This is a genomic window from Vibrio atypicus, from assembly GCF_009811315.1.
In the GTDB taxonomy this organism is placed as follows: Bacteria; Pseudomonadota; Gammaproteobacteria; order Enterobacterales; family Vibrionaceae; genus Vibrio; species Vibrio atypicus.
Genome location: NZ_BLID01000004.1, coordinates 115,343 through 230,685 on the forward strand (window position 1 = coordinate 115,343; position 115,343 = coordinate 230,685).

107 protein-coding genes (2 of these 107 running past the window's edge) are annotated in these 115,343 nt (G+C 44.3%); 32 read left to right on the forward strand and 75 right to left on the reverse strand.

Annotated elements, in window-relative coordinates:
* On the forward strand, positions 1 to 2,736 hold the 3' portion of the coding sequence (locus tag GVO60_RS10085; protein WP_159653529.1) for an insulinase family protein. The gene continues 39 nt to the left of window position 1, outside the view; 2,736 of the gene's 2,775 nt are visible here — the last part of the coding sequence; its start codon lies off the left edge, out of view; it ends in the stop codon at positions 2,734 to 2,736.
* Here GVO60_RS10085 and GVO60_RS10090 read toward each other — a convergent pair.
* Positions 2,728 to 3,327 carry a VOC family protein gene (locus tag GVO60_RS10090; protein ID WP_159653531.1) on the reverse strand — a complete coding sequence of 200 codons (600 nt, stop codon included), beginning with the start codon at positions 3,325 to 3,327 and terminating at the stop codon, positions 2,728 to 2,730. The two genes, GVO60_RS10085 and GVO60_RS10090, sit on opposite strands and share 9 nt — an antisense overlap.
* 243 nt (positions 3,328 to 3,570) lie before the next feature.
* Here GVO60_RS10090 and argS point away from each other — a divergent pair, with 243 nt between their 5' ends.
* The gene (argS, locus tag GVO60_RS10095; protein WP_159653533.1) at positions 3,571 to 5,304 is read left to right on the forward strand and encodes an arginine--tRNA ligase; all 1,734 of its coding nucleotides are present in this window, start codon (positions 3,571 to 3,573) and stop codon (positions 5,302 to 5,304) included.
* A 103-nt stretch (positions 5,305 to 5,407) separates the two neighbouring features.
* Positions 5,408 to 5,836 (forward strand): HIT domain-containing protein, encoded by a 429-nt coding sequence (locus GVO60_RS10100; RefSeq protein WP_159653535.1) that lies wholly within the window; start codon positions 5,408 to 5,410, stop codon positions 5,834 to 5,836.
* 52 nt (positions 5,837 to 5,888) lie between these two features.
* Here GVO60_RS10100 and GVO60_RS10105 read toward each other — a convergent pair whose 3' ends face one another.
* From GVO60_RS10105 to znuA, 5 genes are all read right to left on the reverse strand, one after another.
* Complete coding sequence (locus GVO60_RS10105) at positions 5,889 to 6,119, reverse strand: FeoC-like transcriptional regulator (RefSeq protein WP_159653537.1); 231 nt, start codon at positions 6,117 to 6,119, stop codon at positions 5,889 to 5,891.
* Positions 6,116 to 8,392 carry a Fe(2+) transporter permease subunit FeoB gene (gene feoB, locus GVO60_RS10110; RefSeq protein WP_159653539.1) on the reverse strand — a complete coding sequence of 759 codons (2,277 nt, stop codon included), beginning with the start codon at positions 8,390 to 8,392 and terminating at the stop codon, positions 6,116 to 6,118. The genes GVO60_RS10105 and feoB overlap by 4 nt, the downstream gene beginning before the upstream one ends.
* Positions 8,392 to 8,619 (reverse strand): FeoA family protein, encoded by a 228-nt coding sequence (locus tag GVO60_RS10115; RefSeq protein WP_159653541.1) that lies wholly within the window; start codon positions 8,617 to 8,619, stop codon positions 8,392 to 8,394. The genes feoB and GVO60_RS10115 overlap by 1 nt, the downstream gene beginning before the upstream one ends.
* Positions 8,620 to 9,281: 662 nt before the next feature.
* A complete protein-coding gene (locus GVO60_RS10120) occupies positions 9,282 to 12,608 on the reverse strand; it encodes a helix-turn-helix domain-containing protein (protein WP_225874920.1) in 3,327 nt (1,108 codons plus the stop codon).
* Positions 12,609 to 12,840: 232 nt separating this feature from the next.
* Positions 12,841 to 13,716 (reverse strand): zinc ABC transporter substrate-binding protein ZnuA, encoded by an 876-nt coding sequence (gene znuA, locus GVO60_RS10125; protein WP_159653543.1) that lies wholly within the window; start codon positions 13,714 to 13,716, stop codon positions 12,841 to 12,843.
* Between the two features lie 77 nt (positions 13,717 to 13,793).
* Here znuA and znuC point away from each other — a divergent pair, with 77 nt between their 5' ends.
* Complete coding sequence (gene znuC / locus GVO60_RS10130) at positions 13,794 to 14,579, forward strand: zinc ABC transporter ATP-binding protein ZnuC (RefSeq protein WP_159653545.1); 786 nt, start codon at positions 13,794 to 13,796, stop codon at positions 14,577 to 14,579.
* Complete coding sequence (znuB, locus tag GVO60_RS10135) at positions 14,572 to 15,357, forward strand: zinc ABC transporter permease subunit ZnuB (RefSeq protein WP_159653547.1); 786 nt, start codon at positions 14,572 to 14,574, stop codon at positions 15,355 to 15,357. Before znuC ends, znuB begins: the two co-directional genes overlap by 8 nt.
* 84 nt (positions 15,358 to 15,441) lie before the next feature.
* On the opposite strand, the gene purF is transcribed toward znuB, so the two are convergent.
* From purF to fabB, 10 genes are all read right to left on the reverse strand, one after another.
* Entirely contained in the window at positions 15,442 to 16,956 is a 1,515-nt protein-coding gene (purF, locus tag GVO60_RS10140) for an amidophosphoribosyltransferase (protein ID WP_159653549.1), read from the reverse strand.
* Between the two features lie 35 nt (positions 16,957 to 16,991).
* A complete protein-coding gene (locus tag GVO60_RS10145) occupies positions 16,992 to 17,483 on the reverse strand; it encodes a CvpA family protein (protein ID WP_159653551.1) in 492 nt (163 codons plus the stop codon).
* A gap of 63 nt (positions 17,484 to 17,546) precedes the next feature.
* Complete coding sequence (locus GVO60_RS10150; RefSeq protein ID WP_159653553.1) at positions 17,547 to 18,098, reverse strand: SPOR domain-containing protein; 552 nt, start codon at positions 18,096 to 18,098, stop codon at positions 17,547 to 17,549.
* A complete protein-coding gene (gene folC, locus GVO60_RS10155) occupies positions 18,099 to 19,364 on the reverse strand; it encodes a bifunctional tetrahydrofolate synthase/dihydrofolate synthase (RefSeq protein ID WP_159653555.1) in 1,266 nt (421 codons plus the stop codon).
* Between the two features lie 45 nt (positions 19,365 to 19,409).
* The gene (gene accD, locus GVO60_RS10160) at positions 19,410 to 20,336 is read right to left on the reverse strand and encodes an acetyl-CoA carboxylase, carboxyltransferase subunit beta (RefSeq protein ID WP_159653557.1); all 927 of its coding nucleotides are present in this window, start codon (positions 20,334 to 20,336) and stop codon (positions 19,410 to 19,412) included.
* A 177-nt stretch (positions 20,337 to 20,513) separates the two neighbouring features.
* Positions 20,514 to 21,308, reverse strand: coding sequence for a tRNA pseudouridine(38-40) synthase TruA (gene truA, locus GVO60_RS10165; RefSeq protein WP_159653559.1), 795 nt, complete (start codon positions 21,306 to 21,308; stop codon positions 20,514 to 20,516).
* 99 nt (positions 21,309 to 21,407) lie between these two features.
* Positions 21,408 to 26,498 (reverse strand): FimV/HubP family polar landmark protein, encoded by a 5,091-nt coding sequence (locus tag GVO60_RS10170; RefSeq protein ID WP_159653561.1) that lies wholly within the window; start codon positions 26,496 to 26,498, stop codon positions 21,408 to 21,410.
* A gap of 203 nt (positions 26,499 to 26,701) precedes the next feature.
* A complete protein-coding gene (locus GVO60_RS10175; protein WP_159653563.1) occupies positions 26,702 to 27,715 on the reverse strand; it encodes an aspartate-semialdehyde dehydrogenase in 1,014 nt (337 codons plus the stop codon).
* Complete coding sequence (locus tag GVO60_RS10180) at positions 27,712 to 28,845, reverse strand: 4-phosphoerythronate dehydrogenase (RefSeq protein ID WP_159653565.1); 1,134 nt, start codon at positions 28,843 to 28,845, stop codon at positions 27,712 to 27,714. Before GVO60_RS10180 ends, GVO60_RS10175 begins: the two co-directional genes overlap by 4 nt.
* A gap of 250 nt (positions 28,846 to 29,095) precedes the next feature.
* A complete protein-coding gene (gene fabB / locus GVO60_RS10185; RefSeq protein ID WP_159653567.1) occupies positions 29,096 to 30,307 on the reverse strand; it encodes a beta-ketoacyl-ACP synthase I in 1,212 nt (403 codons plus the stop codon).
* 128 nt (positions 30,308 to 30,435) lie between these two features.
* Between fabB and mnmC the strand changes: the two genes are divergently transcribed.
* Positions 30,436 to 32,454: a bifunctional tRNA (5-methylaminomethyl-2-thiouridine)(34)-methyltransferase MnmC2/FAD-dependent 5-carboxymethylaminomethyl-2-thiouridine(34) oxidoreductase MnmC1 gene (gene mnmC / locus GVO60_RS10190; protein ID WP_159653569.1), complete on the forward strand. Its 2,019-nt coding sequence runs from the start codon at positions 30,436 to 30,438 to the stop codon at positions 32,452 to 32,454.
* A gap of 64 nt (positions 32,455 to 32,518) precedes the next feature.
* Here the strand turns inward: mnmC and GVO60_RS10195 are convergent, their stop codons facing one another.
* Positions 32,519 to 33,043, reverse strand: a complete 525-nt coding sequence (locus tag GVO60_RS10195) for an NADPH-dependent FMN reductase (protein ID WP_159653571.1) — start codon at positions 33,041 to 33,043, stop codon at positions 32,519 to 32,521.
* A gap of 142 nt (positions 33,044 to 33,185) precedes the next feature.
* Positions 33,186 to 33,449: a YfcL family protein gene (locus GVO60_RS10200; RefSeq protein ID WP_159653573.1), complete on the reverse strand. Its 264-nt coding sequence runs from the start codon at positions 33,447 to 33,449 to the stop codon at positions 33,186 to 33,188.
* A gap of 157 nt (positions 33,450 to 33,606) precedes the next feature.
* On the opposite strand from GVO60_RS10200, the gene GVO60_RS10205 reads away from it, so the two are divergent.
* Both GVO60_RS10205 and GVO60_RS10210 read left to right on the forward strand, forming a co-directional pair.
* On the forward strand, positions 33,607 to 35,745 hold the full coding sequence (locus GVO60_RS10205; protein WP_159653575.1) for an LruC domain-containing protein: 2,139 nt from the start codon (positions 33,607 to 33,609) through the stop codon (positions 35,743 to 35,745).
* Between the two features lie 10 nt (positions 35,746 to 35,755).
* Complete coding sequence (locus GVO60_RS10210; protein WP_159653577.1) at positions 35,756 to 36,202, forward strand: hypothetical protein; 447 nt, start codon at positions 35,756 to 35,758, stop codon at positions 36,200 to 36,202.
* A 65-nt stretch (positions 36,203 to 36,267) separates the two neighbouring features.
* On the opposite strand, the gene GVO60_RS10215 is transcribed toward GVO60_RS10210, so the two are convergent.
* Positions 36,268 to 36,798 carry an elongation factor P hydroxylase gene (locus tag GVO60_RS10215; RefSeq protein WP_159653579.1) on the reverse strand — a complete coding sequence of 177 codons (531 nt, stop codon included), beginning with the start codon at positions 36,796 to 36,798 and terminating at the stop codon, positions 36,268 to 36,270.
* A gap of 221 nt (positions 36,799 to 37,019) precedes the next feature.
* Between GVO60_RS10215 and GVO60_RS10220 the strand changes: the two genes are divergently transcribed.
* The gene (locus GVO60_RS10220; protein ID WP_159653581.1) at positions 37,020 to 37,643 is read left to right on the forward strand and encodes a trimeric intracellular cation channel family protein; all 624 of its coding nucleotides are present in this window, start codon (positions 37,020 to 37,022) and stop codon (positions 37,641 to 37,643) included.
* A gap of 36 nt (positions 37,644 to 37,679) precedes the next feature.
* Here GVO60_RS10220 and GVO60_RS10225 read toward each other — a convergent pair whose 3' ends face one another.
* Both GVO60_RS10225 and GVO60_RS10230 read right to left on the reverse strand, forming a co-directional pair.
* A complete protein-coding gene (locus GVO60_RS10225) occupies positions 37,680 to 39,584 on the reverse strand; it encodes a bifunctional metallophosphatase/5'-nucleotidase (RefSeq protein WP_159653583.1) in 1,905 nt (634 codons plus the stop codon).
* A gap of 177 nt (positions 39,585 to 39,761) precedes the next feature.
* Positions 39,762 to 40,547, reverse strand: a complete 786-nt coding sequence (locus tag GVO60_RS10230) for an EAL domain-containing protein (protein ID WP_159653585.1) — start codon at positions 40,545 to 40,547, stop codon at positions 39,762 to 39,764.
* 163 nt (positions 40,548 to 40,710) lie between these two features.
* Between GVO60_RS10230 and GVO60_RS10235 the strand changes: the two genes are divergently transcribed.
* Positions 40,711 to 40,941, forward strand: coding sequence for a hypothetical protein (locus tag GVO60_RS10235; RefSeq protein ID WP_159653587.1), 231 nt, complete (start codon positions 40,711 to 40,713; stop codon positions 40,939 to 40,941).
* A 30-nt stretch (positions 40,942 to 40,971) separates the two neighbouring features.
* Here the strand turns inward: GVO60_RS10235 and aroC are convergent, their stop codons facing one another.
* Positions 40,972 to 42,057 (reverse strand): chorismate synthase, encoded by a 1,086-nt coding sequence (gene aroC, locus GVO60_RS10240; protein WP_159653589.1) that lies wholly within the window; start codon positions 42,055 to 42,057, stop codon positions 40,972 to 40,974.
* A 189-nt stretch (positions 42,058 to 42,246) separates the two neighbouring features.
* On the reverse strand, positions 42,247 to 43,179 hold the full coding sequence (gene prmB / locus GVO60_RS10245; RefSeq protein ID WP_159653591.1) for a 50S ribosomal protein L3 N(5)-glutamine methyltransferase: 933 nt from the start codon (positions 43,177 to 43,179) through the stop codon (positions 42,247 to 42,249).
* A 62-nt stretch (positions 43,180 to 43,241) separates the two neighbouring features.
* Between prmB and smrB the strand changes: the two genes are divergently transcribed.
* Positions 43,242 to 43,772: an endonuclease SmrB gene (smrB, locus tag GVO60_RS10250; protein WP_159653593.1), complete on the forward strand. Its 531-nt coding sequence runs from the start codon at positions 43,242 to 43,244 to the stop codon at positions 43,770 to 43,772.
* Between the two features lie 62 nt (positions 43,773 to 43,834).
* Here smrB and flhB read toward each other — a convergent pair whose 3' ends face one another.
* From flhB to nrfB, 35 genes are all read right to left on the reverse strand, one after another.
* Entirely contained in the window at positions 43,835 to 44,965 is a 1,131-nt protein-coding gene (gene flhB, locus GVO60_RS10255) for a flagellar biosynthesis protein FlhB (protein ID WP_159653595.1), read from the reverse strand.
* A gap of 24 nt (positions 44,966 to 44,989) precedes the next feature.
* On the reverse strand, positions 44,990 to 45,772 hold the full coding sequence (fliR, locus tag GVO60_RS10260; protein WP_159653597.1) for a flagellar biosynthetic protein FliR: 783 nt from the start codon (positions 45,770 to 45,772) through the stop codon (positions 44,990 to 44,992).
* Positions 45,773 to 45,775: 3 nt separating this feature from the next.
* Positions 45,776 to 46,045, reverse strand: a complete 270-nt coding sequence (gene fliQ, locus GVO60_RS10265; protein WP_159653599.1) for a flagellar biosynthesis protein FliQ — start codon at positions 46,043 to 46,045, stop codon at positions 45,776 to 45,778.
* A 12-nt stretch (positions 46,046 to 46,057) separates the two neighbouring features.
* On the reverse strand, positions 46,058 to 46,933 hold the full coding sequence (gene fliP / locus GVO60_RS10270) for a flagellar type III secretion system pore protein FliP (RefSeq protein ID WP_159653601.1): 876 nt from the start codon (positions 46,931 to 46,933) through the stop codon (positions 46,058 to 46,060).
* The gene (gene fliO, locus GVO60_RS10275) at positions 46,920 to 47,336 is read right to left on the reverse strand and encodes a flagellar biosynthetic protein FliO (RefSeq protein ID WP_159653603.1); all 417 of its coding nucleotides are present in this window, start codon (positions 47,334 to 47,336) and stop codon (positions 46,920 to 46,922) included. Before fliO ends, fliP begins: the two co-directional genes overlap by 14 nt.
* A gap of 3 nt (positions 47,337 to 47,339) precedes the next feature.
* Complete coding sequence (fliN, locus tag GVO60_RS10280) at positions 47,340 to 47,750, reverse strand: flagellar motor switch protein FliN (RefSeq protein WP_159653605.1); 411 nt, start codon at positions 47,748 to 47,750, stop codon at positions 47,340 to 47,342.
* 22 nt (positions 47,751 to 47,772) lie between these two features.
* Positions 47,773 to 48,822 carry a flagellar motor switch protein FliM gene (gene fliM, locus GVO60_RS10285; RefSeq protein WP_159653607.1) on the reverse strand — a complete coding sequence of 350 codons (1,050 nt, stop codon included), beginning with the start codon at positions 48,820 to 48,822 and terminating at the stop codon, positions 47,773 to 47,775.
* Between the two features lie 7 nt (positions 48,823 to 48,829).
* Entirely contained in the window at positions 48,830 to 49,327 is a 498-nt protein-coding gene (gene fliL, locus GVO60_RS10290; RefSeq protein WP_159653609.1) for a flagellar basal body-associated protein FliL, read from the reverse strand.
* Between the two features lie 36 nt (positions 49,328 to 49,363).
* Positions 49,364 to 51,568 carry a flagellar hook-length control protein FliK gene (locus tag GVO60_RS10295; RefSeq protein ID WP_159653611.1) on the reverse strand — a complete coding sequence of 735 codons (2,205 nt, stop codon included), beginning with the start codon at positions 51,566 to 51,568 and terminating at the stop codon, positions 49,364 to 49,366.
* 111 nt (positions 51,569 to 51,679) lie between these two features.
* Positions 51,680 to 52,120, reverse strand: coding sequence for a flagellar export protein FliJ (gene fliJ, locus GVO60_RS10300; RefSeq protein ID WP_159653613.1), 441 nt, complete (start codon positions 52,118 to 52,120; stop codon positions 51,680 to 51,682).
* Positions 52,121 to 52,126: 6 nt separating this feature from the next.
* Positions 52,127 to 53,449, reverse strand: coding sequence for a flagellar protein export ATPase FliI (gene fliI, locus GVO60_RS10305; RefSeq protein WP_159653615.1), 1,323 nt, complete (start codon positions 53,447 to 53,449; stop codon positions 52,127 to 52,129).
* Positions 53,449 to 54,249, reverse strand: a complete 801-nt coding sequence (fliH, locus tag GVO60_RS10310) for a flagellar assembly protein FliH (protein WP_159653617.1) — start codon at positions 54,247 to 54,249, stop codon at positions 53,449 to 53,451. Before fliH ends, fliI begins: the two co-directional genes overlap by 1 nt.
* A gap of 24 nt (positions 54,250 to 54,273) precedes the next feature.
* Positions 54,274 to 55,332 carry a flagellar motor switch protein FliG gene (gene fliG, locus GVO60_RS10315; RefSeq protein WP_159653619.1) on the reverse strand — a complete coding sequence of 353 codons (1,059 nt, stop codon included), beginning with the start codon at positions 55,330 to 55,332 and terminating at the stop codon, positions 54,274 to 54,276.
* Positions 55,325 to 57,067: a flagellar basal-body MS-ring/collar protein FliF gene (gene fliF, locus GVO60_RS10320; RefSeq protein WP_159653621.1), complete on the reverse strand. Its 1,743-nt coding sequence runs from the start codon at positions 57,065 to 57,067 to the stop codon at positions 55,325 to 55,327. The genes fliG and fliF overlap by 8 nt, the downstream gene beginning before the upstream one ends.
* Positions 57,068 to 57,083: 16 nt before the next feature.
* A complete protein-coding gene (gene fliE / locus GVO60_RS10325) occupies positions 57,084 to 57,395 on the reverse strand; it encodes a flagellar hook-basal body complex protein FliE (protein ID WP_159653623.1) in 312 nt (103 codons plus the stop codon).
* 98 nt (positions 57,396 to 57,493) lie between these two features.
* Positions 57,494 to 58,900, reverse strand: coding sequence for a sigma-54-dependent transcriptional regulator (locus tag GVO60_RS10330; protein WP_159653625.1), 1,407 nt, complete (start codon positions 58,898 to 58,900; stop codon positions 57,494 to 57,496).
* A gap of 2 nt (positions 58,901 to 58,902) precedes the next feature.
* Positions 58,903 to 59,961, reverse strand: coding sequence for a sensor histidine kinase (locus GVO60_RS10335; RefSeq protein WP_159653627.1), 1,059 nt, complete (start codon positions 59,959 to 59,961; stop codon positions 58,903 to 58,905).
* A 122-nt stretch (positions 59,962 to 60,083) separates the two neighbouring features.
* On the reverse strand, positions 60,084 to 61,550 hold the full coding sequence (locus GVO60_RS10340) for a sigma-54 dependent transcriptional regulator (protein WP_159653629.1): 1,467 nt from the start codon (positions 61,548 to 61,550) through the stop codon (positions 60,084 to 60,086).
* 258 nt (positions 61,551 to 61,808) lie between these two features.
* Entirely contained in the window at positions 61,809 to 62,219 is a 411-nt protein-coding gene (gene fliS / locus GVO60_RS10345) for a flagellar export chaperone FliS (RefSeq protein ID WP_159653631.1), read from the reverse strand.
* A gap of 12 nt (positions 62,220 to 62,231) precedes the next feature.
* Positions 62,232 to 62,555, reverse strand: a complete 324-nt coding sequence (fliT, locus tag GVO60_RS10350) for a flagellar protein FliT (protein WP_159653633.1) — start codon at positions 62,553 to 62,555, stop codon at positions 62,232 to 62,234.
* Positions 62,542 to 64,563 (reverse strand): flagellar filament capping protein FliD, encoded by a 2,022-nt coding sequence (gene fliD, locus GVO60_RS10355; RefSeq protein WP_159653635.1) that lies wholly within the window; start codon positions 64,561 to 64,563, stop codon positions 62,542 to 62,544. The genes fliT and fliD overlap by 14 nt, the downstream gene beginning before the upstream one ends.
* Before the next feature lie 21 nt (positions 64,564 to 64,584).
* Positions 64,585 to 65,013, reverse strand: a complete 429-nt coding sequence (gene flaG / locus GVO60_RS10360) for a flagellar protein FlaG (RefSeq protein WP_159653637.1) — start codon at positions 65,011 to 65,013, stop codon at positions 64,585 to 64,587.
* Positions 65,014 to 65,082: 69 nt separating this feature from the next.
* Positions 65,083 to 66,213, reverse strand: a complete 1,131-nt coding sequence (locus GVO60_RS10365; protein WP_159653639.1) for a flagellin — start codon at positions 66,211 to 66,213, stop codon at positions 65,083 to 65,085.
* A 257-nt stretch (positions 66,214 to 66,470) separates the two neighbouring features.
* Entirely contained in the window at positions 66,471 to 67,604 is a 1,134-nt protein-coding gene (locus GVO60_RS10370; RefSeq protein WP_159653641.1) for a flagellin, read from the reverse strand.
* Positions 67,605 to 67,869: 265 nt separating this feature from the next.
* Positions 67,870 to 69,003, reverse strand: a complete 1,134-nt coding sequence (locus GVO60_RS10375) for a flagellin (RefSeq protein WP_159653643.1) — start codon at positions 69,001 to 69,003, stop codon at positions 67,870 to 67,872.
* 137 nt (positions 69,004 to 69,140) lie between these two features.
* A complete protein-coding gene (locus GVO60_RS10380) occupies positions 69,141 to 70,043 on the reverse strand; it encodes a Dyp-type peroxidase (protein WP_159653645.1) in 903 nt (300 codons plus the stop codon).
* Between the two features lie 83 nt (positions 70,044 to 70,126).
* Positions 70,127 to 70,585 (reverse strand): DUF2919 domain-containing protein, encoded by a 459-nt coding sequence (locus GVO60_RS10385; protein WP_159653647.1) that lies wholly within the window; start codon positions 70,583 to 70,585, stop codon positions 70,127 to 70,129.
* 177 nt (positions 70,586 to 70,762) lie between these two features.
* Positions 70,763 to 71,986: a zinc-dependent metalloprotease family protein gene (locus tag GVO60_RS10390; protein ID WP_159653649.1), complete on the reverse strand. Its 1,224-nt coding sequence runs from the start codon at positions 71,984 to 71,986 to the stop codon at positions 70,763 to 70,765.
* Between the two features lie 52 nt (positions 71,987 to 72,038).
* On the reverse strand, positions 72,039 to 72,689 hold the full coding sequence (locus GVO60_RS10395) for a protease inhibitor BamI-like protein (protein WP_225874921.1): 651 nt from the start codon (positions 72,687 to 72,689) through the stop codon (positions 72,039 to 72,041).
* A 344-nt stretch (positions 72,690 to 73,033) separates the two neighbouring features.
* On the reverse strand, positions 73,034 to 73,471 hold the full coding sequence (gene nrfF, locus GVO60_RS10400; RefSeq protein WP_159653651.1) for a heme lyase NrfEFG subunit NrfF: 438 nt from the start codon (positions 73,469 to 73,471) through the stop codon (positions 73,034 to 73,036).
* A 6-nt stretch (positions 73,472 to 73,477) separates the two neighbouring features.
* Positions 73,478 to 74,011 (reverse strand): DsbE family thiol:disulfide interchange protein, encoded by a 534-nt coding sequence (locus GVO60_RS10405; RefSeq protein WP_159653653.1) that lies wholly within the window; start codon positions 74,009 to 74,011, stop codon positions 73,478 to 73,480.
* Positions 73,989 to 75,896, reverse strand: a complete 1,908-nt coding sequence (locus GVO60_RS10410) for a heme lyase CcmF/NrfE family subunit (protein ID WP_159653655.1) — start codon at positions 75,894 to 75,896, stop codon at positions 73,989 to 73,991. The genes GVO60_RS10405 and GVO60_RS10410 overlap by 23 nt, the downstream gene beginning before the upstream one ends.
* 20 nt (positions 75,897 to 75,916) lie before the next feature.
* On the reverse strand, positions 75,917 to 76,888 hold the full coding sequence (nrfD, locus tag GVO60_RS10415; protein ID WP_159653657.1) for a cytochrome c nitrite reductase subunit NrfD: 972 nt from the start codon (positions 76,886 to 76,888) through the stop codon (positions 75,917 to 75,919).
* Positions 76,888 to 77,577: a cytochrome c nitrite reductase Fe-S protein gene (gene nrfC, locus GVO60_RS10420; RefSeq protein ID WP_159653659.1), complete on the reverse strand. Its 690-nt coding sequence runs from the start codon at positions 77,575 to 77,577 to the stop codon at positions 76,888 to 76,890. Before nrfC ends, nrfD begins: the two co-directional genes overlap by 1 nt.
* 1 nt (position 77,578) lies before the next feature.
* Positions 77,579 to 78,166, reverse strand: coding sequence for a cytochrome c nitrite reductase pentaheme subunit (nrfB, locus tag GVO60_RS10425; protein ID WP_159653661.1), 588 nt, complete (start codon positions 78,164 to 78,166; stop codon positions 77,579 to 77,581).
* A 524-nt stretch (positions 78,167 to 78,690) separates the two neighbouring features.
* Here nrfB and nrfA point away from each other — a divergent pair.
* On the forward strand, positions 78,691 to 80,070 hold the full coding sequence (nrfA, locus tag GVO60_RS10430) for an ammonia-forming nitrite reductase cytochrome c552 subunit (protein WP_174244334.1): 1,380 nt from the start codon (positions 78,691 to 78,693) through the stop codon (positions 80,068 to 80,070).
* A gap of 43 nt (positions 80,071 to 80,113) precedes the next feature.
* On the opposite strand, the gene GVO60_RS10435 is transcribed toward nrfA, so the two are convergent.
* Positions 80,114 to 80,653 (reverse strand): TPR domain-containing protein, encoded by a 540-nt coding sequence (locus GVO60_RS10435; RefSeq protein WP_159653665.1) that lies wholly within the window; start codon positions 80,651 to 80,653, stop codon positions 80,114 to 80,116.
* 87 nt (positions 80,654 to 80,740) lie between these two features.
* Here GVO60_RS10435 and GVO60_RS10440 point away from each other — a divergent pair, with 87 nt between their 5' ends.
* Positions 80,741 to 81,082, forward strand: a complete 342-nt coding sequence (locus GVO60_RS10440) for a DUF2956 domain-containing protein (RefSeq protein ID WP_159653667.1) — start codon at positions 80,741 to 80,743, stop codon at positions 81,080 to 81,082.
* The gene (locus GVO60_RS10445; RefSeq protein WP_225874922.1) at positions 81,066 to 81,434 is read left to right on the forward strand and encodes a DUF4156 domain-containing protein; all 369 of its coding nucleotides are present in this window, start codon (positions 81,066 to 81,068) and stop codon (positions 81,432 to 81,434) included. Before GVO60_RS10440 ends, GVO60_RS10445 begins: the two co-directional genes overlap by 17 nt.
* Here GVO60_RS10445 and GVO60_RS10450 read toward each other — a convergent pair.
* The gene (locus tag GVO60_RS10450; protein ID WP_159653669.1) at positions 81,431 to 81,718 is read right to left on the reverse strand and encodes a winged helix-turn-helix domain-containing protein; all 288 of its coding nucleotides are present in this window, start codon (positions 81,716 to 81,718) and stop codon (positions 81,431 to 81,433) included. The genes GVO60_RS10445 and GVO60_RS10450 overlap by 4 nt on opposite strands.
* 201 nt (positions 81,719 to 81,919) lie before the next feature.
* On the opposite strand from GVO60_RS10450, the gene GVO60_RS10455 reads away from it, so the two are divergent.
* From GVO60_RS10455 to GVO60_RS10470, 4 genes are read left to right on the forward strand one after another with little or no spacing between them, the layout of a single operon-like run.
* Positions 81,920 to 82,267 carry an ArsC family reductase gene (locus tag GVO60_RS10455; RefSeq protein ID WP_159653671.1) on the forward strand — a complete coding sequence of 116 codons (348 nt, stop codon included), beginning with the start codon at positions 81,920 to 81,922 and terminating at the stop codon, positions 82,265 to 82,267.
* A 21-nt stretch (positions 82,268 to 82,288) separates the two neighbouring features.
* Positions 82,289 to 83,422 (forward strand): succinyl-diaminopimelate desuccinylase, encoded by a 1,134-nt coding sequence (dapE, locus tag GVO60_RS10460; protein ID WP_159653673.1) that lies wholly within the window; start codon positions 82,289 to 82,291, stop codon positions 83,420 to 83,422.
* Positions 83,423 to 83,424: 2 nt separating this feature from the next.
* Positions 83,425 to 84,099 carry a M15 family metallopeptidase gene (locus tag GVO60_RS10465; protein WP_159653675.1) on the forward strand — a complete coding sequence of 225 codons (675 nt, stop codon included), beginning with the start codon at positions 83,425 to 83,427 and terminating at the stop codon, positions 84,097 to 84,099.
* An 8-nt stretch (positions 84,100 to 84,107) separates the two neighbouring features.
* Positions 84,108 to 84,281, forward strand: coding sequence for a DUF2897 family protein (locus GVO60_RS10470; protein WP_159653677.1), 174 nt, complete (start codon positions 84,108 to 84,110; stop codon positions 84,279 to 84,281).
* A 24-nt stretch (positions 84,282 to 84,305) separates the two neighbouring features.
* Here the strand turns inward: GVO60_RS10470 and GVO60_RS10475 are convergent, their stop codons facing one another.
* The 5 genes from GVO60_RS10475 to syd all read right to left on the reverse strand — a co-directional run bounded on the left by GVO60_RS10475 (position 84,306) and on the right by syd (position 90,496).
* Positions 84,306 to 86,207 (reverse strand): diguanylate cyclase domain-containing protein, encoded by a 1,902-nt coding sequence (locus GVO60_RS10475; RefSeq protein WP_159653679.1) that lies wholly within the window; start codon positions 86,205 to 86,207, stop codon positions 84,306 to 84,308.
* On the reverse strand, positions 86,204 to 86,737 hold the full coding sequence (locus tag GVO60_RS10480; protein ID WP_159653680.1) for a YfiR family protein: 534 nt from the start codon (positions 86,735 to 86,737) through the stop codon (positions 86,204 to 86,206). Before GVO60_RS10480 ends, GVO60_RS10475 begins: the two co-directional genes overlap by 4 nt.
* Positions 86,734 to 88,881, reverse strand: a complete 2,148-nt coding sequence (locus GVO60_RS10485; protein ID WP_159653682.1) for a TonB-dependent receptor plug domain-containing protein — start codon at positions 88,879 to 88,881, stop codon at positions 86,734 to 86,736. The genes GVO60_RS10480 and GVO60_RS10485 overlap by 4 nt, the downstream gene beginning before the upstream one ends.
* A gap of 290 nt (positions 88,882 to 89,171) precedes the next feature.
* On the reverse strand, positions 89,172 to 89,948 hold the full coding sequence (locus tag GVO60_RS10490) for a Zn-ribbon-containing protein (RefSeq protein ID WP_159653684.1): 777 nt from the start codon (positions 89,946 to 89,948) through the stop codon (positions 89,172 to 89,174).
* 2 nt (positions 89,949 to 89,950) lie between these two features.
* Entirely contained in the window at positions 89,951 to 90,496 is a 546-nt protein-coding gene (gene syd, locus GVO60_RS10495) for a SecY-interacting protein (RefSeq protein WP_159653686.1), read from the reverse strand.
* Between the two features lie 82 nt (positions 90,497 to 90,578).
* Between syd and queF the strand changes: the two genes are divergently transcribed.
* The 6 genes from queF to GVO60_RS10525 all read left to right on the forward strand — a co-directional run bounded on the left by queF (position 90,579) and on the right by GVO60_RS10525 (position 98,748).
* Positions 90,579 to 91,424 (forward strand): NADPH-dependent 7-cyano-7-deazaguanine reductase QueF, encoded by an 846-nt coding sequence (queF, locus tag GVO60_RS10500; RefSeq protein WP_159653688.1) that lies wholly within the window; start codon positions 90,579 to 90,581, stop codon positions 91,422 to 91,424.
* A 14-nt stretch (positions 91,425 to 91,438) separates the two neighbouring features.
* A complete protein-coding gene (locus GVO60_RS10505) occupies positions 91,439 to 93,709 on the forward strand; it encodes a tetratricopeptide repeat protein (RefSeq protein ID WP_159653690.1) in 2,271 nt (756 codons plus the stop codon).
* A gap of 110 nt (positions 93,710 to 93,819) precedes the next feature.
* Positions 93,820 to 95,385, forward strand: a complete 1,566-nt coding sequence (locus tag GVO60_RS10510) for a GGDEF domain-containing protein (protein WP_159653692.1) — start codon at positions 93,820 to 93,822, stop codon at positions 95,383 to 95,385.
* Positions 95,386 to 95,558: 173 nt separating this feature from the next.
* Positions 95,559 to 96,923, forward strand: coding sequence for a nucleotide 5'-monophosphate nucleosidase PpnN (ppnN, locus tag GVO60_RS10515; RefSeq protein ID WP_159653694.1), 1,365 nt, complete (start codon positions 95,559 to 95,561; stop codon positions 96,921 to 96,923).
* A 65-nt stretch (positions 96,924 to 96,988) separates the two neighbouring features.
* Complete coding sequence (xni, locus tag GVO60_RS10520; RefSeq protein ID WP_159653696.1) at positions 96,989 to 97,771, forward strand: flap endonuclease Xni; 783 nt, start codon at positions 96,989 to 96,991, stop codon at positions 97,769 to 97,771.
* Between the two features lie 227 nt (positions 97,772 to 97,998).
* On the forward strand, positions 97,999 to 98,748 hold the full coding sequence (locus GVO60_RS10525; RefSeq protein WP_159653698.1) for a DNA/RNA non-specific endonuclease: 750 nt from the start codon (positions 97,999 to 98,001) through the stop codon (positions 98,746 to 98,748).
* A 54-nt stretch (positions 98,749 to 98,802) separates the two neighbouring features.
* Here the strand turns inward: GVO60_RS10525 and rlmM are convergent, their stop codons facing one another.
* The 7 genes from rlmM to pomA all read right to left on the reverse strand — a co-directional run bounded on the left by rlmM (position 98,803) and on the right by pomA (position 105,531).
* Complete coding sequence (rlmM, locus tag GVO60_RS10530) at positions 98,803 to 99,894, reverse strand: 23S rRNA (cytidine(2498)-2'-O)-methyltransferase RlmM (RefSeq protein WP_159653700.1); 1,092 nt, start codon at positions 99,892 to 99,894, stop codon at positions 98,803 to 98,805.
* A complete protein-coding gene (locus GVO60_RS10535; protein ID WP_159653702.1) occupies positions 99,891 to 100,289 on the reverse strand; it encodes a DUF423 domain-containing protein in 399 nt (132 codons plus the stop codon). Before GVO60_RS10535 ends, rlmM begins: the two co-directional genes overlap by 4 nt.
* Positions 100,279 to 100,905 (reverse strand): alpha/beta fold hydrolase, encoded by a 627-nt coding sequence (locus GVO60_RS10540; RefSeq protein WP_159653704.1) that lies wholly within the window; start codon positions 100,903 to 100,905, stop codon positions 100,279 to 100,281. The genes GVO60_RS10535 and GVO60_RS10540 overlap by 11 nt, the downstream gene beginning before the upstream one ends.
* Positions 100,898 to 101,806, reverse strand: a complete 909-nt coding sequence (locus GVO60_RS10545; RefSeq protein ID WP_159653706.1) for a transcriptional regulator GcvA — start codon at positions 101,804 to 101,806, stop codon at positions 100,898 to 100,900. Before GVO60_RS10545 ends, GVO60_RS10540 begins: the two co-directional genes overlap by 8 nt.
* Before the next feature lie 382 nt (positions 101,807 to 102,188).
* A complete protein-coding gene (gene thiI / locus GVO60_RS10550) occupies positions 102,189 to 103,637 on the reverse strand; it encodes a tRNA uracil 4-sulfurtransferase ThiI (protein ID WP_159653708.1) in 1,449 nt (482 codons plus the stop codon).
* Between the two features lie 172 nt (positions 103,638 to 103,809).
* Entirely contained in the window at positions 103,810 to 104,757 is a 948-nt protein-coding gene (locus tag GVO60_RS10555) for a flagellar motor protein MotB (protein ID WP_159653710.1), read from the reverse strand.
* 9 nt (positions 104,758 to 104,766) lie between these two features.
* On the reverse strand, positions 104,767 to 105,531 hold the full coding sequence (gene pomA / locus GVO60_RS10560; protein ID WP_159653712.1) for a flagellar motor protein PomA: 765 nt from the start codon (positions 105,529 to 105,531) through the stop codon (positions 104,767 to 104,769).
* Positions 105,532 to 105,781: 250 nt separating this feature from the next.
* Between pomA and xseB the strand changes: the two genes are divergently transcribed.
* The 3 genes from xseB to dxs are packed head-to-tail and all read left to right on the forward strand — an operon-like array spanning position 105,782 to position 108,816.
* Positions 105,782 to 106,024: an exodeoxyribonuclease VII small subunit gene (gene xseB / locus GVO60_RS10565; protein ID WP_159653714.1), complete on the forward strand. Its 243-nt coding sequence runs from the start codon at positions 105,782 to 105,784 to the stop codon at positions 106,022 to 106,024.
* Between the two features lie 21 nt (positions 106,025 to 106,045).
* Positions 106,046 to 106,930, forward strand: a complete 885-nt coding sequence (ispA, locus tag GVO60_RS10570; RefSeq protein ID WP_159653716.1) for a (2E,6E)-farnesyl diphosphate synthase — start codon at positions 106,046 to 106,048, stop codon at positions 106,928 to 106,930.
* A gap of 20 nt (positions 106,931 to 106,950) precedes the next feature.
* Positions 106,951 to 108,816 carry a 1-deoxy-D-xylulose-5-phosphate synthase gene (gene dxs / locus GVO60_RS10575; RefSeq protein WP_159653718.1) on the forward strand — a complete coding sequence of 622 codons (1,866 nt, stop codon included), beginning with the start codon at positions 106,951 to 106,953 and terminating at the stop codon, positions 108,814 to 108,816.
* 64 nt (positions 108,817 to 108,880) lie between these two features.
* Here dxs and truC read toward each other — a convergent pair whose 3' ends face one another.
* Together truC and GVO60_RS10585 are read right to left on the reverse strand one after the other, a co-directional pair.
* A complete protein-coding gene (gene truC, locus GVO60_RS10580) occupies positions 108,881 to 109,603 on the reverse strand; it encodes a tRNA pseudouridine(65) synthase TruC (RefSeq protein ID WP_159653720.1) in 723 nt (240 codons plus the stop codon).
* Positions 109,603 to 109,917 (reverse strand): YqcC family protein, encoded by a 315-nt coding sequence (locus GVO60_RS10585; protein ID WP_159653722.1) that lies wholly within the window; start codon positions 109,915 to 109,917, stop codon positions 109,603 to 109,605. Before GVO60_RS10585 ends, truC begins: the two co-directional genes overlap by 1 nt.
* 76 nt (positions 109,918 to 109,993) lie before the next feature.
* On the opposite strand from GVO60_RS10585, the gene GVO60_RS10590 reads away from it, so the two are divergent.
* Positions 109,994 to 111,031 carry a DUF3549 family protein gene (locus GVO60_RS10590; protein WP_159653724.1) on the forward strand — a complete coding sequence of 346 codons (1,038 nt, stop codon included), beginning with the start codon at positions 109,994 to 109,996 and terminating at the stop codon, positions 111,029 to 111,031.
* 2 nt (positions 111,032 to 111,033) lie between these two features.
* A complete protein-coding gene (locus GVO60_RS10595; protein ID WP_159653726.1) occupies positions 111,034 to 111,333 on the forward strand; it encodes a DUF3301 domain-containing protein in 300 nt (99 codons plus the stop codon).
* Here GVO60_RS10595 and GVO60_RS10600 read toward each other — a convergent pair.
* Positions 111,281 to 111,799: a GNAT family N-acetyltransferase gene (locus GVO60_RS10600; protein WP_159653728.1), complete on the reverse strand. Its 519-nt coding sequence runs from the start codon at positions 111,797 to 111,799 to the stop codon at positions 111,281 to 111,283. The genes GVO60_RS10595 and GVO60_RS10600 overlap by 53 nt on opposite strands.
* An 839-nt stretch (positions 111,800 to 112,638) precedes the next feature.
* Here GVO60_RS10600 and GVO60_RS10605 point away from each other — a divergent pair.
* The 3 genes from GVO60_RS10605 to GVO60_RS10615 form a co-directional block, all read left to right on the forward strand.
* Positions 112,639 to 112,923, forward strand: a complete 285-nt coding sequence (locus GVO60_RS10605; protein WP_159653730.1) for a hypothetical protein — start codon at positions 112,639 to 112,641, stop codon at positions 112,921 to 112,923.
* 204 nt (positions 112,924 to 113,127) lie between these two features.
* A complete protein-coding gene (locus GVO60_RS10610; protein ID WP_159653732.1) occupies positions 113,128 to 114,189 on the forward strand; it encodes a BMP family ABC transporter substrate-binding protein in 1,062 nt (353 codons plus the stop codon).
* On the forward strand, positions 114,186 to 115,343 hold the 5' portion of the coding sequence (locus GVO60_RS10615; RefSeq protein WP_159653734.1) for a sensor domain-containing diguanylate cyclase. It continues 348 nt past the right edge of the window; only the first 1,158 of its 1,506 coding nucleotides appear in the window; its start codon is at positions 114,186 to 114,188; its stop codon lies off the right edge, out of view. The genes GVO60_RS10610 and GVO60_RS10615 overlap by 4 nt, the downstream gene beginning before the upstream one ends.

The following is a 115,343-nucleotide window of genomic DNA, read 5'->3' on the forward strand; positions in this document are numbered from 1 at the left end:
CTTACCCTCAGTAATGGTATTAGGGTTTTACTCACTCACGATGAGAGCGCCCAAAAATCTGCGGCGGCATTGGCTGTAAATGTTGGCCACTTCGATGATCCTAATGACAGAGAAGGGTTGGCACACTACCTAGAACATATGCTGTTTTTGGGGACGGAAAAGTACCCTAAAGTTGGAGAATTTCAAAGTTATATTAGTCAACATGGTGGCAGCAACAACGCTTGGACGGGTACAGAACACACATGTTTCTTTTTTGATATTGCACCGAATGCCTTTCAAAGCGCATTGGATCGCTTTAGTCAGTTTTTTACTGCCCCTCTTTTTAATACCGAAGCTCTGGAAAAAGAACGTCAGGCAGTTGAGTCAGAGTACAAGCTCAAACTAAACGATGATTCACGCCGTTTATACCAAGTGCAAAAAGAACTCGTTAATCCCGAGCACCCATTCAGTAAATTTTCGGTTGGTAATTTAGAAACACTGGCAGACCGAGATGGTCAATCAATTCGAGATGAGATCATCGATTTTCATTACCAAGAATACTCCGCTGATTTAATGACACTTTCGGTTACTGGGCCGCAGAGCTTAGAAGAGCTGCAAATTTGGTGTGAAGAGAAATTCTCAGCGGTCCCAAATCACAATCGTTTTGGTAAATCGATAAACGTTCCGTACAGTGCAAAAACGTCGACCGGAATCCAAGTTAATGTAGAACCCGTTAAAGAGTTTCGTAAATTAATTATGACCTTTCCAATGCCGGGAATGGATCAATACTATCAATCAAAGCCACTCTCTTACTTTGCCCATCTACTCGGGGATGAAGGCGCTGGTAGCCTAATGCTGGCCTTAAAAGAAAAAGGTTGGATAACATCACTTTCAGCAGGAGGCGGAACCAGTGGCAGCAACTACCGTGAGTTTGCGGTAAGTTGCTCTTTGACCCCACTAGGGCTTGAGCATGCCGATCAGATAATCCAAGCCGTATTTAGCTACATTGAGTTAATCAAATCTCAAGGTATGGATGAATGGCGATATTTAGAGAAAAAAGCAGTTCTTGAATCCGCTTTTCGTTTTCAAGAACCAACTCGACCACTTGATCTTGTTAGTCATTTGGTTATCAACATGCAACATTATCAAGCTGAAGATATCGCCTATGGTGACTACATGATGCTTGGATATGACGAAGCCTTGCTATGCTCACTCGCTGAACACTTCACCATTGATAATCTGCGTGTCACTCTGATCGCCAAAGATCTTGAATATGACAAGACAGCGAAGTGGTATTTTACGCCTTACTCAGTACAACCTTTTACGGATGAGCAACGCGATTTCTACTCGAGCCCTACCGAATTAACATTTACGTTGCCGGAAAAAAACCCATTCATCTGTTATGAGTTAGACCCTCAATCCGTTGTTGAAACTCAAGCCACACCGCAAGTTATCGAGGAATTGCCGGGCTTTAAGCTTTGGCACTTACAAGACGACGAATTTCGAGTGCCAAAAGGGGTGTTGTATATAGCGATAGACAGCCCTCAAGCCGTATCGACTTCGCGTAACATTGTAAAAACGCGCCTTTGTGTTGAAATGTTTTTGGACAGCTTAGCCGAAGAGACGTATCAAGCAGAAATCGCAGGAATGGGCTACAACATGTACGCTCATCAAGGCGGGGTGACATTAACTGTTTCTGGATTTAGCAAAAAACAACCGGAATTGATGAAATTGATTTTGGAGCGATTTGCTAAGCGAGACTTTAGCCAACAACGCTTTGACACCATCAAAAACCAGATGTTACGTAATTGGCGAAATTCGACTCAAGATCGCCCAATTTCCCAACTTTTTAATGCATTGACCGGTATTTTACAACCTAACAACCCTCCATACTCTGCACTAATTGAAGCCCTTGAGTCGATAGAAGTTGATGAGCTTTCTAGTTTTGTTCAAGCCATCTTAGCGGAACTCCACGTAGAAATGTTTGTATATGGAGACTGGAACAAAGAAGACGCGATAAGCTTAGGCAATACTCTCAAAGATGCCCTTCGTGTACAGAACCAACAATATGAAGAGTCACTTCGCCCACTCGTTATGCTCGGCGAAAATGGCTCATTCCAACGTGAAGTCTTTTGCGATCAAGAAGATTCTGCAGTCGTTCTTTACTATCAATGTGACGATACAAGCCCAAGAAGCATTGCGCTTTATTCACTGGCGAATCACTTAATGTCGGCGACTTTCTTCCATGAAATACGCACCAAGCAACAATTAGGTTATATGGTAGGCACAGGCAACCTGCCACTAAATAAACACCCGGGGATTGTACTCTATGTGCAATCACCAAATGCTGCCCCAGTGGATCTGATCAGCTCGATTGATGAATTCCTCAATGCTTTCTACATGGTCTTGCTTGAGCTTAATGAGTATCAATGGCACAGCAGTAAACGAGGTTTATGGAATCAAATTGCAACTCCAGACACAACACTGCGCTCTCGGGCACAACGTTTGTGGGTCGCGATTGGCAATAAGGATGAGAATTTCAATCAAAAAGAAGTGGTATTGGAAGAGCTGAAAAAGTTAACTCGCACCGATATGATTCGTTTCGTTGTCAACGAGTTAAAACCAAGAACCGCCAACCGGCTCATCATGCACACGCAAGGCAATGCACACCATGAGTCGGAGCCATTAGATTTAGGGCTTGAGATTGGCTCTATTGAAGAGTTCCAGCTAAGACCAAAAGACGTTGAGCTAGGCTGACTGCTCTGATTCGACAATCTTTTTAAGCGAATGAGGGTGTAGCTTAATGCACACCCCATTGTGTTTAAACGCAACCGTTGGGTTATTCAAACGTTCGCCCTCACCTTTTGGACTAGATAGTTTGATCTTCACTCCTAACTCTTCGAGTCGACCATACTGGGAAGAGAATTCGGGAAACTGCTGTTTGATATCTTCTAGATAAGCCTCTGCACTCTCAGCTTGTGAAGGGACGACAAACTCCACATGCTCCCAACTCTGTTCAGGATAGATTTTCCCCGCAGCCGGATATGGCAACTCTAAGCATTCTATTGACCAATCATTTGCGTCAAGTGGTTGATTAAATTCGATAACAATAATCGGACGACCATTGATCATCGCATTTGAAATCTCTTTACCTGATTTTAGCCACTCTTGATGAGCTAATTGTGCCAGTTCTGCTTGATTAATGCGCAACGCAATATGATCAGCCTGAAAATCAGACAAATTAATATGCAAGATTTGACCTAACTCTTGGATTTTATGCATAAAATCGGTCAATTTCTCTTGCATCTGAACAGGCATTAATTCAGTATCAATCAGTCTCTGAGACATTTTCTTCCACCTAAAACATTAAATTTTCTCCAATAGTAACAAGATCATCAGGAAAAGTAGAAAATTTCCCAGTTCACTCCCTATAAGCGCGCCAATAAAGTTGCTATTATGTGCTCCAAATTATGAACTAGATCGAGATATGCATTCATTTCACCTTAGTGAATATTATTCAGGTTAAGCCCGCTGCTGCCTGATATGAGCAATGCATACCTAACCAATTCCCTAGAATTGAAGGAAGCGCGTGTGAATATCCAAGCACTTATTAATGACAAAGTTTCTCAGGCTCTTGAAGCCGCTGGCGCACCTGCAGGCAGCCCTGCAGCAGTTCGCCAATCTGCAAAACCACAGTTTGGTGATTACCAAGCGAATGGCGTAATGGGCGTAGCGAAAAAGCTAGGCACTAACCCACGCGAATTTGCACAGAAAGTATTGGATGTTCTGGACCTTGACGGTATCGCAAGCAAAACTGAAATTGCTGGCCCTGGCTTCATCAACATCTTCCTAAGTGAAGAATTCCTAGCAAAACAAGCAGAAGCAGCATTGGCTGATTCGCGTCTAGGTGTTGCCGCTGAAGAACAGCAGACTATCGTTGCAGACTACTCTGCACCAAACGTTGCCAAAGAAATGCACGTAGGTCACCTGCGTTCGACAATCATTGGTGACGCAGTTGTTCGTACGCTTGAATTCCTTGGTCACAAAGTGATTCGCGCAAACCACATCGGTGACTGGGGTACTCAGTTCGGTATGCTTATCGCTAACCTTGAGCGAGTACAAAAAGAATCTGGCGAAGTTTCTATGGAACTGTCAGATCTTGAAGCTTTCTACCGTGAATCGAAAAAGCTTTACGATGAAGACGAAGAATTCGCAGCGAAGGCTCGTAACTACGTAGTTAAACTGCAAGGTGGCGATGAGTACTGCGCAGAAATGTGGAAGAAACTCGTTGACGTTACTATGGTTCAAAACCAACGTAACTACGATCGTCTAAACGTTTCACTAACTCGTGATGACGTTATGGGCGAAAGTATGTACAACGACATGCTTCCTGGCATTGTTGCTGACCTTAAAGAACAAGGTCTAGCTCAAGAAGATGATGGCGCGCAAGTTGTCTTCCTTGAAGAGTACAAAAACAAAGACGGTGAAGCGATGGGTGTTATCATCCAAAAACGCGACGGCGGCTTCCTGTACACAACAACGGATATCGCATGTGCGAAATACCGTTACGAAACATTAGGCGCAAACCGCGTACTTTACTTCATCGACTCTCGTCAGCACCAACACCTAATGCAAGCTTGGACAATCGTTCGCAAAGCAGGCTACGTACCAGAAGAAGTCTCTCTAGAGCACCACGCATTCGGCATGATGCTAGGTAAAGATGGTCGTCCATTCAAGACTCGCGCAGGTGGTACTGTTCGCCTAGCGGATCTTCTAGACGAAGCGGAAGAGCGCGCTATCAAACTGATCGAATCTAAGAACCCAGGTCTTGATGCTGAAGAGAAGACAAACATTGCGAACACAGTAGCAATGGCGGCAGTTAAGTACGCAGACCTTTCTAAGCACCGTACTACTGACTACGTGTTCGATTGGGACAACATGCTAGCGTTTGAAGGTAACACTGCACCATACATGCAGTACGCTTACACTCGTGTTGCTTCTATCTTTGCAAAAGCAGGTATCTCTATGGAGAACCTAGCTGGCGAAATCAAAGTAACAGAAGAGAAAGAAAAAGCACTGATCGCGAAGCTGATGCAGTTCGAAGAAGCCGTTCAGTCTGTTGCTCGTGAAGGTCAGCCTCACATCATGTGTAGCTACCTATTCGAACTAGCAGGTCAGTTCTCTGGTTTCTATGAAGCATGCCCAATCCTTAACACTGAAGACGAGTCAGTGAAACAGAGCCGATTGAAACTTGCTGCGTTGACAGCTAAGACCATCAAGCAAGGCCTATCTCTACTGGGTATCGAAACTCTAGATCGCATGTAAGTGCCTCTAAAGCAGAGATAACAACAAAGGTTGACGTGAGAGCGTCAACCTTTGTTTTATTTGCAGTATACTCAGCCTAACACCATTGTTATGGATCTAAACTATGAGCTTTGAACTCCACCCTCAACTTGCTAAAGACACCACAATTATTGGCCACTTCCCACTGTGTATCACTTTATTACACAGAGACAATGCGGTGCCTTGGGTGATTCTTGTACCTAAACGAGACAACTTGAAAGAGCTACATCACCTACCAATGCAAGAGCAACAGCAGTTCCTACTTGAATCTCAAGCTGTCAGCCAAGCGCTAGAAGCAACCTTTCAACCAGACAAACTCAACTTGGGTGCTTTAGGCAATATGGTACCTCAACTGCACATCCATCATATCGCTCGCTTTAAAGATGATGTCGCGTGGCCAGGACCGGTTTGGGGAAATACTCAAGGCGCATTTCGTACCGAAGAAGAACAAGCAGCGCTGCAAACTCGAATCGGAAATGTTCTTTCCTTAAGCAGCCTGTTCAACTTAATCTAGACAATAAAAATGCCGCTCAAAAATGAGCGGCATTTTTAGATTCATCACTTGGTTACATCGTGACAGTCAGAGCCAACGCATTACTATCGACTTTGGCATAGCGGACTCGCGTCACATGCTGCGCGGCATTAGTATCAACAAGGCGAGAGATCACGCCCTTACGAATCCACACTGATAACATCGCATCCACGCCATCTTCGCTCAAACAAAACTGCTTGGCTAAATCACGCTGAGATACACTACCATTTTGGTCAATATACTGCTTTAGCTCTGTCAAAATCATGCTGTTTGTACCTCTAATGGCATTAGTTGTTTCTTGCCCGCCGCTTTAAGAAGTCGATAGGTGACAAAACTCACCAGTAAAATCACTGAAATCCACGCAGAACTTGTAGTTGGATGATCCGCAAAGTGAGCAGCTTGGTAATACAATGTCGCACCGCCGTATGCTAAACCCATCGTCCACACCGCAATAAAGCGCGCATACTTTTGTCCGAACTCACGTACATAAGCACCCATTGCAGCAACACAAGGCGTGTACAGTAAAATGAAGATTAAGTACGCAAATGCTGCGTGGCTTGAAGCAAAATGACCTTTAAGGTTACCGAAAATAGAAGCGTCCACTTCTTGGTCTTCAGCAACCGCTTGGCTATCAGTCAAATCACCGACTTCAATACCAAGAGGATCTGAATAGCTAAGACCTGATAGATTATCCGGAATAGACATAACCGCTTCTTCTAGGCTAGCCATTAGATCGTATTCAGCACCCTCTTCGTCGCTTGGAGCGTAGAGACTGTTTAACGTACCTACAACCGCTTCTTTAGCAAAAATACCAGTAATGATGCCAACTGTTGCTGGCCAGTTGTCGCTCTCGATACCAATTGGGGCAAAGACAGGCGTCACGACTTGTGAAACTTTAGATAGCACAGAGTTTTCGCTATCTTCATTACCAAATGAGCCATCCGTACCGACTGAGTTTAGGAAGCTCAAAATAGTCACAACCATGACAATCGTTTTACCCGCACCCAATACAAAGCGTTTTAGCTTCTGCCAAGTTTTAATCACAACATTGCGCATGGTTGGCAATTCGTAATCTGGCATTTCCATTACTAGGCTGTCACTTGAACCTGGGTACAGCGTATGCTTTAGCACTAGGCCAGTAAACACGGCCGCAACGATACCTAATAGGTACAAGGCAAATACGATATTTTGGCCACTTTCAGGAAAGAATGCCGCCGCAAACAATGCGTATACTGGTAGACGAGCACCACATGACATAAATGGTGCCATCGATGCTGCGAGCTTACGCTCACGTTCTTGATCTAACGTACGAGTCGCCATGATAGATGGCACATTACAACCAAAACCAAGAACGAGTGGCACAAATGCTTTACCTGGTAAGCCAATCTTTTGCATCACTTTATCAAGTACAAATGCTGCACGAGACATATAGCCCGAACTTTCGAGGACTGCCAAGAACAAGTACAAACAAGCGATAACAGGGATAAAGGTCGCTACCGTTTGTACACCACCGCCAACGCCGTCAGCGATCAGTGTGACTAACCACACCGGCAAATGATCATCTAGAAGATAATGACCTCCATCAACCAATAATGCACCGACGCCGATATCGAAGAAATCAATGAACGCGCTACCAATGTTAATGGAGAACATGAACATCAAGTACATAACAACGAAGAAAAACGGTACCCCTACCCACTTATTCAGGATTACGTTGTCAACTTTTTCGGTGAAACTATGGCTGAGTTTACCTTCTGCGCGACGAACTTTTTTACACTGATCGTGCAGAAAAGAGTACTTCACATCTGCCACTAGAAGATCAATATCGATATTTACTTGCTTTTGCTCAGCTAGGATTTCTTCACGCTCATGCTGTGGCAATACGTTCAGAACCAATAGATCGTTTTCTAACGCACGAATAGCCAAGGCACGTGCCGCAGCTTCTGTTTGATTCTGAAATATTGGTTCTATTCGAGTAATTGCCTCTTCAAAGTCAGAGCCGTAATCCAAACGAAGTTCGTCTAGTGCAACGCCTTGAACCAAAGCTTTATGTAAACGCTCTTTAAATGCCTGAACTTGAGAGCGGTTGTTTGCTGAAATAGCAAACACAGGGCAACCTAGCATTTTCTCCAATGCTTTAAGGTCGATAGTTTGACGTTCACGCTTTAGGGCATCCATTTTGTTTAGGACGACAATCATAGGGCGACCTAATTCACGCAACTGTAGCGTCATGTACAAGCTACGCTCAAGACATGTCGCATCCACTACATTAATAATCAAGTCGGCTGGATGGGTTAAAACCGCACGAGAAGCGATCGATTCATCAATACTGTTGCCATCATTACCACTATCTAATGCATAAATGCCCGGTAAATCGGTAAGCAAAAATTGGTCACTAGAATGTGAGTACTTACCTGTTTTCTTTTCTACCGTTACACCTGCCCAGTTACCTACTTGCTGTTTCGCACCCGTTAGGCCATTGAACAATGTCGTCTTACCGCTATTTGGGTTACCGACCGTTAGAATTTGATATTCCATTAGTTCACCTCCACAGAAATAGAATCAGCAATATTGACGCGAACCGCCAACGAAACACCGCGGACTTCCACTTGTAAAGGATCCCCCATTGGTGCTCTTCGGATGAGCGTGACAGGAGTTTGAGGAAGTAGCCCCATCACCATTAATTTTTTTCGTACGTCATTAGAGAGCTCGGTAAAACCAGTGATAGTAGCTTTTTGCCCTTGTTGTAATTCTGAGAGTTTCATAAACAGGCCAGTCATATACAAATGAGAAATATTTTTATTAACGATTGCAATACTATCTCCGATGCCTATAGCAGATCTTGTCTGAAATCAATTTTTCCATTTTTGGTGTCGTCGCTTTCGTTAAAAAAAATCACGTCAAAAACGTCAATAACGTAAGACAAAGTTCACACCTCTTCTTTCTAGTAAAGGTAATAACATTCAAACTAAACAAAAAAGAAGATAATTAACAATGAGTTATGAATTCTGTCGTTTTTCTTATGTAATACTGGCGTTAATTTTATAAGTAAAATAAGCTCACTCAATTATAGTTATTCACGTCGACAGGGAACTCCCTAAGACATTGAATTCCAGAGGTGGCGCATCAGCGTCACTCCGGCAGCAAGCGAAGGTGTCATTGGCACCCGTGGTATAGTCCCCCCGGCTATACCACGATATTTTTTTTCTTATCTCCCTTAAATCGTTCCTAACTCCTTTTGAATACCACTCTCAGTTCAACTTAGCCAAGCACTCTATTTATCTCTATCACTTCACTTCTACTCATAGCTAAAGCTGCTTATGATTGAAGCTAGTCTCACGCTTTCTGACAAACAAAAAATGCGCCAACTAGTGACGCATCTTAAATAGAATCCATTTTTCAGCGAGCTACGATTTAACCCGACTCGTTAGCTTTCATGCTCTTCCACAAACTGGCTAGGAGGTACCCCAAAACGATGCTTAAATCGTTGGCTAAAGTAAGAGGGATCATTGAAACCACACTCAAATGCCACATCCGACACTTTCTCTCCGGCCAATAATCGGCGACATGCATTATCTAATCGCACCTCTGTTAAGTACTCCGTAAAGGTTTTCTCGATTGAACTCTTTACTCTTCTCTGTAAGCTACGCTCCGATACAAATAGCTTCTTAGCCGCAGTCGATGTACCAAATTCTGGATCGGAGTAGTTTTCTTCAACCAACCCTTTTACTTTATCTAACCAAGGATCTTCAACGACATCAGCTAAGCACTCATCAGCAGGAGAAACATCTATGATCGACTCTTCATCAAATGAGTCACTACCCTGCCACAGCATTTCAAAGAGATTTCGCTCTTCAGATGTATGTATCTTCGTTGTCCCGCCACTTAGCTCTACCAGAGTCGAAATAGTCTGAAGCACCGAAGAGTGGTTATAGCCATCTAGCCCATCCCCTTGATCCATGACCGACAAGATCACTTGATCATCGTCATTTCGAATAGAGAAAACCACCGTTTGATTTCGATAACAACGCTTAGTAATACTATCAAGAAGTAAATTGAGTAATTCATCCAGATTAAAAGTTGTTAAGCTGACATAGCTTTCTTGCTCACTTTCTTGGACAAAATCGACATGAATACCTGCTTTATGTAACTCCTCTTCCCAGCCATTTAATACTGACTGTAAAATCAGGTTAAGATTATAAACAGGTCGTGCTTCTCCATCTGTGGTACGCACATGTAGCAATAGATCTAACTCTTCAGACAGATAGCGACGCATCTTCTGACTAGATGCATTCTGCTCACACAATTGCGAGACAGCTAAACCATTTAATCGTTCTTTCATCGCTTCAATGGATTGATTAACAATCAAACGTCGAATATGTAGCTGCTTTCTGAGTTGCTGATTATTGCTAAGCAGGATTCGACTTTGGTGACGCAATTGGTTCGTTTTTAATGCGACTTGAGCCTTCAATTGTCGGTTAACCTTAGTCATTATTCTTGAGCGCCAATAGACTACAGACGCGATAACCAGTACGAGTAACACCAGGTAGGTCAACAATGCATAAGTTGTCATAAACCATGGTTTAGCTACACGAAAAACGAACTGACTGCTTTGACCTCGTTCACTCTCGTTTAGTACAGCACGCACTTCAAAATGATATTCCCCTGGCATCAAGTGCTCAATATTTAGGGTATAACCATCAAGAAGTTGCCACTCGTCGTTGTTCAATCGGTATTCTAGATTGACCTTATTCACCTGTGGCAACACACCAAATTGAAATGAGATCGACTCGCCATAATCCAGTTCTACGCCCTCATCTGTAAGATCCCCCAAAGAGCGCAAGTCTTGATTTACTTTCACCTGTCCGATAATCACCTTAATGTCAGGTAAACGGCTAACCACTAACTCGTGAGTATTGACTTTAATTAAGCTTGAATTAGCCCCAAGCAAAAGTGTTCGCTCACTATCGGTACTATAACTACATAACCCAGGGGAAAACTCATTGCTTATAAGACCAAAAGGTTCGCCGTAGTGCTTAAGGAGTTGGCCTTTAGTCGAGTAACGAGAAAGGCCCGATGAAGACGTCAGCCAAATACCATCTTGGTTTTTAATCAGACACTTAGGTGTGATATGGCCATCAAGTAAGGGGATCGGTTTTACGTGGCCACTAAAAAGATCAAATTGATACAAGCCGTAACGACTAGCAACCCAGATTTCACTTTCGGTTGCTTGAACAATGTTAATCACGAGACCAAAAGGCACGCTTTCTCCAATAAAATGTACCTGGCCATCTCGCATTACATAGACACCGTGTTCGGTCCCCAATACCAAATGCCCTTGAGAGGTGACGATCATTTGTGTCAGTTGCGCTGGTAGATATTTTTCTATCATCCATTCAGCGCCATATTGCGTGAGTTTTTTAGACGTTAAATGGTAGCTCCAGAGTCGAGAATCACTCGCCCCCCAAATCACGCCATGCTGGTCTAGCTCGATAAAACGAATAGGATCTGATTTTAAGAACAACGGTAGCTTATCATCAGCAATGATCTCACCTGTCACCGCATTGATACACTTAATGCCTTCATCAGTAGCAAGCCAAACGACACCATCTCGCTCAACCAAATCATAGACTGTGCCTCGATAAACTAAATTTCGGGTACTGACTTTAGTTAAGCTGATACTGTAAAGCCCGGAGTCGCCAATAACCCAATACCCTTCACTATGTTGCATGCGCGTAAAGAATCCGGATTTGTTAACATTGGTATCCGATGCGAGCAGCCGCTCTGAGAATCGTTGAAACTTATGCGAAAATAGAGAGAAATACCTAACCCCTCTATCGGTTGCAATCCAAATGCCGCCGGAATGGTCATTTAAAAGAGAATATATTTTACTTTGGCTGATCACGTTATCGTTCAAACCGGAAGAGGTAAGACGCTTCGTTTCTCCGGTTAAAAATGAGTACACAATCAACCCTTTCTCGGTACCAATCCAGTACTCTTGGCTCGTTTCAGTAATACTTAAAACATGAGAGCCCCGAATTTTCTTCAGAGGTTTTTGAGGATTTTGGATATCAAAAATCAATGCGCCTCGCAGAGAACCGATGATGAGTTCGCGGCGCTTATCCGAAAAGTAGAGTTTCTCTACATAGTTCTTTCCTGAGCTAGTCACATGCTCAAAGTTTTTCTTATTAGATAAATAAACCCCAGCGTTCGTCGCTAAAACCCACTTAGAAAAAATATATTTGGCGTCATTTATCTGTATCGAAGAAGATTGGCTGAATTGATAGAGTGAAAGCAGAGAAAAAGTATTGAAATCTCCACTATCAATATCATATGTATAAAAACTGGTGTCATCTGCTAGCCAAATAAAACGCTTAGATGCACCAATTCGTTTAATTTCCGTACCTGGTTTAAGACTGAATATCAGTTCCCGTTCTTCATTGGGTACAGTTCGGTAAATCTCATTCTGAAAAAAAGACCAAAATGCATTATCAAGAAACGCAACCTGATCAACATCATGCTCGAGTGCAGATCCTGTTGTCGGCATGATGTCTTGTCCGTCAAAAAAGAGTATTTGATTGCGAACATCTTGAAGCCAAACGCCACCACCATCAGCCAGAAACAATTGTTTGGCAGCAAAAACTTTACCCTGAGCTTGGGTAGGCAATGGATAAAAAACTGTAGATGTTGGCTCTGCAGCCTTCGCTACACTCGCAATACATAAAGAAATGACTATCCAAAAGGCTCTTATCACCAAATATGTCCCTAACAGCAAACTAATTAATTATTACAATGCCTTAGCTTCCTGAGCGTTCAAGTGCCAAGTATCTATTATTTTGTAAAGATAATTATCTTAGAATATGGAGATTTAGCAAGCCAGTCTGAGACATTACGCTGACTTTTGTAGCGAATTCGCCAGTCGTTACGTGAATGTTGTGTAAAGGTGTTGAAAAAGGGAGCATTCGCTCCCTTTTATACGTTAGCTATTAATCTTTTAAGCAAGATTCATAACTATCCGCAAGTTGCTGACGAAACAGAAAATAGGAACCAGGCTCAACCGTTATTTCAGTTCCCAATGGATCGAGCACACCAACTTTCGCGCTACTACCACGTACAACCGATTCAACAACGGCAGGTGTAAACTGAGGCTCAGAAAAAACGCATTTAGCCTTCTTGCTAGCAAGCGCCTTACGAATCTTAATCAAAGTTTTAGCACCAGGCTTACGATCTGGACTTACCGTAAAGTGACCTAAATGATTGAGATCGAAATCACTTTCAAAATAGCCATAAGCATCGTGAAAGACGTAGTAGCCCTTATCTTTAATTGGTTCTAATTGCTGACTTAGAGACTCTTGCTGCTCTGCGAATTTAAGAAGAAATGCCGCTAAATTCTTTTGATAATCTTGAGTATGCTCTGGATCGATTTTGACCAACTTATTAGTGATCGCTTCGGCGACTTGCTGAGTCGTTTTGTAGCCCAACCAAAAATGCGGATCGTGACTACCATGATCGTGACCATGATGATCTTCGTGACTGCCCGAATACTCTCGTAGTTCCAATCCTTCAATATGACTCAACGTAAGTACGTTTGATTGATCTCGTAAGATTTTACTTAAAAATGGCTCAAGATCAGGACCGAACCAGACAACCAGATTTGCATTGCGAATTCTCTTCACATCCGACGGTTTTAACGCGTAATCATGAGGAGATGCATTTGACGCTAACAGTACATCGGGTTCTGATACACCTTGAGTTAATTCAGTGGTGATCAGCTGAATTGGTTTAATACTGGTCAATACGCTACTGGCGTGAACAGACATCGTAGCAGCCGCTGCCACAATAAGAGTGATAATTCGTTTCATAAAGGAATAGCTATCTAGTCTAACAAGTGGTTAAATGTTACATTATAACATTAAGCAATTGCAAATGAGTGCTATTCATGTCGACATTGGTCGAGCTCACTGATATCTGCGTTCAATTTGACGAACGTAAAGTATTAGACAGAGTCTCCTTACAACTTAAACGTGGTGAGATCACCACCCTTATTGGCCCAAATGGGGCGGGTAAGTCAACTTTAGTTAAGGTTTTGCTTGGCTTACAAAAAAGTTTCTCGGGAAAAGTAAGCCGAACTAAAAACCTGAAAATAGGTTATGTTCCGCAAAGACTAAAACTTAATGATTCTTTGCCATTGAATGTCGATCGTTTTTTACGTCTATCAGACAGCTATAGCCAACAAGAAATTGCTGAAGCATTAAAACTTGTCGGTGCAGAACACTTGCAACTCGCCAATATGCATTCACTCTCCGGTGGAGAAAACCAGCGGGTACTATTAGCAAGAGCACTACTGAAACGCCCTGATCTATTGGTTCTGGATGAGCCAGCTCAAGGTGTTGATGTGCAAGGGCAAATCGATCTCTATGACTTAATTGATACGATTCGTCACCGCTTCAACTGTGCGGTATTTATGGTGTCTCACGACCTACACCTGGTCATGGCAAAAACCGACGATGTGATTTGCTTGCACCACCATATTTGTTGTTCAGGTTCGCCAGCAAGCATTAGCCAACATCCGAGCTATATTGCTTTGTTTGGTCACGGTCATCAGGAAGCGCTGGCTCTGTATAATCACCAACATACTCATCACCATCATGATTTATCAGGTCAACCTGTCTCTGGTGATGCATCTAGCTGCTCTCATCATTCTCATGGGCATCATCATGATTGAGTTTCTGTTACCTTCAATTTTAGCGGGCTTAGGCATTGCCCTCATTTCTGGTCCACTCGGCTCATTTGTTGTTTGGCGCAAGATGGCCTATTTTGGCGATACACTAGCCCATGCATCCTTGATGGGTATCGCTCTAGGCTTTTTGCTTGATGTAAATCTTTATCTAGCGCTAGTCGTTTGCTGCATGGCATTGGCAATTATCCTTGTGACACTTCAAAAACAGCAGCAAGTAGCTACAGATACCCTTTTAGGTATTCTGGCGCATAGTGCTTTATCTCTGGGTCTCGTTGCTGTCAGCTTCCTTGATGATGTGCGAATTGATTTAATGAGCTACTTGTTCGGGGATCTGCTCGCAGTTTCTCCCACAGATCTGGTTTATATCTACGCCGGTGCCGCCGTGGTTTCGGTTATTTTGGCCTTCTTTTGGCGTTCTCTACTTGCGACCACAGTCAGCGAAGATCTCGCAGCCGTCGATGGTCACAATGTCGACTTAATGCGCTTGCTACTGATGTTAATGGTCGGCTTAGTGATTGCGATCGGCATGAAGTTTGTTGGGGCACTGATCATGACATCCTTGCTTATTATTCCGGCCGCAACCGCCCGTCGCTTCGCCAATACGCCGGAAAAAATGGCAGGAATCGCCTCCCTAATCGGTGCATTAGCTGTATTGCTCGGACTTAGCTTATCTTGGCACTTTGATACACCTGCAGGTCCATCTGTGGTTATCAGTGCGGCCGCAATGTTTATGCTCTCACAAGCCGTCAGTCGCCAAAACTAAACAACAATAATCAAACATGAAAAAGGGTTGATACCTTATGGCATCAACCCTTTTTATATACTATTCCATCGGGATTGCTAAAGTTTAAGCACCTTCGTTATGCAATTCTAGATTCGCTAGCTCTTGCTGAATTTCACGTTGTACCTTAGCGTCATCACTACGAAGTGACTCCAAAAACTCTAGATATTTTTGATCGATATCGCCGGTTACGTACTCACCATTGAATACAGCAGTTTCAAACTTCGCAATATCGCGGTTACCTAAACCAACTGCATCAACAAGATCGTCCAATGTTTGGAAAATCAGTTCGTCAGCACCGATTTGCTTACAGATTGCTTCGTTATCACGACCATGAGCGATCAACTCATTCGCACTTGGCATATCAATACCATATACGTTAGGGAAACGAATTTCTGGCGCTGCAGAAACCATAAAGACTTTCTTCGCTCCTGAGTCACGAGCCATCTCTATGATTTGCTCTGAGGTCGTACCGCGAACGATAGAGTCATCCACAAGCAGGACGTTCTTGTCTTTAAACTCTGAGCGGATCGCATTTAGCTTACGACGCACTGATTTCTTACGCTGTTGTTGACCTGGCATGATGAAGGTACGACCAACATAGCGGTTCTTAACAAAACCTTGACGGTAAGGCTTATCAATGGCTTGAGCAATTTGCAGCGCGATATCACATGATGTTTCTGGAATTGGAATGACCACATCGATATCAAGGTGTGCATACTCATCACGGATACGGTCACCAAGCTTTTTACCCATTTCAACACGAGCACTGTAAACCGAAATTTTATCGATGAACGAGTCAGGACGAGCAAAGTAAACAAACTCAAAAATACACGGATTGAGTACTGGGTTATCGGCACACTGTTTCGTGTGTAGTTCACCATCAAATGTCGCATAAATCGCTTCACCTGGTGCAACGTCACGAATGAAATCAAAACCAACGGCATCGAGTGCAACAGATTCTGACGCAACCATGTACTCTGTACGACCTTCTACTTCGCGTTTACCTAGGCATAGAGGGCGAATGCCATGTGGGTCGCGGAAAGCAATCATGCCGTGACCAATGATCATTGCGGTCACAGCGTAAGCACCACGAATTGCACGATGCACGTTTGTTACTGCTCGGAATACATCTTCAGCAGTCACATTGCCTTTCACCGTATCGATCTCATGTGCCAATACATTAAGCAGCACTTCTGAGTCAGAGGTTGTATTTAGGTGGCGGCGATCTTTTTCAAACAACTTCTGACGGATGTCTGCCGCGTTTGTTAAGTTACCGTTGTGAGCGAGTGTAATACCGAATGGAGAGTTTACGTAGAAAGGTTGAGCTTCTGAAGCACTTGAGCTACCTGCTGTAGGGTAACGAACATGGCCAATTCCAACGTCACCTTGCAGTCTTTGCATGTGCTTTGCTTCAAACACATCCTTCACTAAACCGTTCGCCTTACGCAGACGAAAACGATTGCTTTCTATGGTACAAATACCCGCGGCATCTTGGCCACGATGCTGCAAGACCGTCAATGCATCATAGATAGACTGGTTTACAGGCGTTGTGCCCACGATTCCAACAATACCACACATGTCCTAACCCTCGATTTTCGACAATGGCTGACGCGCTAGAGCGCGTCAGATAAGAAACTTGATGTTGCTTGTAAGTGTTCAAAAAACGGTGCAATGATGCGACTGAACTCTGGCACCAATTGCGACCCTTTCCACCACTCTGAGTCTGGAAACGACGTAAACGCATCCATAAAAAATAGTGCAGCAGAAACAATCAACACACCACGTAAACCGCCGAAGACGATCCCTAGTACTCTGTCCGTTCCCGATAAACCTGTTTTCTGCACTAATTGCCCAATGACGTAGTTAACCACGGCACCCACAACTAAAGTAGCAATAAACAGGGCTGCTATCGCGGCGCCATTGCGAATCATTTCATCTTCGATATTGGTAAAGTACACCGCAAGTTTCGCGTAGTACTGACTGGCGATGAAAAAAGCGCCAAACCAAATCACTAATGACAATGCTTCTTTAGCAAAACCACGAACTAAACTGATCAATGCCGATAGGCCGATCACACTCAAAATGACAATATCTAATGGATTCATTCTTTACTTACATCTTAAGTTGGCGCGCATTTTAACAGAAAAAACGCTGACGCAAACGTTTTCTTATGGATTTAGTGGTTTAAATTTGAGCAATTGACCTTTGGAACCGGTAATTTTTTCCAGTTCTATAACTTGTCGCTCAAGTTTACTCTTGGAAACATCAGGACCAATAATTACCCGAGTAAAACTCTTCTCTGGTTTTGTATGTGCTTGATAGCCACGCTTTTGCAAATCCTTAACCAGATTGTTGGCATTGTCGGCATTTTTCAACGCCATCAACTGAATAATCCATGCGCTGTCTTGATATTCGTTACGTTCTGGAATTTCTTTAACCACAACGGGTAGAGAATCCTGCTCTGCGGCTTCTACTTGAGCAGTCGTAGCATCATCGATAACAACCTCAACTGGCGCTTCCGGCAAGCTGGCGCTGTCATCAACAGGGTCTAATACATCAAAGGTTTCCAAATCATCATCCAACTCTGGCTTAATTGGGATACTGGCAATCTCTTCTTTGTAATGTGTTTTCTTCCCGTCGAGGACATCTGGTAAGACAATGACCCCAATAGCGACCAAAATGATGGTCCCTACTAATCGACTTTGAAATTTACTTGCCATTTATGCTCCTTTATTTTGCCAATGCTCTAACACTTCACCTACGGTATGGAAAGAGCCAACAACAAGAATGACATCTTGTGGCGTTGCGTTTGTCATTGCTGCTTCAAAAGCTTCAATTGGCGTTGAATAGCATGCATTAGCTGCTGGTAAATATTGACACAATTCATCTGCGCTCGCCGCTCTAGGGCCAGACAGAGACGCTGGATACCAGTGCGATGCAATCGGAGCCAACGCTTCCAACGTCGCTTTAATGTCTTTGTCATGCAACATAGCAACTACTGTATGAATAGTTTTAGCAGCATATTGCTGCTGCACTCGTCCTACGAGATACTCTGCGGAATGAGGGTTATGGGCGACATCCAATAACACGGTTGGTGATTCACTGATCACTTGCATTCTGCCTGGAAGTTGAGCATTGCGTAAACCATTGACAATATTCACATCGCTAATATCCAGACTCGCAGTCGCCAGCGCCATTAATGCCGTTGCCGCGTTTTGCAGTGGTAAGCCTGGGACTGGCAGGTCCTCAAGATCGTAAGAGCCATGTGTCCACTTCCACATAGAATCAGAAGTTCGCTCATATGAATACTGAATATCGACCTGGAATAGCTCTGCACCAATATCATCAGCGTGAGCGGCGACGGTAGATGGCGCCTTAGGTTGACCACAGATTGCTGGCTTACCACTGCGATAAATGCCAGCTTTTTCAAATCCAATCACGTTGATGTCATCACCCAACCAATCAACATGATCAATTGCAAGACTGGTAATGATTGAAACATCATGATCTACCACGTTGGTCGCATCCAAACGACCACCAAGGCCAACTTCGAGTAACACGATATCGACCTTCTCCGTCTGAAAAAGGCGCAATGCTGCAAGCGTTCCATACTCAAAAAAGCTTAGGCTAATATCACCACGCTGCTTTTCAATGAAATCGAATGCTTCTGAGTGCTTGCTATCATCGAGATCTTGACCATTAATACGGACACGCTCGTTATAGCGAATTAAATGTGGAGAGCTGTAAACGCCTACAGAGTAACCGGCATCGAGCAGGATTGCTTCCATCAAAGCACAAGTGGAACCTTTGCCATTGGTGCCCGCAACAGTAATTACGGTTGACGCTGGTTTAGTGAGGTTGGCGGATTTCGCCACGGCTTGAACACGTTCTAAGCCAAGATCGATGGCAGAAGTGTGGATATTTGTTAAATAATCAAGCCACATCGCTAGTGGAGATGTGGCTTGAGGAATTTGGGTATGACTCATCTAACTGAAACCAAAATAATTGTGGTGGTTTGTTAGTGTCTTACTTTACCCTTTTTCGTCTACTTCTGGTACTTCATAGTTAGCTTCATTTGGAGAATCATTCACAGAAACTACCAAAGGAGACGCTTGATTAGTCATTTTTGCTAATAGGCTACCAATACGTTGACGCATTTCGCGACGATCCACGATCATGTCAATCGCACCGTGATCCAATAAGAACTCACTACGCTGGAAACCTTCAGGAAGATCTTCACGTACCGTTTGCTCAATAACACGACGACCAGCGAAGCCGATCAGTGCTTTTGGTTCACCGATATTAATATCACCTAGCATAGCTAGACTCGCAGAAACACCACCCATTGTTGGGTCTGTCATGACAGAAACAAATGGAAGACCTTTTGCAGATAGACGCTCTAACGCTGCACTGGTTTTCGCCATTTGCATCAATGACATCAATGCTTCTTGCATGCGCGCACCGCCACTGGCAGAGAAACATACAAGACCACAGTTGTTTTCCATTGCCGCTTCAACCGCTCGAACAAAACGAGCTCCAACAACAGAGCCCATTGAACCGCCCATAAAAGAGAATTCAAAAGCACAAGCAACAACAGGTAGGCCAAGTAACTCGCCTTTCATTACAACCAGTGCATCTTTCTCACCGCTGCTTTTCTGTGCTGCAGAAATACGATCTTTGTATTTCTTAGAGTCTTTAAATTTCAGTTTATCTTTTGGTTCTAGCTCATCTGCTAGTTCAACGCGGTTACCTTCATCTAAGAAAGTTTCCAAACGACGACGAGCTTTCATGCGCATGTGATGATCACATTTTGGACATACTTCCAAGTTACGCTCTAGTTCAGCGTGATAAAGCACTTGTTCACATGAAGTACATTTAGTCCAAACACCTTCTGGGATAGAAGCTTTACGTGAACTACCGATATTGCTTTTTTCTAAAATCTTTTCAAGCCAACTCATGGAAGACCTTTTCTCTACTACTCCCACGCAAGGTTGCGAAGGATACAAATTCTGAATTTATGCGTGAGGATTAAAGCATATAAAATGCCAGCTGTGGACAAAAAACTGGTTGTACCTATTTTCTGTACCTAGATCTCACGCGCTAAAGAACTGATAATTTGGACAATTTATCACGATTTAGTTCAAATTGTCTGGCAAAAATAGTGGCCCAATCGGCACTCTTGGCAATTCGAACTCAGTTGGGTAATCGACATCTACCAAGTAAAGCCCTTCTGCTTTAGCGGTTGCTCCCGCTAATTTGCGATCTTTCTCAGCTAAAAGCCATTCTATCCATTGCGGTTCTTTCTCACCGCGACCGACACAAATCAAGCTACCGGTAATATTGCGCACCATGTGATGCACAAATGCATTTGCTTTGATGTCGATCACCACATATTGACCATGTCGCGTCACGTTGAGGTGCATCATGTTGCGCCAAGGGCTGCGAGACTGACAATGCACTGCTCTGAAAGAAGTGAAGTCATTTTCTCCGAGAAGATACTGGCCTGCCTGATGCATTTTCTCGACATCAAGATCACCGTGATAGTGACTGACACCAGAAGATAGAATACCCGGACGTAAAGCACTATTAAAAATGATATAGCGGTAACGACGCGCCGTGGCCGAAAAACGCGCATGAAACTCTTCAGGCACTTCTTTAGCCCAACGGACTGCAATATCACTTGGTAGATTTGCGTTGGCACCCATTGTCCAAGCCACCATTTTTCGATCAGCATTAGTATCAAAATGGACCACTTGACCTGTACCATGAACCCCTGCATCAGTTCGACCTGCACATTGAACTTCTATTGGGTGATTCGCGACAACGCTTAACGCTTTCTCTAGCTTTTCTTGAACGCTCTTTACATCTCTTTGGCGCTGCCAACCATAGTATTGAGTACCATTATATTCGATACCTAACGCTATTCTCATCAGGGTGTTCTCTTAGGGTCTGCTGAAATGGGGCGGGAAGTATAAACATTTTCCACGCAAAAAATAAGGGGGACACCTTGTCCCCCTTAGTTTGTTTACTTAACCGCGGTTAATATCATCGATTAGTCGCTTAGCTTCGCGGCGTATCTCATCACTTCCATCAACAATCGCTTCTTCGAGCAGTTTTTTTGCTCCTTGCGCATCATTCATTTCCATGTAGATTTTTGCCAGATCCAGTTTGCCTGCCGCTTCTGCGTTCGCATCAACGTCTTCTTGGCCACCAATATCGCCAATTACATCTGGAAAATCGTTAAGACCTACGTCAAGTTTGAGTGAATCATCAATCTCTTGCGCTTCTTCAGCATCGACTTCAGCCATCAACTCATCGATGGTACGATACTGGTTCTCTTTCGGGTTAAACTCATCAAGAGATTGCTGATCTTCCCAATTCTCATCCAGTACTTGTGCTTGCTCAGGTAGATTCTCTTGCGACCAAATGTCCTGCTCTTCTTCAGGAATATCATCGCTGATCTGAGCTTGCTGGTCCGGAGACAATGTAAAGCCATTCCAATCTTCCCCACCCATCTCTAGCATGGCATCAATGTCCATGCCTGCACTATCTGATGTCGTAGCATCGATTGGATTGTCAAATGAGAAGCTAGCTGGGGCTTCATCATCCGATTCCATTAGCAATTCATCAAAGGCTTTTTCATCAAAACTATGAGTCGGCTCTTCTACTCGCGATAACTCTGGTTCGACCTGTTCTGGAGTATCACTTGCAATTGCCCCCTCTTCCATTGCCTCAACAGATGACTCGCTCGGAGAGGCCTCTTCAAACGGCGCAGATTGCTCTTCTAACTCTGGTAGCTCAATATCATCAAGATTAAAGCTCGTTTCATCATCCTGCTCAGATAACTCTTCACTTCCAGATTCAGCGAACATATCCGCCAAGGCATCTTGCTCGTTGTATTCTGGTAGCTCTAGATCATCTAAATCAAATGACTCTGCGCTCTCTTCAGCTGCAGGATCTTCAACAGCTTCTGGCTCAATTGCAGGCTCTGCTGCCATGTCTGCCAGTGCGTCTTCTTCGTTGTACTCTGGTAGCTCTAGCTCATCTAAATCAAATGACTCTGCGCTCTCTTCAGCTGCAGGAGCTTCAACAGCTTCTGGCTCAATTGCAGGCTCTGCTGCCATGTCTGCCAGTGCGTCTTCTTCGTTGTACTCAGGGAGCTCTAGTTCATCTAAGTCATACGACTCTGCACTCTCTTCGGCTACAGGTGCTTCAGCAGCTTCTGGCTCAATTGCAGGCTCTGCTGCCATATCTGCCAGTGCATCTTCTTCGTTGTACTCAGGGAGCTCTAGCTCATCTAAGTCAAACGAGTCCGGCTCTTCCGCTACAGGTGCTTCAACAGCTTCTGGCTGAATGGCAGGCTCAGCGGCCATGTCTGCCAGTGCGTCTTCTTCGTTGTACTCCGGAAGCTCTAGCTCATCTAAGTCAAACGACTCTGCGCTCTCTTCGGCTACAGGTGCTTCAGCAACTTCTGGTTCAATTGCAGGCTCCGCTGCCATGTCTACCAGTGCGCCTTCTTCATTGTACTCAGGGAGCTCTAGCTCGTCTAAGTCATACGACTCCGGGCTCTCTTCGGCTACAGGAGTTTCCGCAGCTTCTGGCTCAATGGCAGGCTCGGCTGCCATGTCTGCAAGTGCGTCTTCTTCGTTGTACTCAGGGAGCTCTAGCTTGTCTAAGTCAAACGACTCTGCGCTCTCTTCGGCTACAGGTGCTTCAACTGCTTCTGGCTCAATGGCAGGCTCAGCGGCCATATCTGCCAATGCGTCTTCTTCGTTGTACTCAGGGAGCTCTAGCTCATCTAAATCAAACGATTCTGCGCTCTCTTCGGCTACAGGTTCTTCAGCAGCTTCTGGCTCAAGCGCAGGCTCAGCGGCCATGTCTGCCAGTGCATCTTCTTCATCGCTCTGTGGCTGCTCTAACTCAGTGCCTTGGTCAGCTTCTAGTGATGCAAGTGAATCTTCTTGAGAAACAGACTGTTCAGGTTCATCAATCAGCCAATCATCGTCTTCAGGAATACCAAATTCGTTTGGAATCGCTTCCGGCATGCTTGGGCGATCTTCAGCAACAGGTGGAGTCTCTGGAGTCTCTGGAGTCTCTGGAGTCTCTGGAGTCTCTGGAGTCTCTGGAGTCTCTGGAGTCTCTGGAGTCTCTGGAGTCTCTGGAGTCTCTGGAGTCTCTGGAGTCTCTGGAGTCTCTTTAGATGGTGATTCAGCTTGCTCTTGTTGTGCAAGAACATCTTCTTGCTCAATCGCAACTTCTTCTTCCACTTGAGCCGGAGCATCACCTTGCAATGAGCTTTTTGTTTCTACTTCTGAAACAACCGTCTCTTCGACTTGTGGAGATTCAACATCATCAATTGCTGCAGTTAGCCAATCATCATCTGCTTCTGGCTGTTCTGATTCGAGGTCTGCTTCAGCGACGACTTCACTTTCATCTGCTTCAGCGACGACTTCACTTTCATCTGCTGCAGGCTCGTCATCAGCCAGATCTTGCGGCTCAGTATCCACATCAGGTTCATTAAACTGTGGATTCTCAACTTCATCGATCGCTGAAGTTAACCAATCGTCTTCATCTTCTTCAGCATCAACGTCTGGCTCTGGCTCTGGCTCTGGCTCTGGCTCTGGCTCTGGCTCTGGCTCTGGCAAGGACAATTCCTCAGCATCTAGGTCCAGGTCTAGTTCTTCAGCAGTTTCTGAGATGTCATCCAACTCAAGTTCATCAAGCAAAGGATCGCCATCAGGTGCAACATTGAGCATGTCATCAATGAAATCTTCGCTGGAGAAATCGGTGCTAATCTCTGGTTCTGGTTCTGGTTCTGGTTCTGGTTCTGGTTCTGGTTCTGGTATAGCTTCAACGGCTTCACTATCCGCAAGCAAGTCTTGAATGTTTTCATCTAACTCAGTGCTTTCAGCTAAATCTAAATCGGCTGGTTCCAGTGGTTCTTCATCTGTCACTGATGATACTTGTTCAGGTTCGCTCTCTGGCAAAGCATCAAAGTCAGGTTGTTCTTGCCCTTCTAGATTTTGCTTTTCTATTTCTAACAGTTCTTCGAACAGATCTGTCCCTTCATCACCCAGCTCAGTCTCAGAATCGTCATCAACGCTATCAAACAGTTCATCAAGCAGGTCGGTACTGTCATCCAATGAAATAGACTCAGGTACCTCAGTATCGCCAATCAACTCATCCAATTCGGAATCAAGATCGATTGAATCATCATCCGAGTCATCTAAAAGCTCATCTAACAGATCAGTACTTTCTACATCTAAGTCGGCACCCTCATCATCCAAACCAATCAACTCATCAAAGAGTTCTTCACCTTCAAGTTCAGATGGTTTACTCGGTTCCGTCAGCGCCGCATTGTTTGCGTCGAGCAATTCATCGAGTAAATCCGTACTATCTTCATCTACCGTTGTGGAATCTTCTTCAAGCAGCTCATCTAATAGTGCTGTTTCGTCAATAGAGTTCGCATCAAGAGTATCAAGGTCAGCTTGCGCTTCCATCTGAGCGAAGATGTCATCTATCTCACTGTCAGAGGCAAGGCTCGGCTCATCTAGTTTCATTTCTGGCTCATCACTGAGATCAAACTCATCGCCGTCATCCAACAAGTTATCAAAATCTAAGCTTTCATTTGGATCGTCATCAATCTCACTAAACAGATCATCTAGCATAGACTGATCTAGCGACTCACCTTCTAGATCTTCGGTATCCGCCGTATCGGCTAGCAATGAATCCAATACGTCTTGCGACATTTCGTTGTCGTCAGACAAATCAAAACCGTCGTCGTCATCGTCAGCATCGATAACCACTTCATCAAGAGCACGCTCCATCTCTTCAAGACCAAGAGCTTTGTCATCGCTGTTGACACTGATACCGCTTGACCCAAGATCACCATCAGTGAGTGATTCATCAAGATCACCATCATCGCCAATGCCCGCAAATGGGTCATCGCCATCTTCACCTTCTAAATTGAAGTCCAGATCACTGTCATCTAAATCAGCAAAGACGTCATTTTCATCTTTGCTCTCGCCATCTAATTCACCGTCATCTGAGAATAGGGCTTCGCTATCATCAGAATCACCAAATAAGTCATCATCCAACAATAAGTCATCATCCAGATCTTCATTCAAAGCTTCTGGGGCGACAGGGGTAACTGGTGGTGGGGTTTGTGCTTCTTGCTGAGTTTCAGCAGCGCTATCATCTTGCTTGCGGCGACCCAACAACACAACAACAAGTAGGCCAATCAGCAAACCTGGAATAATCGCTAATGCCGCGACAAGCCATGTATTAGAGAAAAAGTTATCCAATGCTGATGGCGACATTTTTTGCTCTTCGGCAAGGCGTAAGCGCTCTGCTTCCAGCTGTTTCTCGACTTCATCACGAATTCGAGCTTCATCACCTAGCTCATCTTTCAGTACATCGACTTCAGATTGAACCTCAGCCAGCATTAGACGCAACTTGTGATTCTTCTCCTCTAGCGCCATCAAGTCGCCTTCTGAAGTCTCAAGCTGTTTTTCGAGAGTTTTAACTTGCTTAGTCTGCTCTCGCTTAGCAATTTTTACCAAATCACTCTTACCTGCATCGACCATGTCAGGTTTTGTAGTTGGTACAACAGGCTTCTCATTGCTTTGAGGTGAAGTTTTAGCAGTCTGAGTCGTGACCGGTTGAGGCTTACTTTGAGGTTTTGCTGCAGTAGTACCGTCCAATCGCGCTTTATGCGCCTTCATAACGTTAACGGCTTCTTGAGTAGAAACCACGTTTATCTGATTGAGTGACGGTACGCGAATCGTACTACCAGGCTTTAGCTCATGGATGTTTTGGTTATCAAACGCTTGAGGGTTTAATTGAAAAATGGCGTAGAGCGTTTGTTGGATAGATACTGAAGTCGCGGGGCGTAACTGAGTCGCGATACCCCATAACGTTTCTTGCTCCGTGGTTGGGCCATAGAAACGAGAAGGCTCTGCACTGCGCAGTCCATTAGAAACAGTCTCAGAGTATTGTGGCGATGTTTGGATTTCACCATTTGGCCCTTTAAGGCGGATACTCTCAGCACTTACGATTGATGTTTGAGTCACGGCAACCATTGCAAGTGGCAATAGTAGACGCTGTAGAAGTCGACGCATATAAGGCTCAGCTATGTGCTCAATTAATTTAAATATACAGTGATCTGTTAAATATATCGGATAAAGCGGGCAAAACTATAGGTATTGAACTAAAAAATGTGTGTCTAACGCCATATTCGTATTAATCTCACACAATTTTTCTTTATTCGATTAAAAAAGCCTCACACATTGGTGAGGCTTTGATAAACATATCAGTTAATCGATTAGTAGTAATCGCGAATTAACACTTCAGCGATTTGCACTGCGTTCGTCGCTGCGCCTTTACGAACGTTGTCCGCAACCACCCATAAGTTAACCCCACTATGGTGGCTGATATCATTACGAATACGACCAACCATTACGTGGTCTTTACCACCAGCATCGCGAACTTGAGTCGGGAAATCTTCACCTTGGAACACTTCAATACCATCCGTATTCTCTAGCAGATTGATCACCTCTTGAGCATCAATAGGCGCACATGTTTCTAAGTGAATCGCTTCTGCGTGACCATAAAATACAGGTACGCGCACACAAGTTGGGTTTACTGTAATGCCTGGATCATTAAAGATCTTCTGTGTTTCCCAAACCATCTTCATCTCTTCACGTGTATAGCCGTTTTCCATGAACTGGTCGATCTGTGGAATACAGTTGAAGGCAATCTGCTGTGCAAACTCGTTGCTTTCTGCAGGCATACCGTTCAATAGTTTTGCTGTTTGACCCGCTAACTCATCAATACCTGCTTTACCGGCACCTGAAACAGATTGGTAAGTCGATACGTTAATGCGCTCAATACCAACTGCATCATGAATTGGTTTAAGTGCCACCAGCATTTGAATCGTTGAACAGTTTGGGTTCGCGATGATATTGCGGTTACGAAATTCTGCAATCGCTTCCGGGTTCACTTCAGGAACCACTAGAGGAATATCATACTCGTAGCGGAATTGTGATGTGTTATCGATAACAATCACGCCTTCTTCTGCTGCAACTGGTGCCCATTTGGCAGAGAGTTCTCCACCTGCTGAGAAAAGAGCGATATGCGCTTGAGACCAATCAAACTCCTCTACGTTTTGTACACGTACGGTTTTACCGTTAAAACGGTAAGTCTTACCTTCACTACGCTCACTCGCTAGTAAGAAGATCTCACCAACAGGAAATTTGCGCTCTTGAAGCACTTCCAAAATAGTTTCACCGACCGCACCGGTCGCACCTAAAACGGCAACATTATATTGTTGGCTCATTGACTTACCTCAACCTGAAAACCTAGTTTTTCTAGTGGTGCTAAGTTACATGACTCATCACCTACCAGTGTGACAGCACTGTACTCTCGTCGATCCCAGTAGTTTTTACGCATCAGGTCAAACGAACCTGGCTTACTGATTTCGCGACGGAATAAGGCGTCATCTTTGCGCACATCATAAATCAGCTGAGTAAGATTATGTAGTGTTGCTTCATCCCACTCTCTATCCAATACCATGGTTGGTACAGGTGCTGTTGGCAATAGCTCGCTGGCATGCGCAGATAATTCGTTATTTAAGAACTCGCAGTAGCTATTGAAGATCATTGTCGTACCACGCGCTTTCCCTTCCAGACCATAGCCTGCAACGTGAGGGGTTGCGAATGCTAGCAGAGGCAGAAGCTCCATATCAACCTCTGGCTCAAATTCAAACACATCTAGTGCCGCGATAAAGCCATCTTTTTTCATTAAGCGAGCTTTCAACGCACTATTATCAACCACTGGACCGCGAGCTGCGTTAATCAATATTTGATCAGCACGCATCGCATCAAGTCGAGTTTGGTCGATAAGGTGATGGGTTGGGTATTCACCATCGCGAGTAATCGGCGTATGCAGAGTGATAATGTCTGACTGCTCAAGCAAGGTTTCTAATTCTGTAAACTCTCGCTCGTCTCCCGCTTTTTCCTTTGGCGGATCATTGATAAGGACTTTAATCCCTACACCTTGTAAGCACTGCTGCAAATAGCTACCAACTTGGCCCGCACCAATAATGCCAACCGTCTTATCAAATACAGAAAAACCATGCTGTTGAGCCAATACCATCATTACGCTAAACGCATATTCGGCAACACCTACTTTGTTACAGCCAGGTGCTGCGGTAAAGAAAATGCCCTTATCTTTTAGTAGAGTCTGATCGACATGGTCCATGCCTGCAGTAGCGGTTCCAACAAACTTGAGTTTATTTGCCTTAGCAATTAGCTCTGCATTCACTTTAGTTACCGAACGGATCATTAATGCATCAACGTCAACTAAGTCATCAGCAGTTAGAGTACGACCCGATTTTAGGATCACTTCACCGAGCTGGCTAAACAGTTCCTCAGCATACGGCATGTTTTCATCAATAAGGATTTTCATGGTTTTAATCGTGTGATTTGGCATTGGAAGAGAATGAATTAATGAGATTGTGCAGAAAAGCTCAGCTGGTGTCGAGGTGATTGTTATCCAGAAAGAAAAATGCCCGGCATATAGCCGGGCAAAGTTCCAGAACAAAAGGATCTTGACCCGCTCTCCATGGGTCAAAGTCTGCGTCTGTTCGATTGCTTCAGTAGTAGAAACAATCAGCTCTGGAAACTGGTTTGCTGAGTAATTTGCTCAACAAATACAGTTAGCCTTGGTACTTCTTGATTACTAGAGTTGCGTTAGTACCACCAAAACCAAAACTGTTTGACATAACTGCGTTCAATTCTACATCGCGTTTTTCTGTCACGATATCAAGACCTTGTGCAGCTTCGTCTAGATTCTCAACGTTAATACTTGGCGCAACAAAGTTGTTCTCTAGCATCAGGGTTGAATAAATAGCTTCGTGAACACCTGCAGCACCTAGAGCGTGACCTGTCATCGCTTTAGTTGCTGAGATTGCTGGGCTGTTACCGCCAAAGACTTCTTGGATAGCACCAAGTTCTTTCACGTCACCCACAGGTGTTGAAGTACCGTGAGTGTTTACGTAGTCAATGCTATCAACTTCTTGCATTGCCATCTTCATACAGCGAACTGCGCCTTCACCTGATGGAGCTACCATGTCGTAGCCATCTGATGTTGCACCGTAGCCTACGATCTCGCCGTAGATTTTCGCGCCGCGAGCAAGAGCGTGTTCAAGCTCTTCGATAACCAGCATGCCGCCGCCACCAGAGATAACAAAACCATCACGGTTTGCATCATAAGTACGTGATGCTTTTTCTGGCGTTTCATTGTATTTCGTTGATAGTGCGCCCATCGCATCAAACATCATCGTTTGAGACCAATCTAGCTCTTCACCACCACCCGCAAAAACAATGTCTTGTTTGCCAAGTTGAATCAGTTCCATTGCGTGACCAATACAGTGTGCAGATGTTGCACATGCTGAACTCATTGAGTAGTTCACGCCACGAATCTTAAATGGAGTCGCAAGACAAGCAGATACTGTTGAAGACATAGTACGTGGAACCATGTAAGGACCCACACGCTTAACGCCTTTCGCACGCATAGTATCAACAGCGACAGCTTGGTTTAGTGCAGAAGCACCACCAGAACCAGCTACAATACCAGTGCGCTCATTAGAAACCTGGTCTTCGGTAAGACCTGAGTCTTCGATTGCCTGCTGCATTGATAGGTATGCATAAGCTGCCGCATCGCCCATAAAACGCATCTGTTTGCGATCAATGTGCTCTGCTGGGTTGATTTTAAGATCACCCCAAACTTGAGAACGAAGACCCTGCTCTTTAAACTGCTCTGAAGCAGTAATACCAGACTTACCTTCTTTTAGAGACGCTAAAACTTCTTCGACGTTGTTACCGATACTTGAAACAATACCCATACCGGTGATTACGACACGTTTCATTATGACATTCCTATAATTCTAAATTCCGCTAGATGATAACTAAGTTACCCCTGAAAAGTGGTCAGCTTTCCCATAAATCCGTACAATCGCCTCAACTTTACTGCCTTTATCACATAAATTCAGACGCTATGACCTCGATTACCAATGCACAACTTGGCTGGAACGAAGCTGGAACCCCTGTTTCTGACCAGTTTGACGATGTTTACTTTTCAAACGTAAACGGTCTTGAAGAAACTCGTTATGTCTTCTTGAAGCAAAATCATCTCCCACAAAGATGGCAAGAGTTTGATCAACGCCGCTTTGTTGTCGGCGAAACAGGATTTGGTACTGGACTAAACTTCTTAGCCGTTTGGCAGTGGTTTAATCACTTTAGGCAACAAAACCCTGACGCTCCATTAAAAGAGCTTCATTTCGTCAGTTTCGAAAAGTATCCTCTTAGCCGTGAAGATCTCGTTAAGGCTCATGAATCTTGGCCTGAATTGGCCGAGCTCGCAGAAAAATTGCAAAAGCATTACCCAATTGCGGTACCTGAATGCCATCGCATCGTATTAGAAAATGGTGCGATCACACTCGACTTATGGTTTGGCGACATCAAGGATTGTATGCCAAAAGTACCTGTAAATGAAAACGGTATCATTGATGCTTGGTTCTTAGATGGCTTTGCACCGAGTAAAAACCCAGAAATGTGGAATCAAGACCTATTCAATGGCATGGCGAAGCTGGCCAAGGTCGACTGTACTTGCGCGACATTCACAGCAGCTGGTTTTGTTCGAAGAGGTTTAATCGAAGCAGGCTTTGATATGAAGAAAGTCAAAGGCTTTGGTACTAAGCGAGATATGATCGCTGGCAGCCTTAAAGAGCGCCCACTCGTTACCAACTTCAAACCATGGTTCCATCGCGCCAACAGCGCTTGTGCGACATCTATCGCTATTATTGGTGGTGGCATTGCCAGTGCAACTCTAGCAAAAACGTTGGTCCGACGTGGCAAGCAGGTGACCTTATACTGTCAAGATGATGCTCCAGCGCAAGGCGCGTCAGGCAACCGTCAAGGAGCGGTTTACCCATTGCTCAATGGACCTCATGTCGGTGTGTCTCGTGTATTTGCGCCCGCCTTTTTGTTCGCAAGACAATTTGTTGAACAGATGGCTGAAACCATCTCATTTGATCATAGCTGGTGTGGTGTCACGCAACTTATGTGGGATGAAAACGCTAAAAATAAACTGGAAAAGATGGTGCAAGGCCAATTCCCAGAGCAACTCATTCATGCTCTAGATTCAAGTCAAACCACTGAAATCATCGGTTTGCCAATTGATATGGCAAGTGTCCACTACCCTCTAGGTGGTTGGCTTTCTCCTGCGCAGCTGACCACGGGATTATTAGATGAGCTAGAGAAAAGCGCTCAATTTGATGCTCGCTTTAACCACAAGGTTGAGCGTTTAAGTTGGAACGAAACAAGCCAGCAATGGACATTGACTAGTAACGAGTTCAACAATGATCATGACGTTGTTATTATTGCCAACGGTCACCAGTTCTCTGAGTTGGAGCAGACAGCCGACGTTCCACTAGGCCAAGTAAAAGGACAAGTGAGTCACATTCCAACCACTGACGACCTAAGCCAGTTAAAAACTGTACTCTGCTACGATGGATATATGACGCCATTAAATCCAAACAATGCTCACCACTGCATTGGGGCAAGCTATGATCGCAGCCATCTAGATTATGAATTCGATCCCGCTGCTCAACAAGATAATGGCGACAAGCTGCGCAAATGTGTACCCAATCAGAATTGGCCGCATCAAGTTGACACGAGCAGCAACCAATCTCGCCAAGGAATTCGCTGCGTAAGCCGAGATCACCTGCCATTCATCGGCAATGTCGGTATGCTCGACCAAACTCAACAGGTTTATCAGCAGCTGCAAACCATGACGCTAGAAGAAGCGCCAGTCGTTCCGCAACAGCCAAACCTTTACTGCATGCTGGGGTTAGGCTCTCGCGGATTAAGCTCTGCTCCACTACTAGCGGAAACCTTAGCCTCTCAGATTTGTGGCGATCCGCTCCCTCTACCAATCGATGTATTAGAAGAACTTCATCCAAGTCGAATGTGGGTTCGCAAATTGAAAAAAGGCAAAGCCATTACAGCGCTGTAATATGCCGTCCATAAAAAAACGCAGTGATCACTCATCACTGCGTTCTTTTGTGCTTCACTAGAGGTTAGGCTAACTGAGCCACCGCTTCTTTCACTTGTTGAGCAATCTCTTCATTGCTAATCGAGCCCGTTTCGAAATCAAAATTATCATAGAAGCTAGGGACTGATACCGATGCTTTTACATCTGCACCAAAGTATGGCGCTGAACCAGTTGCAGCAGCAAGTACCGTTTGTGCGCCACCAGGGCCTGGCGATGTCGCAAGGTGTACTACAGGCTTGTTTTGGAAGATACTGCGATCAATTCGGCTAGCCCAATCAAACAGGTTTTTGTACGCTGCAGCATAAGACCCATTGTGCTCCGCAAACGAAATAACAATCGCATCCGCTTCAGCTAAATCGGCCAAGAATGCTCTTGCTCCTTCTGCCTGACCAATCTCTTTTTCAGTATCTTCACTGAACATAGGAACAGAGTAGTCATTGATATCTAGCACCTGTACTTGCGCCCCTTCCACTTGGTTCGCTGCGTAAGTTGCAAGAGCTTTGTTGATTGATGTTGAACTGGTTGATGCGCCAAATGCTACGATTCTCATAATGATTACCTTTTTCTGTCTCTCGGTTTGTAGGATTAGAATATCCCTCGTCCCCTTTCCCAACAACAGCAAAAATAAAAAGAGGTTGTTCGAAAAATTCGAACAACCTCTATCGATACAGTTTCAGCATCCCTCAACAAAATTAAGCGAGATTTGCTAGTTCCTGCCATAAATCGTTAACAATCGTACGATCTGCAGGCGTCAACTCTGAACGCGCCGCTTCTAAGCTTGCTTCAATGCGTTGTTTTAGGACATCAACATCATTGATGCCTTCTTCTTCACACGCGGCAGCAGAAAGTGAAATATGACCACGTAGATAACCACCAGCGAACAACTCATCATCTGACGCTGAGGAAATACGTACATCAATCAGCTCAATGAGCTTTTCTTCAAATTCAATAATCATGGTGGTTATTCGCCTAAATCAGTTTGCTTCTCAAAAAGAATGCAGAAGCTTCTCACATTGAGAATACGAACGCAAACCCTAAGTATCACAAGGCTTCAGAGTGTGGCATGGCGTATGCAGTCAGTCATTTAATCGCATTCAAATGAGGGGCAATACAATGAAATCGAATCATCTTCTCAAGGGACTGTTCCTGTCAATTAGTGTTAGTGGCTTATCATCCTATGTAGCAGCAGAAACCCCATTTACCGATTGTCCGACGGAAGCTTTCCTTATTCAAAATCCGTCGGGTCTGCCCGTTGCTTATGGCGTCAATATTGATCTGGGTAGCTACATCACCATGAGTTCTTCACTCGGTAGCGATAAAATAAATGCCGTGGGCTATAGCCAACACGATAACTTTATTTATGGCTGGGATTATGGTGCCCAATCCCTAGCGAAAATAGACGCGACCTTCACCAAATACCCCCTATCCATTTCAAAGCCGCAAGGTGCACCTACCGCTATTTACGTTGGTGACGTATCGTTAGATGAAAATGCTTGGTATGGCTATCGTCCTAGCTATGGACTCTATCGCATTGATCTTGTTAGCGAAACCATGGAGCGAGTTGCCGACTCCAGTCAGTTTGGCAACCCTTCCATCTATGACCTTGCTTTCCATCCTGATAACGGTTTGGCCTATTCCATCGACGCCAATGGCTACCTTTGGGAAATTGATGTTTCAAATGGGAGCAGTACTCAGTTAAACCAAATGTTGGACAAAGCAGCGCTAGGGTATAAGCTCACTTTCGGCGCGATTTATTTTGATGTTAATGGCAACTTGTACGGTAGCAATAATAGTAATGGCTACATTTTCCGAGTAACCATTAATGGCAACAACTCCAGTGCCAACTTTTTCGCTTACGGTCCTTCAAGTAGTTCGAACGATGGAGCTCGTTGTGCATTAGCGCCTGTTGAGCCCAGCATCTATACCGATTTTGGCGATGCACCTGACAGCTATCAAACCTCTTACGATCAACTGGGGGCTCGCCATGGCCTGTCTGATTTGAAACTCGGCACACTTGTAGATGGTGAAGCTGAAGGCAGCCCCTACCCGTTAAGTGATGACAGCTCGGACGGCTCAGACGACGAAGATGGCATTCAGTTCCCAGTACCGATTCAAGTCGGCCAAGTCAGCAAAGTGATTGCGACAGTCAATGGCGCAAGTGATGATTCTGTTCTCAATGCTTGGATTGACTTTGACCGCGATGGCACCTTCGAATCTGACGAATTAATCATTGATGATTTAAGCGTTGACGAAAATACCGGAGATGTCTTTTTCACGGTGCCAACGTGGGCAGATGTTGGCGACACATGGGCGCGATTTAGACTCTCTAACACCTCAGGAATTGGACCTTCAGGTGGTGTTCCGTCCGGTGAAGTCGAAGACTACCAAGTCGATATTACCGAAAGTGGTGTTGTCACAGAGAACTATCCAAGCAGCGGCGCTTACGTGACCTTTGCTTATGAAGATCAATACCCGCTGGTGGGTGACTACGACATGAACGACGTATTGATGAACGTCAAGTTCACTGAATATCAACTCGACAACCAAGTGATTCGCCTAAAAATCGAAGGGCAAATAGCCGCTTTGGGGGGCGACAATCGCTCAGGTTTTGCCATTCGCCTACCAAACGTTGCGCGTAGCGACATCAAAGAGGACTCGATTGAACTGACCATTAACGGCACGCTCTCAAATGCTGAGGTTCTTGAAGCAGATACCATCGATGCTGTCTTCATCATTCATGAGGATTTGTGGGATATTACCGAAGCTGGCGAAGCTGAAAACTGCACCATGTTTAGGACTCAAGATAACTGTGGCACCGCTTATCGTCCTAGCTGGCAACTCACATTATCACTTAAAAATGCAGTCGCGATGAGCGCAATGCCAGAATTTCCATACGACCCATTCATCTTTGCTGCACCAGGCCATTACTACGGTGAAGTGGGATTAGAAGTCTCTGGGGGATACCCTGGCCGAGGACTTGAGATCCACCTTAAAAACAACGCTCCAACATCCAAATTTGTTTCGACTTATAAAACCAAAGGCGTTGATGCATCAAGTGGCGATACTCACTTCCATGACGCCAACGGACTGCCTTGGGCAATAGAGATTCCAAACACATGGAAACACCCATTGGAACAGGTCAATATTCTCGAAGCTTATACTCAATTCGCAGGATTTGCGCAGGACAGCTCAGGCAATACTGATCCAACTTGGTACACCCAATCCACAGCTAGCAAAATCTACGCAGATTAAGGAGCACAATATGAACAATCAACTTAAACTTAGTGTCATCCTCAGCTGTTCTCTTGGTCTTATTGCCTGTGGAGGTGGTGGCGGTGGTAGCTCTTCTTCTTCAGGAGGTAGTGGTTCAACAAAAGCACCAGTAGAGCTAAAAGACTTGAAGATCGACAATGACAATGCACTGGAATCTGTCTATCACGTTGATATCGATGTCTCTTTGCCTGGACTAGATTCCAAGCAAGCTTACATTTCTATTTGTGACAATAGTAACGGAGTCGATAACATCAACTATGATCAGTGCTTGATTAAAGCCGCACTGAAAGATGGAGCGGGCCAATACGAACTCAGAGTGGCCAATCACTGTGACTCTTTAGTGGCAGTCGTTTCGGTCATGGAGCCCGGCACCCCAGCAATGATTTACACGCTAGAACATGATAATCAAGCTCATACAGATTGGTTAATTCAATAACGAGCCATATCAATAAGCCATGATCATACAATAAAAAAGCCACGCAATGTGGCTTCTTTTCAATTCTATTTCACTTCAAACTGCTCAGCAGCAAGTTCAGGTGTTTGGTAAAACAGACGAAGCGCATCAGACAACATTTTAACTCGAGGCGGCAGGCCTTGACCCAAAATACCCATTACTTCGGAGTGAACCTTTGCCATAAATGCTAAACGGTCTGGTTCAAAGTCACCATTTAAATTATCGCAACTTACGGTAAACGGAAAACCCGCGCTGTTAGCGAGTATCCATTCATAAGCTTGAGGTCTTATTTCTACTTTTTCGAACTCAGCTTGCACTTGAGCTGTTCGACCATCAGGCTCATACCAATAGCCAAAATCTTCCAATAAACGACGCTCTGGTCCAGCGACACACCAGTGCGCTATTTCATGTAAAGCCGAAGCGTAAAAACCACGAGCAAAAATAATGCGATGGTGCGGTGAATTTTCATCAGCTGGTAGGTAGATAGGCTCATCCCCTCCTAGCTCTAATTTGGTATTAAATTCGTCTAAGAAAGTGTCATTAAAAATGGTGATTAAGTCTTGATACTCGTGCTGCATAACTCAATTAATGGATCGTATTTTACTTCGTGCCGCATTCTCGCATTTTTGATCTCATTTGCAAATCCCTACCGAGAGTAGTGACATTAGAAAAAGTTATCGGAAAAACGTTTTCGTCTTCACAAAATCTCATTCGTCAGAGATCACATTTGCCACTACACTCACGCCTTAATTTATAAGATGGCAGATTGATTATTCTGCGTTTTCTAAGGCTAAACACAATGTTACTCAGCGTTTTATACATTATTGGTATCACAGCAGAAGCGATGACAGGAGCGCTCAGCGCCGGCCGCCGAAAAATGGATTGGTTTGGGGTCATGCTGGTAGCCAGTGCCACAGCGATTGGTGGTGGTACAGTTCGAGATATTTTACTCGGCCACTACCCTCTCGGCTGGGTAAAGAACCCTGAGTTCTTAGCCATTACCTGTATCGCGGGTGTATTAACTACGGGATTAGCTAAGTGGGTAATCAAACTTAAGGGCCTGTTCATTCGCTTAGATGCTCTAGGGCTTATCGTTTTTAGCATTATCGGTACAAAAGTAGCACTAGGCATGGGCTTACACCCAATGATTTGTATGGTGTCTGCGCTAGTGACTGGTGTATTTGGTGGTTTACTACGTGATTTAATCTGCCGCCAAACACCGCTCGTCTTACATGAAGAGCTCTATGCCTCTGTCGCTTTGGTTGCGTCCGGTTTATATCTTGCGCTTCTAGAGTTTGGCATTAACGACGTAACGGCAACAATCTCTACGTTAGTGGTGGGTTACCTACTTCGAATGGCAGCGGTACGCTTCAAGTGGCGTTTACCTTCATTCCATCTTGAAACGGAAGGTTCTCTTCACTGATAGAAAAGGCTTGGATTAATCCAAGCCTTTTTTGTTTTAGTTCAAAGCATTTATAAGTGCAATTTCTCGCTTCAATACACGCTTATCACTCTCTGACGCTTGAGCCAATTTATCTTGGCGAGCCTTAAGCGCCTTTTGTTTTTCTTCTGGAGACGACAAAATCAACTCTTTGACATTAATGGAAGCGATATTAGTGTAGCGACCGTCTTCGCTACTCGGTACTTCGATCTCGCCACTGCTTAGCATTGATTTTACAATCTCACGCTGCAGTGCATATGTATCATCAAGTCCAACAAGCTGCCAGCGCTGCTGTGGCTTACCCTCATAGGTACCTTGTTTTTGCTCCGTCAAATAGCGAATGGTTAAGTTGCGAATGGTGCCTTGCTCTTCACCGTATTCAACTTCGGTATCAAATAAAACAGGGAAAGTTCGTCCTTCAAGCACTCCACCGCTTTTCGTTAGGTGCCCCATTCGATAGCTGTTCATACCGATCCGAATGTCACTGTCATCAGTCACAGCAGTCCCATCTGCAAACTTCAAATCAGTAATACGCTGACCTTTAGGTTTGGTTAGGTCAATCTGGTATGTGACACCCGCAAAGAAATCATTTGTCGAATATTTAGATGCACGTCGTTTAGGGTCAAAGCTATATGTCACATCACCGACTTTTACTGAATTAAAGTAACCAGCTGACCACTCCATGTAAGTTTTTAGCTCTTTGCCTGTCATTTGATATACCGTAATTTCACCTCCGGCATATTGGTAGTTGTAAGCGATGTCCTTAGCTTTGATTGGGCCTACATCTAGTTCCGCATTATCATTGTCAATCTGAAGCGCAATCACATTTGCTTTAGGTGCATAGAAAAAGCTCGCTTCTTGGAACAAAGCACTAATACCCGTATCTTGAACATGAACCTGCGGAATGCCGCGAATTTCATTTTCAGGTACGAGATCAACACCTGTTAATTGAGCTACTTCACGGTTGGCCATCTCTCTTAAACGCTTGTGGTATGGCTGGTAAAGTGCTTCCATCGCCTTATCAGATTCTGTTCCTTTGATTTTATAAGTGAAGCTATCTTTATTGATTAAAGTAAACTGGCCGCCTCGTTCCTCAAACTGTAAGTCCACTCGTGATAGCGCGCGACCATACTTATCTGGTTCAGTAATAATTACGCCATTTACCACTGCTTTATCTATTCGAGTATGCATATGTCCAGCGACAATCGCATCCAGCTCAGGGTTAGCATTGGCAATATCTGTTACACCAGTATTTGCAATATCATTTTCATTGTCTAACCCCATATGAGCCACCAAAACAATGGCATCAACTTGGTCATCAATTTTATCAATGACCTTTTTCACTTCTAAAGTTGGGTTAGTAAAGGTCACTCCTTGAAGGCGATTGGTGCCTTCTGCGAATACTTGAGTCATTGGAGTATCCATTCCGATCACCCCAATTTTGATTCCATTACGCTCTAAAACTTTATAACCAGGTAAGAAAGGGTTGCCATCAGCGCGTTTAATATTGCCACCAAGTGAATGGCCTTTGAACTGAGTCAATGAGCGATTTAATACATCTAGGCCAAAGTCAAATTCATGATTACCTAACACCCAAACATCATATTGCATTTCGTTGAAGCCAAGCATCATTGGATCAATCGGTTCATCTTTAAATGTCTCGACGAAATTCCCTTGAATCGTATCGCCAGCATCGACCAAAATAGTATTAGGCTGTTCATTGCGGATTTGTTTTACTTTGGTCGCTATTTGACTAAGACTTCCCCGCATATTGAGTTTATCTGCCGCGTAGTCCCACGGCATAAAGTGACCGTGTAGATCAGAGGTTCCTAAGATTGTCACTTGATGAATATCACCATCATTGGCCAAACTAGGAAATGCTAGTGATAGTAGGATCGCGCTAGATAAGAGTCTCTTCTTCATTGTCTTTATTCACTTTATTGTTGATAAACTAAGTGAATAGTATTGAGTTATCCTCTCAATAAAGTGATAAAGCTCAACTAAGAACAAACCCATAACAATCAGTTACATACAATTTAGAGATAGCGCTCACATTCAACAGATTCACACACGTATATTGATGAACAGCACTTTTCCAACTTAGTATTGTTCTAACTTTTGGCTCTCCATTGGTCTCGCAACCCAATACCCTTGAAAGTAATCGACACCACATTCTCGGCAAAGCCAATACTCTTGCTCGGTCTCGATTCCTTCCGCGATAGTTTTTGCTCCTATCTGTTGCGCAAGTTCGACAGCGTGACGAACAAACTGTTGATCACCAACAAAACTACGATCAATCTTTAGATAGGGAGAGCGAATTTGTAACGCCCTCGCCCGAGTAGAGTAATGCGTTCCGTAATCATCTAAAGCTGTTGCAATACCGTGTTCAGCCAATCTTTGCTTGCCTTTCACGATCCCACTGAGATCTGAGTCTTCAAACTCGGTAATTTCATACACGATTTGGGAGCAACTCATTCTTAAACATTTTAGTCTCAAGAGTAGATATTCTATCGCTTGGAGGTGATTGGCTAGTAGAGAGAAAACGGATGGGGAAACATTGATAAATAGCTTTCTATCTCTATGCCGCGTATGCGCTAGGTTGATGGAATGCAACTTAGCACACAATAAAGTGGTAACAACATTCGCTTTGTCTCCGGGCTTCAAAGAAGAAAAATAGTCCCCTGTATGAATCATATTATTCAGGCTATCTTTAATACGAACCAACCCTTCAAATGCGAATAACTCACCTGTCCGGTCTACAATAGGCTGAAACACGCTATTAAAGAGATGTCCTTGATATAAGCCATACACAAAACCACCGTGCTGATATCTCACCAAGCTCTGAATATAATCCGCCTGATTCGAATAAATTGAATCCAGTTCCACTGAGCGCCTCGATTATTTTTTCATCAATGTAACAAATCCATACTAAAAAAAGAGTAAGGCTATGTAAGCAACCTATTACACGACCTTACAACAAAACTTTTGTTTATCAGCCCACTGAATGATTCAATTGATAAAAACATCATTGACAGTTTTGAGTTCAAGTATGACTACTTCACTTCCGCGCTACGCTTTTGTCTGCGCTAAACACAACCAAACCATCGTTGTTAAACACGGTAATACCAATAAAAGCCTAGAGACAGATCTAGATGAAGAGATCGTTTTTCTGGCGCCACTCGCGATAGATGCTGCACTAAAAGAAGATATTCATGTGCTACTTATTGATAGAAAAAGTGGTAAATATGTCGATTTCGCGGGGATTATAAGAGGAAAATAGGCCCCACAATAATGTGAGGCCTAGTAAAAGTTAAATCTTCGGAGTCTCTGTTGTAACACCATGGTTTTGACCACGATGACGTAGTAGGTGGTCAAGGACGACAATCGCCAGCATCGCTTCGGCAATAGGCACTGCGCGAATACCAACACATGGGTCATGACGACCTTTCGTAATCAACTCAGTTGGTTCACCTTGGCGCGTAATGGTCTCACCAGGAACAGTAATACTCGACGTTGGTTTCAACGCAATATTCGCGACAATATCTTGACCCGTAGAGATACCACCCAAAATGCCGCCTGCGTGGTTACTACCAAAACCATCTGGCGTTAGCGTATCACGGTGCTCACTGCCCTTTTGAGAAACCACATCGAAACCATCACCAATTTCGACACCTTTCACCGCATTGATACTCATCAGAGCATGAGCAATATCTGCATCAAGTCGGTCAAAAACAGGTTCACCTAAACCAACAGGCACATTGGTTGCGACGACCTGCAGCTTGGCACCAATGGAATCACCCTGCTTTTTCAAGTCGCGGATCAGTTGGTCAAAAGCTTCAACCTTGTCTGCATCTGGACAGAAGAAAGCATTGTTTTCAATCTCATCCCAATCAACTTTCTCAATCGCAACGTCACCCATCTGAGATAGATAAGCACGGATTTCAACACCGAACTCTTGCTTCAGGTACTTTTTAGCGATCGAACCAGCTGCAACACGCATTGCCGTTTCACGAGCAGAAGAGCGACCACCGCCACGGTAGTCACGCACACCATATTTTTGGTGGTAAGTATAATCCGCGTGGCCTGGGCGGAACTTATCTTTAATTTCTGAATAATCTTTTGAGCGTTGGTCTGTATTTTCAATAAGCAGACCGATCGAAGTACCCGTGGTTTTACCTTCAAATACACCAGATAAGATTTTTACCTCATCCGGTTCACGACGCTGAGTGGTATAGCGAGAAGTGCCTGGTCGACGACGATCTAGGTCGATTTGAATATCTGATTCTGAAATCTCTAGCCCCGGTGGGCATCCGTCAACGATACATCCTAGTGCGATACCGTGACTTTCTCCGAATGTGGTCACTCGGAAATGTTGTCCGATACTGTTTCCTGCCATTACTTCCTCAAACTTATTGGCCCTGTATACAGAGCTTTACACTTCAATTGTTCGTAAATTCATAGTGGCTTTAATATGTTTTGATGTAAACCCCTAATCACGAACTATTTTGCTTTTTAGCCCGCATAAAAAACGCCAAGCTAGAGGCCCCCTCTAGCTTGGCGTTTAAAATAAATGGCTTGGGAAAGATTAGTCTTTGTAGATAGAAAACTCTGCCGCATGCTCAAGCATTTGTTCACGCGTTAGCATGAATACACCGTGGCCGCCGTTTTCAAATTCAATCCAAGTGAACGGAATATGCGGGTATTGTTCCATCATGTGGATCATTGAATTACCCACTTCACAAATAAGAATACCATTCTCAGTTAGATAATCTGGTGCGTTAGCCAGAATACGACGTACCAGTTTTAGACCGTCGGTACCCGCTGCAAGACCAAGCTCAGGCTCATGAGTAAACTCATCAGGCAGGCTGTTCATATCTTCTTCGTCTACATACGGTGGGTTCGATACGATCAGGTTGTACTGCTCTTTTGGTAGATCACGAAATAGATCAGAACGGATAGGGAAAACTTGTTGCTCCATACCGTGGTCTTGCACGTTTTGCTCAGCAACCTGTAGTGCATCGGTAGAAATATCAATCGCGTCCACTTCAGCATCAGGGAAAGCATGCGCACAAGCAATTGCGATACAACCGCTACCTGTACATAGGTCCATAATGCGTGTTGGTTCTTCAACTAGCCAAGGTTGGAATTCCGCTTGAATCAATTCACCAATTGGAGAACGAGGCACAAGTACGCGCTCATCAACAAAGAATTCAAGACCGCAGAACCATGCACGATTAGTTAAGTAAGCCGTTGGAGTACGCTCATTGATACGCTTCACTACTCGCTCAACAATGCGAAGGCGCTCGCTGCTGGTTAGGCGAGAGTTCAATACATGCGGAGGCACATCAATTGGCAGGTACAGAGTAGGAAGAACAAGCTGAACAGCTTCATCCCATGCGTTATCAGTGCCGTGACCATAAAAAAGGTTAGCGGCGTTGAAACGGCTCACTGTCCAACGAATCATATCTTGAAGCGTGTGAAGTTCTGAAACCGCTTCTTCTACAAAAATCTTATCCAAAATTGCCTCCGAAAAGCGCTACAATACTGCCAATAGCATTTTTATTTACGTATTGATTACCCATGAGCAAAAAAGACACCGACATTGACGATGATTTCGCCCTTTTTAGGGATGCAGTACAAGGCGTAAAAAAGTTGTCACAGGATACCATAGTCCAGCAACCAAAAAGAAATACTAAGCAAAAAGAAATCAAGCGTACCAGTCGTGAAGCAACGGATTCTGAATTTTATTTTTCTGATGAGTTCGTACCATTACTCAATGAGGAAGGTCCAACCCGTTACGCGCGTGATGATGTCTCACAATACGAAGTGAAGCGTCTACGTCGCGGCGTATACGTACCCGATGTCTTTCTGGATATGCATGGGATGACGCAAGTTGAGGCAAAACGCGAGCTTGGTGCGATGATCGCATACTGCGTAAAGAATGAGATTTCTTGCGCGTGTGTACAACACGGCATCGGGAAGCATATTCTCAAACAGAAAGCACCTCTTTGGCTAGCTCAACACCCGGATGTTATGGCGTTCCATCAAGCGCCACTTGAGTTTGGCGGTGATGGCGCGCTATTGGTACTGCTTTCAATTCCAGAGAAGTAACGTAGAAGCCACTCTATGGAGTGACAGATATCAAAAACCTCGTCATCCTTAAGAGTGAACCTCTATTTTCTCAAGTCTGGTGGAATTGGCAGCTCTGAGGTTTTAAGGTTTGGTCGTTGGCCGCCACGCTTACGGTACTGCTTAAGCTGGAATACATAAGCAAGTATCTGAGCTACGGCGGTAAACAGCCCGTCTGGGATCTCTTGTTCTAGCTCAGTGGAGTGGTAAAGTGCACGGGCCAAAGGTGGGGCCGGAATGACGTAAATATCATGTTCACGCGCTATTTCTCGAATTTTCAGCGCCATGTGGTCAGTACCTTTAGCAACCACAATCGGAGCTCTATCACTATTTTGCTTATAACGCAAAGCAACAGAAAAGTGCTCTGGGTTGGTCACGATAACATCGGCTTGCGGCACTTCTGCCATCATTCTTCGCTGCGCCGCTTCACGTTGGAGCATACGAATACGACCTTTAACTTCCGGCTTACCTTCTGTCTCTTTGTATTCGTCTTTCACTTCCTGCTTAGTCATCTTCAATTGATTTGCGTGCTGCCAGATCTGAAAAGGGATATCGATAGCAACCACAATCAACAATGAACAACTGATCAACAAAACAAAATTAAGCAGGATATCTAAGGCGTGGAAAATGTTTTGCGGGAAGACATCCATACTCAATTGGAAGAGATCTTCTTTCGCGGCATTGATGAGATAAAACGCCATGCCAGATACCAAAGCCACTTTCAGAATCGATTTAATCAACTCAACCCAGCTTTGCATACCAACCATGCGCTTCAAACCACTTAACGGGTTCATTTTTGAAAGCTTTGGCATGGCTGCTTCAACAGAAAAACTGATACCGCCAACACCTGCGGCCCCAGCCACTGCCGCAACAAATAGCGTCACTAGGATAAGGATCAGCGGTAGAATCAAGCTGGTAAGTGAGCCTAAGGCAATATCAAACAGTTTTACGTGATCGAAGATTTCTTCGCGGGAGAGTGAGAAAAGACGCTCCATTACCGTGAATAAAGCGCGAGCAAGCCCCTCGCCAAACCACATGAGCGATATTGCACCAACCACCAGCACTGATACAGACGCCAACTCTTTTGACCTTGCAACCTGCCCTTTTTCTCGGGCCTGTTGCAAGCGCTTGGGCGTGGCGTCTTCGGTACGTTCTTGACCGTCAGACTCTGCCAATCCAATCTCCTAATAATGCGAAAATTAGCAATCTAAACGAATGAAACTACAAATTTGCTGCTCGCCTTGTACCCAGAATAGCTCATAGTGACTGTATAACCCGCCTAGGATGTACCAACACAGTAGCAAACCCACCATCAAAGCAAACGCAAAACCTAATGAGAAAATGTTTAACTGAGGTGCTGCACGAGTCATCACGCCAAATGAAAGGTTGATGGTCAGCAAAGCGATAATGCCGGATAGAGACATACTTAGCGCCACTTTAAACATGGTTCCAAGCCAAAGTGCCAGCTCACGAAAATCCACTGTCGTTAACGAACCACTGCCGATGGGCAACGATTGGAAACTCATCACCACCAGCATGATCATTTTTAAATGACCATCAGTTGCCAAGAAAAACATGGTCGCTAAGAACATAAAAAGCTGACCAAGCAAGGGCGTATTTTGTCCGTTAGCCGGATCGACCATAGAAGCAAAACCTAAGCTCGACTGCATACCAAGGATTTGACCCAAAATAACAAACGTTTGAATCATGAATTGGGTGACAGTCCCCATCGCGACACCAATAATGATCTGCTCTAGCAATGTCATAAAGCCAGCGAAAGAAAGCAATTCAATATTTTCAGGTACAGCGGGGATGATAGGCATCACCGCAAATGTGATTGCTAAACCTAAGTACAATCGCACCCGAGTTGATACAAAACGAGCGCCAGTCACTGACATCACCATTAACATGGCCGCTATCCGAGAATAAGGCCAAAAGTAATTCGCTATCCAATCAAGAATAAGGCCAGTCGGAAATTCCATAGGCTAGTACAGCACCTGCGGCAGGCGCTCTATAATATTGAAGAAGAACTCCATCATCATTTGAGTCATCCAGTGGGCAAACAGCATCAACGCTAACAATGTCACGATCAAACGTGGCAAAAAGCTTAACGTTTGTTCGTTAATCGAGGTTGCCGCCTGAAAAATCGCTACCACAAGACCAATCAATAGGCTGGGAATAATGATCGCACACACCATGATGAGAACCATCCATAGTGCATCTCTGAATAACTCGACGAATATCTCAGGAGTCATAATGTTCTCCCGCTACAAGGCAAAACTGCCGGCCAAAGTTGAGAGTATCAAGTTCCAACCATCCACCAGTACGAACAACATAAGCTTAAATGGCAAGGATACGATCATCGGAGAAAGCATCATCATACCCATGGCCATCAATACCGAGGCCACAACCAAGTCAATTATCAAGAATGGCAAGAACAGCATAAAACCAATCTGGAATGCGGTCTTCAGCTCTGACGTAATGAATGCCGGAATCAATACCGCCATAGACACGTCTTCTGGAGCGGTCGCGGTAGAGCCAGAAATATTAACGAACGTTTCCAGGTCTTTGACACGAGTCTGTTTGAGCATGAAATCTTTCATCGGCGCTTGAGCCAAATCAAATGCATCACGAGCACTGATTTGCTCATTAATGTAGGGCTGAATCGCCGTATCGTTAATTTTGTTCAGCACTGGCGACATTATAAAGAAAGTCAAAAAGATAGCGATGCCGATGATCACTTGGTTCGACGGCGTTTGTTGTAGACCCATAGCCTGACGCAATATCGACATCACCACCACAATACGAGTAAATGACGTCATCAAAATCACCATCGCAGGCAAGAAGCCCAGCATGGTCATTAGAGCCAGAATCTGCAAATTGACTGAGTAGTCTTCGCTGCCATCAGGATTGGTGGTCATGGTAAATGCTGGTACACCACCACCGCCACCTGTAAAGCTGCCGGTAGTAATTGTTCGGTTAGCGCCTTGCTCTTGCGTCATCGCACTCACTGTCACTGATTGCGACGGGACCGCATTATTTGGGAGCGGCGTGTCTATCTCTTCTTGAGCCAAAGAGAGCGTAGAAAACAAGGAGAGAATTGACGCCAATAAAAGGGCTGACAGTTGGCTAGCTTTTATCATTCTTTTTCAATAGCTGACTTAGTTGGTTGGCAAACGGACTGGTTGCTAACCCTGCTTTATTCAGCTCCTCCTGAGATAAAGGTTTATCCAATTTAGAAATCAATTGAATCGACTGCGCAGTAACGCCCACTAAAAACTGTTCTTCGCCTGCTTGAACAATCATGATTCGCTCGCGACTGCCTACGGCAATTTGACGAACCACGCTCAATCCTTGTTGATTACCTAACGAAGGAATTCGCATTCTTTTTAAAAGCCAGGCTAAAAAAAGAATGAACGCAATAACGAACAAAAGCGACCCAAAAGTGGTCGCTAAATCTAGTTGTCTGCCTGGTGTGGCGGCCAACGAAGAGGATGAGAACAGAGCAAGCGTAAAGAGTAAGTGCCCCTTAACCTTATAAGCCATACTCTACCTTAGTTTCTTAATACGCTCAGTTTGACTAATAACATCGGTAAGACGAATACCGAACTTATCGTTGACCACAACAACTTCACCGTGTGCGATCAATGTGCCATTAACCAATACATCTAAAGATTCACCAGCGAGACGCTCAAGCTCTACGACAGAGCCTTGGTTCAATTGAAGTAAGTTACGAATACTGATTTGTGAGCGACCTACTTCCATCGAAATAGTCACTGGGATATCCAAAATAGTATCGAGCTTACGGCGTTCATCGTCAGAAATTGGCGAAGATGTATCTTGCAGCTCATCTAACTGGGCAGACATAACCTCATCGACATCGATCTCGGGTGCGGCTGGATCTTCTCCTAAAGCAGCAGCCCATTCGTCAGCCAATTTTTGGTCGTCACTTGGTTCCATACCTAATACCTACAATTCTCTATTAATCTTCGATTTCCCCTTCATCATCTTCCAGTTCGGAAATGACGTCTTTACCAAGGAAAGCAATATCGGTTTTAACCACATCTGGTCGTTTAATTTTTTCAGAAACTTGAACCGCAAGATTTTCACCTGAGCGACCCATTTTCACACGATAAGTTGGGAGTTCTTCCACAAACATCGTCGCATGCTCTGGCATAGTGATCGGGATAATATCGCCCGGTTGTAACTCCATTAAGTCACGCAGAGAGATATCTTGCTCTAACAAGTTCACGCGGAAGTTAACTGGCACATCCATGATTTCTTCACGTAGTGCAGTGCTCCAACGGACATCGGTTTCCATCTTATCGGATTGGACACCGGCATCGAGCAATTCTCGAATCGGCTCTACCATCGAGTAAGGCATAACAACGTGGAAATCACCGCCGCCGCCATCCACCTCAATATGGAATGAACTAACAACGATCACTTCCGTAGGGCTCACAATATTCGCCATACTTGGGTTTACTTCGGAATCCAAATACTCAAACTCAACCCCCATAACTGGCGACCAAGCTTCTTTGTAATCTTCAAAAACAATTTTCAGTAGTAACTGAACGATTCGACGTTCAGTCGGGGTAAACTCACGACCTTCGATACGTGCATGGAATCGACCATCACCACCAAAAAAGTTTTCTACCAAAATAAACACTAAGCGCGCTTCCATGGTAATGAGCGCGGTACCTTTTAGCGGGCGAAAACGCACCATGTTCAAACTGGTCGGAACATAAAGCGTGTTTTGATATTCGCCGAACTTCATCATTTGAACGCCGTTTATCGACACCTCTGCTGTTTTTCGCAGCATGTTGAATAGGCTGATACGCATATGACGAGCAAAGCGCTCATTGATGAGCTCCAGCGTCGGCATTCGACCACGTACAATGCGGTCCTGAGAAGAGAAGTCAAAGTCTACGGCACTCGCATCACTGGCAACCGACTCTTCTTCAACCTCATCAACATCATCTACCCCGTGAAGTAGCGCATCGATTTCATCTTGGCTTAATAGATCTGTCACGATTCACCTATTGGATGACAAAGTCGGTAAATAGAACACGTTCGATAACTGGTTGTCCTACTGCACGCGTTAAACTGGCTTTAATGTCTTCTGTTGCTTTATCACGAAGCTCAACTCGGCCATTGGCACTTCTTAGCTGCTCTACCGTCGCAGAAGCAAACGTACTCAACAAAGAACTTTCAACCAATGGAGAGTGATAACGAGCTAAATTTTCATTTTCGCTACCACGAACCATCAGCTGAACTTTAATTTGGACTAAGCGATCGCGTTTATCACCCGTAACATTAAAGATAAAAGGTTGGGCAATATTTACGTAAGCCACAGGCTCAGTTGGCGCAACCACTTCTTGTTGCGTAGCAGCTTCTTCTGTTGCTTCTTCATCTGAACCCATCAAGAAAAAAGCAGCGCCACCACCGCCAAGCAGAAGAACCACAACCGCTACGATGATAATTATGAGTTTGCCTTTCCCTTTGGGAGCTTCGGTTTCGACTTCATCGACTGCCATAACTTAACATTCTCTTTATGTTGGTGTTTTTATAGTTTAAGCGTAATAACTGATTCCATCACGCTTTGCAGCGACATTCAAATCAAGATTGATGTCTGGTTCAAGGTTTTCTTCACCCATACCGGCTTGATTGCTGCTACCTTGACCAGATTGCCCCTGTCCATTCGCTGCATAACGATTTTGTTGCTGCCCACTCGCTTGCTGTTGTACAGAAGTATCACCTAACTGAACACCTTGTTGAGCGAGCATTTCTCGTAATCTTGGCATTGATTGTTCAAGCGCATCACGAGCTTGTTGGTTAGCGACGGTAAAGTGAACCGTTGCGCCATCACCGTTCATATTCATACGAATTTGCATTCGGCCCAATTCCGGCGGATCCAATCGAATATCGATGTTCTTTAAGTTCTTTGAAAGCATCATCTGAACACGTTCAGCGACTTGATCACTGGCCATTTCTCGATTCATTTGCAATGGCACTTGAGCCGCTTGCTCTGCTCGAACCTGACCTGAGCTACTCTGCTGAAGACCTGCGGCTTGAGCCAGTTGCTGAGCGAATGCTGGCTCACCGCCTTGCCCTAAGCCGGATTCATTCTTGGCTGCAGAACCGTTAGTTAAACCGCCAACAGTTTTGGCACTCATCGCGGCTTTAAGCATGGCTTGCTCGGCAACCGCTGGGTTAACTGGTGTGTTCACAGGCGCATTCACGAGCGTTTGCATTTGGCTTGCCATCACTTCAGGGCTCGCGACTTGTGTTGGAGCAAGGGCTGCTGCGTTTTGTTGCGCTGCAACTTGCGCCGTTTGAGACTGAGCAAGCGCTTGATGAACAGACTGGGCCACCGCAGCTTGTTGCGCTTTAGGCTCTAACTGCGATGAGGACTTAAGTACGACCTCGTCACTCGTCACTTCGTCACTACTGTTTACCGCCCAAGGGATAGCCGCCGCTGCCATCACGCCCGCAGCTACCGGAGCTTCAATACTCGCACTAGAAACATCTGACGCACTGCTTGCAGTCGTTTGTAGCACCGTTTGAGATTTTGGTGTCGAAGCGGCTTTAACATCTACTTTTGCTTCCGTCGCTACTTTTGTTCCAACAGCGGCAACAGCAGCCACTTCTGGACTCACAACATTGGATTCTTCAACCGCTTCAACCGCCGCCTTGGTGGTAAGCGCGGCTTCAGTGATTTGGTCTTCCGCTAGGTTGCTCTCTGCCATTTTTAGCAGCTCAGCGTCATCTTCGGTAACCACTTGCTGTTGAATCATTTCTTTTTGGCCAACAGCCTTTGCAGCCTCTGATTCCAATATCACTTCATCATTGACACTTGTTTGTGTAGCGGCGGCAGTGAGTGCTACGCCGGAAGCCACGGCGGCTTCTTTGCTATCTGAAATAGACGTTGTTTTTTGCCCTACAAGTTGTTCAGGCTGAGGGGCAGATTCAGTTTGTACAAATCTCTGCGCTGCAGCAGGGATCACAACCGCTTCACCTTTATTCGAACCTTGCTGTTCAACAGACGCTTCGCCCTCTAGATGACGTGAAGTCTGCTTAGGCAAGGTCTCCTGAGCTACTACGCGACTATTTTGAACCTCAGGAGCATCAAGCTCTTCTGTCACAGCACGGCTTACTACATCTTGTTGAGGAATACTTTGCTCAGGCACTTTTTGCGAACTTACAGGCGCCAAGCCCTCGGCGTCTGATACCGTGTCCGTTTTTAGATTAGCGGTTTGATTCGTTTGAGCTTCAGGTTGTTGCGGCAAAGGCTTGCCATCTTTTGCTTGCAATGCGCTGTTGGATTGATCAAGGCGTTTTAACACTTCATCATTGTCAGCGATGATTTTCTCAGCTTCACTTGAGGTCGTCTTTTCCGATTTCACTAAAGGTGCAGGTTCGACCTTTTCATCTTTCTCAAGCTTTGCACTCTTTTGTTGAGGCTCGTCGCTTTCAGCGTCACTAATTTCAGCTTTTACCGCTTTACTATTTTCCTGTATGAGCAACTCATCAGCACTCGCGCTTTCAGTTGACTCTGCTTTACCTTTCAACGGCTTATCTGCTGACTCTTCAACTGCCTCACCATCTTCTGCTTTCGCTGATTTGCCCTCAGAAGTGCTGTCGCCTTTGATGAAAGAAGAGAGTTTGGAGAAAAAACCTTCAGATTGCGTTTCTTCACTGGCCTCACTGATTTCAGTCGTGGCAGCGGTCTTAGTCACTTTTGGACTGTCGGTCACGGTCGATAGGTTAATATTCATAGTCAAACACCTGCACAGCTAATAACAAAGCTAAAGAGAGGCAACACTGCAATTGGAAGCCCATTTTTTGAATAAAATGCAAGAAATGAGCCACTAAATAAGAACAATAGATTAATTGGAGGGTCTGCGAGCAAACTGAAGAGTAACGAACTCATCCATCTGCTTTTGTTCACGAATATTTTCTAGTTTGGCTTTTTCTGTACGCTTCTTTTCAATCAACCATTCATAAGAACGGCGCTGCTTACGATTCTCTAGCCAATTCTGCTCACAACCTTCGACCTGTCCTTTAAAGTGCGATTCAGCCTGCTTTTGCTTGGCTAACGTTTCGTCTAAAGTCGTTAAAAATCGATTCAAGTGACTATACTGGCTGGCAGTCAAACCTTGCTGGCCACGATCGACCAACTGCTGGCAGTAGTCAAGGCGGTACTTTTCAATTTGGCTAAGCTGTTGGTAGTAACCTTCAAGCTCTGTACGCGCTTGGTTTAAGGCCAGAACCGCTTGGTTTTCTCGCTCTTTTGCTTGTTCAAGAAGAAATTCGAGTGCGTTATCCATCGTCTACTACTCCCCTTGCAATAAGCCGCGTAGCATGTTGACACACATGTCATAAGGTACGCTTTCTTTCATCGCCTGCTGCAAGTAACCATCCAGTTTAGGCTTGATAGTAAACGCACCATCAATCGCTGGATCGGTACCCGGTTTATAGGCGCCAATTGAAACCAAATCTTGGTTCTTACGACAAATAGAAAGCACTTGGCGTACCGCTTTTGACATCAGTACATGCTCTTCAGAAGTGATCTGAGGCATAACACGACTGACCGACTTTTCTACGTCAATCGCAGGGTAATGTCCGGCATCGGCCATTTCACGAGATAACACTACGTGACCATCCAAAATCGCTCGTGACGCGTCCGCAATAGGATCTTGTAGATCATCACCTTCCGTCAATACGGTGAAGAAAGCCGTGATGGAGCCTTGCTCTGGGCTGCCGTTACCCGCACGTTCAACAAGTGCAGGCAGTTTGGCAAATACCGAAGGTGGATAGCCTTTGGTTGCAGGCGGCTCACCGACTGAGAGGGCTATTTCACGTTGCGCCTGAGCAAAACGAGTTAATGAATCCATTAACAGCAGCACGTCTAAGCCTTGATCGCGGAAGTACTCAGCAATCGTCAGCGCTGTTTGGCAACCTTTTAAACGCATCAAAGGAGAAGAGTCAGCGGGTGCCGCAACCACTACTGAGCGCTGACGGCCATCCACACCTAAAATCTCTTCAATAAATTCTTTTACTTCTCGACCACGTTCACCGATTAAACCAACTACGACGACTTGCGCGGTTGTACCTCGAGTCATCATGCCTAGCGTCACCGACTTACCAACACCGGAACCAGCGAATAGACCGATACGTTGGCCTTTACCCACAGTTAACAGGCCATTGATCGCCTTGATGCCGACATCAAGGGGCTCTGAGATAGGTTTGCGTGCAAGCGGGTTAATGGGATCAGCGTTAAAGGATGCGCGCTTTTCCGTATAGATAGGGCCTAAACCATCAAGTGGATTTCCCACACCGTCAATCACTCGACCTAATAGCTCCATACCAACCGGCAGGCCAGTATCTGTAGTCAAAGGGGTGACTTTAGCACCAGGTAATACACCTGTGATTTGCTCACTTGGCATTAGGTAAAGGTTGTCGCCTGAGAAGCCAACCACTTCAGCTTCCATCTCACCGTGCATGGTTTCTACGCGGCACAAACTGCCAATGGGAGCTCGGCAGCCTGTTGCTTCTAGGGTCAAGCCCACCACTCGCACCAGCTTGCCAGACGCAACAGGTCGGCAAGTGAGTCCTTGGGTTTTATACTGAGATAAGCGCTCCGCGAGGGCTAACACTACTCACCACCTTGGTGGCGATTCACCCCACAAAAGCTTTGAATAACATTGCGGATTCGCTCTTCCATTCGATAATTGACACTCGACTCACCCGCTTCAATCTGAACGTCACCACGATTTAGCGCTGGCTCTGGCATCAAAGTCCAGTTACGGAAGTTGAGTTCTTCTTCACCGTAAGAAGAACGAATGATCTCTACATCATCTGGATGAAGTTTTAAGGTGATCGCATGACCAGAGATAGGTAAGGATTCGACCGATTGTTTAATCGTATCGAGGATAACTTGCGGATTGGTCTGAACTTCAACATGAACCACCTCTTTGACTAAGGTAAGCACCATATCGACAAGCTGTTTCTCAACTTGCGCATTCATCAACTCAAGCGGCTGAGCAAATTGGTTTGCAAGACCAACGAACGTCTGAACTTGCTGTTGGATAAACTCCTGACCCGCAGCGACGCCCTCCAACTTGCCCGCTTCCAGCCCTTCGCTATGACCTTCTTCTAAACCTTGTTCTTTGCCTTTTTCGTAACCTTGCTTAAAGCCCGCTTCTTGACCTTGATGGAGACCTTCCTGATAAGCTTGCTGCTTAATCAGTTCAACTTCTTCATCGGTCAATTCAACAGGGGCTTCTTCCGCAGTTTCAGGCAGACTCGGCATCCAGCTAGGGTCATAGTTCATCGCCGTTTCTTTTGCTTTACCGTGCGTATCTGACGTGTAGTCAGGCATACCCCAGCGTTCCGCTTTTTGAACGACTTGATCATCTTCTAAACGCAAGAAACCGCGCTTTCTATCCCCAGACATAGATACCTAACTTATTTTCTAAAATTACAAGAACTCGTCAGCACCGCCGCCAAGCATTAGCTCACCGGAATCTGCCATACGACGAGCAATTGCCAAGATCTCTTTCTGAGCAGCCTCAACGTCAGATACTTTGATTGGTGGCATTGCCTCCAGATCATCACGCATCATCTCAGCTGCACGCTTAGACATATTCTTGAAGATCTTATCACGCAAGCCATCGTCAGCACCTTTAAGCGCACGTTGTAGCGCATCTTGAGGAACATCACGCAGCAACTTCTGAATACCTTGGTCGTCGACTTCGATAAGATTTTCGAAGACAAACATGAGATCTTGGATCTGCGTTGCCATGTCTTCGTCCTGATCTCGGATTTGATCCATCAGGATGCCTTCGACGTTGTTATCCATATAGTTCATGATTTCGGCAGCCGCTTTCAGGCCACCAATTTTCGCGGCTTGAGCACCAGCTTGACCAGCAAACTGCTTCTCCATGATTTCGTTTAGCTCAGCAAGTGCTGATGGCTGAACTTCTTCAAGGTTCGCAATACGCATCATCAAGTCGAGACGGTCACGCTCTGCAAACTGAGATAAGATCTCCGCAGATTGATCCGGCTCTAGGTACGAAAGTACGATAGTTTGGATTTGCGGGTGCTCGTTGATAATGATGCTGGCAACCTGACGAGGGTCCATCCATTTCAATGAATCAAGACCTTTCGAACCGGTACCCAATAGAATTTGGTCAACAAGGTTATTTGCTTTATCTTCACCAAGTGCAGCGACAAGAGCGTTACGCATAAAGTCTTCGCTGCCCATACCGATGTTGGTGTATTTCTGAATATCTTCCAAGAAGGCGCGGTGCACTGCACCTACTTTCTCTTGGCTTAAGTCAGCAGCACGAGCCATCGCACTACCCACTCGTTGAACTTGTTTCGGCTCCAGGTGACGAATAATGCCCGCCGCATCTTCTTCATTAAGACTAAGAAGAAGAATCGCAGCGCGTTCCTCACCCGGTATTGATGTTATATCCACGGCGTTCTCTGCTACCTCACCGCCTTCCTCTTGCTGAGGTACTATTTCGTTAGGCATCTTCCATCCAATTCTTCACAACTTGCGCCGCAAGCTCAGGTTCATTTGCTACCAGAGCACGCACCGCTTTCAGCACATCCTCATCTTTATGCAGATTTGGCAGATCAATGCTTGAGCCAAACTCAAACAGCTCTCCACCTTCCAAGTCTCCACCAATCAAGCTGGTTTCACCATCTGCACCGATAGGCAGGCCATCTGGTCCATATAGTTGATCATCATCGTCCGATGCAGGGTTGAGCAATTTCTTCATCGCCGGACGTACTAGGACAATTACGACCACAATAATAACTAAGGCACTTGCAAACCAGCGAACCCAGTCGTTGAAATTAGGATGTTCCCAGATTGGCACATCGGCCATCACTTCAACTTCCGGCTCAGCAAATTGCATGCTAAGTACGTTTAGTAGGTCTCCACGACCTTCGCTAAAGCCAACCGCACCAATCAACACTTGGCGGATAGATGCTAAGTCCGCATCCGCGAGTGGTTGATAAGTCGTTTGGCCAGTTTCTGGATTCACAATCGCACGATTCTTAATCGCCACCGCAACAGTTTGACGATTGACGACACCAGTTTGACGGCGCTCATGGCTGATTGTGGTATCCAATTCAAAGTTACGCGTTGCTTCTTTGTGTACAGAGCCTTGACCAATACCTGTACCATCTTTCATCTGCGCAACATCTTGCGGAATCGAAGCATCGGCAGGAGGCTGATTACTTAGCGCACCTGGAACACCTGCGACAACGCTACCGTTATTATAGTCTTCTAACGTGTACTCGCTTCGCGTTGATGGCGTGTTTGGATCAAAGCTCTTACGAGTTTGCTCAACAGCACTGAAATCCAATTCAATATCCACTTGTGCGGTGTAGTTACCAAAACCAAGAATGGGGATAAGAACAGAATCAATCTTGTCACGCAGCGCCTGTTCTTGCTTACGTTCTAACTCATGCTCTTTGCGGCGAGCCGCTGAAGCTGGGTCTTGCGAACCAGAGCTAAGCAAGCGACCATGCTGATCGGTCACCGTAATACGAGTTGGCTTCATACCAGGTACAGCACTTGAAACCATATCCACTATCGAATCGACTTCTTCTTGCTTGAGGTTTGCGCCAGTTTTTAGGGTCAAAAATACTGAAGCGGACGCTTCTTGATTGTGACGAACAAAGACACTCTGCTTAGGCAACGCCAATAAAACACGTGCTTTTCGCACTTGTTTCATTTCTTCAATCGCTTTCGATAGTTGACGCTCTCGGCTCAGTTTAAGTCGTTCAAGCTCTAAGCGCTGGGAAACACCAAAGCCCATATCTTGCAGCAATATGTCGTCACCAGCATGTTTTTCCTGATTCAGACCAGCACGCACCATATCGAGCTTAAGCGTATTGTATTCACTGGTTGGAACTAAGATGGTATTGCCATCTAATTTATAATCGAGCTTTTGCTGATCAAGGTAGTCAAGAACTGGAATCAGCTCTTCGGTTTCGTATGCCCCTAATGGACGCATTTCTGGCTCTTTTACCCAGAAGAAAAGCATCACAATTAGAGCAACACAGATAGAGATAGAAAGGACAAGGACGACTTGACGTAGAAGATCAAGATCCCCTACGGCCATATCAAATTTTGAACTGCTTTTTTCATCCAGATCTGGATTTTGCACACCGGCATCCATGTCGGATGTTGTCAGCATGGTGCTATCACCGCCTTCAGATACGGCTAGGTCTGTTGATTGATTTTGCTCTGACACAGATGATACCTACTGATTACACTGGCATGTTCATCAATTCTTTGTACGCCTCAACAAGTTTGTTGCGCACCTGAATTGTTGCATCGAACGCGACGCTCGACTTATTTCTGGCGATCATAACGTCTGACAACGAGACGTTTTCATCGCCTCGGTCAAAACGCATTTGTAGATCACCGGATGTTTTAGATAAGCTGTTGACGTTGTTGATGGCGTTATTAAGTAGCTGACCAAAATCGGCACCTACGGTTTGACCCGTTGCAGCAGGTCGAGTATTGCCTGCCTCAAACATCATCGCTTGCATTTCGCTTTGGAAACCATCAATTTTCATCGATACCTCGGTCGTCAACTCTTTGACTAAAACTTTTGTTGTATTTATGACGCTGCAAAGTATGTGCCATATCCCTTTACGGCGTCGAAAATAGCATGTTAGTTTGGAATATCAATCCCTGCATCACGCATTTTTGCTAACTTGTAGCGTAGTGTACGTGGGCTAATACCTAACTTTTCTGCCATTTCTTTACGTCGACCATTACATTCCACTAACGTTTCAAGAATAATGGCAAACTCTTGATCTCTAAGTTCACCGCCAAGACTCGCATTTGAGGTCGATGCTTTGTTCAAATCTGGCTGTGCGACAGGCTGAACGGTTGGCGCACAAACATCTGAATTTTCAACCATTTGTTGTAAGCCCGATGCATCTTGCCAATCTAATCCTTCTAGCAAGATATGTTCAGAACCTATCTGGTGATCTTCACTTAGAATGAGAGCGCGTTGGACAACGTTATCAAGCTCACGAACGTTACCAGGCCAAGTGTAAGTCAAAAGTTTATCGATCGCTTGGGTTGTTAAAGTTGGAACCGGCATCCCTAATTTTTTGCAGTTACGCTCAATCAAGTGCAGTGCCAAAGGCTCGATATCACCTTTGCGTTCACACAATGCAGGCCAAGCAATTGGGAATACATTCAGTCGGTAGTACAAATCTTCGCGGAAGTTACCTTCTTGTACATACTGCTTCAAATCACGGTTACTGGTTGCGAGTACGCGAACATCAAGTTTAATACTTTTGCGACTACCTAAACGCTCAACTTCACGCTCTTGTAAGACACGTAATAGTTTGGCTTGTAGATTCATGTCCATTTCACTGATTTCATCCAGCAAAATGGTGCCGCCTTGAGCTTGTTCAAACTTACCTGGACACGCTTGAACGGCGCCAGTAAATGCTCCTTTTTCATAACCGAACAGGGTTGCTTCGAGCATATTATCTGGAATAGCCGCACAGTTAATCGCGACGAAAGGACCGTCTTTACGATTCGATGCATTGTGAATGTAACGAGACATCACTTCCTTACCTGAACCACTTGGTCCCAGAACCATCACGCTCGCATCCGTTTTGGCTACTTTGTCTGCTAATGTAAGTAACTTAATGCTCTTTTCATCCGCAACAACGGCATCACCGTTGTCATCCGATTTCACCGGCGCGTAACGGCTGACCATATTAAGCAGTACTTCTGGCGCAAATGGCTTAGCCATGTAATCGATCGCACCGTCTTTCATTGCTGAAACGGCGTCTTCAATATTGGCATACGCGGTCATCAATAGTACCGGAAGGTTTGGCCAGTGCTGTTTGATATTGCGCAGCAGAGCAAGACCGCCCATGCCCGCCATTTGGACATCAGATACAACGATATCAACACTGTTTGACTTGAGTTTCACTAACGCATCTTCTGCGCTATCCGCTTCTAGCCATTCGTAGCCAGCCAGCGCCAGCGTATCAACTAAGGCTTCGCGTAGACCTTCATCATCTTCAACAATCAGTACCTTGCTTTGAGCCATTATTACTCTCCAGTCTCAATTACTTGTTCAGCCGTAGGGCGACGATCCAATGGAATGCACATCGTGAAACAAGCACCATCACCTTCCTCTGAAATTAGCTCTATTCTTCCTTCATGTGCTCGACACACCATTTGTACAACAGCAAGACCGAGGCCTGTGCCTTGAGAACGTGTTGTAAAGAAAGGTTCCATTATTTTGCTTTGAAGCTCTTTCGGTACACCAGGGCCACTGTCCTGTACCGAAATCTTTAATTCATTGTTTACCGGGCGGAAAAACACATCAATTTGAGATTCTTTGCCTGCGATTTGAATCGCGTTCATCACCAAATTACTTAGAGCAGAGGCAATCGCATTCGAATTACCAAGCAGTGTCGTTTCTTCTTGCTCTACTTCTATAAAATAGTCGATTTGATTGTTTTTCAGCGCAGTTTCAACCATAGGCGAGTACTCAGCGACTAAATCAGCAATCGAAAATGATTTCACAACCTTGTTGTCCCCACCCTTAGCAAACAACAGCATATCGTTCACTTGCTTTTCTAGATCGTGTAAACGGTCCATTAGCTTAGTCTGAAAACGATCTTTAGTTGTGGATGGCAAGTTAGGTGCAGCTAAGTTAGATGCATACAACATCGCACTTGAAAGTGGTGTACGTACTTGGTGCGCTAGCGAAGCAACCATTCGACCAATTGAAGAGAGGCGCTGTAAGTCGCTGATTCTTGACTGAAGTAAACGAGTTTCCGTTAAATCGGTGATCAAAATCAGCTGGCCCGTTGCAGAAGCAGAAATTGCTAAACGAACTTTACGCCCATTGCGTAGAGATATCTCATGGCCATCATCTTCACGTGGTGCAAAAGCTTGTTGAATCACTTCAAACCACTTTTCACCAACCAATGGGATTTCTAGTAGCCGCTGTGCTTCAGGGTTGGCTTCACAGACCGTCCCTTGTGTATCAAGCAAGATCACGCCTGCTGGCATCACATCTAATACCTGCTTATAGCGTTCAACTTGTTCTTCCACTGTGCCTAGCGGGGTTTGACTCTCAGATAAAGAAGTGGGCTGCATGACGTATTTCTGCCTTAAAAACTACAATAGCCTAACATACAAAAAGTATGCCAGGCTATTTTATATGTTTTTCAACACCTTACAGTAAGGTCGAAATTTTGACAGTCTGAGTATAAGAATACTTAACGTTGTAAGTTATATTTACGCATTTTCTCAACTAAGGTCGTTCGACGCATACCCAACATATCGGCAGCACGAGCAACCACGCCGCTCTGAGCTTCTAGCGCTTGACTGATCATATTCACTTCAAGCTCTGCCAACATCTCTTTAAGATTGACACCCTCTGGCGGTAAGTCTTGTGGCGCGCCTTCCGCTTCTTGGAAGATGTCACTCGACTCTAGGCTGAAATCTTCAGAGAAAATATCGTAAAACGCATCACGCTCTTGCTCTTCAACCGATTGAGAGGTGTTGTAACCTGGTTGGAACTCAGGAATGTCACTGTATCGATATTTCGTTGGTAGATGGTTCACATCCACCAAGCTATTTGGATACAAAATGATCATTCGCTCAACAAGGTTGGCTAGCTCACGCACATTACCCGGCCAATCATGTTCCATCAGAGAGTTAATTGAGCGTGGTGTAAAGCAGATAGGTTGCGCCCCTTCAGCCTCCATGCGAGTCATTAGCTCTTGCAGTAATAGCGGTATGTCTTCTTTACGATCGCGCAATGCAGGCATTTCGATTGGGAACACATTCAAGCGATAATAAAGATCTTCACGGAAAGACTCTTCTTCGATCATGGTTTCAAGATTACGGTGCGTTGCTGCGATAACGCGTACATCGACCTTAATCGTTGTATTCCCGCCAACACGTTCAAAACAGCGCTCTTGCAACACACGAAGCAGCTTAACCTGCATCGGCATCGGCATATCGCCAATTTCATCTAGAAACAGCGTTCCGCCTTGTGCCAGTTCAAAACGACCTTTACGTGATGTAATTGCACCAGTAAAAGCCCCTTTCTCATGACCAAATAATTCGCTTTCCAAAAGATCTGGTGGAATCGCACCACAGTTAATTGGAACGAACGGTCCATTGCGGCGAGCAGAATGATAATGAACGTTGCGCGCAACCACTTCTTTACCCGTACCAGATTCGCCAAGGATCAATACGTTTGCTTCCGTACCGGAAACCTGCTCAATAAGATGTCTGACCTCTTTGATGCCATGACTTTGACCAACAAGGCTGCGGAACAGGGTATTTTTGCGAGCAGAAGAGACGACGTTCATGCCTTTACGGCCTAAAAAGTCTTTACAGTGTCGAAGTGCTTCACTTAATTGCGGGTAATTTAATGGGTAGTCCAGTTCACCCACATAATGAGTGAGTTCTTCAACTGGATAAGAATGCTTGCCGGCAATAAGTAAAGGAATATGGTTAGCGTGAGACAGCTTCTCGCTCAACTCTGGGGAAAGCGTGTCGTTGGCTAAAGAACCAACAATGCATCCAGCCCAAATCGCAGACCAATCGAGATCACCAATCTGATCAGAACTGATCGCTTCGCACTGCTCTCCGACAAATTCTAAAATAGTACTGAGGTTCGTACGCGCGTTTGCGTCGTCCTCAATAACGAGTAGTTTCGCTAAACCTTGCATAGGTGAGAATAATTGCCTTTATCTTTGATAACGTTGTGGCTGTTTTATGTTTCGAACGTCACTTCTAACTATAGATCAGAAATAATGATAAACAATGATTAATTTCAGCAACAAAATAAGCCACTAGGCTAGTTAGTGGCTTCTATTCTATTTGATAAAAAAAATAAGGCAACCAAGCAATTAGTCGGTGTGATGTTAACCCAAAACCAATTGGTGGAAATTTGGTTAGATAAGCAACTAATTTGTCATTAAATTGCTCTAAATGCCCACATCTGAAGCAGTGAGATTATGGAATTCTCCTGGAATTTGATCCCAAGCAGATTTGATTTCTCGGATGATATCGATCACATCATCGATCAATTTCGGATTATTCTGATGATTTGCTTCAGTGATCTGAGTGATCATGAACTCATACAGTTGATCTAGGTTTTGAGCAATATCACCACCGTCATCCATAGACAGACAGCTGCGTAGACTAATAATGATGTCCAATGCTTTACCAAGGCGCTCGCCTTTCACAGGGATGTTACCCTGCTCCATTGCAGCTTTACCTTGAATAAGACGCTCAATCGCACCTGCCATCAGCATTTGAACGATTTTATGCGGGGAGGCCGCACTCAGTTGGCTATCAACTGATACCTTCTTGTAAGCCTGTAGTGAACCACGCATAAACAACCCTCTTTATAAAAATTTTTTGTATTGCTGGATAGAACGCTTGCCGTGTTGAAATTTTTGTAACGACATTCCGACTTCCGCCGTTTTCTTTTGCATCTGTAAGACAATGGCTTGTGTCTCTTCTACCGCAATTTGCCATTGGGGTAGTTTAGCAAGTTCACTATCTTGTTCTATCAAGCTTAACAACTTCTGCAATATCTGTTCCCTTGTATCGACCAAAAGGACAATTTCTTCAGTTTCTAACGACTCTTGGGACAGTAATAGGGATAATTTGTGATTTACATCACACAAACCATCAAGTTCTAGCGTAAATTTATCAACCGAACGCATTCATCATTCCAGCCAGTTGAGATTGCATTTTACTGGTGGCATCTTGCATTGCCGTAAATTTGGCGTGCGTCCGCTTCTCTAAACTGTCCATACGTCGATCCAGTGTCGCCTGATCATCTTGAAGCTTATAAGTTTGCTCCATCATGCTCTTTTCACGCGTTCGAATCGCACCTGAAAAACCAGTTAAACCTTGAATAGCATCTTCAACTTTCTTCGCAAAGCCTTGGTTGCCACCAAAAAAATCCTCTAACTTATTGAAGTTATTATTTAGCTGGCGGTCAAGCATGTCATAGTTGATTTCTAAATTACCCTGACGTGTAGTTGTAATACCAAATTCTGTCAGAGTTTTAAGATCTTCTGGAGCAGGCTCCACAGCTGAAGAAAATACCGCTTTTAAACGGGCATCAGCGCTTCGTACTACGCTATCACCGGATAATGGACCTGCTTGACCTGTACGCGGGTCGACACCACCTAACTCTTTAGACAGTTGGTAGAATTGATTGTATGCGGCAACAAATTTCTCGATATCGTCTCGAACACCTTGTCGATCGTACTCGATATCAATTTCTGAGACTGGCTTGCCTTTCTCAGTACGGCCTTTTAGCGTCAAATCAACGCCTTCGATCGCATCTTGAATAATGTTGTTATCACTGGCAAGTTGTGCCACGCCATCAAGCATCACTTTAGCATCTTGAGCACCTTGAACTTCAGTCATACCACTATAGGTATCAAAAGAAGATTGGGCTGCTTTTAGATCCGCCTGGGCTTGATCAACGCGCTCTAGGTATTCACGCTCTTCTTGAGTCAACTTCGCGCGTTCAAGTTGTTTAGCTTGCTCAGGTGTTAACTCACCGCTTTCCACTTTGCGTTCAAGCTCAACTTTTTCATCCGCCAGTTGCTGTTCAAATTTAGCTTGTTCAGCCTCTAGCTTGGCTTGCGCTTCTTTCGGAGTAACATACGAGTCGGTCAATGTACCTGATGCCGTATTGCTCCAACCTGGAACATCACCCGATTTTTCTATGGCTTTTTCGTCTAGCTCAGGTTCTGGCTCCCAGTATGAATCCAACAAAGTACCCGACGCGGTTTCAGTCCAACCTGGAATGCGTTCTTCTGGTTTTAGGTATTTATTCGCTTCAACACCCGCTTTTGCGGCCGCGGTAGCTGCTTGCTTAGACAGTTCATTATCGGCACTTGCGTCTTTAGCGGCATTTGGATCCGCTTTGATTGCCGCTTGCTTAGAGTTATCGGCAATTTCTTGATCGACAACTTTTGCCGCTTCGATGTTTTTTTGCGCGATACTGTCTGCCACTTCTTGCTCTTTAGGCGAAAGTGGGACGAGCAATTCCTGTGCAGCGAAACGCGCTTTTTCAAGATCTTTAACCCGTTGCTCGAGAGTTTTGTACTCAAGCTGCTTAAGCATGTTGCCAGGTTTAGCATCGGTAGTAATGGATAGGTTGTTCACTTCACCCGATTTGGTAGAAGCAACAATTAGGCGTGGGCCTTCTGCGTCATTGATAACGGACGCACGAACCCCAGGATTAGATTTGCTGTTGTTGATGCCGCGAACAACATCAACCAGCTTTGAATTTTCAGACACTTCAACGGTGAATTTTTTGTCACCGAGAGAAACCTGCAGCTTGCCAGGGCCAAACTTTGCATCTTCAGGAAGTACATCCGAGGCAATTTTGTGACTCTGTGCAAGCTGCAACACATCGATAGCATAGCGACCAGCGATGGCATCAGTGGTTGCTGTCGCCGATACGACGGTTTCGTTTGTCGTTTCAACTTTTCTTGCGGCGAACGCTTTCTCCTGACGGAAGTTCGCCATCAAGTTTTTCATCGTATCCAGCGACTCTCTGAGCCGCCCATAGGCACTGATCCCGGTATCAATTTTGGCTCGCTCATTGTCGATACGTTGCTGTTTAGGCACACGCTCCGCATCAACAATTTTGCTGACCATGGAATTGATATCCATGCCAGAATTCATCCCTATAGGGCCAAAACTCATTCAAATCACCTCAAAATACGATCACACCGTCTGGTTAACCAGTCCCGACGAGTATCGGGCTGTTTGCTCCCTTAGGCGTCGTAGAATATCTAACACTTCCTCATCTGGGATCTGGCGAATAATATCACCAGTATCCGCTTCGTAAATTGTCACGACTTCCCTACCGGATTCTTCGTCGACTCGAAATGATAAGCCTTTGTTGATTGACGAAATGAAGTTGTTCATTTCATCTACCATCCTTTCGCGTTCTTCTCTGTTTAGCTTCTCACGTTCTTTTGTCGCTTCGATAACTCTATCAACAGATTCGGCGGCTTTTTCACTTATCTTTTCATTTACTTGCGGTCCCTTAATTAAGGAATCGAGCTGTACCCCATCGTTTTTTGAAGCAATTTTAGTGCCACTTTCTGAGCCGTAAGGCTGGATGTTTGATGTGTAGGATGAAATTTCCATAACAATCTCCCTTCCACCTCTAGGTCACAGCACAAAGCTGCTACCAATAAGCTCCGTCGAACCTATCGGTTAACCTAACAAGCTAAGCGCAGATGATGGTGACTGCTTAGCTTGAGCTAGGATTGAAGTACTCGCTTGCTGTAGAATCTGAGACTTAGTCATTGCTGTTGTTTCTTTAGCAAAGTCCGTATCTAAGATTCGGCTACGAGACGCGTTAACGTTCTCGTTAATGTTATCTAGGTTAGTAATCGCATGACCAAAACGGTTTTGGAAAGCACCTAGACCAGCACGCTCACTGTCTACATTTTTCAATGCGCCATCGATAATGGATACGGCCATTTGCGAACCAGCCACTGAAGTTACATCAACGTCAGCAACAGTTTTGTTCTGTGCATCACCAAAACCGATTTCACCACCAAGACCACCACCGATGTCTAGATCAGTTGCAACCTTGTTGTTCGCAGCAAATATTTGAAGTTTACCATCTTCGCCCACAGATGCTTTTACATCTTCGGTTTGACCGTTGATGTAAGTCGCGACCTGTTCGATGTCATCACCCACTTTCGCGTTGATAGTTACTTCTTTCTCTTCACCATGTACATCAGTATAGCCAAGAGTCAAATCAGTAGAGCCTGAGACTCTCCAGCTTGCATCTTTACCATCTTCAGCAACATAAGCTTTACCGCCCATCTCAGCCGTATCAGAGCGCATGTTACCCATAGAAAGCTGAACTGCTTCACCTGAGCTTGCACCGATTTGGAAAGATTGGCTACCGTAAGTACCGTTTAGAAGTTTATTACCACCAAAAGAAGTTGTTTCCGCAATACGGTTAAGCTCATCGTTTAGAGCCGTTACTTCTTCTTGGATAGCAATACGTTCTGATTTGGAGTTTGAACCGTTCGAAGATTGCAGCGCAAGGTCACGCATACGTTGCAGAATGTTAGTACTCTCATTCATTGCACCTTCAGCAGTTTGTGCAATAGAGATACCATCATTCGCGTTTTTCACCGCCATGTCTAAGCCACGGCTTTGTGAAGTCAAACGGTTTGAGATTTGTAGGCCAGCAGCATCATCACGAGCACTGTTGATTTTGTAACCCGAAGACAGACGCTCCATCGATTTCTGCATACCTTCAGCCGCACCATTAAGGTGGCGCTGAGCAGTCATCGCAGACACGTTAGTGTTTACGTTAATTGCCATATTTGATCTCCTTAGGCATTAGGGCGATGTGCTTCCGAGTCTCTCACCTCACGTCGGCACATCTCATTTCTCTCAATCCTTTAACGGCGGACTTAGATTAACCTTTAGGAGAAAATTAACTTTTTTACGATTTATTTTGCTTTAGGGACTAAAGTGTGACTTGGGTTCAAATCGAACAAACCGTAAGACATAAGAAATCAATGGGTTACAGAAAACAAAAAATCCAGCCGAAGCTGGATTTTTTTCTATCGGATATCTTAGCCTAGAAGGCTTAGTGCCGAGTTTGGTGCTTGCTTCGCTTGAGCAAGGATTGAGCTTGATGCTTGAGATAGAATCTGCGACTTGGTCATCGCCGTCGTCTCTTTCGCGAAATCCGTATCTTTGATTCGGCTCTTAGACGCATTCACGTTTTCGTTGATGTTGTCTAAGTTGTTAATCGCGTGGTTGAAACGGTTCTGGAAAGCACCCAGTTCAGCACGGTGGCTATCTACATAGTTAAGTGCAGAGTCGATGATAGCAACAGATTCTTGTGCGCCACCCACTGAAGTTACGTTGATTGTATCTACTGTTACAGCTTGACCATCTTGCATGCCTAGCTCACCAGCAAGACCACCACCAAAGCTTACTTCACCTTCAACTTTGTTAGTACCAGCGAATACTTGTAGCTTGCCATCTTCATCTACAGACGCTTTAACCATGTCTGTTTGACCGTTGATGTATGTTGCTAGTTCTTCAATATCGTCGCCAGCTTTAGCAGAGATGTTGATAGTCTGCTCTTCGCCACCTTTTTCAGTTAGCGTAATAGATAGGTCATTCGAACCTGCTTGTACAGACCAATCTTTACCTTTACCGTTTTCAGCCTGGTAGCTTGTACCACCCATACCAACGTTGTCAGAGCGCATATCGTTCAGTGTTAGCATTACTGCTTCACCGTTATCCGCACCAATCTGCATTGATTTAGTTGTGAACGTACCGTTTAGTAGCTTGTTACCACCGAAAGATGTTGTTTCAGCAATACGGTTTAGCTCGTCGTTTAGAGCCGTTACTTCTTCCTGAATTGCTACACGCTCTGATTTAGAGTTTGAACCGTTCGCAGATTGTAGCGAAAGGTCACGCATACGTTGCAGGATGTTCGTTGTCTCATTCATCGCACCTTCAGCAGTTTGCGCGATAGAGATACCGTCATTCGCGTTACGTACCGCTACGTCTAGACCGCGGCTTTGTACGTTTAAGCGGTTAGAGATTTGTAGACCCGCTGCATCGTCTTTTGCACTGTTGATCTTAGAACCTGATGACAAACGCTCCATAGAAGTTTGTTGAGCATTGTTCGCGCTGTTTAGGTAACGCTGAGCTGTCATCGCTGATACGTTTGTATTTACATTCACTGCCATGGTGATTTCTCCAATTGATTTTCCGATGTTTCCGGTTTCCGACGTCTCGGAAAACCAAGTAGTTCTCTCAAAGTTACTTTTATTAACGGCGTAATCAGGAAAACCTTGAGGATTTTTTTAAGTTTTTTTTGAAAAAAATGCATTTGGAAGGAAAAGCGTGACCAAAAGGAAAAAATCGCAAAAAAAGTCATTTTTTCGCTAAAGCTTTCGATCTGCCTGTCGATACCATTCTCTTTTGTGAGAAAAAGAACAGTCTCAAAAGTGATTAACCCAATAACGTAATCGCTAGGTTCGGTTGTTGTTTGGCTTGAGCCAATATAGATGTGCTGACTTGTTGCAGAATCTGCTGCTTAACCAGTTGAGTCGTTTCTTTTGCGTAGTCCGTATCTTTAATACGACTATTTGAAGCCGCTAAGTTTTCGTGCACGTTATCTAGATTAGTAATCGCATGACTAAAGCGGTTCTGAAGTGCTCCGAGTTCCGCTCGGTGTCCATCAACATACTTCAACGCGGTATCCAAAACAGACACAGCCCTTTGAGCGCCGCCTACATCCGATATGTTCAGATTATCAACCGCTTCATAACCTTTAAGGTTCATCTGCAATTGATCAGCGAGGCTGCCAGAGAATGAGATCGTCCCGGCCGTCTCTTCCCCTGCCATAAAGATTTGCAGCTGCCCCTCTTCATTAACAGAAGCAGACACTTTATCTGTTTGACCATTAATATAAGTGGCTAACTCTTCGATATCGTCGCCAACTTTCGCCTTGATCTGAACTGTCTCTTGTTCACCACGCGCGTTGGTGTATTGCATATTCAGAGTATGATTACCTTGGGAAACTTGCCAACTGTCATCCGCTTTACCCGCTGCAACATAGCTAAAGCCCCCCATTGCCATGCTGTCTGAACGCATATTTTTCAGCGAAACTTGTACCGCTTCACCAGAACTGGCGCCAATTTGAAATGAAGAAGCTCCAAACGAACCATTGAGCAATTTTCGACCACCAAAAGAGGTGGTTTCGGCAATTCTATTCAATTCATCATTTAAAGCGGTCATTTCTTCCTGTAGCGCATCTCGCTCAGCGGAACTGTTGGAACCGTTTGATGATTGTAAGGAGAGATCGCGCATACGCTGAAGAATATTGGTGGTTTCATTCATCGCACCTTCGGCGGTCTGCATAATCGAGATACCATCATTAGCATTTCGGACCGCCATATCCAAACCACTCATCTGCGCTTCAAGACGATTAGATATTTGCAAGCCTGCCGCATCATCTTTTGCACTGTTAATACGATTTCCGGAAGCTAGGCGCTCCAGAGATTGATTCAGCAAATCCGTCGCACTCGCCAAGTGGCGCTGCGCGGTCATTGCGGAGACATTCGTATTAACGGTAATGGCCATTTCTGATGGTTTCCTTTTATGAGCTACCTTATGTATCGGCCTTAGCTGTAATTCTTTAGCCTATTTATACAAAAAAGCCGAGCAACGAGGCTCGGCAGTTTATCTGTTATATAAAACAGTTGATGCTACGAAGGAAGTTACTTCAGTTTTAGTGACTGCAACATCTCAGCAGAAGGCGCGAAGAAGTACGCACCAGTCACGGCTTTGGTAAAGCGAAGTAATTGGTCTGTTTTACCATCCGTTTCACCGTACATGCTTTCCAACATCGCTTTAAAGTTGTGTAGCGTATTGCAGTAAGCAATAAACAGTAGACCATGCTCACCTGAGACACTGCCATAAGGTAGGCTGTGACGAACAATCTTTAAGCCTTTGCCTTCTTCTTTAATATCCACACGGCCGACGTGTGACGCTGCAGGAACATCATCAAGTTCAATCGAATCCGGTTTAGTACGACCAATCACTTTCTCTTGCGCGGATACATTTAGACGATTCCACGATGGTAAGTTATGAATAAAGCGCTGCACCATAACGTAACTACCACCAGCAAACTCGCCTTCAGGGATAATCGCCACTTCTTCACGCTGAGCATCTTTCGGGTTTTCAGTGCCGTCAACAAAGTCCGTCATATCACGAGAATCTAAATAGCGATAACCATAAGTTTCATCGACAACATCTACGTTTTCTGATGCTTCTGCAAAGAACTTACGCAGTAGGTAAAAATGAAGATCATGACGATTTGAGTGACAGTGCAGCAAAACATCAACATCTGAGCTCGGTGCAACTACGTCCCCTTCACCTAGTACAGGAAAATCAATCAACTCAGCTGGCATCTCTGCGTCTAGCTGATTCCAGAAAGATTTAGTAAAAGCAACTGAAAGAGTAAGCTCTGCACCAGGCTGCTGCTCATTCAATTCTGAAACTAAAGATGGAAGAGACTGAAGTTGTTCTAAAACTGCCTGCGGGTTTTGCTTTACTTTCAGTAACGTGTATTGAGCAAATGGACCCGGCTCAGGAAGAATCGCACTTTGAGGGTATGACATGGATGAATCCTCACATTGTTATTTTTGCACAGTGTATTTCGATTTTAATTCGGATTATTGATGGTGATCATCGGTTTAACTAATTACTCAGCTGGAGGTGCCTGAAAACAATCCCTGACACTTCGGCTTTTCGCCACATAGATGATATACCATAGCAGCAGTAGCATTACAGCGCCGTTAGCCCAGCTAAACGCGCCACGAGCAAGGTAGACATGGTAAAGTGCTTGAGAGAACTGACCGCTAGCCGTCACTAGTGTGATTATTCTTCCCCAAGAAACGAGACCATTGATCCAGCGTCTATCTGGGTTACGAAGGCTGACTAACCACATTAAGCAAATACTTGGCACCCCCATAACCAACCCTAAATAGAGCATGGTGTGGTCTGGGTAAACAATGGACAGAATTTTACTGCCGCTCTCTCTACTTGCTCCCGCAACGACAAACACGACCCAAGCCTTGGCCAGAAATAGCCACCCTAGCCAAAGCAGCTTTGGTGCTTTCAAAAAGCCATGTTTATCATACTGTTCTATCGCGTAACGCACTGATACTAAACTGCTGTTATTAATTCTAACGTCACTCTATTACCAATTAAGGTATTTTTCTATCAGTTAGTGCATATTAAAGTGGTAGGAATAAACGTAAAAGGGCCGGTAAGTCATACTGAGCCTGTTCACTCAGTCACTTTCCGGCCAAACGGACTCTTTTAGTCCTCTATTTCATTACTTGAAAGTCAGTACTGCCTGATTCACTACACCGACATCACGGCTATAGTTGTCAACAACTCGAAGACGCCATTGCCCTGTAACATTTTGGCTGTCGACATCTCGCAACGTAAACTTCACCTTATAGCGCGTACCACGATCGTTAGTATTGGCGCGCTTTAGAGTCCAGTAACTGTTGTCTGGCATAAATAGCTGGACAGACACATCACCGATGTATTCATGCGCAATATCGAGTTCAATCGTTGGAGCACTCACTTCACCGTGATAATCCACGTCAAAAGGGATATCAATGCCGGATGCATCTGGTATAGCAACTGGGGAAGCGATCTCGTAGACATTATTTTCTTCTGTTGGAGTCGGTTCTGGTTGTGTCTCGCCTCCATTGGAAGGGTCCACTTTACTATCGTAAATAGCGGCGATCTTAGGTGCTGTCAAACCGATCGCTCGCACCGCATTAGCATAGTCTTCGCGCCCACATGCCACACCCTCACATTGCTTATTTGGATTAGAGAATGTATACGAACGACCACGTACCCCAAATAAAAACCCGTACGCCATCGTGGTGGCAAACTTTCTTTGCTCTCCATAACCGTACGCGTCTTTCTCTGTGCCGTTTGATAAGTGAGGCGGCGTGTTATACTGCTCGTGAGCGTGATTGAGACCAAAGTTATGTCCCAACTCATGAATGAAAGTATCGTCGCCACATTCATTCATATAAGAATGGCTGTACATACGACTCTTTGCATAATTGGCAGAGCGATTCCAACGATACGCAGGCATAACCCAAGCTAAACCGCAGCTGATAAGCCTTTCAGTTGCGTCATAATCAGGCGTGTTGTCCAGATCTAAGTTGCGGAACATGGCAACCATATCGGCACCTTTCTCACGACGTACTCGTTCAATATCACTAAAGACCGCTGATTGCGTATTTCCCGGAGTTATCGCATCCAGAGCTTGACCCTGTGATTTTTTCATTCCTTTTTCTGAGTCATAGTTGTATTCCTTTGTCCCAACCAAATTCACTTTAATATCTAAACCGCTGTTTCTGAGTATCTGGTTTCCGACATTAAATCTATGTTGAATTTGTACATCTTGCTCTTGTTTGAACCAATCAGCTGTCGCTTTTGTATATACACCTAGAACATCAATATTAGTGGTTGCATTTGCAGCAGGCACAATAAAACTTGACGCTACAACTAACGTTAATAACGTTTTATTCATTTTAATTTCCTATATTATTATAATTGACTTAAATTTAATTCGTACGATTGTACTAATTATCAAAACCATGATTCGGTGGTACTTCATAAACCCATGCCGAGTTTCCTGTACCTTCAATTTTAATTTGTCCATCAGGGTGTCCGATAAAACCTAAAATTGAGTCTTTACCGAATGTGAATGTAACGGGATAATTTTGTTTATCTATCGTAAATCCACCTGACCAAGTTCGTATCCCTTCATTCTGGAATTCATTGGATTCCACTTGAATTTCGATATTGGAATTATCAGGAAGAGTAATGTTAATCTGGTCTCCTTGATTTAATGCTCTGAATTGCAGCACGTCCTGAAACTCGATAGCTTTAATGCTCTCAACATACGGGCTCTTTGGTTTTATTGCCCCTAATGATTCCGACGGATTAATATCTTTCCAAACTTCATCAATTATTCTAGGCTCCTTTGATTTATCCTCCTTTACTAGCACTTGTTTATCTACAACCCTAGTTACCGCTTCCTCTTGAGAAAAAGGTATAGCGTCTATGTTATTAATAATATGACGTTCAATTTTTTCTAATGGCCTGCTCTCCTCATTAATTACCAAATCCCGTTCTGATTTATTATCTGAAACATCACTTTTATTTATGATGCAAAAAACACCAACAAATAAAATAGACAACGTACCGATTAATAGAACTTTCAACTTCACCTATACCTACCTACTAATTAAAAACAGGAAGGCACTATATCAATGTGAAAATTAAATAAATAAAATCAGCGTGACTCTGATTCCAAATTACAATTGGTGATAAATTTGTAATTATTACTTTGTGAATCAATCGCACATTAATAATCTTTCTGACAAATAATTTACTCCGTCAATACAATTAAAAAAGCGCTTCGCTGTTGTTATCTATAAGAGAAGAATGGAAATAATAGGGATATATGTTCGATAAAATTAAGGATTGGAGAGTCATACTAAAGATGACGTAAACAGGAGGATGTCACTGAAATGTCGCAAACGGTGATAAGAAACCATCAAAGGAGTTACTATCACTCTTGATTTGAGCTTGATCTAACGCTCTTAAGTGAAAATAGAATAAAGCCGATAAGCAATAAAATAGGAGAAAGCCATAGCAAGGCATTAGTTAAACGGAATGAGGGCTTATACAGCACAAACTCACCATATCGGGCTGTCATAAAATCAATCACCTGCTGTTCATCTTGACCCGCATTTATTTTTTCAAACACAATTAAGCGTAAGTCTTTCGCTATAGGGGAATTTGACTCAACAAGGTTTTGATTTTGACATTGAGGGCATCGCAACGATTTGGCAAGTTCAATGGCTCTCTTTTGATGTTCAGGGCTAGCAAACTCAAACAGTTCAACTTGAGCTTCAACCTCGCTATCAGCGGCAGCAAATAAGCCCGCTTCATCAGCAAATGTGAATGAGGAGAAAAATATCACGATGACGAGAATCAAGCTTGGCATACGGTTCTACACTTTATCTTCAACATATTTCGCTAAATGCTTATCCCATGCGGCTTGGTTAAGCATTCCAAAGTGTTTATAGACAATTTCACCCGCTTTTGTAACCACATAAGTTTCAGGCGTACCAACCACACCCAGCTCTATCCCCAGCTTCCCTTTAGGGTCTATGATCACTTGCTGGTAAGGGTTACCTCCGTGCCCAAGATAATTATGAGCCGATGAAGTTTGGTCTCTGTAGTTGATACCAATAATAGGCACACCTTGCTTCGCCAATTGGTTCAAAAATGGGTGCTCTGCTTTGCACACTCCGCACCACGAAGCCCACACATTAACCAGTTGATAATCCTCGCTGAATAACGAGTGAGCATTAGATAGCGAAGAACCATCTAACAACTGTATTTGAACCATTGGAAACTGGCGAACGACAGGCTGACTCTTAGGGCCAAAACTCTCTGACTGAAGCCCTGCCACCAAAAAACCAATAAAAGCAGTGAGCAGCAGAACAAAAATAAATACTTTACGGTTGTTGAATAACGCCATAACTCGCTCTTACTCGAGAAAAAGAGATTGAATGGAGTAAAGGAATTAACGCGCCTAGCATTGCGAGTAGCGCACCAAACCAAATCCAGCCAATATATGCTCTGTATTGTATTTTCACTGCATAGGCCTTGCTATCAATCTTAGCGCCTAATGTGACGTAGTAGTCACCATGCCAAGTAGAACGTATCGCTGGCTCGCTCATGTTCATTACTCGCACCTGATAATGGCGTCGTTCTGGCAACAACATAAATGAACGCCCATCATTTGAGGTAAACTCAATATGGCCTTGCTCTGCAGTATAATTCGGCCCAACGTACCACTCCGTACTTAGGTAATTCACCTGCCAATCAGACAACTGAGTTGATACCCCCGGAGACATTTTTCGATTCAGCTCATAAGAATGATGACTGTTCATACTCGCTCCGATACAAACTATCGCCAAACCGACATGAGCAAGAACCATAAAGCTCAATGACTTATGGCTTACCAGTAAGAATAAATGACTGAACACAACCCAAGCGCCTAACCCCCATATCAAGCTCACCGAGAGCTGCATTTTCGATACTTGAAGCCAATATAAACCAAGACCAATAAGGTAAGCGCCAATAAAAAAACAGAATATACGAGGCCATGATTCCGAGCTGCCCTTATACCACTTCAAAAATGGAGCGAAACCCATCGCAATCAGAGCAATCAAAGACAAAGGATGAATCAGAGTATTAAAGTAAGGTGCGCCTACTGAAATGGAGCCGAGACCCAACAGCTCATACACCATGGGGTAAAAAGTACCGAGAAAAACAGTAAAGGTAGCGACCACCAATAAACCAGCAGATAGGAGCACGAGATAGCTCCGGCTAAACACCGAGGTCAAACGGCTACTTTTAATACTATCGACTTGACGTAACAGCAAAACAAAAGAACAAAGCAAAGTCACCGCTAAGATCAATAGCAAGGCAACCCCTTTACTCGGATCAACCGCAAAGGCGTGAACAGAAGTCAAAACGCCTGAACGAACAATAAATGTCCCTAAAATGCTTAAGCAAAAAGTCACTAACGCCAAAGAAAGTGACCAAACTTTAAGTTGTTGATGCTTAGCTGATGCGATCAATGTATGCAATAAAGCAGTACCGGTTAACCAAGGTAAAAGAGAGGCATTTTCTACCGGATCCCAGAACCACCAGCCTCCCCAACCTAATTCATTGTATGCCCACCACGAACCAACCAAGATACCTAATGTTAGTAGCATCCATGATGAGACCGCCCAAGGTCGGCACTCTCGAACCCACTGATTATCATATTTAGGTTCAAGCAGGGCCGCCAAAGCGAAAGCCAAAACGGTAGAGAATCCAATATAGCCTAAATAAAGTAGAGGAGGATGAAAAATCAGCCCGACATCTTGCAACATCGGATTTAAATCTCTTCCTTCAGCCACAAAAGTCGCAGCGTAGGCAAAAGGGTTAGAAGCCAGCAAAGTAAACCAAGCAAAAGCAGCGGTAAAGCCGTGCATCACCCAAAGTACACTTTGAATATAGTGAGAAGCGCGACGAGAATGAAACGAGATCAATCCGCTCCAAAGACAGAGGGTAAAAACCCAAAATAGCATCGAGCCTTGATGCCCACCCCATACGGCAGCTAACTTAAAAAAATCTGGTAATGCAGAATTGGAATGAGAAGCAACATAATCAAATTGAAATTGATCGGTTAAAAATAATGTCGCAAGAACCACTAAACTGTAGCTTGCTAAAAACGCATTGAAACGTGAAGCGAGGGTAAGATGAAAGCCAGACCTTTTTGCGTGCCAACGACACCAAGCAAGTTGAGCGAAACTCAATGTACTCAGTACCGCAATCAAAACTAACGCAAAAAGCCCTGACTCTCCTATCATCGTTATACTAATCCTTATTGCTACACAACTGTCATTTGACCAGCGTAAAGGATAAAGGTACGCAGCATTAATACGCCTACCAAACTAAGCAGTGTCACCACAAAAATGAAGCCACCATTGTGACGCACCTCTTTCGGCGATACAGCATTTAAAGTTAATGGCAGTAACATGCCTATCAATACAACGCCAAACCAGAACCAGTTAGACCAAAAACCGCCGCCGATCGCGTTCCAAGCTGCAGCTTCATTCTGTCCGCCACTGAAAATCAGCCCTGTAAAGAAAGTAACCAATACAAACAGTTCAAACAAGACAACTGGGCGCTCGAAGCCATGTACCCACGAAACGCTTGGACTATTCACTGGCTCTTTGAATACCAAAATACCAAACAATAAGCTCGCTGCAGCTCCTGAGGACAAACTAGAGAACAGGAACAAAATTGGCAACACTGGGTTGTTGAGCATTGGGTATGTTTTTAGCGCCGAAAGTAAGAAACCTGTGTACGCAGCCAACACCAAAGCCAAGAAGCCCAAAAACAATTCGAGCGGGTTATTGATTTCTTTTGCCTTAATCAAAATACCATCAACAAAATCAAGCAAACCACTTGGCAATTTGCCTTCGCAGAAGTTGATGATTTGATGACGGAACAACACCCCAATCCAGACAAATAGCACAGCCATGTATACTTGGAATAAAATAACACCCATCGACATAACAGAGTTCATATTGAAGTAAATCATGATCTTCCAGAACTCTAACGGTTTTGTTAGGTGGAACACCAAAATCAATAGACCGACAATGATGCCAAATGGCGCTATCCAGGCCATCGCCTTCAATATACCGTTATTAGCCGGATCACCTTCAATCACTTTACGACGAAGATAAATGGCTATCATTACCGCACCGGCTGACATACCTGCTAAGAACAAGTAGACCGCGATGATCCAGTCCCATACCAAAGAGTCAAAGTGGAAAGCACTTTCAAATCCATTCATTATGATATCTCCCCTTTCTGATGAGGAACTTTATACAATTTCGGTTTTGTTCCTAGGTGGGACTTATCGCGGTACACCACTTCCGTATTTAGCACATGATTGATCTCACTATTTGGATCATTCAGATCGCCAAACACCAAAGCTTTAGTAGGGCAAGATTCAACACAAGCTGGTAGTTTTCCTTGTGCTAAGTTGGTATCACGACAGAAGTTGCATTTGTCTGCTGAGTGATCTTCAGGATTAAAGAAACGCACTTGATAAGGACACGCAGCCAAACAGTAACCACAACCAACACACTTATCTTTATGAACGTCAACAATGCCTGTTTTGTCATCTTTGTACGCCGCCCCTGTCGGACAAACGTAGACACAAGGAGGATTCTCACAATGCTGACAAGACTTTCGAGTAAAACGGTAATCAACATTTGGAAACTCGCCTTGAGGTTCACTGCGGATAATCTCCAGTCGTGATACCCCTTCAGGTACTTTATTCACTTCTCGGCAAGCATCAGTACAAGCAGTACAGCCAATACAAGCTGTCTCATCATGAACCATTCCGTAGAGTTTATTACCATCTTGCTCTACATTCGCCAATGTCTTCTTACTAGAAAGCACCGCTGTACCAGCAACACCTGTAGTGAAGATAACAGCTCCTGTTCCAGCTAAGAAATTTCGTCTAGAACAACTCATATCACTCCTCCTTCTTCAGTTGATTAAAGTCAGAGTGGCAATCCACACAAAGCTTAATTTTCTCTTTGCGCTCTAAGCCCAGAACTTTGGTTTTACTTGCATGGACATCATGACAATTTGAACATGTTAGATTTTTTGCATGCACATCATGAGTCCAACTGTCATCGCGTAAATATTGAGGTTGGTGACAATCAGTACACTGACTATTGGCTTTCAGAATTGCTTCGGGATCGAGGAAGACCTTCTCAGTACCCGGTTGTGACTGAGCACTAGAATATTTAGTCACCACGGGGGCACCTTCACGGTGATCTGGGCCAATGTTGTTGTGACATTCGGTACAAGTGACTTCACGGCCTAAGATCTTATGCGCGTCTTCACCATGAGAGCCTTGCAATGACTGTTTGGAATCCTTATGACACTGGACACACTTGTAATCCTTGTCACGGATAAGCGTAACTTCATGACGAGTACTTTGATCTTCAGTCTGTAAACTTGAAGTTTCGGCAACGGCATGAAGAGAATAACCATAGAGGCAAAATGCTAGAAGAGACTTAAGCATTATGACTATGGCCAACTTTATATTGCCCATATTATCCTTTCCTTATTCCAGATTTAAATTCCACTCACGCAAAATCTATTTCTGGTCAAAATTAATACCCTCCGATATTGAACAAAGTCCAATACCAAGTGAGATCAATTCTTATTTTGGATAAGCCACAACGCTATATGAACTAAGTCTACTCCCCTGACTCTTTAGGGGTAGGTGAAACTGTCTAAAAATCGATCTGTATCACCATAATTTTCCTATGGTTACAAACGCTAAGTTATTGATGATAATGATATTCAATCTTAAAGAGGAAGTACAACACTACCCCAAAAGAGGTATATAAAATTAAGTTTGAACTAGGTCACTTCAACAAATTGATCTAGAACAATGAAGGGTTGTTACTAAGCTTTCATATTTATTTCTTTTTATTACAATTTATTTCAGTTCTCCAATTCTTAATTTGGTCATAGCCAGTTCACAACGCTGTTTATAACAAACGGAATTATGGAGATAGCACTGTGAGAAAATTGCACTGGATACCAAAATCCGCAGCGGCAATACTATTGATGGCGGGCTCAGTATTGAGCACCTCTAGCTTCGCTGCGTCTGAAAACAAAGACCTAATCGATCCACGAAACGATGCCTACGAGCAACAACACCCGGATCAATACCAAACGTGGAAAGCCACCTCAGAAAGCGAACACATTGAAGATGCTCTAGCAGAAGACCCAAACATGGTCATCATGTGGGCTGGTTATGGTTTCGCTAAAGACTACAATAAAGCTCGTGGACATTTTTACGCGCTCGATGATGTACGCCAAACACTGCGTACAGGCGGCCCTACTGACGAAAAATCAGGCCCGATGCCAATGGCGTGTTGGAGCTGTAAGAGTCCTGACGTTGGTCGTGTGATTGATGAGCGCGGCGAAGATGGCTATTTCGAAGGCAAATGGGCGCGTTTAGGTAATGAAATCGCCAACCCAATTGGCTGTGCAGACTGTCACGACACCCGTAGCCAAGAGTTCAAAAACGGCGAGCCTGCACTGGCTATTGCGAAACCATACGTAGAGCGTGCGTTTAAAGCGATAGATAAACCTTTTGAAGAACAATCTCGCTTAGATCAGCAAGCTTCTGTCTGTGCTCAGTGCCACGTAGAATACTATTTCACCGGCCCAACCAAAGCAGTTAAATTCCCTTGGGATATGGGCACTTCTGTTGAAGAGATGGAAGAGTACTATGACGCATTGAATTTTAAAGACTGGACACACAAGGTATCTAAAGCACCAATGCTGAAAGCACAACACCCAGGTTATGAAACGTGGCGTGATGGCATACACGGGAAAAACAAAGTCGTTTGTGTAGATTGTCATATGCCTAAAGTAACGAAAGAAGACGGTACGGTTTACACTGATCACAAAGTCGGTAACCCATTCGATCGTTTCGAAGATACCTGTGCAAACTGCCACACTCAAAGCAAAGATCAGATGCGTGAAATCGTATCTAGCCGTAAAGCTCAAGTCCTTAACATGAAGCTGACCGCTGAGAAACAAATTGTGGCGGCACACTTTGAAGCTGGCGCGGCATGGGATGCTGGCGCAACCGAAGCGGAAATGAAAGATATTCTACAAGATATCCGTCATGCTCAATGGCGTTGGGATTACGCTATCGCATCACACGGCGTTCACATGCATGCCCCTGAAGTCGCATTGGAAGTATTAGGTACCGCGGTTGATAGAGCAGCAGATGCACGTACCAAACTGGTTCGTTTATTAGCGAAAAAAGGTATAACAGAGCCAGTAGAAATTCCTGACATTTCGACCAAAGAAGCCGCTCAAAAGGCGCTCGGTATGGATATGGATAAGATGAATGCTGATAAACAGCACTTCTTGAAAACAGTGGTTCCTGAGTGGGAAAAACAAGCAGAAGCTCGAGAATCTAAATATTAAACGCAACACTCAACATCAAACCGGCGCTTAAGCGCCGGTTTTTTTATCCTTGATTTGCCATCTGTTTGGCGAGATTAAGAGAGTGGATGACAGAAATCCGGTCTAGCTCTTGATCTTGTGAGTCCAACATCAAAGTCCATGTATCGATAGCTTGTTGATAGCGAAAACTTATAAAATGATCGCTCGCAATCAAAGAAAGAGCCGTAAGGTTGCGACTCTCAATAGCTAACGCCTGATCCAATAATGTTTGCACCTCTTCATTCATCCGCTGCTTATTTGAATAATACAAGGCCGTTGCTTTAGCTGCATACTGGCTCGCCGTAGGCTCTTCAGTCAGCCGAATGGCATAGTCAAAACAGGTTTGAGCTGATTGAAAATCTTGTTCATTGAGATAACCATGCCCTAACTGGAACCACAAATCAGCTTGGTTAGGATCTTGTTTAAGCTTGGCTTGGATTTGTGCGACCTGCTCACTATGAGTTGGTGCAGAGAGCATCTCTTGCGGTGCCGATGGTGACGAACCTTTTAGCCACATAAAGAGTGGAACGGCAATAACAACACTCGCAATAAACACTTTTTTCATGATGTGAGTCCCTTACCGTATTTCCCAATTAAGCTTTAATTATATCGTGGTAGGATAACGCTATCTTTGATCCAACAGTATTATCACATGAACAAAAAAGTCGTTCCTTCACAGGAAACTCAACAAGAAGCGATGAAGATCGCGAAAGCGACACAAAAACCGGGTCAAACCAAAGAGCAAACTAAGTTAATTGCTCAAGGGATTGAAAAAGGCGTCGCCCAATACAAAAAACAGCAAAAAGAAAAAGCGCGTCAGGCAGACAAAGCCAAAAAGAAAGCGCAAAAAGCCAAACGCACTGTCAACGATAATACGGAGATAGCCGAAGACTTAGAACAAGTGACGGCGCCTTCATCGACAAGCAATTTACTCCCATGGGGATTGCTTGTAATTAGCTGGATTGGATTCATTGTATATGTCACTCAAGCATAAACCTACATGGCGTAGTGCCGTCATCGTGGCTATTTCAGCAGTAATTTTAGCAGGCTGTACAACACCAATGAATCGCTTAACGCCTGAAAGTAAAAAAGTGCATTTGCGTATGGACAGTGGGTTTAACGCAGACAATTGTATTTGGGTAGGAGAAGTAGCAGGTAACGAAGGGCATTGGTACAGCTACCTGTTTTTCCCTAATGATGTGCTGATTGAAGGGGCAATGTACGACATAAAAAATCACGCCAATGAAATTGGCGCGAATACCGTTTTTGTTGTAGCTCCGCAAGACTTCACGACTTCTTTTTCAATAATGGGAAGTGCGTATATCTGCGAGCAATTAGAGCCTTAAGCTTTAAAACCTAAGCTCGCCGCAATATCTGGCTCTCTGTCTATAACCCATTGACTGTCAAATGGGCCCCAATCAGAGAGCTGGTAATACCCATCATTATGACGTCGCCCATCTTGGACAAACATCAACTCAATACCTATGCCAGGAAGAGCCTTAATAACATCTTGAATGGTTCGGCGTGGCCAACCTGTTTGCTCAATTAACTTAGGTACATTCGGTCGCTCTAAGTTCTCAACAAGTAATGCTAAATACAGACGCCTTGCAAAAACAGGACTCAATTCCATTGATACCTCCTATAAAATTCTAAGGCCATTATTTCCGTTTTGCCGCGCCATGTGTTGAGTTTGATCAATAACTCTATGATCCTAACTTCTTGCAACACATTTTTTTTGTCTAATGAAATATATCGATCACACTTTTTGTCTCGACTCTGAGTTCCTGATAGGATGCTGATATAACAAAAAAGTCACTTTAGAAGGTTCAATATGACAATCACCATGTATGGCATTCCTAATTGCGACACCATAAAGAAAGCTAAAAAATGGCTTGAAGCGGAAGGCGTGGAATTCCAATTTCATGATTACCGTAAGCAAGGTGTTGATAAAGCAATGGTGGAGACTTTTTGTCAGCAACTGGGTTGGGAGAACGTGCTAAATAAGCGCGGTACAACTTACCGTCAGCTCACGCAAGAACAAAAAGAGAGCCTCAACGAAGCCAATGCCATCGAGCTACTTGTTGAGCAACCAGCCATGATTAAGCGCCCAATTTTAGTGTCAAACGATAGCTACCACCTTGGTTTTAAAGCTGATCAATACGCCGCTATTTTTTCATAAAGTAAGTAAAGGATTTCAAGGATGACAGACAGCCCTACTCTGGCTCTCGCAAAATATTTAATTAGCCGTCAATCAGTAACCCCTGAAGATGCTGGCTGCCAAGAAGCCATGATCGAGCGTTTAAAAGCGCTGGGTTTTGAAATTGAAGAAATGGTATTTGAAGATACCACTAACTTCTGGGCTCGTCGTGGTACAGAGGCGCCTCTATTCGCTTTTGCTGGCCATACTGACGTTGTTCCTGCCGGTAAACTTGAGCTTTGGGATACCCCGCCTTTTGAACCGACCGTCATTGACGGTTATCTTCATGGCCGCGGTGCTGCAGATATGAAAGGCTCTTTAGCCAGTATGATTGTTGCCGTAGAGCAGTTCATTGCAGAACACCCAGATCACAAAGGTTCAATTGGCTTTTTGATCACGTCAGATGAAGAAGGCCCATTCATTAACGGCACGGTTCGCGTAGTTGAAACATTAATGGCACGCGGCGAAAACATTGATATGTGTATTGTTGGGGAACCATCGAGTACTGAAGTCGTCGGTGATGTTGTCAAAAATGGTCGTCGTGGGTCGATCACGGGTGATTTAACCGTTAAAGGAATTCAAGGACACGTGGCCTACCCTCACCTTGCTCGCAACCCTGTTCATCAATCACTTCTAGCGATTAATGAACTGGCGACAACGGAGTGGGACAAAGGTAACGACTACTTCCCACCAACCAGTTTCCAAATCCCCAATGTTCATGCCGGAACAGGCGCGTCTAACGTGATTCCTGGTGAGTTTAATGTTCAGTTCAATCTACGCTTCAGCACTGAATTGAACAATGATGCGATTGTAAGTCGTGTCGTCGAAACGTTAAATAAACACGATCTAGACTATGATCTAAAATGGACATTCAACGGCGACCCGTTCTTAACTGACACAGGTGCTCTACTTGACGCGGTTGTTGATGCCGTTGATGCGGTAAACCAAACCAAACCAGCGCTTCTCACTACAGGTGGCACATCCGACGGTCGCTTTATTGCGCGTATGGGCGGTCAAGTGGTTGAGCTTGGTCCAGTCAATGCGACCATCCATAAGGTTAATGAGTGCGTGAAGATCGATGATCTTGAAAAGCTCACCGACATGTACCAAAAAACGTTAGAGAACCTGCTCGCGTGAACATGACAGCTAAACAGCTGACAGGAAAAGTATCCACCCACTTGGTGGATACTTTGTTTGGCCAAAAATCCTTCCTTATTCATCAACACGTTGCAAACGATCTATTAGCCCTAAAAAGAGCAGCTGATCTCGCTGGGTTCAATCTCAATATTGCGAGTGGGTTTAGAGACTTTGAGCGTCAAACGTTGATTTGGAATCGTAAAATGTCTGGCCAAGCTGCTATTTTAGACAATCGCAGCCAACCTCTCGTTTTCAGTACGCTCACGGAAGAAGAGAAGGTGTTCGCTATTCTCCGTTGGTCTGCCCTGCCAGGGGCAAGTCGCCATCATTGGGGAACAGACTTTGATGTGTTTGATAGAAACAGTCTTCCTAAAGACACCAGTTTACAACTTGAACCTTGGGAATATTTGGATGGCCACCAGCATAAGTTCTACCTATGGTTAAAAGACAATCTGCATTTATTTGGTTTCTTTTTCCCTTATCAAGAAGATAAAGGGGGAGTCGCTGCGGAGCCTTGGCATATTAGCCATCGTCAAGCGGCACAAGATTGCATGAGCTTACTTGATATTGATACGTTACGCCGAGAGATCCAATCTAGCTCGCTGATTGGTCAAGAAGTGGTGTTGGCAAACCTTGAAACCATCTACAATCGATATATCACTAATATTTCGCTATAGGCCAGACTATGGAACTTCTCACCAACCCTTGGGTTATTATTGTTATCGTATTAAGCGTCATCATCGGTAATATAGCGGCCTTAAAGTACACCGCCAAAATGAAATTTGGCCCTATGACCAAAAAGCCAGAAGATGAGCAAGAGAAAAACAAAGAAACCGAGAGTGATAAACACCCTCAGTAACTCTCGCGACTGACACACCTTATCTTAAGCGGTATAGAAGCGGTTTTTTCCCATACGTTTAGCAACATACATAGAGCTATCCGCTTCGTTAATTTTGTCATCTAAAAAGGTGTTGTCATCTTCATGCCAATAGCTAACCCCGATACTGACCGTCACTTGGCAAATTTTATTGTCGAACACAATTGGCTTTGCCAACGTCTCAATAATTCGTTGAGCAATAGGTTCACATTGACCGGAACTTCGAATGCCAATCAAAAACTCGTCGCCTGCGATCCGTGCAACAAGGTCCTGACCTGAAATACACCCTTTCAAACGTTTAGCGACAACCTTTAATAGATCATCACCGACACCGTGACCAAATTGATCATTAACGGCTTTAAAACCGTCTAAATCTAAGAACAAAATAAACTGAGCTTCACCATTTTCATGGCGTTCTTGCAACGTTCTCAAAGCTTTAGAACGATTTGCGAGCCCGGTTAATGGATCATGATTTGCCTCAAAACTCAGTCGTTTTAGCTCAAGCCCTAGTGTTAAATCGGTCAGCGTCACGACAAACGCTTCAATTTTACCCTCCACATTTTTTAATGCTCGGGCTTTCAGCTCATAAGGTAGCCAACTTTTTCCCTGATGTTTGGCCTCTACCTTGCTGAAGATAAAACCATTTTTAAACAATTTTCGCTTCAGCTTCTGACTAAACAATAGTGGCTTTTTCAATGGCAGTTCTTCTGCTAACTGCAAAGCACCAAACCACTGCTTCGCGGCTGAGTTTTGAGTTTCAACATTCAGATTTCGATCCAAAACCAATATTGCATCTTGGTTTTGTTCAAACATTAGATCCAATAGCATACGACGTTTAGCTGCTAACTTTTGATCAGTAACATCTTGAAATTGTAGTAAAGATTGGCTGGTCTCCTGCATTGGATGACAACTAACTCGATAGCGCTTGTCGCCTTGCTGCGTTTTTAGCTCGACCGCAAGTAGGGGCTGATGTTGTTCAATCGCATCGATAACTGATTCAATCGCTGATTTTGGTTCAAAGCAATACTCCAACATTTCTCGAGTTGTGGATTGACAATCATGTGAAAAAATATCGTTGATCGCGAGCGGATTACGATAATTGACATGGTTTCCTGGTGACGCAACCATAATGCCACGCTTCATCACATCAAGTGCACCATGAATGTAACGACTTTTCTGTTCCACTCGGTTTAGTGCATTCTGAAGTTGATTCTCTCGCTCGACTAAGTTTGCCATCATCTCATTAAAGCAGGCGGTTAATTTGCCGACTTCATCATCATGTAAAATTGCCAACTTACTCTTAGCAATACCATTGGCAATCATCTGCTCCATTGAACCATGCAAAGTACTCAACGGCTTCACGATCACACTGTGCAGTACACGAGCAAAGCCCCAAGAGAGCAAAGAGATCACAAAGGTCAACACACCTAGCGAAAGAAATAATTGGCGTTCTTTACGTTCCAAAGCCTCCATTGACTCCCAAACAACCAACTTACCTAAAACATCGCCATCCAAAGCAATTTCAGTTTCTTCTTTGTGATACCCGATATCCGAGCACGTCACTCGCTCATCAACCCAATAACAACTTGTCGGCAATTGATGAATATTCGCCACCGTATCACCGTTAGTGTTGACTACTTTGGCAGCGATAATTTCCGGATCAAAGGTCAAGTTGATCAGCTGCTCTTTCGCCGTGATTGGATCATCGAACATCAATGCGGCTTGTAATGTGGTTGCCACACCTTGAGAAAGAATTTTCACTCGCTCATCTTGTGCTTCTCTTTGCGAAAGCACCAACAAGTGAATAGCTGGTGTACCAATAATCACCACAATCAGCATCACCATAAACCAAGTTGGCAACATCATTTTGTAACGTAGTGGAAGCTGAGCGAATCGGCTTACTATCATGCCGTACCACCTTGATACAACTCTGAAACTTCCAACAACTGGGAACGAAGCAACACATTTGTGTGCCTAACATGCTCGCGGGCAATCAGAGGGCGAATACGATTTCTTACTTTAATGAAAGCGATCATGCCACCGTTAACGACAAAATCGATCCCATTCCCAACCAATAATGCGTGAGGATATTGTTCGCGAAGTTGCGCTACCGCTTCTTTATCATTTAACTCAGTAAACAATATATGGCATACGCTGGCATCAGAGCTCACTGGTAAACGATGAAAGCGAGCCCTATCAGGCTTACTTTCAACAATCGCTTGTAAACGCTCACTCACATCAGAACTCGACGTGACGCAGTATTCAATATACTCATAGTTCACCCCTGTCTTGCTCCAATCCGCTAACAACGCAAAACGAAACAGGTAAACGGCTTTAAGATCATCATCATCCACTTTTGCCCATACAATCTGAGGTAAAAAGTAGAGACTTAGTACGATCACTATGTGTTTAAAATGGACTGAATTTCCGAGGTTCATTTCGACCAATCAACCTCATCGTAATCCCACTCTAGTGTTAACCAATACTGGGTACCATTCTCAAATGAACGCAACGAGTCTGGGTACTCTTTAGATCCATCAGCACCCAAGTTTTCGACACTGGCAGTAATACGAGGTAAACAATCTGCTGCCTGCCAACTGATCGCGGCGTCAAAGCTCAACACCTTAGGCCAAATGTAGCTAGGGTCATCAATAAAATCTCGATGAAGCTGTGATTCAGACACATATTGCATGGTGCTGCTCACCCACCACTCTGGGCTGATGTCCCACATTACTTGCGCATTCACGAAATGATTTGGCTGATTCTCTATTTGACGCTTTACCGCATCATTGCTATCACAAATTGAACCTTTGCAGTGACCGACAATTCGTTTGTAACTATAGTTTGCATTCACTTGCAGTTGTTCGATTGGTTGCCATTTAACCGAAGCTTCACCACCCATTGTTTCCGACCAAAGTGGGTCGATATATTGCGATACATAACGCTCGATGTATGTACCCGCAGTGCCAGGAGAAGATCCGCCTGCAATAATCCAACCTTCAGCACTGACACCTTTAAGTGCTCGGATATTGTCATGCACACTGTAGAAACTGCTTAAGCTCAACTGAAGCTTATTGCTGTCCCAAAAGCGATAGCCGAGTTCGTAAGTTTCCACGGACTCAATACCAAGGTCTTCATTTCCTTGATACAAGTAATTGGCAATATAATCGTACTTATTCCCAGCTAAGTCGTGTGCGCCTGATTCAACGTAGTAGTTCTCTTGGAAAGTTGTCGATAACTCTAACCTTGAAGGGGTAACCACAGCACGACCCCAACCTGCCCATAAGCGCTGTGAATCTGATAACTCATAACTCATACGAATCTGTGGTTGAGCCTCGATCCCATAAGTCAAGTTATTGTATTGCCAGCGATTACCTAACGTCAGTTTGGTTTTATCACTTAAATCTATATCCCAGTTAGCATAGATACCGTAGCTTTGATTCAAAAAAGCAGCGTCATCCGTAATACGTAAATAAGGCATTGAATACTGCTCATAAGCCGTATATAGACCCAATTCCTCGTCAATAATACGAACATTTCCGCCAAATCCTAACTTGGTACCCCACAAATCATCAATGGTATAGTGTGAGTCAAGATCGAATCGCCAAAAGCTCGCATTTCGATCTGTGCCATCATTTGAGCTATACGTTAACCAAACTTTGTTCTCCCAGCTGTCCCCATTCTCTAAGTCATAGATATGCTGAAGCCCAGTAAAGTACTCTTGCATCGTCATTTCCGTATCGAACTCTACAAAGCTTGACTGGCCCGGAAACAAGAAATGTGGTTGGTTTTTAGCCCAGAGATAATCTTCACGAGAGCGAATGCCACCAGCTTGAACGCTTAAAGTATGAGCAAGCTTTTGGTAGTCAAACCTCGCACCAAAACGTTCTGTATAAACATTGTAATGTTGAAGAGGGTCAACACGCTGCTCATCACTGGTCCATGGCTTATGATCAACAAACTCAAAATAACCACTTAGGTAACCATATTCACCCACCGAGGTAGATTCATGGATTTGATACTCTGAGTAATCATAGTTGCCCTCTTTGACGGCCAACTTACCACTTGGCGCACTTTCAGCATCTAGAGTAATAATATTAATTACACCATTCACGGCGTTACCACCCCAAATGGTACCAACAGGCCCAAGCACGACTTCAATCTGCGCGATGTTATCCATGCTGACCGGAATTAAATCCCAATCAACCCCAGAAAACATTGGGTTAAACACACTACGGCCATCAACCATAACCAGCAGATTATTGCTGAGTGCTTGGTTCTGCCCACGAGCAGTGACGCCCCAATCGTAATTAGAGTACTTTGCGACATGTAAACCGGGTGCAAGTGCCAAAGCATCAGCAACAGAACGTGCGCCTGAGCGGTTAATCTCTTTAGCAGTAATAACGTGGACAGATGCGGCAACATCTACAAGGCTTTGCGCAGAGCGTGTAGCGGAAACGACTTTAGTATCAGCCAAGGAGCAAAGAGGGAGTTCCAATAAGGACTCGAGATCATAATCAGCTGTTGCAATAGGGGAAACAGTTAGAGTGAGCGCAGCTGCAATCGACAATGTAAAACGCATGAAATAGTCTCGTCAGACGCTGCAAGTAATTGACGAAACTCCTTTTAGTCCCCCCTACAGCGAATGTATAAAAAATCAACGAAAACAGTATACCATTTGCATAATAATCAATCATTTAGATAACAGCTCAGTTCGATTCAGGTTTGTTGTTGTGACGATAATAATCACAAATCAAACTCCTCTATTTACTGCCTCTCCTTCACGATACTTCACTCAAACTCGCAACAAAAAGCCCCTCGTTGCAAACCACAACGAAGGGCTATCAATAGAATTTGGCAATAAGTAGAAGGCTACTTAATATGATCCCAAGACATATTCGACACAATACGGCAGTCATCGCACTTAAAGTAGAAAATATCGTGCAGAGGTTCATCTAACAGCCAGTCACCACCACACTTCGGGCATTTACGTGCCTTTTCATCTGCTAAGCTTTTGCCACCCACTCGGTATTGGTAGTAGTAAGTTGGGACTTTAGTGATGTATTCGATTCGACCTCGTAAATCCCAGCCACGTTTAAACAGCACACTATCAGCATCACAAATTTCATGCAGTGCCGCATGCTCTGCTCGACAGCCACCTGCCATTTGGATTTCATCACACGCTTGCCATTCAGTTTGCCACTTCACAACGGCTTTGTGGTCGCCATTTAACGTTGGGCCATTGCGATAAAGTGGAATTGGAAGTAGCGAGTCACCACTTCGCAAAGGAGAGCAAGTGTGAACATAGGTGGTGTAAAGCACTTGCCAGCTTGGCTCTACGTCTTCTGCCGCTTCTTCCGAGTTAATATCTCGGCCTAACAAACGTACTTTCGGAGCTAACAGAGAGGCATCGGCCAAACGGCGAATGCAGACATTAACAAAATCTGAGTGGTTATTAGGATGTAAGCTTTGCTGCTCAGGGCAAACGGCTCGAACAAAGAATTCACCGTCTCCCATCACGATAGGGAATTCACGTCCAAGCACTTGGCCATTGTAACGCAAGGCGTCCATTAATCCGTTGATCGCTTTATCAACAGCAGAAATGGTGGTGTTATCAAAGCATTCGAATTGCAGTTCAACTACGTACATGATTACACCACGGGCTCAAGTTTGGTTAAAAACTCAGTCAAAGTCTCTGCAAGCACATCTCGTTTGTCCGTGCCCAAACGCTCTAAAATGACGTTACCAGATAAGTTACAAATCGAAATCACATCCAATTCAGCATCCGTCGCCGCTATAAATACGGTTGGCTTTAGTTTGAGCCTACGCTGAGTAACTAAATGACCAAGGATGTTCTCTTGTAAACGAACAAAATCGTCATCACTCCAGACTTGAAGCAAACTAAGCTCATTGTCGTTCCACGTTGCTTCCATATCAGCACTGTACTGAGAGCCATAGAATGTTTTGATATCTTCATGCAACGAGAGCTCAATGCCATTTTCAACATTGGTGAAATCCGCTGGCGTCTCGCGTGTCACAGATTGCCATTCGACTGCGTCATCATTTTTGCTTTCTACACAAGGTGAGACAAGCTCCACTAGCTCCTCACTTTTTGGTAAATGACCATGTGCGTCAAGGTGAGCCTGACGGTATTTATCACTGAATGAGAGCAACGCTTGCAGAGCATTTTCAGCCATTAGATTCTCCAACATGAATATTCGCTTTTAACCGCGGGATTGCGTAAAATTCTCGACATTCTAATAGAAAACGAACAAAAGTATGAGCAAATATTCTGACGCGAAAGAGCTGAGCGGTTTAACTCTGGGCCAAAAAACGGATTATGCCAATCAATACGATCCTTCCCTACTACAACCCGTGCCACGTAGCTTGAATCGTGATGATCTCAAACTGGGTGATGAACTGCCATTTCAAGGGTGTGATATCTGGACTCTGTATGAACTCTCTTGGCTCAATGAGAAAGGTCTGCCTCAAGTCGCTGTCGGAGAAGTTTCGATTCCGGCGACCAGTGCCAATCTGATCGAATCAAAATCGTTCAAACTCTACCTAAACAGTTTCAACCAAACTCGATTCTCCAATTGGGATCAAGTTGAGAAAACCCTAATTCAAGATTTGTCCGCTTGTGCTGGTGAAGAAGTGACTGTCACTGTGCGTTCTGTCGTCGATTATACGGATTCAGTTATCGTCACAATGGCTGGTGAATGTATCGATGAGCAAGATATTGAAATCACTAGTTACGATTTTGATGATGCATTACTAGCCAATGCAATTGAAGATAAACTTGTAGAAGAAAGCCTACACAGCCACCTTTTGAAATCAAACTGCCTAATCACCAATCAGCCAGACTGGGGCAGTGTGGAAATTCGTTACCGTGGTCAAAAGATAAATCGTGAAGCATTACTTCGCTATATTGTCTCTTTCCGTGAACACAACGAGTTCCATGAACAATGTGTAGAGCGTATCTTCACCGACATCATGAAGTATTGTCAGCCAGAATCTTTAACGGTTTACGCGCGTTATACGCGTCGCGGTGGTTTAGACATTAACCCTTACCGTTCAAATGTGAACGCGCAGCCAAACCACAACCAACGAATGGCTCGCCAATAAGGAATCGATAAAGAATGGTAACACTACGCTGGGTGCGCTGGTTAAGCGCCTTGATTTTACTGCTGACAACGCCGACGGTAATGGCTACCGTCTACTCTTCCGCCATGCTAAGTGAAGCGAATGGATTAGTAGACATAGTGCCGAAACAAGCCAAGCAGCTCGCTTCAGATTTTCTTGCCCAGCGTACTTTATCGGACAAAACAGAAAAAAGTCCCTCTTCGATATCCAGAGATGAAGTCGACAGCCGCATTCGAACACCTGGGGGAACGATAGATGCGTTGCGTATTCTTGCCAGAGCAGAGTTCAATTTAGGTAGCCAACGCTCCGCACTAAAACGGTTAGAAGAAGCGAAACGGATCGCAACCCATTACAATCTTCCTTACCTGCTACTTGATATCAACCTTCTGGAAACTCGCCTACGTTGGATCATTACAGGCGATGCGATTACCGCTAGAGAAGAGCTTAATCGCTGGGAAGAATCGTACAATAAAATCCCTAACCCTCAACAACTTGCACGTGGTCTTCAATACAAAATGACGATGTTACGCGCCGATATTGCCTCGTCAGAAGGTGATAAAACGGTTGCTGAGAAGCTCTATCTTGAAGCAAAGCCTTACGCTGAAAGTACAAAATCCAGTCATACTTTGATCAAGTATCACACAACGTTAGGTACTCACTATCTCAATGAAAAAAATTACAATCTAGCGTTATCAGAATTTCTATTTAGTTATTGGAAAGCGATTGAAAGTGACTCTGGTGTCCAGTTAGCTAAAGTGAATCGCCTACTTGGGCAACTGTTTTATGAACGCAAAGTTTTAGACAAAGCCAACGACCATTTATCCCAGGCTGCCGATTTCTACGACAATTACGAGAACTCGCCAACGCTGGCCCCTATTCTCAAGCGTATGGGCGATATTTACTACCATCAAGGTAAGTACAACCTAGCGCTCGTGCACTACTTCAACGCTATGGATCATGAACGTATCCAGAATAATATTGAAAGTGTTATTGATGTAAGGATCTCGCTTGCCGCAACCTATTTGCATTTGGTTAATTTCCCTCTGGCAGAGCAGTACCTAGAGAGAGCAAAAAAACTACTTGAGTATGCGGATATTCCTCGCTTGAAAGCCTACGCTCTATTACTAGAATCTGGTCTGGCACGCCATCAACATGACGCTGAGAAAGTGATCAGCGATGCAACCAAAGCCTTGGAAATCGCTCAAGAAACCAATGATATCAGCACTCAAAAATCAGCCTATCAACTGCTCTATTTAGGGTACGAGCTCAGCGGCGATTACAAACAGTCATTACAATACTTAAAGCAGTACAACTCTTTGGTTACGATTGAACAGCAAGAGTTAGATCTGATCAGTGAAGATGCCTTCCGCCAGCAAAAAGAATTCGTCGAACAAACACTGCACTTAAGTGGTCAAAAAGAAGAGCTAGAGCAAACTCACGAGGAGTATCGTAAGTTTCAGAAAATCACTTTCACACTGTTCATTCTTTGTGCCTTGCTGTTCATCTTTATTCTTCGTCGTGGTCATATCATTAACCTCCAACGCGATGAGTTAGATGTATTGAATGAAGACCTATTCACTCACTCGCGTTCAGGCCTACGAAACTTGCGCATGCTGAATGCAAAATTGCCGGCCTCGCTCGAAGAGAGCATTAATAAATTCGAACAATGGCACGTTGGAGAGTTAATCCATGAGCCTCTAAACGATCGACTACGTTTTGTCATGGTAGACGTACCGTTTTTACGCAATATGTATTTGCAACATGGCTATGAAGAAGGCTTGAAACTTGAACGCGCTTTTGGCGAATATCTACAACAACGGGTCGAACACCCTGCGCGTATTTATCATTTCTCAGATGCAAACTTGCTATATATCGAGCCAAATGGACAGCAAGTCTCAGATCCTGAAGAACTTTTCAATAAAATTCAGCAATGGATGTTAGAGTTTGAACCAGAGCGTAAACTAAATCGCATCATTCGTATGGGGATGGCGGACTACCCTTTCCTTCCTAGGGCCTATACTGCTGTTAATGATAAGGAACTAGTTGATGTGCTACTAATGTCAACAAGTACCGCCCGAACGCTCAGTATGAAAGAACACTGTAGCCAGTGGGTTTATTTGAAAGCGATAGAAAATGCGCCAGCGGCTAGTTTAGCGACAGGTAATATTCGTAAGGCATGCAAGCATTCAATAAATCAGGGGTTAATAAAAGTCCACTCATCGTATAAGAATGAGGACAGCATCAAAAAACTATTAAAAGATGAGTAAAACCTCATCAATCAAACGTTGTAAGTCGTGACGGATGGATTTTATTTGATATTATCAATAAATTCATAAATAAGGGTGGATATATGCACCTGCTTGTAAGTTAAGTTTTAATGGGCCTCTTAGAGCAAGATATTCAGTCACAGCTGCACAATCTAAAAGCTCAATTGGAACAAGTCCGATTGACACAAAGAGATACCTCGTTCAAATTTAAAAGAGAACAAAAGGTACTCAAGCGTATTATCTCCTCTATGACTGATGCCCATAGGAGTGAAGACCCGCGGCTGCGAGAAGGCTTGGTCGAGCTAAAACAGGCACTAGAACAACAACAAGATGTCAGCTCATTAATCCCAAAGCTAGCAGTCCTTGAGCGAATGCTCAAACAACAAGGCTTGGCTATGGAAAAACGAACCGAACATCTAGATTCGCAAATTAAGCACAGCGGAGAGACACTGCTGCGCCTTACAGGCTTACCACCTAAGATCAAGCGCGAACTGCGTGATCTTCTGAGCTACTCGAATGGTATTAAACGACCGAAAGCGGAACAAGCTATCCGACTTATCGGCCTGTACGAGCGCTCCGTAAAAATCATTACCGCAAATCCAGATACTCCACTTTGTCAGATTTCAAATAGCTCAGATAGAGAGCTACTAATTCGTTTATCTGACGAACTTCAACACCTAATCACTGAGCTCGATTTTGAAGGTGAATCGGGTGATATGTTGATCGATATTCGCGCCAAACTCTTGGTTGGTGTAAATACCCATTCGTTACTTGAACTAACACTACAAACGTTGAAATTGGTCATTGATGGCACTCAATATGAGCGAAAGACCTCCGAACAATTTCTCGACCAAGTGAATAGCTCACTCTCTTCGAGCATGAAAAGTACCGCACAAAACGCGCATCAATCCCAGAGCTATTTCGAGCAACGACACGAAATGAATGGCGAGCTATCTGAGCTCATTACCCAAGCCGAATCTAAGGTGTCAAGCGCGACAGAATTGAGTCAATTAAAAGGTCAGCTTTCCCCTGTAATTGAGCAACTGAATTCTGTTTCCGATCGATTACGTCATGCTGAGCAACGTGAACAAGCTCTCATTGAGCGAATGAACTACAGCAAAGACCAACTTGATGCTCTGTTTGAACTCACACAGGATTATCGCCGTCGCTTAGAAGATCAAGCGCAGCGCATGTTGCTTGATCCGTTGACCAAGGTGTACAACCGCACCGCCTTTTGTGACCGTATGGAGTTAGAGTATCGTCGTTGGATTCGTGCACAACACAACTTGCGCGTTATCTTGTTTGATATTGACGGCTTTAAAACAATTAACGATAGCTTTGGCTACACTGCAGGTGATAAAGCGCTGAAGATCATTGCTCGTACGATCAAAAAAGAGCTTATCGATACCGATACCGTTGCTCGCTTTGGTGGTGAAGAGTTCATTATTCTACTGCCTGAGAGACAGGACTCTGACTGCTTCAACCTAATTAAAGCCATTCAAGAACAAGTCTCTAAATTGCCGTTTAAGTTCCGCGATCAAAATCTGACGATAACCTTATCTGCAGCCAGTACCGCTTTCAAAGAATCGGACACACCAGAAGAATTGCTTGAACGCCTAAACTTATTTCTTAAGGAAGGCAAAACTATCGGAACTAACCAGCTTGTCTGGAAATAACACTTCCCAACCTGCCACTATTGTCATATAAATATCAATTAGTTAGCTTCAAGCACCTGAAAGCGTGCTAAGCTAACTAATAGCCTAAAGGTTTGTTTACCCCCTACACTTAGAACTTGGGCAATAATAATTAGCGACTCATGAAGAGTACGACTCTAGCCAAGGAGGTTCCTATGATCACGCATATCAGTCCCGCTGGTAGTATGGATCTACTTTCTCAACTTGAAGTTGAGCGCCTTAAAAAAACTGCCGCTAGTGATCTTTACCAGCTTTACCGCAACTGTACCCTAGCGGTACTCAACTCTGGTAGTCACACCGACAACTCAAAAGAATTATTGGATAAATACAAATCGTTCGACGTCAATGTCGTACGCCGTGAACGAGGTATTAAGCTTGAGCTAAGCAATGCCCCTGAGCACGCTTTTGTTGATGGAGAAATCATCAAAGGCATTCAAGAACACCTCTTCTCTGTGCTTCGGGATATTGTTTACGTCAACATGCACCTTGCAGATAACCAACGCCTCAACTTAACCAACGCTAGCCACATCACGAATCTGGTATTCGGCATACTACGTAACGCTGGTGCATTGACGCCTGGAATCGAGCCCAACCTTGTGGTTTGTTGGGGCGGTCACTCCATTAACGCAACCGAATACCAATATACTCGCGAGGTCGGTCATGAACTCGGCTTACGTGAAATTAATATATGTACCGGTTGTGGCCCGGGAGCGATGGAAGGACCAATGAAAGGCGCGGCGATTGGCCATGCTAAGCAACGTTATTATGAACAACGTTATCTTGGTCTGACAGAGCCTTCGATCATTGCGGCTGAGCCACCTAACCCAATCGTCAATGAACTGGTGATTATGCCGGACATTGAAAAACGCCTCGAAGCCTTTGTGCGTATGGCTCATGGCATTGTTATCTTCCCAGGCGGCGCGGGGACTGCTGAAGAACTGCTCTACATTTTGGGTATTATGATGCACCCAGACAACAAAGAGCAGCCTTTACCTATTGTTCTTACTGGCCCGAAAGAGAGTGAAGAATACTTCCGTTCTATCGACCACTTTATTGGCGATACACTGGGTGAAGAAGCACAGAAACACTATCAAATTGTTGTCGATGATCCTGCGACCGTTGCTCAAATCATGAAACAAGGTATGGGCGATGTACGTCAACACCGTAAAGATACAGGTGATGCATACAGCTTTAACTGGTCACTGAAAATCGAACCTGAGTTCCAATTGCCGTTTGACCCAACACACGACAATATGGCCAGTTTGGACTTGCACTTGAACCAGCGCCCTGAAAACTTGGCAGCGGCACTTCGTCAAGCTTTCTCAGGTATTGTTGCAGGTAACGTAAAAGCAGAAGGCATCCGAGAGATCGAACGCCACGGGCCATTTACACTTGATGGCGACAGCAGCTTGATGAAGAAAATGGACAAACTATTACGAGACTTCGTCGAACAAGACCGGATGAAACTGCCTGGGGGCACTGCCTACGAGCCTTGTTATGAAATCAAGACAACCAGTTAGTCACTGGTAATCTGTCACTCTTCCGATACAATAAGGGCTTCATTGCCCTTATTTTTTTGATTTCTATGTCTATTCATCTTGTTATTATCGATGCTCTCAACTTAATCCGACGCGTACATTCTGCGCAGCCTGATCCTACCGATATAGCAAGAACCATCACCACAACAACAAGAACGCTCAATCGAATACTGAATGAGTCTCAGCCAAGCCACATTATCGCTGTGTTTGATCACCACCTCCAAGAGCGTGGTTGGCGTGCTGAAATCCTGCCGGAATATAAGCAGAACCGTAAACCGATGCCAGAACCACTTATGAACGGCTTAGAAGCAATTCAAGACGCTTGGTGGAAGTTAGGAATTGATTCGCTACTTTCAGATGGTGACGAAGCCGATGATTTAGTCGCAACACTGGCAATGAAAGTAGCTAACCATGGTGAGAAAGTCACTATCATCTCTACCGACAAGGGTTACTGCCAACTGCTTTCTCCAACACTGCAAATTCGCGATTATTTCCAACACCGTTGGCTCGATGAACCTTTTATTGAAAAAGAATTTGGCGTTAAACCAAGTCAGCTTTCTGACTATTGGGGATTAACGGGCGTCAGCTCTAGCCAAGTTCCAGGCGTTCCAGGCGTAGGCCCAAAAGCGGCTAAAGAAATCCTCACTCAGTTCAACGATATTGAGCAGGCTTTTGCCAGTGAAGAGCTAGCACCTAAATACCGTAAGAAACTTGATGAACACATCGATTCAGCACGTCGCTGCAAACAAATTGCAGCTTTAAAAACCGACATCGAGCTAGGTTTCAATCTGCAAGATTTGCGCTTTAATAGGCCAAACGAACAGCAATAAGTTTCAAGTAATACGCCAAATCTCAACTTCATTAGTAATCAATTAATTAGTAAGCGTTTGATTAGCGAGCAATTGTTAAACTTTTATGTTGTGTAAACCGTTGCTCTCTCAACTCTTTCAATAGCTCTATTAATACCCTACTCAATACTGCCTAAAGGCCTACTAGAGTCACAGACCTTCATACTTACTGATTTATTTTAAGTGCTCCAATAACAAGGAGTACAATAATGAAAAAAGGTCTACTACTCTCCCTTACTTGTCTATTCTCGCTGCCCACTTTTGCCAGCTCATGTGGGTTACACCTTGCCATGGGCGCACCTTCTGAGAACTCTGATCAAGTGCTATGTCGAGACGGTTATGCAGTTGGATACAACTACCAAACCAAGAATGCAGACTGGGTGGCTTATCACTTAACTGCGGAAAGCGTGAATGCCAGCTACAAGCGCAGCAATAACTTCAAAATAGATTCTGAACTGCCAACCGAAGCTCAATCAACACTTGCCGACTATCGAAAGTCAGGCTATGACCGGGGACACCTCGCCCCTTCGGCTGCAATGGATTTTACCCAAGCCTCGATGAAACAAAGCTTTCTTATGAGCAACATGTCTCCTCAACTCCCAGGCTTTAATCGCGTTGGATGGCGACTACTGGAAGAGCATGTGCGCGATGTGGCGAATGAGTACAATGAAGTCTATGTGGTGACTGGACCAATCTATTCTGGCAATGAAGACTCTATCGGTAATGGCGTGGTCATTCCAAGTGCATTTTACAAAGTGATTTTGGATCCAAGCTTTAATGATGCCATCGCCTTTGTTGTTCCGCATCGTGACGTGTCTGGTAGCGAGTTAATCAACTTTGTGACCACGGTCGATGACGTGGAACAACAAACTGGGCTCGACTTCTTTTCGCTCATTGCTGACAGTACGGAAGAGTCTATGGAAGCGCAGCTTTGGGAAATGTGGCCAACCCCGAACTAAATGTCTTTTGATCAAAAAAACGCTCCGTCGGGAGCGTTTTTTAATTTGAACGGATTAATGAGGAGAAATGTTCGATAAGCACTGAACGTGCACGGTAATCTCTTCACGGTCGTGGTAAAGATGCTTCGCTTGTAGTTTAAACTTCACATCATTGTCTTTTAGGAAGATCTTCAAGTTTTCGATATCTTGAAGCACTTCATCGTAACGACCTTTCATTGGCAATTTTAAGTTAAAAATCGCTTCTTTTGCCCAGCCACTGATGATCCACTCACCCATTAACTGCGCTACGCGCGATGGTTTTTCAATCATGTCACACACAAGCCAAGTCACGTTCTTACGTGCTGGTTCAAACTTAAAGCCATCTTCTTGGTGGTGTTTAACTTGACCGGTTTCCATTAGGCTATCTGCCATCATGCCGTTGTCTACTGAGTGAACGAACATAGAACGTTTCACTAGTTGATACGTCCAGCCACCAGGACAAGCACCTAAATCCACCCCCCACATGCCAGAAGCCAAACGCTCATCCCATTCATCGCGAGGAATGAATACGTGAAATGCTTCTTCAAGCTTCAATGTTGAACGGCTTGGTGCGTCCGCAGGGAATTTTAAGCGAGGGATACCCATGAAGAACTGCGAGTTGTTGCTTGGTAGCGAGTAACCCACATAACAGTGTCCCGGCTCAATAAAACAAATATGCAGTACAGGCTTTTTCGGGCTATCTTTCGGGAAAAGAATGCCTTTACCACGCAATGCTTGACGCATAGGCACAGTAAATTTACGACAGAACTTAAGAAGCTCTTTTGCTTCGTTCGTATCTGGCGTTTCAATGCGGATGTCGCCACAACGAGGCATAGCATCGACATCATTTAGCATGTCAAGAATCGGAGAGATACGATCTTCACGAGGCAAATCTTCAATTTCTACCGCCACAGCAAACATCTGACGTGCGAAAATCAGCGATTTAAAGTCTAGCTCTTTAACTAGCTTTTGTGCATCACCCTCTTGGTAACACTCAAACAAAACGTAGCCGCTGTTTTTCTTTACACGAGGAAAACCAAATACTTCTAACTGAGTGGCGCGATCTTGAATTTCACCTGCACACTCTTTCTCAAAGCCGCTGCGGCAATAGAGCATTAACTGTTTCACTGATTTACCTCTTTAATCTGTAGTGCTGCGTAAACGAACAATCCCCACCCCACCATAAACATCATGCCACCAAAAGGCGTCACTGGACCAAACCATTTGATCCCTGTTAATGCGAGTGCGTAGAGACTACCGCTAAAACAAAAGATGCCGATGATAAAGCAAATTGCAGCGAGGGCGAAATATTTTTGTGACTTAGCTGGCAATTTTAGCTGCATCAACACCGCACAGAGTAAAATCGCTATCGCGTGTATAAATTGATATTGGACGCCAGTATTGAATACATCCAGTAAATAAGGTGAAAGCATCGTCTTTAAGCCATGAGCAGCAAAAGCGCCTAAACCCACACCTAAACCAGATAATACGCCACCAATAGCAAGTAACTGCTTACTTCTCACTGTAGACCTCTAAAATGAACTGCGCGAGTTGCTTCACAGCCAGCTGAATATTGGCTTGCTCTGTATGGCCAGAGCTTTTACGAGGCTTAAAGCTATGGTCACCGTCGGGAATAAATTCAACTTTTACTGAGGAAGAAAGCGCAAACTCGGCGAACTCTTCTTTCTTACCAAAGGTATCGCGTTCACCTTGCAGTATAAGCGTCGGCTTATCGATATCGGCGAGATGATCACCTTTGAAGTTCTCTGGTTTACCGGGAGGATGAAAAGGGAAACCTAAACAGGCAATACCGGCTACATTCGATTCCCCTGCCAACAAGCTAGACATACGGCCACCCATGGACTTACCACCAATCACAACAGGTTTCCCTTCTGATAGCTCTTCAATGACGACTTGATACGCTTCTAATAGCTTCGGCGCGCGATCAGGCGGGCGACGTTTGCCATCTTCCGCGCGCTTCACCATATAAGGAAAATTAAAGCGAACGACTCGAATGCCACGCTTAGCTAATCCAGAAGCAACAGATGACATAAACTCATGGTCCATCCCTGCCCCAGCGCCATGAGCAAAAATAAACAATGGCAGGCCTGGTTCACCATCAATTAGGTAATCAGTCATCCAGCAAGTCCTCTTGCTCACTTTGTGCTTTCGCTAGCATCCAATCACGGAAAGTGGCGATACGGCCCATGTCAGCTTGCTTTTCATGGCAAACAACATAGAAAGCATTCTTAGTCACAAGCACTTCGTCAAATGGCGCGATCAGGCGTCCAGCTTCCATTTCAGGCTGAGCCAACACGTTATTACCTAACGCAACACCTTGACCGTGAGCAGCTGCTTGAAGAACCATGGTCGAGTGACTGAAGATCGGGCCATGATTAACGTTAACCCCTTCAATACCGTTTTGCTTAGCAAATTGTTTCCAATCTTTACGAGATGTATCGTGCAATAACGTATGTTGTTTCAAGTCACTTAGTGTTTCTAATGGTTTTACACCTAATAGTAGTGATGGAGAACAGAGAGGAATCAAGAATTCTTGGTACAACTTATCGGCACGAAGACCTGGCCAGTTTCCTCGACCATAGTAGATGGCAACATCCACATCATCCGTCAGAGAACCTTCATCCATATCCACTGCTTTAATGCGAACGTCGATATCCGGCTCTTGTTGGTTAAAATCCGCCAATCGCGGCACTAACCATTGAATAGCGAAACTTGGCGGTAAACTGATAGTCAACGCACCTTTTTCACTACGTTCAAGAACTTTATCAGTCGCTTCTGCTAGTGATGTAAAGATATCTTTAATATCGAGGAAATAGCTCTGCCCCTCTTCAGTAAGAAGTAGCGAGCGATTGCGCCTGCGAAATAGTTTTAAGCCAAGGAATTCTTCTAACGCTTTGATTTGATGACTCACTGCCGCTTGAGTAACAAATAGTTCCTCAGCAGCACGGGTAAAACTCAAGTGGCGCGCTGCAGCTTCAAACACTTTTAATGAGTTTAATGGAGGCAATCTTCTGGACATGTTGGCCTTCTATAAATTGGATTAGTTTTTTTAATCTGAAACATTATAAAATGTCCATTGCCTGAGGGCCAGAGAAATTCTATATTTCACCCCGCAGCAAAGAGCCAGAACGGCTTGATTCTTTTTTGAATCAATTGGCATATTGTTGCGATGTTGTGTTTGCAAACTCGTATTTCGAGTTAGGTAGGTTTCTACCACGTTTTGTCCCTTTTAAGTGAGACGAAACATATACTTCCTGTATTTATTTTGACCTGTCTGTCAAATTTTTTAGCACCGCCTTTATGGCGGTGTTTTTTTATGTCTGCAATATGCTCGCAGAAAACAAAAAAGCGCAAATCGAATCAACGATTTGCGCTTTCAATATTCTAATAGTCTATTTCAACTACGGGCGGTAAACTTTTACGTTGTGGAAGCCCTGCTCTTGCAGATAAAGTGCTTGTAAGCGGCTCATCACACCACGGTCACAGTACAATAAATACGTTTTAGATTGGTCTAAATCGCCAAATTGTGTACCCAGCTTAAAGAACGGAATGTGTTTAACTTCCACGCCATCAATCTCTAGAGGGTTGTCGTCTTCCTCTTCAGGGCTACGGATATCAAGCACAATCGCATGGTCTTCAACCGCTTGAACTTGCTCAACTTCTGGCGCAGCTTGCTCTGTCTCTTTCGCGATATCACGAATATCCATAACGCGAGCATCACGAACTACTTGCTCTAGAATATCAAAGTCAAACTTCTCTTCTTCGACGTCTAGCTTAGCTTTTACTGCTTTTACTGTCGGCTTCTTAGAGATAACACCACAGTATTCAGGCATTGTTTTCGCAAAGTCTTCAGTACCGATATCACGAGCAAGATTGATAATGTCTTCTTTGTCCCAGTTGATTAGCGGACGCAGAATCAAGGTATCTGTCACGTTATCGATATGACGCAAGTTAGTCAGTGTTTGGCTCGATACCTGACCTAATGCTTCACCCGTAACCAAAGCTTCAATCTTGAACTTCTCAGCCACCATACCCGCTGCACGCATAAACATACGCTTAAGGATTACGCCCATTTGGCCGTCATCCACTTTCTCTAAGATTTCAGCAACTACAGGCTCAAAATCAACTGAGATAAAACGAACTTTTGCAGATGAACCGTATTTGTTCCAAAGGTAGTGAGAAACCTGTTTAACACCAATCTCGTGCGCTGGACCACCAAGATTGAAGAAACAGTAATGCACTTTAGAACCACGTTTAATGTGTAGGTAACTTGAAACGCCAGAATCGAAACCACCAGAGATCAAGCTCAATACGTCTTCTTGCGTGCCTAGAGGGAAACCGCCTAGACCTTTGTGACGGGCGATCACTTGGTTCAACTTGTCGTTGGCTACTTCTACTTTAATAGAAACATCTGGATTCTTTAGCTTCACGCGTGCGCTTTCAATAGCTTGGTTTAGACCACCACCTACATAACGCTCTAGTTCGATAGACGTGAAGTCATGCTTACCGCGACGCTTTGCACGAACAACAAACGTTTTACCTTCAAGGCTTTCACGGTTTAGCTCTAGCACTTGTTCGTAAATATCATGCAGATCAGTGAAGTCTGATTGCTGAACTTCAAGTACGTGGTGAATACCAGGCGTATGCGTCAGAACTTCGATCGTCTCTTGTTTGTACTGATCCGATTCAGAAGTCACTTCGATGTGGTCACGACGGTTAAATACCGCGACAGACTCAGTACGACTTTTAATGACGTTGCGAATGTTACATTCAAGAATCTTTGTGAAGCGCTTACGCACCGACTCACTTTTTACGAAGATTTCTGGATGGGGCTTAACGATAAATTTCATAATTCACTTCACAAGTTAACAGTTTCGCAGAATAGATTCGCTTTCTAGCACGTCATTTAACACTTAAGTCTCAACGCCGCTAGCTAAGGGCGCAAGATTATACATTAAGCGACCAATATAAAAAAGACGAGCGTGATGCTCGTCTCATTGTTTACGTTATGCGTTTAAGGGACTAATTTCCTAACACAGGTACTTCGTCACTTTGCAACGCTTCACCCTGCATAATACTAATTTCGACGCGGCGATTACGAGAGCGCTGCGCTTCGGTATCATTTGGCCCTAGTGGCTCAGTACCCGCCATGCCTCGAACACGGAGTCGTTCTGGTGTAAAGCCACGAACTTTCTCCATTTCTTGCGCGACAGATACGGCTCGTTGCGCAGACAAATCCCAGTTTGAACGGTACAGCTCAGACTCGATACGTTGATTGTCTGTATGGCCAGAAACCCGAACAATGCCTGGAATGTCTTTCACCAAATCTGCAATTTGGCGAACCAAAGGCCTGAACTTAGGTTGCAAGAACGCAGAACCTTCAGGGAAGGCGCCTTTTTCTCGAATACGAATATCAATCTGTTGACCGAGATTCTCTACCTCAATCGCACCTTGTTCTATCTCTCGCTCTAGCGCTTTCTTAATGCTCTCCATTAATGTTTCAAGCTCTTGAGACATCTCTGCAGATTGCTGTTGCTGGCTATCTGATTCTGAGTTTTGGTTATTTTGAGTAGAAGTTTCAGGTGATTGACCGCCCGTTAACTTACCTTGATCTCGTTGTGTACCACCCGCACGATCAGATTCCCCTTCATGAAACTCAAGTGTTTGCTGGGTAATATCGATCGTTTGCTGCATGATGACATCAATAGGTGTTGGCTCCGGACGCCCAGGCCTAAATTCTTGCGCGATGATACTGGTCCCTTTCGGGATATCTTTCACTTCAAGACGGTTTTGCACACCAAATGCAAATTTCATCGAACCCGCGATCTGTTTAAACTTAAGTACATCCATCTCAGAGAACGAAAGCAGCAGTACGAAGAAACACATCAGCAGTGACATCAAGTCAGCGAATGTCCCCATCCAGAGCGGGAGGCCAGGCGGCGGACATTTGCAGTCGTTATCATCATCCATAGCGTTCCCTTACTCGTTTTCTAAATCGAGTGCGCGTTTACCTTCGTTGAGGTAGTTCTTCAAGTAACTATCAATGACTCGTGGGTTTTGGCCATCTTGGATTGCAAGTACACCATCCATCACCAATCGACGGTTTAGTTTCTCTTGCTCACGGCGCAGTGACAGCTTGTCGGCAATTGGGAAAAACACCATGTTAGATAAGATTGCACCGTATAACGTCGTTAAAAGTGCTACCGCCATCGCTGGACCAATTGATTTTGGATCGTCCATGTTCGATAGCATCGCAACCAGACCAACCAGCGTACCAATCATTCCCATCGCGGGAGCAACGTCACCGAAAGCACGGAAAACGCTGGCACCAAAATCGTGACGCTCATCGGTTAGAGCGATATCTTTCTGCAGCGCAGCACGCACTACGTCTGCATCGTGGCCATCCACCAGCAGGTCAATGCCCTTTTGCATGAAGCTATTGGTAATTTCCATCTCTTCTAATGCTAAGAAACCACCTTTACGCGCTGCATCCGCCATTTCAACGACTTTAGCAATCAGGTCTTCAGGCTCGTCCGATTTAAACATAAAGGCTTTACCGGCAATTTTCGCCGCGCCAAAGAACTGGCCCATAGTAAATTTCATCAACACAACGAAGGTTGAACCACCTACTACGATAAGAATCGACGTCACGTCGACGAACATCATGATGCTTCCGCCAAGTATCATCGCCATGATAACGAAAGCAAAACCGCCAATCAGTCCTAACAGCGTTGCTAAATCCACAAAGCACTCCTCATGCTATCTCTAAGCTTCTACCAAATTATATCGGCAACATCTTCAGATCTTTAGTGTTTTCTCTCTCTCTAATATAGATACTTATCCCAACTAGTAAACTAACCGATTACTAACTATTGACCTGACCCCTTGTTATGACCGAGCCAGTTCGATTTTTCTGACAATTTTACTCGGTTAAATTTGACCATCATTAAAGGCTAAGGTAACTTTCGTGCATCTTTATCTACTTAGACATATTATGGCGAGCAAAAAACCTGAAAATATGACCTTTGAGGCCACCATTGAAGAATTGGATTCAATCGTTGAAAACCTAGAGAATGGTGATTTGGCACTAGACGACGCTCTGAAGAAATTTGAGCGCGGTATCGCCCTAGCACGTTCAGGTCAAGGTAAGCTTCAAGATGCGGAACAACGCGTTAGCATCCTGCTAAGCAACGACGACCAATCTCCACTTAGTGACTTTGACGCTCAGCCAGAATAATTGATTTAGAAGATATACCCTATGCAAGAGGCTCTAACCTCACTTCAGCAGCGCAATAACGCTCAGCTTGAAGCGTGGCTTAATACATTCCCTCATCAGCAACAATCGCTGATCGAAGCCATGCGCTATGGCTTACTGCTTGGCGGCAAAAGAGCACGCCCTTTCCTTGTTTACATTACTGGCCAAATGCTTGGATGTACGCTTGAAGAACTCGACACACCTGCAGCCGCAGTTGAGTGTATCCACGCTTACTCGTTGATCCATGATGATTTACCAGCAATGGATGACGATGAACTGCGCCGAGGCCAACCGACTTGTCACATCAAATTTGATGAAGCAACGGCAATCTTAACTGGTGATGCACTTCAAACACTGGCATTTACAATTTTAGCCGATGGTCATTTGAGCTCTGATGCTGAAAGCCAACGTATTAAAATGGTAAAAGTACTGGCTGAAGCTTCTGGCGCAGCGGGTATGTGTATGGGTCAGTCGCTCGACCTCGCAGCCGAAAACCGAAGTGTATCTCTACAAGAGTTGGAAGAGATTCATCGCAATAAAACTGGTGCACTAATGAAATGTGCAATCCGCCTTGGCGCATTGGCCGCTGGAGAAAAAGGTGTCGAAGTATTGCCTCTGCTTGATAAATACGCAGATGCCATCGGCCTGGCTTTCCAAGTTCAAGACGACATCTTAGATATTATTAGTGATACAGAAACGTTAGGGAAACCTCAAGGTTCTGATCAAGAAGCGAACAAAAGCACTTATCCAGCGCTACTTGGATTAGAAGGCGCTATTAACAAAGCTCACACTCTGTTAACTGAAGCACTTCAAGCATTGGACGCAATCCCATACAATACAGAGTTACTCGAAGAGTTCGCCCGATATGTCATCGAGCGCAAGAACTAACACAATAAGCGCGCAATTATATGACTCTTGATATTTCAAAGTACCCAACACTGGCACTGGCTGATACGCCAGATGAGCTGCGTAGTCTTCCAAAAGAAGTACTACCAAAGTTATGTGATGAACTACGTACTTACTTATTGAATTCCGTTAGCCAATCTAGTGGTCACCTTGCTTCTGGCTTAGGCACGGTGGAACTGACTGTTGCATTACATTACGTCTACAACACACCTTTTGATCAACTTGTATGGGATGTAGGTCACCAAGCCTACCCCCACAAGATTCTTACAGGTCGTCGCGATCAAATGCCGACTATTCGCCAGAAAGACGGCTTACACCCTTTTCCATGGCGTGAAGAGAGTGAATACGACACTCTGTCGGTAGGTCATTCTTCGACTTCAATCAGTGCGGCACTTGGTATGGCGATCAGTGCCGGCAAAGAAGACCAGAATCGCAAAGTCGTTAGCGTCATTGGTGATGGTGCGATTACAGCCGGTATGGCATTTGAGGCAATGAACCACGCAGGTGATGTTCACCCTGACATGCTGGTTATTCTGAATGACAACGAAATGTCGATTTCAGAGAACGTTGGCGCTCTTAACAATCACCTTGCTCAAGTGCTTTCTGGTAGCCTTTATACCTCTATCCGTGAAGGCGGCAAAAAAGTACTTTCTGGTGTTCCACCGATCAAAGAGTTAGTTCGCCGCACGGAAGAGCATCTTAAAGGCATGGTAGTACCTGGCACGCTGTTTGAAGAGCTAGGTTTCAACTACATTGGCCCAGTCGATGGCCATGATGTGAATGAACTGGTTAAAACGCTTAAGAATATGCGAGAGCTTAAAGGCCCGCAGTTCTTGCACATTATGACTAAAAAAGGCAAAGGCTATGAGCCAGCGGAAAAAGATCCGATTGGTTACCACGGCGTGCCAAAATTTGACCCAAGCCACCATTCTCTACCAAAGAGCAGCGGCGGAAAGCCAAGTTTCTCTAAGATTTTTGGCGACTTCCTATGTGACATGGCTGCACAAGATCCAAAACTCATGGCAATTACGCCAGCAATGCGTGAAGGTTCTGGCATGGTACGTTTCTCGAAAGAGTTCCCAGACCAGTACTTTGATGTGGCGATTGCTGAACAACATGCTGTGACGTTGGCAACAGGTATGGCGATTGCGGGTGACCATCCAATCGTAGCGATTTACTCCACCTTCCTTCAGCGTGGTTACGATCAGTTGATTCATGATGTCGCAATCATGGATCTACCTGTCATGTTTGCCATTGACCGCGCGGGTTTGGTTGGCGCTGATGGTCAAACTCACCAAGGTGCATTTGATCTTAGCTTCATGCGTTGTATTCCAAACATGGTAATCATGGCACCAAGTGACGAGAACGAATGTCGTCAAATGCTTTACACCGGCCATAAACATACAGGCCCATCGGCTGTTCGCTACCCTCGTGGTACAGGCTTAGGCACCGAGATCGAGAAAGCATTCACTGCAATGGAAATCGGTAAAGGCCGCATAGTTCGTCAAGGCGAAAAAGTGGCGATTCTGAGCTTTGGTACCTTCTTAGGTAATGCTCTTGAAGCTGCTGAATCCCTCAATGCAACCGTGGCCGATATGCGCTTTGTGAAGCCACTTGATGAAGCGTTGATCAAGCAACTTGCCGCAGACCACGATGTGCTCGTCACACTGGAAGAAAACGCGATTGCTGGTGGCGCTGGGGCAGGCGTTATTGAATTCATGATGAAAGAAAAGTTACTAAAGCCTGTCTTGAACTTAGGTCTTCCTGATGAGTTTGTTCATCAAGGCACTCAAGATGAGCTGCACGCAGAACTCGGCTTAGATGCGAAAGGCATCGAAAAAGCCATTGTTGAGTATCTAGCAAAGTAATCAGCTCTCTTCACTGAAACATTAAAAAGCCCTCATTCGAGGGCTTTTGTTTATCTAAACGAATTTACTGCGGCATAGACCAGTTAAACTCCTCAAAGAGTTTTTGCCAGGTTTCATCCACACTCGCTTCTATCGTCAATGTTTGTTCGGTAAAAGGATGAACAAACGTCAATGATGATGCATGCAGTAATAACCGGTGCGAGTCGTACACGTCTCTGAACAGCTTATTATGCTTACCATCACCATGAGTCGTATCACCAACAATAGGATGGCGTAGGTGCGCCATATGGCGTCTCAACTGGTGTTTACGCCCTGTTAACGGCTTCATTTCCATTAAACAGTAGCGAGTCGTTGGAAACCGCCCCGTAGAGTGCGGCACTTCAACTTGCGCTAACGGTTTATAATCGGTAACCGCTTCTTGTGGCTCTTTCTCTTTGCTAGCGTGTTTATCGGCAATCTTGTCGAGCTCGACTTTCAACGCATAATCCAAACGACCTTCTTCTAAAATCCAACCACGAACAATCGCATGGTAGGTTTTTTCCATTTCATGATTGGCGAACATCGGCATCACTTGCGATGCAACTTCGCTCGACAAAGCAAATATAAGCACGCCCGAAGTCGGTCTATCTAAACGGTGCAGTGGAAACACGTGCTGACCAATCTGATCACGCAGAGTTTGCATTACAAATTGTGTTTCGTGTTTGTCTAACCAACTGCGGTGAACCAACATACCTGCAGGCTTGTTGACGGCAACAAAATACTCATCCTGATAAATGATTTCTAGCATCAGGCGCAAACCTCATCAATCGAAGCTAATAGTGTTAATAGTGGTTTATATTCAGGGTGCTCTTTCCAGCACTCTTCAAAATAGGGCGTGATCGAAAAGCCGCGTGGTAAAGACATCTCTTGTTTGATCAAAATGTGCATCTTCTCTAAGAAAATCCACTGTAGCCATTCTTCCGGCTGGAGCGTATCCACAGCGAACGGCTCTTGGCTTAACATTGCTTGCGGTTCTGGTATTTGCTCTTGCCATAAGCCAACCGCCTGCATTTGCTGAGGAATTTGCTCTAAAAGGTGTAACAATTGTTGTGCTTTTGTCATAAACCCATCACGTTGACCTTGAAAATAGGCGTAAGAGTACCATTTATATAGGAAATAAAGTTAGGACTATTCTCTAATGGAAACCATTCATACTCTTACCCAGCTACTGACTGAAAGCCATTGCCAATACCAAGTGTACGACCTTGGCCGCCGCATTCGTCATATCGACAGCAAAACCTTTGCCGATGTTGAACAAGGCCTAATGCCTTACCCGTTTCCAATGCAACGTAAAGCCCATTTAGCCATCGCTTATTGGAACGAACATAAGCAACCTTGGATTTGGTTCTTAAAGTTTGAGCTAGACGAACGAGGTCTATTCAAACAAGCGGATATTGGCAACTTCCTCAAGTATGTCATCGAAGCGATGGGAACACGCATTAATCAAGATATGAGTGAAGACCAACAACAGAAGCTGGCCAATAACCCATACACATTCAAGCCCGCTGAAGACAAAATGGCGGTTTTCCACTCCCAAATTCGTGCCAAGCTGGACTTACCTTGCAGCCAATATTACGAACATGCTCAACACTATTTTGCTGGAGGGCTTGGTTGGGACAAATGGCAAACTGTCGGCTTGCAAGGAGTAACGGATATCTGTGCGCGATTAGGCCAAGAGCAAAATGGCGTCAACCTGCGTAAAGCACTGCAACACTTACCCAATGAACCACTCTATGCTCTCCTTGGCGCTTTAGAGCATACAGGGATCCAAACCAAGCTTGCGCAGCGTATTGCGCAATTAGCTACAGAGCAAATTGATAGACAAAATCCAGATATCTTCTTGCTTGGAGCGCTGGCGAGAGCACTTTCAGGCGCCGAGAAAGAGATTGCAGAACCGGTACTGAAACAGATACTAAGTTCACCACGGTTAAGCCACCAAGAGGTACTTATCGGTATCGCAGGTCGCAGTTGGCACTTACTTGCTGATCCAGAGATCGCAGAATTGTTCTTGCTACGTCTAGCTCAAACAGGAAACCAAGCTCTGTTCAATCAGCTGTTTGCCGATCTTGTTATGCTACCTGAGCTACGTATGGTGTTATTACCACTGCTTCACTCTAGTCCTTCACAAGAATTAGCAGCAGCGCTGGTTTCTCTGCAGCAAGCAACTAAGGGATAATTATGATTAGTGACCTACTCGCGATCCTTGGCCTTACCGTGATTTGCTTTCTGTTCTGGCAACAGCGCCGACAAGCTGAACTTGCAAAAAGTATTGCCAACAGAAAATGTGAGCAGATGGATCTGCAATTGATAAGCGTTGCACTAAAAGGTCACAAACTAAAAACGCCAGACGGTGTCTGGCGTTGGCATTCTATCTATCAATTTGAATTTTCATCTTTGGGCGATGACTGCTATCAAGGTTCTTTGACTATGCAGGGATTCCACTTAACCAAGATTGACCTACCGCCGCATCGGATGTAAATAGAAATTCGTCATATGGGCCGAACGTATCGCGTTTGTGAGCCGAGAATTCAAAACCTAATTTATTCAAAATTTTAATTGATGGCTGATGATCGATATTCGATGTCGCCATCACATGAGTCAGGTTGAGGTCTCGGACTGCTTTAGGAAAAAAAGCGACAAGCGCTTCGCTACCAATCCCCTTACCCCAAAAGGCTTTATCAAATAAATAGCCCAACTCAGGCTTAGTATCTAAATCTGAAATAAATACGTGCCCCATGTATTCACGAGTATGGCTATCAAGTACTGCTCTTGCATAGATATTACGGTCATGCAGCACTCGCTCAAACAGCTGTTTCGCTGAAGAGACCGTATGAGGCCCATTCATTTGAGCACGGTTCTTTGCACAGCAGTTAAGCAGTAAGAAGTCTGATTGTAACGACTCGTTATAAGGGACTAATAACGATCGGCGAGTCACTATTGTCATAAGACATCCTTGTATACAGCAAGCTGTAAATTGTTTTTCTGGTTACCGTGTGCACCAAACAAATTCGAATCACGAGCTTATTTGGGTGGGTGTAAAACAAAGCCGAAAAGTTATACCAACTGAAGATTTTTATTATTGATCTAGATTGTTTTTTGTTCGATGTCGTGTGAAAAAATCACAGATTAAGAAAAGCCCCGACACTTGCGTATCGGGGCTATAGTCTTACTCGCAGCAATCCGGCTACAAAAAATGCTCCATGCATCTTCCTTAATAGCTACTGAATCCTTCAGTAATATCCTAACGTCGCCTTCCTAGCGGTGTCCAAATCATCCTGAATGCTAACATTCCTCGTCAGCACACATCACTTGTTCCTTGAGCGGTGTCCTTGGTATCTTCCTGATACTGTCCTTCCTCATCCTAGAGGTGTCCATGTCAGTCCTTTGTCGCTGATATCCTATCAACGATTGTGTCCTTACAATGTCCTTCACTCCATGCTGGTCAGTATTCCGCACTAACCAAATCTTCATCCTGAAGATAACCAAATCCTTGGCTTTTTCCTGTTCCGTGTCAGCATCCTTCCGACAGCTTCTAATTTACCCTAATAAGCTTTTTAGGCAATCCACTACAACAAACACTTTGCTGAAACAAGAAAGTAATAAATTAAATTAAATAATAAAAACAAACAGTTAACGTCAAGTATTTCCATTTTTTCGCGACATAAACTCTAGTTGTCTTACATTCAATGTAAGAGATCTCGCACACAGCAGTACCAAATTTTCTATTCGCCAAAAAGCCTGCTCGACAGTAATATTACCCTAACGACCAAATATGGAGGTTTTATGCTTACCCAAGATGTTAGCCAAGAGCTAAAAGAAATCCTTGAGCAACTACACTCGGAAGGAAAAGAAGCAACTGTTGCTATGGTAAAAGCGCGCCTGAGTACCCCAGTACCCATGCCAGCACTCATCACAACGATTAAAAGCTGGAAGCAGTCAAATCGCGTACCAAAGGTAGAAGTTGCCTCTCAGCAAGAAACTCAATTAGATCGAGTTGCAGAATTAGAAAAGCAAGTCGCCGAACTCACCCAAAGACTCGTTGCTTTAGAAAAAATTCTCAATGTTTGATCGAAATCCCCTCTTGACACTCCAACCTTTATAAACAGGTGTCAAACTGATAAAAATCAGCCAGTTACATGGCTGATTTTAAGTATACAAGGCAACAAAATGCGAGCTATATCATAGTTTACAGATACCACTAATTATACACTTACACATAATCAATCAATTGCACTACCACATTAATAAAGTGCTTCAGTCAATGGTCATTCTATGTCAGTAACAGATCTCGGCCAGAAGCGATTCAGGTTTACAACGCCGTTCTTTCAATTCTCCCCATCAGCCCTTATCACTATTCTTTTTTGGGCTTTTACAACCAGTATCGCATTGGCTACCAATGTTCCATTTAAGCCAGTAGTGCTTTTTCAAGGAGAGGTTCAACCAGGCTCCTATCTACACCTTATTGACTCAGGCATTCACCGTTTCGAACAATCAACTGGTATCTCGGTAAAGCGCATTCAGCTCAAGCCTAGCAATACTGGCTACTTGGCAGAGTTAGAACGTGCGGCTCAAGAAGGGTACAGCCCGGTTATCGTTCAAGACTCAAATGCTATTAGCTCTTTTCCTGAAGTCGCTAAACAGTATCCTTCTGTTCGCTTTATTTCGCTTGATGTGGCCTACCATGTACCCAATATCCTCGGTATCACCTTCAATCACGCAGAAGGGGCTTATATTATCGGCTACTTGAGTGGACTGAAAACCAAAACAAACAAAGTTGGTTTCATTGGTGGTATCGATGTACCTGTCATCAACCATTTTAGATGCGGCTATCAACTTGGTGTTAAGGATGCGAATCCAAAAGCTTCCGTAACCAGCCGATTCATCAACAACGGCGCTTACTCTTGGGATGATATCGATACAGCGACAAAACTCGCTAAGCAGCTACTAAACCAAGATATCGACGTTATTTTCCCTGTTGCTGGATACGCGAGCCTTGGTGTTGTCGATACCATCAAGAAACAAGGTCATGGTTACAGTTTTGGTATTGACTTTGACTACTCGCACGACTATCCCAATACGACGCTCGCGTCACTAGAAAAGAAAGTCGACGTCGCCATTTACGCCGCATTAATGCAGCTAAACAAGGGAATTTGGACCGGAAACCATAAACAATTTGGTGTAAAGCAGAATGTTATTTCAGTTTCGATTAACCAAAACAACCCTGATTTAACGCCGAGTGACAAAGAGAAAGTTAATCAACTATTAGTCGAGCTAAAAGGAAAGAGCAGCATCATCTCGCAAAAGATTGATCAGCACTGTGCATCACTGCTATGAAAACACTCCACACTTATGTGATTTCCGTTTATCTGTTGCTTACAACAATCCCAGTTCTTGTCTTTGGTGGACTAGGGATCGCGCGCGAGATTTATTTAACTCATAACAGTGAAACTGAGCGCTACGAACAAGTACTTAGCCAACAGCAAGTCGAATCTAGAAACGCGTTGCTTGATTTTGATTTAACCGAAGCTGAGCTGGTCGCAACCCGAGTTGCTCAACTAGATTACATCATCTCAGTTAAACTGGAATCGTTTCAATACGCGATGACCATGGCTGAAATCGTCAATAGTGGCTCCAAACTCGGAGAAACACTTTCCTACCCAATATATGATGACCATCAACTGATTGGCCAGTTGACGGTAATAAAGGATAGAAACGCTTTCATCACCAACATTATCTATAACTCAGCTCCCCAAGCTCTGGTGCTTCTCTCGATCTTGAGCATTACCGCGCTTTTATTTAGCCGTACAATCGTTTCGGCACTAAAGCGTCCATTCATGGGTTTACAAAAGTTTGCTTTTCAAATCACCAATGGTGACTATCAAACGCCCTCTAGAACAGATTCTGATTTCGTCGAAATCGCTGGTATATTTAAAGCGCTTGAAACAATGAGAGCGAAACTTAAAACCACCATTACTCAGCTGAAAGATAGTGAAGAAAGATATTCGAAAACCTATAATTTGACGCAAGTTTGTCTATTTGTAATCGACATACAGCAAAGGAAATTAATTCGCTCCAATTCAATGTTCAATCAGATATTGAGTCAAATCCCAATAGAGGAACGACGAGGAAAGCTCGATGGTTTTTTAACACAACTGCTCGACCATGATCACACCGAGAGCTTTCATTACTCACTCGAATTCAACGGCCTTCTAAACCACTACCAAGTCAATCACAGCCCAGAAATTCAAGGAGAAATTGAATGCTCAGCATTGGATATTACTCAACTAATCGAGGCGAATAGACTTGCTGAAAGACAACTTGTCACTGATGTCCTTACACAAGTCTCCAACCGATTTAGCTTTAATCGATTTATTGATCGCGTCGGCAAAGGCCAGGTCAATGACGTAACGATAATGATGATTGACCTCAATGGGTTCAAAACGATCAATGATACTTATGGGCATAACGCTGGTGACAAAGTTCTCGTC

What these genes read in the sequence shown, in the direction of transcription:
- fliO (WP_159653603.1), bottom strand. Translation starts at nt 47,336, where the DNA reads ATGGCTTATAAGGTTAAGGGGCACTTACTCTTTACGCTTGCTCTGTTC.
- GVO60_RS10390 (WP_159653649.1), bottom strand. Translation starts at nt 71,986, where the DNA reads ATGAATAAAACGTTATTAACGTTAGTTGTAGCGTCAAGTTTTATTGTG.
- smrB (WP_159653593.1), top strand. Translation starts at nt 43,242, where the DNA reads ATGAGCAAAAAAGACACCGACATTGACGATGATTTCGCCCTTTTTAGG.
- GVO60_RS10330 (WP_159653625.1), bottom strand. Translation starts at nt 58,900, where the DNA reads ATGGCTCAAAGCAAGGTACTGATTGTTGAAGATGATGAAGGTCTACGC.
- fliP (WP_159653601.1), bottom strand. Translation starts at nt 46,933, where the DNA reads ATGATAAAAGCTAGCCAACTGTCAGCCCTTTTATTGGCGTCAATTCTC.
- GVO60_RS10150 (WP_159653553.1), bottom strand. Translation starts at nt 18,098, where the DNA reads ATGGCAAGTAAATTTCAAAGTCGATTAGTAGGGACCATCATTTTGGTC.
- GVO60_RS10375 (WP_159653643.1), bottom strand. Translation starts at nt 69,003, where the DNA reads ATGGCCATTACCGTTAATACGAATGTCTCCGCAATGACCGCGCAGCGC.
- dxs (WP_159653718.1), top strand. Translation starts at nt 106,951, where the DNA reads ATGACTCTTGATATTTCAAAGTACCCAACACTGGCACTGGCTGATACG.
- GVO60_RS10215 (WP_159653579.1), bottom strand. Translation starts at nt 36,798, where the DNA reads ATGCAGCACGAGTATCAAGACTTAATCACCATTTTTAATGACACTTTC.
- GVO60_RS10100 (WP_159653535.1), top strand. Translation starts at nt 5,408, where the DNA reads ATGAGCTTTGAACTCCACCCTCAACTTGCTAAAGACACCACAATTATT.
- truA (WP_159653559.1), bottom strand. Translation starts at nt 21,308, where the DNA reads ATGAGAATAGCGTTAGGTATCGAATATAATGGTACTCAATACTATGGT.
- dapE (WP_159653673.1), top strand. Translation starts at nt 82,289, where the DNA reads ATGACAGACAGCCCTACTCTGGCTCTCGCAAAATATTTAATTAGCCGT.
- GVO60_RS10435 (WP_159653665.1), bottom strand. Translation starts at nt 80,653, where the DNA reads ATGAAAAAAGTGTTTATTGCGAGTGTTGTTATTGCCGTTCCACTCTTT.
- aroC (WP_159653589.1), bottom strand. Translation starts at nt 42,057, where the DNA reads ATGGCAGGAAACAGTATCGGACAACATTTCCGAGTGACCACATTCGGA.
- fliR (WP_159653597.1), bottom strand. Translation starts at nt 45,772, where the DNA reads ATGGAATTTCCGACTGGCCTTATTCTTGATTGGATAGCGAATTACTTT.
- nrfA (WP_174244334.1), top strand. Translation starts at nt 78,691, where the DNA reads ATGGCGGGCTCAGTATTGAGCACCTCTAGCTTCGCTGCGTCTGAAAAC.
- GVO60_RS10605 (WP_159653730.1), top strand. Translation starts at nt 112,639, where the DNA reads ATGCTTACCCAAGATGTTAGCCAAGAGCTAAAAGAAATCCTTGAGCAA.
- GVO60_RS10455 (WP_159653671.1), top strand. Translation starts at nt 81,920, where the DNA reads ATGACAATCACCATGTATGGCATTCCTAATTGCGACACCATAAAGAAA.
- fliH (WP_159653617.1), bottom strand. Translation starts at nt 54,249, where the DNA reads ATGTCTGGGGATAGAAAGCGCGGTTTCTTGCGTTTAGAAGATGATCAA.
- fliS (WP_159653631.1), bottom strand. Translation starts at nt 62,219, where the DNA reads ATGCGTGGTTCACTACAGGCTTACAAGAAGGTATCAGTTGATAGCCAA.
- GVO60_RS10505 (WP_159653690.1), top strand. Translation starts at nt 91,439, where the DNA reads ATGGTAACACTACGCTGGGTGCGCTGGTTAAGCGCCTTGATTTTACTG.
- queF (WP_159653688.1), top strand. Translation starts at nt 90,579, where the DNA reads ATGAGCAAATATTCTGACGCGAAAGAGCTGAGCGGTTTAACTCTGGGC.
- GVO60_RS10475 (WP_159653679.1), bottom strand. Translation starts at nt 86,207, where the DNA reads ATGATAGTAAGCCGATTCGCTCAGCTTCCACTACGTTACAAAATGATG.
- GVO60_RS10450 (WP_159653669.1), bottom strand. Translation starts at nt 81,718, where the DNA reads ATGGAATTGAGTCCTGTTTTTGCAAGGCGTCTGTATTTAGCATTACTT.
- folC (WP_159653555.1), bottom strand. Translation starts at nt 19,364, where the DNA reads ATGAGTCATACCCAAATTCCTCAAGCCACATCTCCACTAGCGATGTGG.
- GVO60_RS10380 (WP_159653645.1), bottom strand. Translation starts at nt 70,043, where the DNA reads ATGTCATACCCTCAAAGTGCGATTCTTCCTGAGCCGGGTCCATTTGCT.
- mnmC (WP_159653569.1), top strand. Translation starts at nt 30,436, where the DNA reads ATGACCTCGATTACCAATGCACAACTTGGCTGGAACGAAGCTGGAACC.
- GVO60_RS10335 (WP_159653627.1), bottom strand. Translation starts at nt 59,961, where the DNA reads ATGCAGCCCACTTCTTTATCTGAGAGTCAAACCCCGCTAGGCACAGTG.
- GVO60_RS10440 (WP_159653667.1), top strand. Translation starts at nt 80,741, where the DNA reads ATGAACAAAAAAGTCGTTCCTTCACAGGAAACTCAACAAGAAGCGATG.
- GVO60_RS10485 (WP_159653682.1), bottom strand. Translation starts at nt 88,881, where the DNA reads ATGCGTTTTACATTGTCGATTGCAGCTGCGCTCACTCTAACTGTTTCC.
- GVO60_RS10145 (WP_159653551.1), bottom strand. Translation starts at nt 17,483, where the DNA reads ATGAATCCATTAGATATTGTCATTTTGAGTGTGATCGGCCTATCGGCA.
- GVO60_RS10340 (WP_159653629.1), bottom strand. Translation starts at nt 61,550, where the DNA reads ATGCAAGGTTTAGCGAAACTACTCGTTATTGAGGACGACGCAAACGCG.
- fliQ (WP_159653599.1), bottom strand. Translation starts at nt 46,045, where the DNA reads ATGACTCCTGAGATATTCGTCGAGTTATTCAGAGATGCACTATGGATG.
- GVO60_RS10225 (WP_159653583.1), bottom strand. Translation starts at nt 39,584, where the DNA reads ATGAAGAAGAGACTCTTATCTAGCGCGATCCTACTATCACTAGCATTT.
- GVO60_RS10235 (WP_159653587.1), top strand. Translation starts at nt 40,711, where the DNA reads ATGACTACTTCACTTCCGCGCTACGCTTTTGTCTGCGCTAAACACAAC.
- flaG (WP_159653637.1), bottom strand. Translation starts at nt 65,013, where the DNA reads ATGGAAATTTCATCCTACACATCAAACATCCAGCCTTACGGCTCAGAA.
- GVO60_RS10170 (WP_159653561.1), bottom strand. Translation starts at nt 26,498, where the DNA reads ATGCGTCGACTTCTACAGCGTCTACTATTGCCACTTGCAATGGTTGCC.
- GVO60_RS10590 (WP_159653724.1), top strand. Translation starts at nt 109,994, where the DNA reads ATGGAAACCATTCATACTCTTACCCAGCTACTGACTGAAAGCCATTGC.
- thiI (WP_159653708.1), bottom strand. Translation starts at nt 103,637, where the DNA reads ATGAAATTTATCGTTAAGCCCCATCCAGAAATCTTCGTAAAAAGTGAG.
- nrfC (WP_159653659.1), bottom strand. Translation starts at nt 77,577, where the DNA reads ATGAGTTGTTCTAGACGAAATTTCTTAGCTGGAACAGGAGCTGTTATC.
- fliG (WP_159653619.1), bottom strand. Translation starts at nt 55,332, where the DNA reads ATGCCTAACGAAATAGTACCTCAGCAAGAGGAAGGCGGTGAGGTAGCA.
- znuB (WP_159653547.1), top strand. Translation starts at nt 14,572, where the DNA reads ATGATTGAGTTTCTGTTACCTTCAATTTTAGCGGGCTTAGGCATTGCC.
- GVO60_RS10545 (WP_159653706.1), bottom strand. Translation starts at nt 101,806, where the DNA reads ATGTCCAGAAGATTGCCTCCATTAAACTCATTAAAAGTGTTTGAAGCT.
- GVO60_RS10370 (WP_159653641.1), bottom strand. Translation starts at nt 67,604, where the DNA reads ATGGCAGTGAATGTAAATACAAACGTATCAGCGATGACAGCTCAGCGT.
- GVO60_RS10180 (WP_159653565.1), bottom strand. Translation starts at nt 28,845, where the DNA reads ATGAAAATCCTTATTGATGAAAACATGCCGTATGCTGAGGAACTGTTT.
- GVO60_RS10105 (WP_159653537.1), bottom strand. Translation starts at nt 6,119, where the DNA reads ATGATTTTGACAGAGCTAAAGCAGTATATTGACCAAAATGGTAGTGTA.
- GVO60_RS10445 (WP_225874922.1), top strand. Translation starts at nt 81,066, where the DNA reads ATGTCACTCAAGCATAAACCTACATGGCGTAGTGCCGTCATCGTGGCT.
- GVO60_RS10480 (WP_159653680.1), bottom strand. Translation starts at nt 86,737, where the DNA reads ATGAACCTCGGAAATTCAGTCCATTTTAAACACATAGTGATCGTACTA.
- xseB (WP_159653714.1), top strand. Translation starts at nt 105,782, where the DNA reads ATGGCGAGCAAAAAACCTGAAAATATGACCTTTGAGGCCACCATTGAA.
- nrfB (WP_159653661.1), bottom strand. Translation starts at nt 78,166, where the DNA reads ATGGGCAATATAAAGTTGGCCATAGTCATAATGCTTAAGTCTCTTCTA.
- GVO60_RS10200 (WP_159653573.1), bottom strand. Translation starts at nt 33,449, where the DNA reads ATGATTATTGAATTTGAAGAAAAGCTCATTGAGCTGATTGATGTACGT.
- nrfF (WP_159653651.1), bottom strand. Translation starts at nt 73,471, where the DNA reads ATGCCAAGCTTGATTCTCGTCATCGTGATATTTTTCTCCTCATTCACA.
- GVO60_RS10490 (WP_159653684.1), bottom strand. Translation starts at nt 89,948, where the DNA reads ATGTACGTAGTTGAACTGCAATTCGAATGCTTTGATAACACCACCATT.
- fliT (WP_159653633.1), bottom strand. Translation starts at nt 62,555, where the DNA reads ATGCGTTCGGTTGATAAATTTACGCTAGAACTTGATGGTTTGTGTGAT.
- GVO60_RS10540 (WP_159653704.1), bottom strand. Translation starts at nt 100,905, where the DNA reads ATGACTGATTACCTAATTGATGGTGAACCAGGCCTGCCATTGTTTATT.
- fliJ (WP_159653613.1), bottom strand. Translation starts at nt 52,120, where the DNA reads ATGGATAACGCACTCGAATTTCTTCTTGAACAAGCAAAAGAGCGAGAA.
- fliL (WP_159653609.1), bottom strand. Translation starts at nt 49,327, where the DNA reads ATGGCAGTCGATGAAGTCGAAACCGAAGCTCCCAAAGGGAAAGGCAAA.
- GVO60_RS10470 (WP_159653677.1), top strand. Translation starts at nt 84,108, where the DNA reads ATGGAACTTCTCACCAACCCTTGGGTTATTATTGTTATCGTATTAAGC.
- GVO60_RS10195 (WP_159653571.1), bottom strand. Translation starts at nt 33,043, where the DNA reads ATGAGAATCGTAGCATTTGGCGCATCAACCAGTTCAACATCAATCAAC.
- GVO60_RS10205 (WP_159653575.1), top strand. Translation starts at nt 33,607, where the DNA reads ATGAAATCGAATCATCTTCTCAAGGGACTGTTCCTGTCAATTAGTGTT.
- ispA (WP_159653716.1), top strand. Translation starts at nt 106,046, where the DNA reads ATGCAAGAGGCTCTAACCTCACTTCAGCAGCGCAATAACGCTCAGCTT.
- GVO60_RS10410 (WP_159653655.1), bottom strand. Translation starts at nt 75,896, where the DNA reads ATGATAGGAGAGTCAGGGCTTTTTGCGTTAGTTTTGATTGCGGTACTG.
- fliE (WP_159653623.1), bottom strand. Translation starts at nt 57,395, where the DNA reads ATGAAAATTGATGGTTTCCAAAGCGAAATGCAAGCGATGATGTTTGAG.
- syd (WP_159653686.1), bottom strand. Translation starts at nt 90,496, where the DNA reads ATGGCTGAAAATGCTCTGCAAGCGTTGCTCTCATTCAGTGATAAATAC.
- truC (WP_159653720.1), bottom strand. Translation starts at nt 109,603, where the DNA reads ATGCTAGAAATCATTTATCAGGATGAGTATTTTGTTGCCGTCAACAAG.
- xni (WP_159653696.1), top strand. Translation starts at nt 96,989, where the DNA reads ATGTCTATTCATCTTGTTATTATCGATGCTCTCAACTTAATCCGACGC.
- znuA (WP_159653543.1), bottom strand. Translation starts at nt 13,716, where the DNA reads ATGAAACGAATTATCACTCTTATTGTGGCAGCGGCTGCTACGATGTCT.
- accD (WP_159653557.1), bottom strand. Translation starts at nt 20,336, where the DNA reads ATGAGTTGGCTTGAAAAGATTTTAGAAAAAAGCAATATCGGTAGTTCA.
- GVO60_RS10090 (WP_159653531.1), bottom strand. Translation starts at nt 3,327, where the DNA reads ATGTCTCAGAGACTGATTGATACTGAATTAATGCCTGTTCAGATGCAA.
- GVO60_RS10510 (WP_159653692.1), top strand. Translation starts at nt 93,820, where the DNA reads ATGGGCCTCTTAGAGCAAGATATTCAGTCACAGCTGCACAATCTAAAA.
- fliN (WP_159653605.1), bottom strand. Translation starts at nt 47,750, where the DNA reads ATGGAACCAAGTGACGACCAAAAATTGGCTGACGAATGGGCTGCTGCT.
- fliD (WP_159653635.1), bottom strand. Translation starts at nt 64,563, where the DNA reads ATGAGTTTTGGCCCTATAGGGATGAATTCTGGCATGGATATCAATTCC.
- GVO60_RS10600 (WP_159653728.1), bottom strand. Translation starts at nt 111,799, where the DNA reads ATGACAATAGTGACTCGCCGATCGTTATTAGTCCCTTATAACGAGTCG.
- fabB (WP_159653567.1), bottom strand. Translation starts at nt 30,307, where the DNA reads ATGAAACGTGTCGTAATCACCGGTATGGGTATTGTTTCAAGTATCGGT.
- GVO60_RS10465 (WP_159653675.1), top strand. Translation starts at nt 83,425, where the DNA reads ATGACAGCTAAACAGCTGACAGGAAAAGTATCCACCCACTTGGTGGAT.
- GVO60_RS10210 (WP_159653577.1), top strand. Translation starts at nt 35,756, where the DNA reads ATGAACAATCAACTTAAACTTAGTGTCATCCTCAGCTGTTCTCTTGGT.
- GVO60_RS10555 (WP_159653710.1), bottom strand. Translation starts at nt 104,757, where the DNA reads ATGGATGATGATAACGACTGCAAATGTCCGCCGCCTGGCCTCCCGCTC.
- GVO60_RS10525 (WP_159653698.1), top strand. Translation starts at nt 97,999, where the DNA reads ATGAAAAAAGGTCTACTACTCTCCCTTACTTGTCTATTCTCGCTGCCC.
- nrfD (WP_159653657.1), bottom strand. Translation starts at nt 76,888, where the DNA reads ATGAATGGATTTGAAAGTGCTTTCCACTTTGACTCTTTGGTATGGGAC.
- GVO60_RS10115 (WP_159653541.1), bottom strand. Translation starts at nt 8,619, where the DNA reads ATGAAACTCTCAGAATTACAACAAGGGCAAAAAGCTACTATCACTGGT.
- ppnN (WP_159653694.1), top strand. Translation starts at nt 95,559, where the DNA reads ATGATCACGCATATCAGTCCCGCTGGTAGTATGGATCTACTTTCTCAA.
- GVO60_RS10595 (WP_159653726.1), top strand. Translation starts at nt 111,034, where the DNA reads ATGATTAGTGACCTACTCGCGATCCTTGGCCTTACCGTGATTTGCTTT.
- feoB (WP_159653539.1), bottom strand. Translation starts at nt 8,392, where the DNA reads ATGGAATATCAAATTCTAACGGTCGGTAACCCAAATAGCGGTAAGACG.
- GVO60_RS10585 (WP_159653722.1), bottom strand. Translation starts at nt 109,917, where the DNA reads ATGACAAAAGCACAACAATTGTTACACCTTTTAGAGCAAATTCCTCAG.
- GVO60_RS10220 (WP_159653581.1), top strand. Translation starts at nt 37,020, where the DNA reads ATGTTACTCAGCGTTTTATACATTATTGGTATCACAGCAGAAGCGATG.
- GVO60_RS10175 (WP_159653563.1), bottom strand. Translation starts at nt 27,715, where the DNA reads ATGAGCCAACAATATAATGTTGCCGTTTTAGGTGCGACCGGTGCGGTC.
- GVO60_RS10610 (WP_159653732.1), top strand. Translation starts at nt 113,128, where the DNA reads ATGTCAGTAACAGATCTCGGCCAGAAGCGATTCAGGTTTACAACGCCG.
- purF (WP_159653549.1), bottom strand. Translation starts at nt 16,956, where the DNA reads ATGTGTGGTATTGTTGGAATCGTGGGCACAACGCCTGTAAACCAGTCT.
- GVO60_RS10405 (WP_159653653.1), bottom strand. Translation starts at nt 74,011, where the DNA reads ATGGCGTTATTCAACAACCGTAAAGTATTTATTTTTGTTCTGCTGCTC.
- znuC (WP_159653545.1), top strand. Translation starts at nt 13,794, where the DNA reads ATGTCGACATTGGTCGAGCTCACTGATATCTGCGTTCAATTTGACGAA.
- GVO60_RS10365 (WP_159653639.1), bottom strand. Translation starts at nt 66,213, where the DNA reads ATGGCAATTAACGTAAACACTAACGTGTCTGCGATGACTGCTCAGCGC.
- GVO60_RS10295 (WP_159653611.1), bottom strand. Translation starts at nt 51,568, where the DNA reads ATGAATATTAACCTATCGACCGTGACCGACAGTCCAAAAGTGACTAAG.